The organism is uncultured Aquimarina sp. (assembly GCF_947496855.1).
Lineage (GTDB): Bacteria > Bacteroidota > Bacteroidia > Flavobacteriales > Flavobacteriaceae > Aquimarina.
The window spans coordinates 115,343-230,685 of record NZ_CANMED010000002.1 but is presented as its reverse complement, the minus strand read 5'-3'; the positions used below and the strand labels follow the sequence as shown (position 1 = coordinate 230,685).

The window sequence follows — 115,343 nt, the reverse complement described above, 5'->3', positions numbered from 1 at the left end:
TATTTTTTTAAATAAAGGATCTATTAAATCTTTTTGACCTTCTAGAACTTGTAAAAAATTACCATCGGAGTACATTAGTATTCCTGTAATTTTTAGATCATTATTTTTTAACTTAACAAATTCGAATAGTTTTTCCATATCATCATTATTTAGTGAAGGATCTACGGTACTTACATAACTAATGGTTTGCCACATGTGGTTGAGATTGTAATTAAATATACGTTTTTTTTGAATCTAAAAGGCTGCTTTTATAGCAAAGTAATCGTCAACTAAATGTGTTACATGAAAAAACCTCCGGTAATCAGCCGGAGGTCATTCATCAATCAAAAAACGAACAGTTATGTTATAAACTGTTTGTAATCGCAATTTAGGAAATTAAACGTTATCCTAAATAAGTTTTTAATATTTTACTACGAGATGTATGTTTTAATCTACGAATAGCTTTTTCTTTAATCTGACGAACACGTTCACGTGTTAAGTCAAAAGTTTCTCCAATTTCTTCTAATGTCATTGGGTGTTGATCTCCAAGACCAAAATATAAACGGATCACATCTGCTTCTCTTGGTGTAAGCGTCTCTAGAGCACGTTCTATCTCAGTACGAAGAGATTCATGTAATAAAGACCTATCTGGATTAGGAGACTCACCAGAATTTAATACATCATAAAGGTTAGAGTCTTCTCCTTCTACCAAAGGAGCATCCATACTTACGTGACGTCCAGAGTTTTTCATAGACTCTTTAACGTCATTTATAGTCATATCCAGTTCCTTTGCAATTTCTTCTGCACTTGGTGGACGTTCGTGAGATTGCTCTAAAAATGCATATGTTTTATTGATCTTATTAATAGATCCAATTTTATTTAATGGTAAACGAACAATACGTGACTGTTCTGCCAAAGCTTGTAAGATAGATTGACGAATCCACCATACAGCGTATGAAATAAATTTAAAACCTCTGGTCTCATCAAAACGTTTTGCCGCTTTAATCAATCCTAAGTTACCTTCATTAATTAAATCCGGTAGCGTAAGTCCTTGGTTTTGATATTGTTTCGCAACAGATACTACAAATCGTAAATTTGCTTTTGTTAATTTTTCAAGGGCTCTTTCATCACCAGCCTTTATTCGCTGAGCTAATTCCACCTCTTCATCCGCGGTAATAAGATCTACTTTACCTATTTCCTGCAAATACTTATCCAGCGATGCAGTTTCACGATTCGTTACCTGCTTCGTAATCTTAAGTTGTCTCATCTATGTTATCCTTGAATTTTTATTTGTGAATACTTTATTTAGGGCGTTGCTTTTATTTATTATACGTGTATCGTTACCAAAATGTTACAAAAAAGTAAAATTATTTTTTCAATCATCTATTTTTTTAACTTGAATCGTTTGACTTTTAGTCGTATTATTAGCTGTTTAATTACAAATTTATTCAAACTCTAAAACATTTTTTGCTACAATAAGAGATCGCAGTGCTTCAATTTTTTTATGCATCTTGTTAAAAAATAAGTTTCTTTCTTTTTCTCCTGCAGTACTCAATAGTTTAGATCCTTCCATCTGGATCTTTAGGAATTGTTCTGCTTGGTCACAGGTTATTACATCATTGGTTCTATAATAGGAAAGAATAGTAAAAGGTACATACAACGATCTTTCGGTAGGTGTTTTGACCAGTACTCTATTATTCATTAATAGCAGTTCATTATAATAGAATTTGAAATTATCTTTTTGTTCAATTATTTTTTTAGAGATCTTATTAATTAATTCTCCAAGATCATCACATATTTCTAGAGCATCCTTAGAAGTAAGTGAATTCGACTCAAAATAAAAGTGTATTTGTTTTAGCGTACTATTTATCGTTGTGATATCCCAAATTTCTATACAATTTAAGTCATTGTACATATTACCTAAACGTTTTGCAGATTCTAGAAGCGATAACGATGGATTAAATCCTGTAAATCTCATATCACTCAGTTCAGAATCCATAATTTTTAACCAGACATACATTTTAAATTTCGAAAGTAAGTTGTCATCTGATGTGTAAAAGATGGGTAAATCTTTTGCAGAATAAATCATTTCTACATTTGAATTGTTAATTAATGGCGATAATGATTTATATGAGTTTTCATAATAAGCCAGTAAACTTTCCATGTCTTTAACAGGAGCGGTCTTTTTTACAGCTACTATATGCTCATCTTCACTAGAGAATAATTGATCTATTGATAAGCTGAAATATTTAGCTAGTGTTACACCTTCTTCTAAAGATAATTTACTTTTTTTACTGATCCTTCTGTGTGCTGCGTCATAACTTATATCTAATGCAGTGGCCACTTCATCTATTAATGAAGTTTTAGAACTGATTTGTTTCTTGATGAGTTCTAAGAAGTTTTCTTGTATCATTTCCGATTTTTTGACGATTGATAATGTTGTTTAGTGCTGTAAAGTAAAATAGAAAAATAAGTTAATTTTTGCGATTTTCACAAAAAAATATCTCACCTCTTGTGATTATTACTTTTATCGCAAATAACGAAATTGGCTCTTACTTTTTTGTGAAAATCGCAAAAAAATAAATTTCTATTCGCATTTATCACTTTACGTCTTGTAATTATCACAATAGTTTTGACTTGTGAAATTTTTAAAAACAAAAAAATGAAAAACAAAACTGTAATAGTGTTTGTATTCGTCTTATTGATGAATTGGATAAACATAAAAGCTCAAGAGACAAATTTACTTTTGATCAAAAAGGGAAAAAGTTTTGAGCAAAAGGATGATATGGTAAAAGCAGACCCTACCGGGTTTTATTTATACGAAAATGTTTTGTATGATTTAAAATTGAAAAGTGGAGAACGATATAATGGTAGGCTAGTAGATATAAAAAAAGATACGATATATGTTACTAATACTTTTAATGAAGCAGTCGCAAAAAAACATAATACTGGTTTTGATACAATCCCAGTTTCAGTGAACAATCTAGACAAGTTGTTTTTGATTTCTGATAGATCTTTAGGACTATATGAAAAAATAAACTTAAAAAAGTATGACTTTATATTTGAGGATGATCTAAAAAACAGATCTGTAGAAATCAAAAATATACAGGTGTATTCTAATGATATTAATTTATATGAATCAGGCCTTTTGCTTACTGCGCAAGGGTTAGACTTAATCTACGAATCAAGTGGACAAACTTACTATTATGAAGGTTTACAGGAAAAGCCTAAACCTATTATTAAGAGGGATACATATGTTTCTAGAAAGATAGGTGTTGTCCCTTTTAATGTTGATGAGGTAAATGGTTTCGCTTTATCTCTAAGTACAGCGCCATTTAATGATGACGAAACTTTAAAAGTAAATGGATTTCTTATAGAGGTTGAGCCTATTAACTTGTTCGCATATACTTTTGGATTCATGAATGGGTTATTATTTAGTTCAGACTCTAGTTTAGCACGTAATAAAGATGATATGAATGTTTTTATAAAGGGATTAACGATTAGCGCTGTGGGATCAATGAGTAAATCAAGACAATCTGGAGTGACTTTAGGAGGAGTATATACCGGTATTTATACTATGAGAGGTTTTTCGCTAACAGGTGTGCATACGATGACTTATGATTTTGAAGGTGTTATGATTTCCGGAGTAAGGAATCAATCCAGGATGGGAAAGGGAGTTCAAATTGGATTGTTTAATTCTTGTAAAGATCTTAGAGGGATACAATTTGGCCTTTGGAATAAGAATGAGAGACGTTCTTTACCCTTTATTAATTGGCAATTTTCTAAAAAGAAAATGAAATCAAAAACATCATAATTATGAAAATCACTAGCAACTTAAGCATCGAAGGGGACTATGGATTCGAGGCATTTTACGTACTTACTGGAGACTTGGTTGGTCTTATTCCGGTAAAAGAAAAGTTATATACACGTATTAAATTACTGGATAAAGAAACTTTGAAAATTAGTTTAATGAAATCAGAAACTCAAAAGATTTCAAAATATATAAAAGGATCGCTTAGAGACGGGATTTTTAGTGTTTCATCTAGCAATAGAGTAGTCTCAATGCTATCATTTATAAAGCATTGGCGAACCCAAAAAATAAACGTGCGGTCTAGTAAAGAACAATTATTAGTTTTTTTATCAAAAACTGGAAACGTGCAATTGGGAGTTTTTAGAGATATCACCTCGCGAAAGAAAAAGTAAGGTTCAATGCTAATATTGACCTAAAAAACACGGCTAAATTTTAAGCCTTTATAATTAATCATACCAATTAATAAGTAATACTATCGAGATAATGTAGCGATCGATTATAGTTATCACGTAGGTATCGATTTGTCAAATTTTAAAATGAAATAATTATGAAAAAAATAAAATTTTCTAAAGATGAAGGTTCTGATTTTTATAAGGAACTCAATGAACGAATTAGAAATTATTTTGAGAGTAATCGTATAGGTAAAACCGGAAATAGAAAGATGATTTTTAAAATAGCTATGTATTTTACATTAGTGGTTTTGTTTTATTTTTTTATGCTCACTTCATCAAATACAGTAACATTCTTCGTTTTCTATATTGGTCTAGGTATATCTGTATTATTAAATGCATTTAACGTTTCTCATGATGCTGCGCATGGAGTTGCTGTAAAAAGTAAATTTTGGAATAAGTTTTTATTTCAATTAAGTTTTAACCTACAGGGGAATAATGCATATGTATGGGGTAAAAATCATAATGAATCTCATCATTTATATACGAATATAGAAGGAAGCGATATCGATGTTCTTAATAATCCTTTGGTAAGAATGACGATGGATCAAGACTTGCGATGGTATCATAAATTTCAATACTTGTATGTTCCATTTTTGTATTTATTTTATTCACTTAACTGGTTTTTATTCAGAGAATTTTTAATGATTTTTAATCGCTCTAGTAGAACGATTAAGATTAGTATTCCTACTGGGGAGATTATTAAACTGATATTTTTTAAGATAGTTTATATTATCTATATGGTTGTGGTCCCCTGCATTCTATTACCATTTGGTTGGGAATATATTATAACAGCATTTTTATTAAATCATTTCTTAGTGGGCATAATATTCACGGCGGTATTAGGAGTATCTCACTTATCAGACTATGTAGTGCATCCTGAACCTGATTCAAATGGGGAGCTTAATATGAGCTGGCCTAAATTACAGATGTGTACTTCTGTTGATTATAACGTGGATAGTACTTTTTTGAATTGGGTGTTAGGTGGTTTTAATGCACACGCACTACATCATTTATTACCTAATATCTGTCATATACATTATATAAAATTACTACCTATATTTAGAGAGGTAGCGAAAAAATATAATATAGAATATATGGAGATGTCCTATGTTCAGGCTTTAAAGTCGCATTTCAGGTTTTTGAAAAAAATGGGAACACAAGTTGAATTTAAACCTGTTAATTATGAAATCTAAACATATTTATAATAAACTACATACAGAATTATTTCATAATATTCAGAAGGAAATTAATAGTAAGCTGAATTTCTGTCCAAAACTGTTTAAAAGCAGAATTGTCTTTAAAGGCTTAGTTTATTTGTTTTTAACTGTTGTGACCTATATTAGTATATATATTGTAAATCATCCATTTCTATTAGTTGTGGTGTATGTAGTATACGGATTAATTTCATTATTGTTTGCGTTTAATTTTGCACACGATTTTTCTCATAATACTATTTTTGGCAGTAAAAAACTGAATCATCGTTGTTTTGTATTGCTTTATTCTATAGTCGGAGCGCATGCAGAGGCTTGGAAAGATAGGCATGTAAAATCACATCATCACGCACCCAATGTAGAAGGGTATGATACAGACTTGGAGATAACAAACCTGATTAGGGTAGTTCCTGGTAGTTACAAGAAATGGTTTCATCAGTTTCAGCATTGGTATGCACCATTTTTATATACTACATATTCGCTGTTCTGGGTATTTATTAAAGATTTTAAAATTTTCTTTGATAAAAGCATAACCGGGAAAACTAAAACGATGAGATATAAGATTTCTTTTTGGTGTCAAAAGATTTTTTACTTGATCTATTTAGTAGTGTTACCATTAGTATTCATTGATCATACATGGTATATGATTTTGATTGGATTCTTTATAATGCATTTAGTACAATCCTTATTTTTATTATTTACCTTTTTTATGACACATCATATAGAAGGTGTGATGTATCCGAAAACGGATGATTTTGGATTTATAAATGCATCATGGTTGATAAATCAAATACAAAGTTCTAATGATTTTTATCCTTTTAGTAAAACAGCGAATTTCATTTTTGGGGGCTTTAATAATCATATTGCACATCATTTGTTTCCTCATATTCATCATGTATATTATCCGGAACTGAATAAGATTCTCTATAAGATTTTAAGAAGTAATTTTATAGAGCCTAATCGAACTACGTATATAGGTGGAATCATATCACATTTATCTCATTTAAGAGTGCTAGGAAGAGTATTGTAGATCAATAATATTAAAGTATAGACACCTTCAAATTGTTGAAGGTGTTTTTTATTAGATGATTTTCTGACTTGCGATTATCACAACAACAAAATTTCACTCTTGTGTTTTTGGCAACTGTAGTTAGTGAATAGCAAGTATGTTTGAACCACTAAACAATTTGAAAGCAATATTATGATGAGAAAATTAATTAAACTATTTGTGGTAGTAGTATGTATTTCTAACTATGGATACGGTCAAGATTTAGGAACCGAGAATAAACAAAACAAAATGAGAAAACCAATAGCCTTTACTAATGGATTCAGTAAGGTTTTAAATGCGGAGAGTGATGAATTAGATGTTTATGCTGGTATAATGCTAGAACGAAAGAATGGGTGGGGTTATGGATTCGATTTTACCAAATCAGCGTATACACCATCTAGTTTACAAGGATTACCTCCTATAAGTGAGATAGAAAATTTTGAAGGTACTGAACTACCTGAAGGAACTGATATAAATTTTTCATATACAGAAAAAAGAGATAATAGGTTATATTCTTTATCGCTTAACGTATTTAAATCCATTGCACTTAATAATAAAAAATCTATCAAATTATATATTATGGCAGGTCCTTCTATCATATATAGTGAAGATTATGAATATAAAGTTGAGTTTTCTCCAGGTTCTTCAGGTGGATTTGGTTTTCCTTTGTCTATCGGGCCATCATTAGATTACAGAAGAAGTAAGGAAAGTAAGAAAATAATTTTAGGGGGATTCTCTAAAATATCTCTCAGATATACTTTTAATAAAGTAGTGGGTCTGGAACTTTCCGGATATGGTAACGTAAATAGAGTGAAAAGTGTTTATGGAGTGCAGTTTGGCGTAGTGCTTGGGAGGCTAAAATAAAATATAGTGGTAATTAGGAAAACTGAACTACACCTTCAAAAGTATTGAAGGTGTTTTTTATTAGATGAATTTCTGACTTGCGATTATCACAATAACAAAATTCCATACTGGCGATTTTAGCAACTATAGCTGATCGATAGCCAGTAAGTTTACATCACTAAACAATTTGAAACTTTATCATGGATATTTTTGATAGAATACAACAGCATAACGGACCGATAGGAAGATTTCAAAGTGAAATTGAAGGTGAATTTGCCTTTCCTAAATTTAAAGGAAAAATTTCTAATCGCATTGTTTTTGATAACAAGGAATTAATCTGTTGGAGTTATAATAATTATTTAGGCTTGGCAGGTTCTGATGAGATTAATGAAATAGATGCGTTTGCACAGAAAGAATGGGGGATGACCTATCCTATGGGATCCAGAATGATGACTGGTGATACTGCACTCCACGATCAGTTCGAAAACCACATTGCTGCCTTTATTAATATGGAAAAAGCATTGCTGCTCAATTTTGGGTATCAAGGAATGATATCTGTTATAGATTCATTATTATCTCCAAATGATGTAGTGATTTCTGATGCTCAATGTCATGCGTGTATTATAGATGGAATACGACTGCATCGCGGAGAAAAGTTGATTTATGAACATAATAACATTGAAAATTTAGAACAAAAATTAAGGATAGCTGAAGAAATTGTAAAAAAAACAGAAGGAGGTATTCTTGTTATTACCGAAGGTGTATTTAGTATGTCTGGTGAGCAAGGTAAACTAAAAGGAATATGCGCTTTAAAATCAAAGTATAATTTTAGGTTTTTGGTAGATGATGCTCATGGATTTGGGGTAATGGGACCACACGGTAATGGAACAGTTTGCGCAGAAGGTTTAGAAGAAAAGGTTGATTTGTATTTCACAACTTTTACAAAATCCATGGCTTCTTTTGGAGCGATCATAGCGGGAAAGAAAGAGATTGTAAATTATTTCAAGTATAATTTACGCTCTCAAATTTTTTCTAAATCCTTGCCGATGCCCGTAGTTTATGGATTAAATAAAAGGTTAGAAATTATTAAAAACGCAACTAATAATAGAGCAAAACTTTTTCAAATAACAACGATACTTCAAGAAGGTTTGAGAAAGAGAAAACTACTCTCTAATAAAGTTAACACGTATATTACACCTGTTTATTTTACAATAAAACTAGAAGATATATTAGCCATTCTACACGAGTTGATTTATATCCGAGGAGTGTATTGTTCTATTGTTACTTACCCAGTAGTACCAAAAGGAGTTGTTATTTTTCGTTTAACTCCCACTAGCTTGCATACAATAGAAGATGTTCATCGCACGCTAGAAGCATTTGATGTTGTATTTGAAAAGTATATAAAAAACTACAGTAGTTTTTCTGTGCATACAATATGAGTATGTATTATTCATATCAAAATATACCGAAAAGATCTTTTGGAGGTAAAGCTGATGGATTAATATCACTTTATAATAAAGGATTTCGTGTTCCTTCTTTTTATGTGGTCCCTAGTTATACTATTCAAAATATTATTTCGGAAAAACATACAATTGAGGCTCTATGCAACGAGTGGATAAAAAATGTTCATCCAGAACAAGAATCACTGTGGGCTGTGCGTTCTAGCGCCGAGGTAGAGGACGGTAAAAATAAATCCTATGCTGGTATTTTTATAACAGAGGTTAATTGCAAACTTGATGAACTGGAAACTGCTTTTGAAAAGGTAATTACTGGTTTTGAGAAAGTCCAAAAAGAGATTCCGGAATATCATGAAAAAGTAGATTTTGGATTTAATATTGTAGTACAAGAAATGATCTGTGGAGAGCTGTCTGGTGTTGGGTTTTCTGTAAACCCTCTTGAACAAGTGAGCGAACATCCTATCATTAATATTATTCCGGGATTAGGTCTTAAGCTTGTTTCTGGAGAAGAAAATGCCATGATGATTGATCTCACTATGCAGCCTGAAATGATCTCTGACGATGAACAGTATAACGGAGAGTTATATGAATCGGCTTCAGGTTATAAAAAAATTGTACGTACCAAAGATGAATTATTTGAAAAAATAACCCCATATCTAAAAGAACTTAGAGAAAGCTTACTTAAGATAGATTATTTACAAGGACATCCTATTGATACAGAATTTACAATCTATAATAATAAAATATACTGGTTGCAGGTACGCCCAATCACGACATTGATCCCAAGAGGAGATTATATGGTATGGGACAATTCTAATATGGATGTGAACTATCCGGGTGTAGTAATGCCACTTACTGTTTCTTTTGTACAACATTCTTATAGTAATGCATATATGGACATGTGTCGATTTTTGGGTGCTGGGAATTCATTTGTTAAAAAGAATAGTTCTCTATTTAATAATACCGTGGGTGTGATAAGGGGAGGTATGTATTATAATATTACAGCATACCAACAGCTTTTATATCAGATGCCATTTGGAGGTAAAACAAGTCTATTATTTCCTAAAGCGCTAGGAGCTGAAGACGCTACGTTTCAGAAACCATCACAATCAGCTTCCTTCTTAGGCTACATACGCTTATTTCTAAATCTTATTCGAAGTGTGTTATTCTCTGGGTATTATAAAAAGAAATATATAGCACAATATGATAAAATTCAGAAGCGATTTGATAACACTTCTTTAGAGAAACAATCTCATACTGAATTGACAAACTATTTTAGATTTTTAGAAACTGAGTTAAGTTCCTATTGGTATGTTCCTATTCTCAATAGTTTATTTACAATGATCATATATAATGGTCTCACTAAAATAATATCTCGATCAAAACTAAATCAGAAGTATCCAAATTTCATGAATGACTCTTTAATGGGAAGTGGTCAGGTAATCTCTATGGAGATTGTACACGAATTACAAAATCTTACACATCGTTTGCATCAAAATCCTAACGTAAAAAAAATAATTCTTGAAAAAGAAAATGAACAAGTATTACCATATCTTAAAGAAAACCATTCAGAATACTTTGATCTCATTATATCATATATAAACAAATATGGAGAAAGATCTGATGAAGGGGAATTAAAGATTGAAACTATAAATTATAAGGAAGATCCTACCAAATTTGTTGCCTTTCTTAGATCAAGCTTATCTGTTTCACAACACATAATAAAACCCAAAGATAAGTTTAACTATATACACGTTCTTAAAGAAACCTATAGAACTAACCCTATTAAGTTATTCTTTTTTAAAATAGGAATAAAATTAACTATTAAGCGGGTACGAGATCGAGAAAACTTTCGATTTATACGTACCAAAACCTTCAATATAGTACGACAAATTTTCAGAGAAATTGATACTAAATTAATTGAAGATAAATCTATCATATCCTCAGGGGATTCTTTATACCTACATTTTGATGAATTGATGCATCCAGACACCTGGTCATCTCAATATAAAAATATCATTAATGAACGAAAAGCAACATATGCTGCTTATCAAGATGTAGAACACCCAATACGATATCACGAAGTTGATAATGAATTATATCCTATAGAAGAAAAGCAATCTACTTCAAAAAATGGACTAGATGGAGTTGCGTGTAGTAGTGGTATTACACAGGGAGAAGTTTTATTGGTCACTGCTCAAAATATACACCAATTAGAAATTGCCGGAAAAATCTTAGTCGCTCCTTTTTTCGAACCTGGTTGGGTTGGATTATTTTCTAGAGCTGAAGGAATTATTTCTGAACGAGGAAGTTTGCTTTCACACACTTCTATCTTATGTCGTGAGATGGGAATACCAGCCATTATAGGTGCAAAAAAAAGTACTAAAAATCTTAGTAATGGAGATACAATTAAAATGAATGGAGCCACAGGTTCTATTGAAAAAATAGATCACTTATGAATACATTTAAAATAACAGCATTATTATCCCATATTCAATTAACATCAGAAGAATTGGGTACCTGCAGAACGGCGTTAGCAACTTTACAATCTAATAATGATGATCAACATGCATTTTACGAATATTGTTTTCAATGGAAAATGGCTCCTTGGATCTACTTACAACTCCAAAAAAATAAATTCCTGTCATTGTTTGATAGGGATGTTATAGAACGATTCGAGAATGCTTATCAAGATGTAAAGCAAGAAAATGAAAACAGAAATAAGATTGCAATGCAATTTTTACAAGCCTTTCATGAACATAATATAGATGTTATTATATTAAAAGGGAATGCCTTTATTCAAACTATTTACGATGATGTAGGCTACAAAAAAATGAATGACTTTGATATTTTGATAAAGTCTGAAGATTGGCCAGAAATTGAGCAAATTTATTATGATTTAGGATATATACCATTAGGATTTGGATGGAGTGGAGAAAAACAAAAACCAGCTAAGTATAGTCCTACAAGTGTTCCTTTTATTAGTACAGATTTTAACTGTATTATTGGAACGCAATGGGGTTTGAAATCATCTACGACTCATTTTACTGTGGATACAAATGAAATGTGGGATACGGCTATGCCACTAGATTTTCATGGGATTCCTGGTAAACAATTATCTCCAGAATATAACCTCATTCACTTAATATTACATTTAGGTGTCTATAAATGTGGTATACGAGATTGTATGGATCTCTATAATTTGATTCTTTCAACAAATCTAGATGCAGAAAGGCTCTTTTCGATTATAAAAAAAACAAATGCCATACAAAAGTCTCGGTATGCACTAGAGATGTGTTGCCTTTGCTCTCGTCATATTCCAGAAGAATGGATACAACGGTTACCAAAAGGGAAGCAATCATTTATTAATAAACGACTACGCAAGCGACTCCAAATGGTTAACGAAACAGGGGATATGCACGAATCGTACAATGATTACTTTCAAGACATTGAAAAAAATGTAATTTACTATTATTTATTTCCAGAATTTCATAAAAGAATCTATTACTTTTTGAGGGTTCTACGTTTCATTTACTTTCCGGATATAAAGCACGCACTTAAGTTTCTAGATAAATCCCACAAACCTAACATATTAAATAAAATAAGAGGAAGAATACTAGGTCCTTGGTTTTCTTTTTCAATGATTGCTCAAGAAATAGGATGGAAGTACGGTATTTTACTTTATTTAAAAATGTGGGTTGATACCGCTTTATCACCGTTAAATTATTTTATCTCCAAGGAGTCTTATTTCCAATATCTAAAAAAGAAAGAAATAGAACCTAATCAAATTAAAAAACTAGTAGACAATGTCCAATAAGAAACCAACTATCATCTGTATTACTGGCCCAGATGGATCTGGAAAATCAACACTCATTTCCAATTTAATCAATGAGGTATCAAATACTATGGAAGTAACCATATGGGACGCACTCAATAATAAAGAAGGAACTCTTTTTAGTACTAAAAAAGATATTGACGATTATCTATGTCTCCTATCACCTAACGCTCGCTTATTATTCTTAGCACACGCATTACAATATGCAATTGATAAAGCACTTACTTCTGATGTAGAGATTGTTTTTATAAATGCCTATTACTACAAATACTTTTCTTCGGAAAAAGTATTAGGTGCTGACCAAAAATTGATTGATGCTTTAATATCTAATTTCCCTATACCTGATAAAACTATTTTTCTTTCCGTCTCGCCTCAAATAAGTACAGCTAGAAAGAAATATCTATCACGTTATGAGTGTGGTTGTAGAGCAGCTACATTGGAACATTTTATAGACTTCCAGAAAAAGGTAAACCTTACTTTTGAAACTTACATTCAACCAGAATGGTTTATACTGGATGCGAAGAATTCTCCTGAAGTATTAAAAGACAAAACACTTAAAATCATAGCACAATGATCAAGACAATTCTTATAACAGGTTTGGATGGTTCTGGTAAAAGCACCTTGTTTTCTAAACTAGAAGCTGAATGTATTGAGCATGTAACTTTAGTTTCACCGCTTCATGTAGATGTAGATACATTGCCAGATACTTCTTCTCTAAAACAACCAATACAACTTCTTAAATCCCTAAGTCAAGAAGCAGATGCAAATAAAAGAGATGATATTAAAGCAATGGTTCTTTTCTTTGCTATGGTATTGTTTGAAAAATTAGTTTCCGAAAAAACGACAACAACTACGCGTATTGTTATATGCGAAAGACATCCACTGATAGATACTTTTGTCTATGCGCAGTTTTATTTACCTCGTTTAAGTTCTTCAGGTAGTAGTATGAATCTCGAAATGCTAATCTATTATACTACAAAATATGAAGCTCTATTCTCTTTTGTCTTACAGCAGCTTCCTATTGAAAATAAAGATGAAGGAGTGTTGGCTATTTTAAAATTCATAAAAACCTTTTTTGTAAGAAAAACTTTTCCAGATGCTGAAACCAAAAGAGTATTTAAAACCAGCTTGCCAGATCACATCTTCTTTTTAAAAGCAGCTCCTGAAATTCTTATGGAGAGAATCTCCTCTAGAGAGGTTATAGAAGCTCATGAAAAACTCTCTGTGTTATCCAATTTAGAGACTACCTATGAAATTTTATTTGAGAAAATAGCGAGTGACAATAAAACAATAATTGAAAATATAGATGCTACTACATTTGATAATTTAGATGCTTTTTACACAAGATTAATGATAGAAATCACAAGCTAATATGGAAAATTATCCAATTGTACCTGGTAGAGGGTTAGTCACCCCACATTCTACCAAATTACGTTTAGAATATCTAGATAAGGAAGGATATGATTCTAGTCAAGTTTCTATGTCTGGGCTTTCCCATTCAGAAGTTCAAAATAAAATTGAATCCTACATTGGTTCCGTGGAGATTCCTGTGGGATTGGTCGGTCCTTTATTACATCTTCAAGATGATACAGAAGAATTAGTGTATGCTGGTGCCGCGACTTTAGAAGGAGCTCTTGTAGCAAGTATGAATAGAGGTGCCAAAGCTGCTAGTTTAAGTGGTGGTGTTAAAACCACCTTTATACATCAAAGAATGTTGCGCTGTCCTATGTTTATTTTTTATACACCAGAGAATGCGTCAATATTTATAACTTGGCTTTCCTACAATTTTGAAGATATTAAAAAAGAAGCTGAGCAGCATTCTAATCACGCGCAATTAAAATCTTTAGAGCCAGTCCTTATAGATAACATCGTACACATTCGTTTTTATTATACAACAGGCGATGCTTCTGGACAAAATATGACTACAACCTGTACATGGCATGCAATGCTTTTTATTGTTAATCAATTTACTAAAGAAACACAAATCCAAATAAAAAACTATATCATAGAAGGTAATGGTTCTTCGGATAAAAAGGTATCTACTCATGCTGTTAAAAAAGGAAGAGGTATACATACTACCGCCAAATGTTATTTAACAGAAGCCGTCATAGAAAAAGTGCTTCGTACTACTTCTGATAAATTGATGGAATGCTATATTCCTTCTGTTGCTTTGACAAAGATAGATGGAATGTTAGGATATAATATCAATGTTGCTAACGCTATTGCAGCTATATTTGCTGCTACTGGTCAAGATTTAGGCAGTCTTCACGAATCGTCGATTGGGGTTTTACAACTTGAAAAAAAAGCGAATAGGCTTGTTGTGTCACTTACATTACCTACACTTGTCGTTGGTACTGTTGGAGGTGGGACATCCCTTCCTAAGCAAAACGAAATACTTCGATTAATGAAGTGTGAAGGTAATGGAAAAGTAGAAAGGTTTGCACAATTAATTACGGCATTTGCCCTTTCGTTAGAGATATCAACACTTGCGGCCATTGCAAGTGGTGAGTTTGCGAAAGCTCACGAGAAATTAGGAAGAAACAAACCTGTAGATTTGCTTACACGCTCAGATTTAAATACAGAGTTTATAAGTCAAATCATGGAGCAGGTTAATCCCAAATATAAGGCCTTTTCAATCCATTTTCATGAACGAGAAATGGAAAATGGCATCATCACCAGCCTTACGGGTATAACATCTAAAAAAACAATTGGATTCTTTCCTTTTCAAGTAATAAATAGTCAAGCAACCGTTTCACTATTGATTAAATCAAAAGCACTTGATATAGATGTCATTAAAGGATTACATAGTATGGCAGCTTCAATAGATCCATCACTATCCGATCTTATTTATAGATACCGTCATCTGACAGAATATTTTAATTGTCATACAAAAGAACTGTTTATCTATGAAGATTTGTACAAGAATGGGTTTCGCGTCACCCCAAAATATTATGGTAAGAAAGAAAATGTAAATAGAGAATTATTCTTATTTATCATGGAATATTTAGATAGTAGTACCATGTCACATTTTAATAGTGAGAATAAACCAGAACTATGGAAGTCAGAAGATATAAAAAACGTGATTACTGAGATTACAAAAGTGCATCAGTATTATAACGCAAAGATCGATACCATTGAAGACTCTCAGATACAACCTTTTAATGCCTCTAACGCTTTTGGGCTCTACAGTAAGCTAATAGATGTTATAATCAAAGAAGAAGACCGTAAAGAGGGTAAGAACCGATTTAAAATACTAAAAGATTTTTTTATAGACATTGTAGAGGATGCACCTAGTAACATCCTGCCAATTTGTGTAATTCATAATGATTTTAACCCTAGAAATGTGGGTGTCCGTTCTAATGGAAATGTATGCATCTATGATTGGGAATTATCTGTAAAAAACATTCCACATCGTGATATTGTAGAATTCTTAGCATTTACTATGGATACTTCTTTTAATACCAACGAGCTAAAAAGCTATTTAGAATTTCACATAAAACTATGGCAAAAAGATTTAAATGACATTAGCTGGATTTACGGCTATATATATGCTTTAAAAGAATTTTTGGTCTGTCGTATGTCTTTTTATAAAGCTGCTGAAATACTAATGAAACTAAAATTCCCAGATCGAGTAATTGAAAATTGTTTTGCAATGATAGACTATATAAAACATGAATATATATCAGTTACTATGGATGCTGTTAAGCCTAAACAGTTTAGGCAGATAGAGATTGATAATTAAAACGCTTATAGTGCGATCGCACTATAAGCGTTTTTGTAGATACGATTTTATTATTATTGAATCACAAAACGACCGTAAGCTCCTTGTACTTTAGCAATATATGTTCCTGTACTAAAATTACTAGTTTCTAATTCTCCACTACTATTACTAATTTCTTTCTGGAGTATTAATCTTCCGTGTAAGTCATATATTTCTACTGTTCCGATTGTTGTTTTAGATTCGATAATAATAGGCTGGTTTTTTGCTGGGATAGGATATAACAAGATTCCTTTAGAAGAAAGTAGATTATCATTTACTCCTAAGGTAGTATCACAAGTTGCATTACCATAGATATTCACTTCTACAATACTTGCGAAACCAGATCCGACATTATTTCCGTTAGAGATAAATTTTACATATCTACCTGTTGCATTGCTAAGTTCAAATAGTTGTTCTGTATTTTCTGCACCTGTTTCAATCGTACTATCTTGTCCTGTCAATACGTTGGTAAATGGCCCAGTTTGATCATCTGATACTGCGATATCAAAGTTGATTGTTCTTTCATCGGCTTTTAATACATGAATTCCAATTTGACTTAGAATTCGGATACAAGATAGATCAAAAGTTATAGAAACTTCTGGTTCAGTATTGGCATCTCCTGACCAGTATTCTGCGTCGGTAACATTGTTGTCCCAAGCAAATTGAGGTCCTACATTAGGTTTACCTGGTTCGGTTCCTATAGCAGTTGCATTAACAATTGTAATTTCTTCTGAAAATACATTGGATTGTGTTATGGTCAACGTAGTAGTTAAATTACTTCCTCCAGCAGTCTCATTTATAGTTACTGTAGCTGTACGTTGAGCAGATGAAGTGTTTTCTGTGAAATTGGCTGTGATTACAGCAGAGTTACTTCCTGAAGAGGTGTTAAAAGTTAACCAATCTGCATCGTTTGTAATGCTCCAATCAACATTAGCATCAATATCAAATAAAGTATTTCCTGCATTTCTGGCTACATTTATAGATGTAGTGTTTGTGGTTAATCTAGGAGTGTTAATACCAGTTCCGCCAAAACCAATAGATACACCAACATCTGACGTAGTGTATGGAATACGAGAACCGCCTGAATTAAATTCTTCAGCACCAGCATCAAGGTTTCCAGAACGATTTCCTCCTAAAATATCGGTATTAACAAAAGGGTAGCTTCCAACAGAAGCATCAATGGCTGGGCTTGTACTTCCTAATTCGTAATACAAAGCTCCATTTTCTAGAAGCCCATTAGTTATTACTTGGTTGTTATTAGTTCCTGTAGTAAGATCCCAAGTCCCATTTTGAGTAATATTTCCTTGATAAATAGAAGAACCTATTGGAGCCGTTTGTTCATCAACAGCATTTTCTTCGGTATTGATCATAATATTATTTGCAATTACCAAGTTTTCTGGTGCTAAGGTTAAAACGGGATCACTACTTACGCTAGTTCCAATTCTAAATCCATAATCACAATTTACAAAAGTATTGTTTACAATAAACGCATCCTTAACTTGAAAATAACGATTAAGAGGTGAGTTTTCTTGTCCATTACTGACGTTGATTGCTCCAGCTGTTTTGGTATTGCCTCCACCTGGCTTTTCAGAATTTACTCCTTCGATATAATTATTGTATACTTTATGTCCTTCTCCGATTACACGTATACCGCCTGAGAAAAGATTGTTTTCAGCAAAAAAGAAATTGTTATACACTTCGCAATCATCTCCATGTCTTAGTGTAAGTGTTCCTTGGTAATCTCTAAAAGTGTTGTTGTAATATTTATTTTCACCACTCTTGTTAGAAATGATTTCCACTTCTCCAGACCAATTATAAAATAGATTATCATATACTTCTGTATTAGATGGGTTTAAAGAAGTACTACTATTTCCAATTCTAATGGCGTCTTGATCATTTTCGTCATTTACAACGCCAACAGGAGTTCTATCAGCAAAGTAATTATGATGTATTTTTGTAAAATCTGGCTCTGCAAATTCGGTAGAGGTGGCATTTCTGTTATCATTGATAATACTTCCTATACCATATTTTCCTTCGAATGAGCTGAAGCTTATTTCATTATATTGTCCATAAACAATGATCCACTTAAATGTTAGTAGTTCTTGTGCGGCAGTACCATTGTAACTATCTATTTTAATGTTTGTAATGGTACAATGATCACATTCGTTGTTGCTGGAGTCTCTAAGCTCAATTACTGGTTCTATGATACTTCCGCTAACATCTAAATCGGATGGATTTTGAAAAACGACACCTTCAAAAATGATATAAGAACCACCCATGCTTATTCTGGAGTTTCCTTCAAAAAAAACTTCTTCAGGAGTTTGCGCTTTTATGGTAATAGGATTCGTCTGGGTGCCATTTTTATTAATATTAATGAATACATCGGTCCAAGTCCCATTTGCTAACGTTATAGTAGTGCCAGCCGTGGCATTGGTAATAGCTGTTTGTAATTCTGATGCGTTATTTACAATCTGAGCGTAGGTGTGATTGTGAAAAGCTATCAGTACAAGTAAAAAGGTAAATACTTTTACATATTTGTTTTTCATAATTTAGGGCTTTACTTTTTTTGTTTAAAAATTGGTCAACCAAATTGGTTGACCAATGCAAATATACTGCTCATTTTTATAAAACCAATATTTTTTGTAAAAAAACAAAAACGCCTTCAGGATATGAAGGCGTTTTTTAAGTGTCATAAAGAGAGTTTGTTAATCCTCTTTTTTGTCATTATTTCTCGGTTTTCTATCACCTCTTGGTTTATCATCTCTAGACTTACTACCTTCTGGTCTTGGAGGTCTAGGCAATAAAGCCTTTCTAGAAACTTTTTCTTTACGAGTTCTTGAGTCAATACCAAAATATTTCACATCCATAACGTCACCCATATTCACAACGTCACTGACATTTTCAGTACGCTCCCAAGCTAATTCAGAAACATGAAGTAATACTTCATTACCTGGTGCATCCATATATTCTACTACCGCACCAAAATCTAACATTTTGACTACCTTCACTTCATATATACTGCCTACTGTAGGTTTAAATAGTATTGCATCTATTTTTGCTGTTACAGCATCAATACCTTCACTACCAACACCTAATATTTCTACAATACCTTCTTCTGTTACTGGATCTTCATTAATTACAATAGTAGTTCCAGTTTCTTTTTGCATTTCCTGTATTACTTTTCCACCAGGTCCAATTAAAGCACCAATGAATTCGTTAGGAATACGTCTGGTAATCATTTTTGGAGAATGTGGTTTCACATCTGCAGCAGGAGCAGAAATAGTATCTGTTAATTTCTCTAAAATGTGTAAACGACCATCACGAGCTTGTTTTAGTGCATTTACTAAGATTTCGTAAGATAATCCTTTTACTTTAATATCCATTTGACAAGCTGTAATACCGTCAGCAGTACCAGTAACTTTAAAATCCATATCTCCTAAATGATCTTCATCACCTAAAATATCGGATAATACAGCATACTTTCCAGAATCTGCATCAGAAATTAATCCCATTGCGATACCAGAAACAGGTTTTATCATTTGCACACCAGCGTCCATTAATGCCATTGTACCAGAACAAACTGTTGCCATAGAAGATGAACCGTTAGATTCTAGTACTTCAGATACAACTCTTACAGTATAAGGACAATCTTCTGGAATCATTCCTTTTAATGCACGTTGTGCTAAGTTACCGTGTCCAACTTCTCTACGAGAAGTACCTCTAATAGGGCGTGCTTCACCAGTACAAAAAGGAGGGAAGTTATAGTGTAAATAGAAACGCTCTTCACCTTCATGAGATGGCATGTCTATTTGATTTGCGTCTCTAGATGTTCCTAGAGTTACTGTAGCTAAAGCTTGAGTTTCTCCACGTGTAAAAATAGAAGAACCATGAGTTGATGGTAAGTAATCTACTTCACACCAAATAGGTCTAATCTCATCTGTCTTACGACCATCTAAACGTAATCCTTCATTTAAGGTTAAATCACGAATCGCAGCTTTTTCAGCTTTGCGATAATATTTAGATACTAAATCACCAAAATCTTCTAATTCTTCTTCAGAAAATGTAGCTTTTATTTCTTCTTTTATTTCTTCGAATGCAGCACTTCTTTCATGTTTGGCGGATCCAGCTTTTGCAATTGCATACACTTTATCATAAGCCATATCATGAACTTTTTTGGCTAAGTCTTCTTCTTCTCTTTCACCTTCATATTCACGAACTTCTTTCTTTCCGAATGCTTCTGCTAATTTTACTTGAGCAGCACATTGTACTTTAATAGCTTCATGAGCAAATTTAATTGCATCGGCCATTTCTTCTTCAGAAATTTCATCCATTTCACCTTCTACCATCATTACTGAATCGGCAGAAGCTCCAATCATCATATCAAGATCAGATTCTAATAATTGGGCACGTGTTGGGTTGATAACAAATTCACCATTTACACGACCAACTCTTGCTTCAGAAATTGGGCATTCAAAAGGGAAATCTGATAATTGAATAGCCGCAGAAGCTGCTAAACCTGCCATTGCATCTGGCATTACGTCTTCATCATGAGACATAAGTTGAATCATCACCTGAGTTTCAGAATGATAATCTTTTGGGAATAATGGACGTAATACACGATCCACTAAACGCATTGTTAGTACTTCACCATCACTTGGTCTTGCTTCTCTTTTAAAGAAACCACCAGGATAACGTCCAGCTGCAGCAAATTTTTCTCTGTAGTCTACCGTTAATGGTAAAAAATCTACAGGACTTTGCCTGTAATTAGACACTACTGTACATAGTAGCATACATTTACCCGATTGTACAACAACAGATCCGTGTGCTTGTTTTGCTAATTTTCCGGTTTCGATAGAAATTTCTCTACCATCACCAAGGTCTATAACCTCTCTATAAACTTTTGGAATCATATTTTTTTTGATTCTAATCCTATTGGGGTAATCAAACATTTTATATGTTAACTACCTACCTATAGGTTTTATTAAACATTGGTTTCCGTCTTACTCGGACGGACAAGGTTGTGTTGTTGTTGTAGTAGTTGTGCGACCAATGAAAAACTAAGGCATTCATTCTAATCTTCTACAGATCAAAATGTTTTTATTTATAATTTAATTAAATATGAAATAACTATAATTAAAAAGAGAGGCACAGGGCCTCTCTTTTTTGATTATTTTCTTAATCCTAATTCTTTTACAATTGCACGATATCTCATAATATCTTTCTTAATAAGATAATCTAAAAGATCTCTACGCTTACCTACAAGCTTTACTAATGAACGCTCTGTATTATAATCTTTACGATTCTTTTTTAGGTGTTCAGTTAAATGTGTAATTCTGTGAGTAAACAGTGCAATTTGTCCTTCAGCAGAACCAGAATCGTTTTTACCTTTTCCGTGTTTTGCGAAGATTTCTTCTTTAACTTCTTTCGTTAAATACATTCCAATATTATTTAAATGATTTTTATGTATAAATAGCATTCTGCTATCAGCGTGCAAATATAGTACTTTTTAGATTATAAACACTTTTAGTGAAAAAACATTTTTGATTAAACCTTTTCTAAATGATTAATTCATAGAAGGGTAACATTAAAAATTAGGATAATGAATAAGAATATTTTGAAATTAGGTTTTATTGCATTCTTTTCAATAGTTTTAGTAGGGTGTAATAGTGAAGAAGTAGCACTTACTGCAAAGATTGATGATGGTGACCAAGTATTAAGTAATCTGATATTACAAGGGTTTGAAGATGAAGAAGGCTTGGCCAAAAGTGGTAATAATCGTTTTTTGCCTGATTGTGCAACCGTAACGATAGAATTAACAAATACTTCGAAAAATATTACTATCGATTTTGGTATTGATGGATGTGAGGTAAGGAGCAGACATACAGTTAAAGGAAAGATTTTTATGTCGTATGAGTTAAGTGTGGAAGAGATGTCTTTGGTAATTAATTATAGTCTGGAAGATTTTTTTATTGATGATTTGGATTTTGTTGGCTCTAGAACAATTACTAGGCTTAAGGCAAATGATGATGGTAATCCACAATATTCAATGAATCTTGATTTTACAGTAACATTTGCCGATGGTAGTCAAGCTTCAAGAACAGGTGCTAAAACTCGTGAATGGGTTGAAGGTGCTTTTAATGATAATTAGCAGAATAATGTTTTTCTATTTACAGGTTCTTGGCAAACTAATTTTACAAATGGGATAATCCATAGTACTACTATTACTAATTCTTTACGACGTGAAGCTAGTTGTAGATTTTTGGTAAGTGGAGTAGTGGAGCTTGTAAGAACTAACTTCAGTGGATCATTAGATTATGGCGATGGGCCCTGTGATAATAGAACTATGTTTACAAATGAAGAAGGCGAAGGAAGAGAGATATTATTGTAAAACAGGGTTTCAATAGTTGAAAAGCGTTTTCTTGGAAGACGCTTTTTTTGTGATGTTAATATTAGAAATTATTGAAAAGATGTAGTTAGGAGAGTAGAAATAAGTGCGATAATCACAAAAGTAATTAGGCTTTATCCGTATCTTATTCTTATATAGAAATACAAAACCCGGCAAAAACCGGGTTGTAAATGTTTCTTTAAAATACTTTTGATCTAATTGGAAGCTAAAGGTCTGTTTAGAATTAGATTCAGATATAGATTTATTCTTTCTTTTAGGTTTTGTCTTGGAGTAATAAAATCAAGAAAACCGTGTTCCTTAAGGAATTCTGCTGTTTGGAAACCTTCAGGAAGTTCTTTTCCGGTAGTATCTCGAACTACGCGAGGACCTGCAAATCCTATTAGTGCTCCAGGTTCTGCAATATTAATATCTCCTAGCATAGCAAAAGATGCTGTAGTACCTCCTGTAGTAGGATCTGTACATAGAGAGATATAAGGAATTCCTGCATCTGCTAACTGAGCAAGTTTGGCAGAAGTTTTAGCCAATTGCATTAATGATAATGCTGCCTCCATCATACGAGCTCCTCCAGATTTAGAAATAATCATAAAAGGAATTTTGTTTTTAAGAGCATGATCAGCTGCCCTTGCGATTTTTTCACCAACAACACTTCCCATAGAACCTCCGATAAATGAAAAATCCATACATGCGATAACTAAATCGTTACCATTTGATTTTCCAACCGCAGTTCTAACCGCATCTTTAAGATTTGTTTTTTCTTGAGCATCTTTAAGACGGTCAGTGTACTTCTTTTTATCTTCGAATTTAAGAGGGTCTTTAGAAGTTAGGTTTTTATCTAATTCTTTGAACTTATTATCGTCAAAAAGAATTTCGAAATATTCCTTACTACCGATTCTTACATGGTATCCATCTTCAGGACTCACATAAAAATTTTTCTCCAGTTGTTCTGCATCAACTATTTTACCTGTTGGGGACTTATACCAAAGTCCCTTTGGAACATCTTTTTTGTCCTCAGTAGCAGTCTGTATACCTTTTTGAGTTCTCTTAAACCAAGCCATAAATTATTTGTATTAAAAAAGCTGAAACTTTATATTATATTGAGTTTCAGCTTGGTTTTCTATCTTGTTATAATGTATTTACATTATTTAAATCTTCAAAAGCCTTTTTGAGTCGGTTTTTAAAGGTAACTTCTCCTTCTCTTAACCATTTTCTAGGATCGTAATATTTTTTATTAGGTTCCTCAGCTCCATCAGGATTTCCAATTTGTGTTTTTAGGTAATCGATTTTACCGGTCATGTAATCTCTAATACCTTCACAAAATGCAAATTGAAGATCTGTATCAATATTCATTTTAATTACTCCATATCCAATAGCTTCTCTAATTTCTTCTAAGGTAGAACCGCTTCCTCCGTGAAATACAAAGTCAATGTGGTTATGTTCTACATTATATTTTTCAGAAATAAACTCTTGAGAATTTTTTAGAATTTTTGGAGTTAATTTAACATTACCTGGTTTGTAAACACCGTGAACGTTACCAAAAGCAGCTGCAACAGTGAATTTATTACTAATTTTGCTTAGTTCTTCATAAGCATAGGCAACTTCTTCCGGTTGTGTATACAGCTTAGAATCATCTACATCACTATTATCTACGCCATCTTCTTCACCTCCAGTAATTCCAAGTTCGATTTCTAACGTCATACCCATTTTACTCATTCGAGCAAGGTATTCTTTACAAATCTCTATATTTTCCTCAATTGGTTCTTCTGATAGATCGATCATATGAGAACTATAAAGAGGTTTTCCTGTTTCTTTATAAAATGCTTCTCCAGCATCTAATAATCCGTCTATCCATGGTAGTAATTTTTTTGCGCAGTGGTCAGTATGCAAAATTACTGGTACTCCATAAGCTTCGGCCATTAAATGAACGTGTCTTGCTCCTGCAGTAGCTCCTGCAATCGCAGCTTTTTGGTCTTCATTAGAAAGTCCTTTTCCTGCATTAAATTGTGCACCTCCATTAGAGAACTGAACAATTACAGGTGAGTTTAATTCTGCAGCAGTTTCCAATACAGCATTAATTGAATTAGATCCAATTACATTTACTGCTGGTAAGGCAAAAGCTTTTTCTTTGGCGTAATTAAAGATAGCCTGCACTTCGTCTCCTGTAGCAACTCCTGGTTTGATGTTGTGACTCATAATTTACTTTTAGTTAATAAGCCTACAAAAATAGTAAAATAATACGGAATGAATTTTATATTTAAGAATGAAAAACAGGGATTGTTTTTAGAAAGGATAATTGATTCCAACATTATAAACACCTTCAGAAAAATTATATCCTTTAAACCATCTTTGGTCCTCGATTCTGGCAGGATTAAATGTTTTGAAACCTAAATCTAGTCTTACGACAAAGAAATCAAAATCATATCGGAGTCCTAAACCACTACCTACAGCAATTTCTTGGAGATCATCCCACCTAGAAAAAACAGCATCTTCTTCTTCTACACTATCTAATACATTCCAGATATTACCGGCATCAATAAAAAATGCACCATTGAGAGCTCCTAAAATCTTATATCTATACTCTGCATTTATTGCTAGTTTCATATTAGCCTCATTAAACTCATTTCTACCGCCACTGCTTCCTGGACCTAAATCGTAAGGTAGCCAAGCACGATTATCGTTTGGTCCTCCGCCAAAAAAACTTCGAGCAAATGGAATACTATTAGCATTTCCGTATGGCAGAGCGATGCCACCAAATGCTCTAATAGCTAAAACATTTTTTCTGCCTAAATCCCAATGTTTTATGTAGTCTAATTCTGTTTTGATGTATTGTGAAAACTCAACACCAAATACTTCAAAGCGATTATTCGAGTTTTCTTTTAACCCTACAAGATTAGAAACAGTACTCAGTACATTTCCAGCAAATTCAATTTTTGCTCTAAATCTGGAGAAGTTTTCATCATAAAGATTTTCTCGATTATTTTTCAGATAAGTATAATTAGAGGCAAAAATCAGGTTATCTTCCGTTAGCCTTTCCTTTCTTTCATTAATATTTCTGATTTCTTGTAATTGATCTGTTGTTAAATCTGTATCAGGAATATCTCCAAGAGACTGCGCTATAAAGCTATTGGCGCCTGATGGAATAGATAAAACATTTTGGTTTATGTTTTCTTGTTCAAAGAAAGGTGAACTAGAATCGAGTACTTCTGTGGCGATATTATTAAGCCTGGTAAATGAGTTGGAGTATACGTTAAAATAGTTTCCGGTATTAAGATTGCGGACATATTGTACGTTTACTAGATCAATTTGATTTGTCAATTTTGTGCTTGGTTTCCATTGGTAATTAAATATTCCAGAAGCATTTTGCTTGTCAAGTCCTATATTTTGTTGTGAATTAATACCAAAAATAAGATTAGTAGTCGGGGACATGTATTTTGGGATAATTCTTCTTGTTTGTAGCGGGAATATTATTTTAGGGAATGATAATTTAAGATCTACACCAATTTCTGAAATATCAAAAAACTGTCCATCCGGATCTACTGGATCTTTTGATGAACCTACACTTCCTCTTGCTGAGATTTCAAAAATTTCTGCACCACCAAAAACATTTCTTATTAAAAAAGAGCCACTAAAGCCAATTCCGAATACCTGAATATTAGATGTAGATACATCAAACTCTACATTTGTACTGTATTTTTTTCTGGGCGTTAATAAAACATTTGCTATTAGATCGGTTCCATTAGGGTCATCTGGATCTGAGCTATAGCGTATGTTGGGGTATTTAAAAGTTTTTAGATTACTAATTTGATTATAAGTAAGTGTTCGATCGTTATCTCTAAAAATTTCTCCTGGTGTTATCAGTATAGAGTTAGTGATTGCCTTACGGGTGTATCTGAGTTTATCATAACTATATATGTTATATCCATTATAGGATACGCTGTCTTTGGGCTTTTTATCCTTGTTTTGATAAGAATAATCAGTAAACACGTTAACTTTACTAATCTTATGAACCTGAAAAGGAATTCTTTTGGTGTCTTCTCCTTCAGTTATTTGGCGATTTTTAATTAGTAAGTTAAGTTGTATTTTTTGATTTGTATTTATAGTATCAGCGTCAAATTTTATAAATTCTTTTTCGAAATGATAGAGTCCGGAATTTCTGTATAACCGTGTTAGTCTTTCTCTTTCAGTCTCTATGTCTAATGTTCTATACTGTTTTCCAGAGATTATAGACGATGAACTTTGATTAAGTTTATAAATAGAGTCTACCACTTTAGATTCTATTTTGGTATGAAGAGAATCAATAAAATATGGGTTATGAGGCTTAACGTAATATGCTACAGATGCTCTTTGGTTTTCTTCTTGATTAATTTTATAATCTGTTTCTACGTTAAACCACCCATTATTCCAGTAATACGATTGTAATCTCTTAAGAGAGCGTTTAGCTTTTAATTCATCAACTATAATGGGAGCTTCTCCTGTTTTTTTTAGCCAATTATTAACACCGGTGTAACCCGTTCCTAATCGATTTACTTGTTTCTTAGATAAGAAATTATTTAATCTTCGTTCTCTATTAGGCTTTTTGTGAAGCCAATTTTGATAAGAAGAGTCAGGATGTACTTTAGCAAGATTATAAATATGTAGTCTAAATGGTGTCCAAGCAAGTTTAGCATTAGGTTTTTGATACAGTTGATTGGATAGTCTAGTGTCATTAGTTTTAGTGCTATCAACAAAAATCTCATTTTTAGTTAATAGGTATTCTTCTTCTGGCACTCTTTTAATTGCATTACATGAAATTAAAAAAATTGTAGTTAATACAACAAATACTATTTTTGTGATCAGGTGTTTCAATCGAAATTCATTATTGTGTCAAAAATACATTATTTGTATGGTTAGCAAAAACCAAAAGAAATTAATAAATAGTTTACATCAAAAAAAATACCGAAAACAACATGGATTGTTTGTAGCGGAAGGAAAAAAGGTTATTAATGAGCTTTTAGAAGCTGATTTAGAGCTCCATTCTCTTTTTACGTTAGAGACTTCTTATTTTGAAACATCATCCGACAAAACCTTTTTGGTTACTGAAAATGAGTTGAAAAGTATTAGTTTCTTAACAACACCTCAGTTTGCAGTAGCGGTATTTTATATTCCAAAAGTTAAACCGGTAAATTACGACGGGTTAGTTTTGGCATTAGATGATATTAGAGATCCCGGTAATCTGGGGACAATCATTCGCCTATGTGATTGGTTTGGAGTTACTGATTTGGTTTGTTCTGAACAAACAGTAGATTGTTTTAATCCAAAAGTAATTCAGGCAACTATGGGGTCGGTTACCAGAGTGAACATTATCTACACTAACCTACAGGATGTTTTAACTTCTCAAAAAAATGAAATCCCGATATATGGTACTTTTATGGATGGAGAAATAATTTATCGAGAACAATTACCCCAAAAAGGGTTTATTGTAATGGGTAATGAAGCTAATGGTATTTCAGAAGAAATAGAAAAATTAGTATCCAAAAGAATTGCAATACCAAGATTTGGAACAACTCAAATAACCGAAAGCCTGAATGTGGCAACGGCAACTGCAATTATTTTGAATGAGTTTAAGCGAAGCTAGTTTTATTGAAAAGTAAAATTAATAAAAAGTCCTCTCGATGACATTTTATCAATAGTAGAGGTATATGGGCTGTTGGGATCATTGTCAGCTACTAATTCATCAGACATAGCAAATACCCCACGTATTGACGGTGTGAATTTAAAGTAGAACATATAAAAGTCTATCCCGAAACCTAGCTCAAAATAATTGGTGCTAGTTTTAGTTCTAAATTGGCCAACACTATTATCATCAGGATTATCTTCGTTACTTGATAAATTAAGAGAAGTGGATATTCCTCCCACAATAAAAGGTTTAAAATTATTAAGTCTTTTCGTAGATATTTTTAACAATAAAGGAATGTGAACATAGGTTGATGTAACTTCTCTTTGAGATTGATTATCATCAAGATCAGGTGAGTTAAACGTAAGGTCTCTTCTTACGAAAGATACTTGAGGTTCTAGTCTTAGATCTAGGTAATCATTGATTCTAAGGTTACCTAATAATCCAACGTTAAACCCTACCGATTTAGCAACTTGTATGTCTCCATCTAATACAGGATCTTCCCCTTCTGGTGTTGCTTTATAATCAAAATTAAAATCATAACTATTAAAACCAAGGATATACCCCCAACTTAATCGCGGTTTATCATAGTTTTGAAGATTTCTAACACGTTCTTTAGAAAACAATTGTGCACTCACATTCTGAGTACAAACGATAACAGCTATTGCTATAAAAAGTTTTTTCATATTATTTTGTGGCTGTATAAATTGTGGCAACACCAAAAGTTTGCGGATTATCCTCGACTTCTATAAACCCAATTTTTCTCAAAATATTGTTGAAAGCATCTCCATAAGGAAAAGCTGCGGCACTTTCGCTAAGATATGAGTATGCAGATCTATCTTTAGAAAAGATCTTTCCAATTAAAGGTAAGACTGAAGAAGTATAGAGTTTGTATCCCTGTTTATATGGGGTTTTAGTGGGGACGGAGGTTTCTAAAACGACAAATATACCACCTGGTTTCAGCACTCTGTATATTTCTGAAAGTCCTTGTTCTAAGTCTTCGAAATTTCTTACACCAAAGGCTACTGTAATCGCGTCAAAATAATTTTCTTCATACGGTAAACTTTCTCCATCTCCTTTTACCATAGAGATTATCTGATCTAACCCTTTTGCCTTTATCTTATCTTTTCCTACGGCTAACATTCCGGCCGAAATATCTAAGCCAATAATTTCTGAAGCACCAGTTTTAGCGAGATTGATTGCCAGGTCTCCAGTTCCAGTAGCTACGTCAAGAACTCTGGTTGGTTTAGAATTCGTAACAATTTTCACAACTTTTTTACGCCATTTTACATCAATTCCAAAAGAAATTACTCTATTAAGACCATCATAGTTGCCCGAAATAGTATCAAACATTTCGGTAACCTGTTCTTTTTTGGTTTTGTTTTTATCGTTGTATGGAGTTATTTTTTCTGACATTCAAAAAAATTTAGGCAAATATACATTTTTGATATGGATCGTAGGAAAAGATTGTCATTTTGTTGTAATAAGCTTTTGTGTATTTATAGTTTTTACTATTCTCTTTATAATGGTTTGAACTTAATTATAAGGATTGAAGAAAATTTATATTACGATCTTTTTTATTATTCAGCTTCTGAAAATAATGTAAAATTCCCTAATAAAAAAGTTGTGAATAAGTTCAGGTTTAGTATTCTGTGTCAGGCTAATTGTGAGAATCTCGCAGCTCGACCAAGGAGAGATACGAGAAGTTGAAACGGATAGCCTGCACAGACACCCAGAATGAGTAGGTTTTTATTTTACCATTTCATTGATTTCGTGAATTATTTGTTCCTTTTTATATTTTAGTCCATATAAATGTGCTCCTGTAAATTCTATAAACTTTTTAGGACCTGTTGCATTATTAAAAACGACTTTTCCTTGTGTGAAAGGAACGTCTTTGTCTTCTTTGCTATGTATAAAAAGTTTGTAGATTTCATCAATACTTTTTATATCCTCTTTTGCTGAATAGGGAGAGATATAATTTTTTTCTAAAAATTCTCTATACTGAGGTGTAGCGTGCATCGCAATATCTGTAAATGAAGCCATAGTTCCTTCTAAAATTAACCCATCTATTTTATCTTGATTGTTTTTGGCTAAAAGTGTAGCTACCTGAGTTCCGATAGAAATTCCATAAATTATTTTTGATGTTCCTTTTATTTCTTCCCGTTCAAAGAGCATTTCCAAAAATTGCTGACCGTCTTTGGCAATGTTTTTATGGGTGGGAGTTCCCGTTGATTTGCCATAACCTCGGAAATCTACCATTACAACCTGAAAGTTATTCTCTGCCAATATTTGGGTAAGTGGAAGATAATGCGTGAGGTTTCCGCCTGCTCCGTGAAAGTAAAATATTGTTGCTTTGGGTTTAGCAATAGGTTTTAGGATCAATGCGGAAATTGTATCTGTTTCTACATTAAATTGTAATTCTTCATAGTTTTTCCATTCGATGGGTCTCAAATCCTTTTTAGGGTAATAGAATTTGTCATCCATTTGGGCATTAACAGTAATAATACTTGTTAGTAATAAAGCTAGGGTTATAAGTTTTGTTCTCATAGATTAAATAGTTAGTGTTTACACTGCTAAGATTTTACTATTGCTGAATTATTTAAAAAACTAATTACTCAATTGTTGCTTTTGACTTCTGAAATGTATTTTAAAAGTTTATTGGGTTAAAGGTCAAACAACAACTTATTGAACTGCTATTGCCTAATTATTTCACCAGTTTCTGAAATTCCACTATCTTTGTAGGCTTTTATTTTTCAGTACTAAATTTTCACCCTGTTCATTGTGAATTTTTCTGAAGTTTAATTTTATCTTTTGATGATAAATAATAAAATATATAGATGAAACGAGGTGAAGTGTTTACATGCGTTCCCAAATTTTTAATTAAATCTGATTTAATTAATTACAAAATTTTAAACGTATGAAAATTATTATTGCCGGTGCTGGTGAAGTTGGGTTTCATTTGGCAAAATTACTTTCTTTTGAATCCCAGGATATTACACTCATTGATCCCAATAAAGAATGCTTGAATTATGCGGATAGCCATCTGGATATTAGGGTAATTAAGGGAGATGCTACTTCTATTAGTATTCTAAAAGATGCTAGGGTTCATAACGTAGATATGGTTATTAGTGTTACTTCTAGTGAGACAACTAATATCACTGTATGTGTATTAGCAAAACAATTGGGAGCTAAACGTACTATTGCTAGAATTTCGAATACAGAGTTTATAGAGAATAAAGAAGAAGTAGGTTTTATAAAGTTTGGTATAGACGAATTAATTTCTCCTGAAGCTTTGGCGGCTAGCGAAATAGAATTATTACTTAATCAATCTGCATTTAGTGATAGTTATGAGTTTGAGGGTGGTGCGCTAACGATGGTAGGAACCACATTATCTAGCACAGCACTGTTTGTGGATAAAACTGTTAGAGAAGCTGCTGAGATCTTTCCAGAACTTCATTTTATGCCAATTGCGATCCAACGATCGGGTACACAGTACACGATTATTCCCAGAGGTGACACGAAATTTAAGGAAGGGGATCAGGTATATTTTGTTACTTCGAAGGGTGGAGTAGAAGAGCTGTATAAGTTGACAGGTAAGGTCAAAGAACAGATTAAAAAAGTAATGATTCTAGGAGGTAGTAAAATTGGTTACAAAACTACCTGTGATCTATGTGATCATAAATTTAGAGTGAAACTTATCGAAACTGACAGGGAGAAGGCTTTTGATCTGGCAGATGATTTGCCCAATGCTTTGATTATAAATGGTGATGGACGTAATGTAGAGTTGTTAGAAGAAGAGAATATAGATGATATGGATGCTTTTATTGCGGTAACAGGTAACTCTGAGACCAATATCATGTCTTGTCTTGTAGCGAAGTCAAAAGGAGTGCGTAAAACAATTGCTTTGGTAGAAAATATGGATTATTTTCAGTTATCACACTCCATAGGGATTGACACATTGATTAATAAAAAACTGTTAGCAGCAAATAATATATTTAGATTTATTAGAAAAGGTGAGGTGGTAGCGATGACCAAGCTCAATAATATGAATGCAGAGTTATTGGAATTTATTGTTAAACCAACTTCTGAAGTAAGTGATAACTTAATCAGAGATTTGGATTTTCCGCGTTCTGCTATTATTGCGGGAGTAATCAGAGATGGAGTAGGAATGATTCCGTTAGGAGGTTTTTACATCAAAGCTGGTGATCGAGTTGTAGTCTGTTGTTTACCGAAGTCTATTAAGAAAATAGAAAACCTTTTCTTATAAGATGTCTAAACTAAACTTTAAAATTATTACTCACATTATGGGGCTTTTATTGCTCTGTAACGGGGGGTTTATGCTCATAGCAACCATTGTAAGTTTTATATACAAAGATGGTGTTACCATGCAAATCATGTTAGCTGCATTATCTACAATGTTTTTGGGTATAATTTTAATGTTTCTTACCAAGGAGCATCAAAAATCTATAAATAAAAGAGAAGGGTATATTGTAGTTACGTTTGGTTGGATATTTATGTCCTTAAGTGGAACTTTGCCTTATATTTTTTCTGAAGCAATTCCGTCGTTTACAAATGCTTTTTTCGAGACCATGTCTGGATATACTACAACAGGAGCTTCTATTCTTAATGAAATAGAAATTGTTCCGAAGGGAATTTTGTTTTGGCGTAGTCTTACTCACTGGATTGGTGGAATGGGAATTATCGTACTGGCAGTAGCTATCTTGCCATTACTAGGAATAGGAGGGATGCAGTTGTTTGCAGCAGAAGCTCCTGGTCCCAGTGCTGATAAATTACATCCTAGAATTACAGATACTGCAAAAAGATTATGGCTGATCTATTTCGGATATACCGCTGCTGAAACTATCTTACTGAAACTTGCAGGAATGGATTTCTTTGATGCGATTAATCATGCATTGAGTACACTGTCTACAGGAGGGTTCTCTACAAAAAATGCTAGTGTTGCGTATTGGAATGACCAGCCGCTTATTCAATATATTATTATGCTATTTATGTTTCTGGCTGGTATGAATTTTATATTGAGTTATTTTGGTTTTAAAGGAAGGTTTGGGAAGTTTCTAAAGGATGAAGAATTTAAATGGTACATGATTTTTTTAGTGGTTTTTACTGCAGTATCTGCTTTAATTATTTATTTAAAAGCGGATCCGGCAAACTCTGTAATAGATCATCCTATGGTTTATGGTGAGGCAGAGAGCGCTTTTAGACATGCACTATTTCAGGTGTTAGCGGTAATAACTACTACCGGATTTGTTTCTGCAGATTTTACAGTGTGGACTCCTTTTTTAAAGATCATCTTCTTTGGATTATTCTTTTTAGGAGGCTCTGCAGGGTCGACAGCTGGAGGAATGAAGATCGTAAGACATCTTATTACCATAAAAAACGGTATTCTGGAGTTTAAAAGAACCCTACATCCTCGAGCTATCGTACCAGTGAGGTATAATACAAGAGCCGTTTCTAAAGAAATTGTATTTAATATATTAGCCTTTTTTATATTGTATATGCTATCCTTTATTATAGGATCTTTAGTGTTAGGAATGTTAGGGTTAGATTTTGAAACCGCCATTGGTGGAGCAGCATCATCTCTTGGAAACGTTGGTCCCGCATTAGGAAAATTAAGCCCTGTAAATAATTTTGATGTATTACCGGCATTTGGTAAATGGTGGTGTTCTTTCTTAATGCTTATCGGAAGACTAGAATTGTTTACAGTACTTATTCTATTCACTCCTTTCTTTTGGAGAAATAGGTAATGGATATATTGTGTATTTGTTGCGACTAAAATTGTTAGTGTGTTACACTGAAAATATACTATTTCCCTTTCAAAGTAGAGGAACTCTAAAAGCAGAAGTTTAAGGAGGTGTTTTATACTTAATAAGTGTTGTTCTTGTTATTTTGTTTATGTCAAGTTTATATTAATGTAATTTACATTAATAATCAAAAAGACTCTTCCCAAGGCCCAAAAGCGTATGGGTTTATATGCCACAGTTCTGCGACTTTTTTAATAGTATCTTTTACGCAGCCTTTTACGCTTTGCAAGTATTCCTGTTCGATAAAAAAGATATCGAGAATAGATTCGTAATAAGGTACAGTGTTTTCTACATCAGAAGGTGTATAGTTTAAGATTTCATCTTCTAAGTAAGGGCTTTTAAAATTTTCTTTAAAAATTTCAAGCACATTTTTTTGAACGATACGTTCTTTTTCAAGAGTGTCCATAAATACAAAAAGTAGGTTTTAAGAATATTATTTATGCTCAAACCACAACTTGTCTCTTTCTTATAAGTGTTTTCCCCAAAACATTTAAAAGTGTAAAGATGATAACTCCAAAAACAATATTTTATTTTTATGAAAATAAAAAACCGATAATTTTTATGGAATCATCGGTTTTTTAATATAAGTTATATGATTTTGTTAAATTATAGTAGTGCTTTTTTGATTCTGTTTACAGCTTCTTTGATTTGTGCGGTGCTGGCTGCATAAGAAATTCTAATACAATTTCCATTTCCAAAAGCATCACCAGTAACGGTTGCTACATTTGCGTGCTCTAATAAAAACATAGATAAGTCGGAGGCATTTCCTATAGTGTTTCCATTAATCGTTTTTCCGAAGTAATAAGAAACATCTGGGAAAACGTAGAAAGCACCCTCAGGTTCGTTACATTCGAATCCAGGGATATCAGCCAGAAGACCTAAAATAAGTTTTCTACGATTTTTAAATTCATCTACCATGTATTGGATATTGCTCACCGGTGCTTCCAATGCAGTAATTACTGCTCTCTGGGCGATACAATTAGCTCCACTGGTTACTTGACCTTGCATTTTGTTACAAGCTCTGGCAATAGCTTTTGGCGCCCCGATATAACCGATTCTCCATCCTGTCATAGCAAAAGCTTTTGCTACTCCATTAACGGTAACCGTTCTATTATACATATCATTAAATTGTGCCATAGAAGCGTGGTCACCAACATAATTAATATGCTCATAGATCTCATCGCTTACTACAATAATATCAGGATATTTTTGTAACACATCTGCCAGTGCTCTTAGTTCTTTCTTGCTATAAATAGAGCCACTTGGGTTACAAGGAGAACTATACCAAATCATTTTGGTTTTTGGAGTTATCGCTTTTTCTAACTGTTCAGCAGTCATTTTAAAATCGGTTTCAATAGAAGTTTTTACTTCTACAGGAACTCCTTCAGCTAATTTTATGATATCACTGTAACTAACCCAGTATGGACAAGGAAGAATGACTTCGTCCCCTGGATTAAGATACACTTGTGCTACATTGTATAATGACTGTTTTGCACCTGTTGAAACAACAATCTGAGAGCGGTCATAAGTAAGATTATTATCTCTTTTAAATTTAGTGATAATCGCATCTTTTAATTCTATATATCCATCAACAGGAGTGTAAGAATTGTAATTGTCATTAACCGCCTTAATGGCTGCATCTTTAATGAAATCCGGTGTGTTAAAATCCGGTTCTCCTAAGCTTAGTCCAATGATGTCTTTTCCTTCTGCTCTTAGTTCTCTCGCTTTTGCCGCCATCGCTAATGTTGCAGAAGCTTTAAGCTTGTTAATTTTGTCTGATAATTGAATGCTCATTTCCGATACTTGTGTACTCATTTTGGTAATTGGTAAATAAAAGTTATGGTTGCATTGCGGGTTCGATCCCCATTTCTTTCAGATGTCTGAAATGGGCAATAATCGCTTTGCGGGTGGTTTTATATTCGTTATATGGTAGATTAAATTCCTGAGCAGTCTGCTTCACTATTTTAGAAATTTTAGTATAATGAACATGACTGATATTTGGGAAAATGTGGTGCTCTACCTGATGATTTAGCCCTCCAGTAAACCAGTTGACTAATCTATTTTTAGTTGAGAAATTTACAGTAGTAAATAACTGATGAATTGCCCAAGTATTTTTCATAGTACCTGTTGTATCAGGCAATGGCATCTGGGCTTCTTCTACCATATGTGCCAATTGAAATACAATACTTAAAATAAGACCTGCTACATAGTGCATCACGAAAAACCCTATTAAAATTTTCCACCAGGCTATAGACATAATCAGCATAGGAATTACAATCCAGATCATCACATAAATAATCTTAGTAACTACAATTGTACTCCATTGTTTTAAGTGACTTGGTAATTTTCCATAAGAAAGCTTACGCTTTAAATAATTTCTGGTTTGCTTAAAATCAGTGGTTATTGCCCAGTTAAAAGTCAACAAACCATATAGGAATACAGAATAATAATGTTGGAATTTATGAAATCTTTTCCACTCTGCGTGTTTAGTAAAACGAATAATTCTTCCAGCATCCATATCCTCATCGTGGCCGTGAATATTGGTGTAGGTGTGGTGTAAAACATTATGTTGTACCTGCCAATTGTACACATTACCAGCTAAAATATAGAGGCTACTACCCATTAAATTATTGATCCATTTTTTAGAAGAATAAGAACCATGATTTCCATCATGCATCACGTTCATTCCTACACCAGCCATACCTACTCCCATGATGATGGTTAATAATAACATCCACCATTGAGAAATGTCTAGGGTAAGAATTAAAAAATAAGGTGTTAGGAAAAGAGAAAACATTACAATCGTTTTCAGGTGTAATTTCCAGTTACCCGTGCGTTTGATATTATTTTCTTTGAAATAATCATTTACACGTTTATTCAGTGTTCTGAAAAATTTTGCGGAATCCGCTCTGCTAAATCTTACATTAGGTGTAGTCATGGGTTTTTGGGTTTATAACTAAACGTTATTAGTCATAAATTATTCGGTAAAGTTAGGTATTTATATTTTTCTAAGTTCTTAAAAAGTAGTAAAATATATGAAGTTTACATGTATTTTTGCGCTTTAAAAAATACGCAATGGATATTCTACTTAAATATTTCCCTGAATTAACAGAAGACCAAATACATAAGTTCGGTCAACTGGGTGATTTGTATAAAGATTGGAACGCTAAAATCAATGTAATCTCTAGAAAAGATATTGATCTGTTGTATGAGAGACATGTATTGCATTCATTGGGAATAGCTAAGGTTCAGGAGTTTAAAGAGGGGGGTTCTGTGCTAGACGTTGGTACAGGTGGTGGATTCCCCGGAATTCCATTAGCTATTATGTTTCCTGAAACTAAATTTTATTTGGTGGATGTAATAGCAAAAAAAATACGTGTTGTTAATGAGGTTGCAAGTGTATTAGAACTAACAAATGTTAAGGCAGAACAAAAACGGGCAGGAACATTTGATAATCGTTTTGATTTTGTGGTCAGTAGAGCGGTAACTAATATGCCCGATTTTGTGAAATGGGTGCGTAAAAATATAACCAAAAAGTCAATTCATACATTATCTAATGGCATTTTGTATCTAAAAGGAGGCGATTTAACAGAGGAACTGGCTTTGTTTCCAAAAGCTACTCAATACAACTTACCGGATTATTTTGAAGAAGATTTTTTTGAGACCAAAAAAGTGGTACACTTACCGATAAAGTATAAGTTGTAAATTAGTTGTAGTATGGGGTATTTGGTGTTTAAATTCGATCATTATCTTCTATCTATAGTGAAGATTAACCTGTTTTTAACCTAATGAGAAACTTATTTAATTTCTTTCAAAACACTTATGCGATTATTAGTACTTATATGTTTTGAATACCATCAATTATTTAGCTTCGATTTCCCTTTTTGAAAATGCTTTTAATTGCTAATTACTTCTGATGGCTTGCGTATCATAAATATTCCAATCCATAGGAACCAAATTATTTGACTAATTCCAAAAATTTCCGTGAAAATTTCTAATGGATAAATGGTTAAAATTCCTACAATTCCAACTAAAATACCAAGAAAAATTAGTGACTTTGAGAATAATTGTTCTTTAAAGGCTATAATGCTAAGTAGTAACAACCATATCCCTCCGACGATTTCGTTTCCGCCGCCAAGCCCTTCGGAAATAATACTAATACTAGACCATAGTAACATTGCATTTTCTGGCTCTTTAATTCCAATTCCAATTACAGAATTTAGTCCTATGTTTGCTATCATTCCACTTGCGATAACGAGTCCGACCCAAATTATTCCGAAAGTAGAAGCTAATTTAGAAAAGATTGCTGAGTAGGTTTTTAATCGTTGATGAATTGCTAGAACTAATACTGCTAATAGAATTCCAAATAGTACATAGCTTACAAGATTCAATATTGACAAAATGAGATGATTATCAGATAAGAAATTTAATTCTTCTACGATGCTTGCATTTGTATTTGGATAAACTAATATACCACCATAGATGATAAAAGCTAAGATGTAAATTAGAGCTTCAAGAATTGCGCATACTCCACCTATTTTCTGTAATTTTTTTAATTCCATAATTATACACCTTTTTATTGAAGACGATTCAAAGTTCATTTCGTAACAAAGTTGATGAGTGAGTGTTTTCTAACCTAAGAATATACGTTCCTTTTTTTTGGTCTTTCGTTATAAAGAACTATGAAGGTATTGAGTTATTTGATAGGCATCAATGGTAAACCACATTTAAATAAATTGAAGTATCTCTGTAATGTAAAGCGCGAAATCAAGAATTTATAATTTTTGATCTAGATGATAAAATTTAAGTTACTTTTTTTCCCTGTATAGTTTATGGTAATACCAGGCAGCAATACCACCAATACAAGAAAACAAGGCCAGCATCCAGAATACATGTTGGTGTCCTTGTATTCCAGGTGATTTGTCTAAAAGATATCCCATGGCAGGACCAGCAAAGATATCTGGCGTATATCCAATTAAAGAAATAAGACCAACAGCTGTTCCTGTTAGTACCAGCGGGATTTGACCACGTTGCATCACTGCAAAGTAAAGAGAGCGTGCAGCGTAGACTCCTGTTGCTACTACTAATATGGATATAAAGAACAAAGTGGTTGCCGATGCTGTAATCATACCCAACGCAAACAATATCGCTCCAAAGAAAGATATCATAAAACTGACCATTAACCATAATGTAGTTTGTGTACGATCTGCCAATACCCCGATTAGGACGCCGATTAGAGGGCGTATGAATAGTAGAAAAGTACCGACTTGCGCAGATTTTACTTGATCATATAACATCACATCCTGAGCGTATAATGAAAATACATCGGTGATTTTATACCCTACATATGCACATAGAATTATGATCATTAACAACCATACAGAAGGTAATCGTAAAACTGCTGCAATTTGTGAAATTGTAATTTTTTCCAAGATGATGTCTTGCTCGGTTTTATGATCTAATTTCATAAAGAACCACACGAGAACACCAACCAGACTTACAATACCAGAAGATACAAGTATCACTTGCTTAAAAGCAGTTTTGCTTTCTGAGAGGGTCGCCTCTGCAATTTCGGAAGTAACGAATAATGAAAAAATAAACACACCCATAGCTCCAAATAATGCTCCTACTAATCCGCGTCCGCCGTCAAGAAAACCAAATGCTTTTCCTTGTGATGTAGTTCCACCCCAAACTCGGGTAGCCTTTATCATTGGTGCCCAGAATAAAAAAATAGTTGTAAACCCCCAATATCCATATAGGATTTTTAACGTGGTGTAATCAGGAAATGTAGCATATAGTAGTCCTCCTAGAGCAGTCATCCATAATGCTACGGCTATCAGTTTCCTCGGAGGAAATTTATCCGCTATGGGACCTCCAAAAAGATACGATAGCAAAGCAACGATGCCGTATACAGAAAAGCAAAGACCTAACTGTAAATTATCCAAACCAAATGCTTCGAGAACAGTAGGTCTAAAAACCCGAGCAAGTACAAAAGGAAGGATGAATACGGATTCTCCAGCCAAAATAAGTAGTAAAAGAAAGTACCAAGGAGCTTTTTTTTGATTCATGGAGTTTTATAGAGTTATATTTTAAACATAAGTAAGCAAATGCTTGCCTAAAGATAATATTTGTAATCGTTTTTACTTTAAAACGAGTTTTTACGTGGATACTGAAAATAGATTTCAGTTTTATCCAAGTTCGTAATTATAAGTAATGAAAAAATATAAAGAAAGATGTATCTTAAGATTTCCCCTTTAAATTAATTCGCATACGGATCAGATATTTCTCAAAACCTGCTTTTTCGTAGGCTCTAATGGCTATGGGGTTTTGGTCATAAACATCCAGCTGAACTTCTTCGATATCCTTTGCTGCAAACCAATCTGATAAATACTGAATTATTCCCTGGCTAATTCCTTGTCCTCTAAAGGCTTCCTTTACATACATAAAGCCGATATATCCCAGTTTTTCTTGCTTGAAATATTCTTTTCGATCTCTGATTTGGCCATAGCCACTTCCAACAACCTTTCCGTCAATTTCTGCAACTACAACTTCTGTGTGATCGACTTTTATGTATTCACCAAGATTATAATAACTGATTTTTTCATCGGTTTTTAGTGTTGAATCCATGGGTGTTTCTGCTTCTATGATTTTTTGTTCAAAATCCAATAGCGTCGGAAGGTCTTCAATTTTTGCAGGACGTATGCTCATTTTCCTAATTCTTTTTAAAAATACTATTTACTAAATGTAAGAAAAGTAAAGGTTGTAGAATAAGTATAATTAGAAAAAGTATTAGTTGAGTAATAAATAAGGTTTCTTTGATTTTCCAATCAGATTCAGTATTAAAAAAGATAGGAAGTAAAGTAAAGACAAGAATTCCTCCAAGGGTTCCAATCAGATGGATTTGGGTAAGTAAGGAATTTCTTTTTTTATTCAGTTTGAGAATAGCATAATAAGTCAATCCGATACCGAAAAATATAATGGATAGAAACTGAAATATGTAAAACCAGGGTGTAACATAATACGTATCATGCACATTGATGTCTAGTGTTTCTCCTCCAAAAGAAAAACCGTATATCAATAAGATTGGAATCAAACTCCAAAAAATGATATACGGTCTGTGGGTTATATAGTTTACTCGAGATTATTCTCCTAAGAAAGGATATCTATAATCTGCTGGAGTAACAAAAGTTTCTTTGATCGTACGAGGAGATACCCAACGTAATAGGTTTAGGTATGATCCAGCTTTATCATTAGTTCCTGATGCTCTAGCTCCACCAAATGGTTGTTGTCCTACAACGGCACCTGTTGGCTTATCGTTGATATAAAAATTACCAGCAGCATTTTCTAATTTCTTAGTAGCTTCTGCAGCAGCATATCTGTCTGTAGAGAAAATAGCTCCTGTTAATGCATATTCACTAGTGCTATCAACTAAAGCTAACGTTTCTTCCCATTTGTTATCATCATATACATAGATGGTAATAACGGGGCCGAAAAGCTCTGTGCACATCGTAGTGTATTTAGGATCCTCTGCAAGAATAACTGTTGGTTCGATAAAGTATCCTTTAGATTTATCATAACCACCACCAGCAATTATTGTTGCTCCTTTATCTTCTTTCGCTTGGTCAATATATTTTGCAAGTTTATCAAAAGAACCTTCGTGGATTACAGCAGTAATAAAATTACCCATATCTTCTGGAGATCCCATTTTAAAGGATTTGATATCTGCTTTTAAGAATTTTTCTACATCAGTCCATAAACTCTTAGGAACATATGCCCTTGATGCAGCACTACATTTCTGACCTTGAAATTCGAATGCTCCACGAGAAATCCCTGTAGCTACTTGTTTAGCATCTGCACTAGGATGCGCTACGATAAAATCTTTTCCACCTGTTTCACCTACGATTCTTGGGTAGGTTTTATAGTTGTGGATGTTAGTTCCGATTTTAGCCCAAATATCTTTAAATACGTGGGTGCTTCCTGTAAAGTGAATACCTGCAAAATCAGGGCTTGCTAATACTGTATCGGTAATCATGACAGGATCTCCGTATACTACATTGATAACTCCATCAGGCACACCAGCTTCTTTAAAAATGTCTACAATTACTTTTGCAGAATAGATTTGACTATCACTAGGTTTCCAAATTACAGTGTTTCCCATCAAAGCAGCACTTGCTGGTAAATTTCCAGCAATCGCAGTAAAGTTAAATGGAGTGATTGCGTAAACAAAACCTTCCAAAGGTCTGTATTCTAATCTATTCCAAGCTCCAGAAGTAGAATCTGGCTGGTCTTCATAAATCTGAGTCATAAATTCTACATTAAAACGTAGAAAATCTATAAACTCGCAAGCGGCATCAATTTCTGCTTGATATATGTTTTTGGATTGCGCTAACATTGTAGCAGCATTAATTTTAGCTCTATAAGGCCCAGCAATTAGTTCTGCCGCTTTTAAGAAAATGGCAGCACGTTGTTCCCAAGCTAAATCTGCCCATTTTTTGCGAGCTTCTATAGCTGTGTCTATAGCTGTCTGAATATGTTGTTTTTCTGCTTTGTGATACGTCCCTAATTGATGTTTATGGTCGTGCGGAGGTGACATTGTTCCAGTGTCTCCAGTTCTGATCTCCTCTCCGTTAATATATAAAGGAACATCAACGGATGAATTATACATAGATTTATATGTTGCTAGAACTTCTTCTCTTTCGGGAGTTCCAGGAGCATATGATTTTACAGGCTCATTGATCGCTGTTGGAACTTGAAAAAAACCTTTTCCCATGATCTTGTGTATTTAGTTTGATTTGTAAGATGTGTTAGTATACTCAAAGCGGCAAAGATAGGAAATTATGTAGGGTAATATTGATTTTAACCTTTTATAAACATCTGTGGTATGTATTTTTTTTTGTAAGTTGTGCGAAATTTATCCGACCCAAAAATCTATGTGTACAGTAACTTTGATCCCCACCCAAGAAAACGGTTTTATATTAACCTCTAATCGTGATGAGGCTATAAATCGCAAAACCTTAGTACCTGAATTTTATCAAGTTGATAAAACCAGAATGCTATTTCCAAAAGATGCTGTAGCTGGAGGAACTTGGATAGGACTTAGTGACAAGAACACGATGATTTGCCTTCTTAATGGAGGTTTCGAAATTCATGAAAGATTGGTTTCGTATAGGCAAAGTAGAGGGGTGGTAGTAAAAGATCTTTTAGGATCTGATAATTTACAAGAAGATATTCTAGCATATGATTATAAAGGGATTGAACCTTTTACAATAGTTGCGGTAAATTGGCAATCGGATCTTAAGTTTTTTGAGTTAGTTTGGGATGGAAGACAAAAGCATTTCAGGGTTTTAGAAAAAGAAACTCATATTTGGTCTTCTTCTACTTTATATACTAATGAAATGAAGAAGACAAGAGAAGGTTGGTTTGATGTATTCGAGGAAGAAAATAGATTAAGTCCGGATTCGCTATTGGATTTTCATAAGAATGCCGGAATAGGGGATAAGGATGTAGATCTACAAATTGATAGAGGGTTTTTAAAAACCAGAAGTATTACTCAGATTGTTAAAAATGATGAAGAACTTGCAATGCGCTATGAAGATCTTCAGAACAAAGAAGTAAATGTCGTTACCTTTGAGGCGATAACTGCTTAGTCAAAACTAATACTAAGTTACATTTTGAAAACAAGTAGAATTAAAATTTTATACGTGTGATGAATTACACGGGCAAAATAATATCCCTAGCATTTCCAGATACTTTTGTTCGCTTTTCTGACGAAGAAAAAAAATCTACAGGTTTACTGCAGTTTTTTGGTTTAGGAAAAAACGGAATTATTAAAGCTGGTCACGCTGCTTTTGTTCTTATTGAGAATAAAACGGGTATTGCAGAATATTACGATTTTGGAAGATATATAACTCCTCCCGGTAAAGGAAGAGTTAGAAGTGCGGTAACTGATGTGGAATTAGCAATACCTTTTAAAGCTGCTTTTACAGCTGATAGGAAATTGGCTAATGTTAAAGAATTTCTTTTATGGTTAGAAGCAAATCCAGAGAAGACTCATGGCAGTGGTCGTTTAGTTGCTTCTGTTTGTGATTATATAGATTACGATAAAGCAAAGGAGTATGTTTTGGAGACTCAAAACAAAGGAAGTATTCCATATTCAACTTTTAGAAAAGAAGGGAGTAATTGTTCAAGAATAGTTACGGATACAATTCTATATAGTACAGATAAATCCAGAATAAGAACACCATTATTGCGTAATAAATTGTTTACTCCAAGTCCTTTAGGTAATGTGGAAAAAGGATCCATGGAAAATAAGATATATCAAGTAGAGAATGGGGTTTTGATAGAGTATCCAAACTCTGTTTTTAAAGAAAACCTTACTAACTACTTTGATAAAAAAGTACCAAAGTTAGCACAGGAAAAGAACATTAAGAAGCCAGATTTCTTAAAAGAAGCTCATTTTCTATCAGGAATAGGAAGTGGTGCTTATTTTGTTTTAAAAGAATCTTCGTCAATTTCTTTGTTTGAAATCAGGAGGTATACAGAGTATGGGGATGAGGATTTTAAAGGTCTTTTTGAAACTAAATCAACTTTTGTTTATACTAAAAAATATAGGTTCGTGTATGATTCTCATTGTAAATATTGCCATATAGAACAGGAGGGTGAAATAATACGGTTTGATCTTGTAAAGAAACTTAATTCAGAGCAAAAGGAGCACTAAGTTTAAAACTAGGGATAATTACCTTAAACTTTCGAGTAGATGTGAAGTTGATCATGTTATAATGCCCTTTCATAGCACCAAAGGGAGAGCTTAAAAGACATCCGCTATTATAGGTGTGAGATTCTCCAGGTTTCAATACTGGTTTTTTGCCAATAACACCTTCACCTTCTACAATTTCTGTACTACTTAACGCATCTTTGATTTCCCAAAATCGAGAGGTAAGTTGTACAGAGTCTTTACTTTGGTTTTCAATGGTAATTTGATATCCAAAGGCAAAATGAATCTTATAGTTCTTAAAGAACGTACCTTCAAAGGTGGTATCCACCGAAATTTTTATCCCTCTGGTTACTTGTTCAACCATATTAAAAAATAAACATGGATCCGATAATAGTTACTAAAGATCCTATTCCTGCTAAGATAAAAAATAATACGTTTACTAACAGAAATTTAACAATAGTTTTAAGTCTTCTTTGCTGATAGAACTTACGCATTGCTTTGTATAGGTAAAATAGAAAAACTAACATTGCGATACTTGATGCAGCCTCACTTTTGGTGATTTGATCAATTAAAATTGCGATTCCCATTAAAATGAAAAACATGGTTTGCGTATGGAAAATGAAAACCAAATGTTCCATGTAATTAAAAGACCTTCTTATGTAAATAACCCATATAGTTAACGCAAAAAATGGAAGAAAGAAAAATATAATAAAAGGAAGCTTGTTAAAAACAAACTTTAGAAGCTCCATTGGGTTTTCATTAAGATTTTTTGTTCGGATACTTCTTTTGTATAGATATTTTGTGTACCCATTTTTATTGTGCTGTAAACTGTCTAAAGCAATATTGGCAATTAATTGTCCTGTTTTTTTGTAATGTGATTTATAAGTCTTCCAACGATTTTGGACAGCATTAAAAGTATTCATAGTGTCTAACTGAATCTCACTAAAGTAAACAGGTTCTTCTGTGTCTTCAGATTCGGATATGGAATCATTAGTAATAGCTTTTTCTTCAGGTATTTGATCGGATAGGTTTACTTGTAATATTCCATTATTTTGATCATCCGTTTGAGTGGGTAGACTATCAAAATCAATAAATAAGCCACTAATAATGAAAAATAGTATAGAAACGCTGAGGTAAAACCTAAAAGGGTTCGCGTATTTTATTCTTTTCCCTTCTATATAATCCTTGGAAATCATTCCAGGTCTAAACAGTAGACCAACTATGGTATGTCTTAACCTAGAATCATAAGAGAGAATACTTGCAAAAAATTCATTAAAAAAGTCTTTAAAAGAAAGTTTTTTTGTGGTATTAATCTGACCGCAATTATGGCAATAACGATCAATTACATCAAGAGGAATACCACAATTTAAACATTCATTTCCTCTATACTTTTTAAGAAATCTCCCCTTTTCTTTCATTTTTAGTTAATTGTTTGCGTAATAGGACTAAAGTAAAGGTATTTCGTTACAAAACATAAAATTTTTGTATGTGTTGAGATTATAGTTTGACGCTATATGTAAAGAGGAGGGAGACTCAAACGATAGAAATGTAATGTAGGAAAAAAAATTATAACGTTTTAGGTGATTGTTAGCTGTGTTTTTAGTCAATTTTATTGGTTTTTTATCGAAAAATATAATTTAACCTTTATCGATATAGATGGTTTTAAATATTTGATTTTCAGTTTTTTAAATAGTTTAATTAGTAGTTTAGTTAGTGGTTTTTAGGATATTCAGCATGTATTTTTACGTAGTTGTGTTACGGTATAACAATAGAATTTTTTAATACTTAAAACTGGATAGATGAGAAAAACAATACCCTTCTTAAAAGTAGCTTTTGTGCTTTTATTGATTTTTTTGAATACTACATCTGCGAATTCGCAGTACAATTTGGATGCACCATGGATGTCTGAAATTACGCTAAAAGAAAAATCGAATGATCTTAGTGCCCCTAGATTTTATGAGGTAGTGAATGCATTTAATGATTATTGGAGAGAAAAAGATGATGCTGTTAAGGGAAGTGGGCATAAGCCTTTTATGAGATGGCAAGAGTTTTATAAGAATGCAGTTATGCCTGATGGTACTTTACCCACTCCAGATTTCTATTGGAATATTTGGGAGCAGAAACGATCTAAGAAAAATTTTGGACAAAAAATCGCAAATACTTGGTTGCCAATGGGACCTTTTGATCATGATCCTTCTAATTCTTGGTCACCTGGTCAAGGTAGGGTTAATGTAGTAGTTGTAGACCCGAACCAATCTGACGTGATTTATATTGGTGCGCCTGCCGGGGGAATTTGGAAATCTATTGATAGTGGTGAACATTGGGAGCCTTTATCCGATTATTTGCCTCAGATTGGAGTTTCTGGAATCGCTATTGATCATAACAACTCTAATATTATTTATATTTCTACAGGTGATGATGATTCTAGTGATGCACTTGGTATTGGTGTTTTGAAATCTACTGATGGTGGTTATACTTGGAGTAAAACCGGTCTCGATGCAGGTGATAGATACGAAATCGGAAATGATATTTATATCGATCCTGATGATTCTAAAAAATTATGGGTTGCTACTAGTAGAGGAGTTTATAAGACTGAAGATGCTGGTGTAACTTGGGTAAAAACATTATCTGGTAATATCAAAGATATTAAGATTAAACCTGGTGATACTAATGTTGTATATGCAGTAACTTCAAATACTTTTTATAAATCTACTAATGGAGGTAATAGTTTTTTTGCGGTCCGTAATGGGTTGCCAGTGAGTTCTTCCAGATTGGTTATTGATGTAACTCCTGCAAATCCAGAGTATGTGTATTTGTTAAGTGCAGGTTCAGGTAGCTCTTTTCAAGGGGTGTATAAATCTATGGATAGTGGTGCTAACTTTATTAAAACTCTGGAGACAACTAATATTTTCGAAAGTACTCAAGCCTGGTATGACTTAGCTTTAGCGGTTTCTGATCAAGATCCTAATGTAGTATTTGTTGGATGTTTAAATGTTTGGAAATCGACCAATGGAGGAGATGACTTTATGAGAATTAATAGATGGAGTAGTCCAGCCCAGGTTACTTATACTCATGCGGATATTCATTTTTTGCGCTATTATGATGGGAGATTGTTTTGTGGAAGTGACGGAGGTGTTTATGAATCTCAAAATAATGGTGGATCATTTACTGATTTAACCAAAGGACTTCAGATCGGACAATTTTATAAAATTTCGGTAGCAGAAAACAGCAGTGCCGATTACTTAGTTGGAGGTTTGCAAGACAACGGTGGGTATGCTTTGGATGGTTCGCAATGGAATGTGTATCATGGAGCAGATGGCATGGATTGCGCGGTAAAAGGGAATGATTCGGATACCTATTTTGGTTTTATACAGTATGGGATGAATTTATATACCACAGAGGATAGAGGTAAAACTAGAAGTTTTTTGGCATCAGGTCCAGACCGTGGTAATTGGGTCACTCCATTAGTTTCTGATCGTAATGGTAATTTGTATGCAGGATTTAAAAGTTTCTATAAGCTTGAAAATAATTCTTTTGAAAATCAAACAGAATTTGATTTTGGAGGTAATAATATAGAGCATATTGAGTTAGATCCGTCAGATGTTAATATTATGTATCTTGCTAATGATGTAAGTTTGTACAGAAGTATAGATAGAGGAGTTAATTGGTCTAAAGTCTATTCTTTTCCTACGTCAATTACTTCTATTGAAGTTCATAATGATGATAATCAAATTATTTATGTTTCTACTGCAGGATCTATAAGCGGAAAGGTTTTTCGCTCAAGTGATCAAGGAGGTAATTTTATGGATATCTCTGGTGTTCTTCCTCAAGAGGGTAAATTTGTTATAAGACATCATAAAGGAACCGAATCTATATATTTGGGTACTTATTTAGGGGTGTATTTTAAAAATGGAGATCAGGATTGGCAGGAGTACTCAGTTGATCTTCCTAATGTGGCTGTAAGAGATTTAGAAATTAATTTAAAAGACAATTTTTTAATAGCGGCTACTTATGGTAGAGGCGTGTGGAAAGTACCATTAGAAATTGAATTAACTAATGATGATACGGCACCTTCAGTTCCTGCTAATCTTATAGCTTCGGATATTAGTCAGACTTCTGTGGTTTTAAGCTGGAATCCATCATCAGATAACATAGCTGTAACAAGTTATGATATATATGAAGGCGAAGATTTTGTGAAATCTGTAAGAGATATAAGTGCTATGATTACTGGATTGCATTCTGGTACTAATTATGATTTTAAAGTAGTAGCTAAAGATCGAAAAGGCAATCAATCGATTACTAGCGAAATAGTTTCAATAACTACAGATATGATATCAGAAATTGAAATTAATTTTTATAAACCATCTGGGTGGAGTGATCAAATAGATGTTTATTTTTTTAATGCTGCATCAAACTCAACACTTCTAGGAACAATTGAATGGCCTGGGCAGCAAATGAGTAATTATCCTTCGACAAATTGGTATGCATACACCTTGCAGTTATCTCCGGGTGTTAGTGCTGATGATGTGCGGATAGTTTTCAATACGCAAGGTAATCAGACCGATGACCTTGCAAGAAGTACAACAGGATGGTATTATGACGGAATATGGAGTGATGAGTGTCCTGTGGATTGCGATGGGTTAAACTTAGCCGCAATAGATATTTACTTTAAAACACCTACATATAATTGGAATGGATCTTCTAATATTTATGTGTTTGATCGTAACCGAAATATTAGATTAGAAAATACAGAAGTTTGGCCCGGTCAAACTATGACAACTTTATCAGGATCTCCTTGGGTAAAATGGTCTTTTGTAGTTCCTAATGGAGTCTCTCCAGATGATGTAGGGATTGTCTTTAATGATGGTAATGGAATGCAAACTATAGATTTGGAAAGGAATAGAACGGGTTGGTTTACTACTGGATATATAGATAATGGGAAGTATGTAGGGTTTTGGACGGATTCTTGTCCATCATCTTGTGATAAAATAACGTCTAGTGAAGAGTTGGGAACTATACAACCCACTTTTGAATCTTCGTTTGCTAAAGTCAAAAAGGCATTCATATCTCCTAATCCGATTAGCGGAAGGTCAGTATTAAAGTTTCAGGCAAATAATAATGGGGTGTTAGAAATTACTGCTGTAAATGTTTTAGGTCAGAAAAAAGTAATTCACAATCAAAAAGTTGAATCTGGTCAGCAAACGATAAGGTTGAACGGAAATGATATGGATAGTAAAGGGATTTATTTTTATGTAATTTCTATTAACGGAATAAAACTAGAAACTTTAAAAGTGGTTGTTCAGTAATAATTTAAACTGTTCTTCTAAAAAGGCGGAGTCTTTGACTTCGCCTTTTTAATTGGTTATATTTCTAGAATTTCCAATTCCTTTGCCAATAGCTCTGTCGTATCTAGCACCTGGAGCTCTGTAATAAGGGATTACCATATATTCATTTTCGGTCTCATCAAAGTTACCGCTTATAAAACCTGGATCTATAGTTCCATCTGATTTTACTAAAACATATTTGTAATTATTAAAACCTTGTTTGAATATTTTTTTTGCCGTATAAATTGCATTCTCTTTATCATATGTTAGTCTTGTAGATGCATCTATTACGTAATTGTTGAAGTTTCCATAAATATGAATTTCTCCACCATCCAATGGTTCATAGCACTCCAGTGAAAAGTGTATCCAAGCATAATCAGCCTCTGTGTTACTGTTCTCAGCTCTTAAATTTCTTACCACAAAACTACCATTGATATCTGGGTAATATGTATATATCCTGTTACCTCTAACGATATCGGTGTACAAGTAATTATGATAAATTTCTTGAAGATCAATTCCTCTAATATTTGCTGTTGGTGATCTTATTTCTTTATTGTCAAAGAAAAGATATTCATTACCGCCCCAGAAACTAGATTCTGTGTCATATTTATATACCAAACTATTTGCGATGGTGAATTGTGGTACCAAGTTGGTTATAGCATTTTTTAGATCATTGTTTTGTATTACTAATGTCTTTATAGTGCGTTTTGGGTTTTTCAAAATTTCATTAGGCGAGCTGATTTCGAACTGAACAGTTTGTCTTGTGTCTATATATTTCAGATTTCTGGATCTTTTCGTATATACTTTAACATTGGCTAAACTTTCGTAAACAATAAATTTTCTTGAAAAAACAATTTCATCATCATCATTATAAATTTCAATCATATAATTCCCGCTTACTTTCAGACCTCTGGTATCTTCATTAGGGATTCTTAACATATAATGACTATATAATTGCAGAGTATTAAAAGAATTTTCGTAATTGACAATTCTAATATCATCAAAACCATTTAGGTATTCGTTTTTATATAACGGAGAAGGAGTCCAGTCAAAATTATAATGCGTTATTTTATAATAATAATCTACTTCATCGCCATTTATGTCATCAAATTGAATATTAAGTGGTTCTCCGAGTTTTAGAATAGGTGTTCCAGAAAATTCTTCAGTACCAAATAATTGAATTGTTTTGATATGATCAGGTGGGTTGACTTCATCCCTGCTTTCTTGAGCTGTAATAAATGATTGAAAGCCAATAAATAATCCTAAAATTAATAGGGTTTGTTTAAGTTTTTGTGACATTAATGTAATAGTTATCTGTGTAAAGATAAACAAAATGTATGCCTGATTGGATTGATCTTGTTTTAGAGCTTAAAAATTCATTATTTAGAATTGTTATAAATAAAATCTTATAGCAGATGCAGCTTTCACTTACGTGTTTTAATTAGTAAATTTGCACGATTTTTTTAGTTAATTAACATAGACCACAAATATGTCAAAAGACATTCGTATCAGAAAAGGTTTAGACATTAAACTGGTTGGCGAAGCAGAGAAAATTACTGCTGAAGCTACCAAAAGTAATGTTTACGGAATTAAGCCTGACGATTTTCATGGTATTGTGCCAAAAGTTATTGCCAAACAAGGTACAGAAGTTAAAGCCGGCGAACCATTATTCCATTCTAAGACTAATGAAAAAATGCTTTTTCCTTCCCCAGTGAGTGGTGAGGTTGTGGAAATTATTCGCGGTGCTAAACGAAAAATACTATCATTTAAAATTTTAGCAGATAAGGAACAACAGTTTGCAGACTTTGGAACAAAGGATGTAAAGGCAATGAGTGGAGATGATATTAAGTCTCACTTGTTATCTTCTGGTTGTTGGCCTTTTATCAAGCAACGTCCTTATGATGTTATTGCTAATCCTGATGTTGCTCCAAAAGCAATTTTTGTATCTGCTTATGTGACTGCACCTTTAGCTGCTGATTTAGAATATGTATTGACAGGTAAAGAAAAAGAACTTCAAGCTGCTGTTACTGCATTAAGTAAATTAACAGAAGGAGATGTTCACGTATCTGTAGGTAAAAAAGGAAATTCTCCTTTTTCTGGATTAGATAATATAACATTGCATAGTGTAAGTGGGCCTCATCCTGCAGGAAATGTAGGAGTGCAAATCGCTAAACTAGATCCTATCAATAAAGGAGAAGTAGTCTGGATTGTAAATCCACAAGATCTGGTTATTATAGGAGAGTTATTGTTAACTGGTAAGTTTAATTCTGAACGAATTATAGCTTTGGCTGGATCTTCGGTTAAAAACCCAAAATATTTTAAAACTAGAATAGGTGCTGAGGTTTCTTCGGTCATATATGATTCTGGAGTGAAAGATAATAATATAAGGGTTATAAGCGGAAATGTGCTAACTGGAGATAATGTAAAACCTGATGGTAATTTAGGTTTTTATCACGATATGATAAGCGTCATTCCCGAAGGAGATGATTATGAGTTGTTTGGTTGGAATAAACCAATTTTCGATAAGATCTCCCCATCTAGGGCACTAACTTTTTCTTGGTTATTTCCTAATAAAAAATATGATCTAAATACCAATACAAATGGCGAGCATAGAGCATTTGTGGTTACAGGTAATTATGAAACTGTTTTTCCTTTAGATATTTATCCATTGCAGATCTTAAAAGCTTGTGCGGTTAATGATCTTGATGCTATGGAGCAATTAGGAATGTATGAAGTAGCTCCTGAAGATTTTGCGCTGACAGAGTTTATATGTGTTTCTAAGCAACCACATCAGCAGATCATTAGAGAAGGACTAGATTTAATGTTAAAAGAAATAGGATAAGGTCATGAGTTTGAAAAGTAAATTACATAACTTAAAACTTAAGTATAAAGATAAAAAGATGGCGCCTGCATTTAATGCCCTCCATACTTTTTTATATCTACCAAATGAAATTACGCATTCTGGTTCGCACGTTCGTGCTGCTGATGATTTGAAGCGTACGATGAATACGGTAATAATGGCATTAGTACCGTGTTTAATTTTTGGTATGTTTAATGCTGGATATCAGTATCATGTAGAATTAGGAGAGATAGAAAGAGCAACAAATGGTTTCTTTAGTGCTACATTTTGGTCACTGGATAATCTGATTATAGGATTATGGAATGTTCTACCGTTGGTTGTTGTCTCCTATGGAGTAGGATTGGCCGTAGAATTTTTATTTGCAGTAATTAAAGGACATGAAGTAGAAGAAGGCTATTTAGTTACGGGAATGCTAGTTCCTTTGATTGTCCCTGTAGATACTCCTTTATGGATGTTAGCAGTAGCAGTTATTTTTGGAGTGGTGATTGGTAAAGAAGTATTTGGAGGAACAGGAATGAATATTCTAAATCCTGCACTTACAATCAGAGCTTTTTTATTCTTTGCGTATCCTACATGGATGTCTGGAGATAAAGTATGGGTTCACGGTGCTGTAGAAAGAGCTAATGAGATTGCTGGAGGAGCACAATTAGATGCGATATCTGGAGAAACTGTACTTGGTGGATTAGCACAAGGCAAAAATATATTAGGATCAGGAGATGCTACGTATTCCATTATGGATGCATTTTATGGATTTATACCTGGTTCTGTTGGAGAAACATCAGCTTTATTAATATTGTTAGGTGGAGCTTTTTTGATTTTTACGAAAATTGGAAGCTGGAGAATAATGGTAAGTGCAGTATTAGGGACATTATTAATGGGATTAATATTCAATGGTGTTACCAATGCAGGATGGATTGCAGAATCTAGTAAGTTTTATGCTCTAATGAATTTAGAGTTTTGGAAACATTTAATTGTAGGAGGTATTGCATTTGGTATCGTATTTATGGCAACGGATCCTGTAACAGCATCGCAAACCAATAAAGGAAAATGGATTTATGGATTCTTGATAGGATTTATTTCTATTTTAATTAGAGTATTTAATCCAGCGTATCCTGAAGGTGTATTCTTAGCAATTTTGTTAATGAATGTATTTGCTCCAACGATTGATCATTACGTTGTTCAGGGGAATGTTAAGAAGAGAATGAAACGTCTAAAATTAAAAACAGCTTAGTTATGGCGATTAATACAGATAAAAATTCATATACAATTATTTTTGCGATAGCGATGGTAGTTGTGGTAGGTTCTATGTTAGCAGGTATATCTTCGGTGTTAAAGCCAAACATTACTGCTAATAAAATAACAGAAAAGCAACAGAACATTTTATTCGCAATGGGTATTGCGGATTCAGAAGATCCTAACGAATTTGTGCCGGCGGAAAAAGCACAAGAGTTATTCGAACAGTACGTTGGTGATGATCAGTATATCATTACTGGAAGTTCTGCTAAAAAAACAACGGATGCCTTTAATATAGAAGTTAAGAAGGAAAATGATAAGTTGAAGCAGGATGCTAATTATGAGCGTAAAATGCCATTATTTATTGGTAAGAAAGATGGAGAAGAATTTTATGTAGTGCCAATGAGAGGAAACGGTCTTTGGGATGCAATCTGGGGATATGTTTCCCTAGATAAAGAATTCAAAACAGTGAAAGGTGCATTTTTTGATCATAAAGGAGAAACTCCAGGATTAGGAGCTAATATTAAAGAAGCTTATTTTAGAGATGACTTTATAGGAGAAAGTATTTTAGATGCTGCAGGAAACTATAAGGGTATTACTGTAAAGAAAGGTAATGGAGATCCTAAGAATGCTAGAAAAGATGATAATGCAGTAGATGCTATGGCAGGTGCAACGATCACAGGAGATGGTGTAACTGCAATGGTGAAGAAAGGAATCAGAATTTATCAACCATATTTCGAAACTTTAAAAAAATAACAAATGGCTGAAGTAACAGAAGAAAAAGTTAAAGTTAAAGAGCCTAAAGAGCCTTTGTTTTCGAAGAAAAACAAGAAATTACTTTCAGATCCTCTTACTGATAATAATCCAATTACGATTCAGGTATTAGGTATTTGTTCAGCATTGGCAATTACTGCGCAGCTAAAGCCATCTATTGTAATGGCAATCTCAGTAATTTTTGTTCTAGGTATTGGTAACGTGGTAATCTCATTGATGAGAAATATTATACCATCTAAAATTAGAATTATTGTCCAATTAGTTGTTGTAGCGGCATTGGTAATCGTAGTGGATCAGGTGCTTAAAGCCTTTGCTTATACATTAAGTAAAGAACTTTCGGTATTTATAGGTCTAATTATTACCAATTGTATCATTATGGGACGTTTTGAAGCGTTTGCTTTGGGTAATGGTCCTTGGAAATCTTTCCTAGATGGTATAGGTAATGCTGCCGGATATGGAGTATTGTTAGTGATTGTAGCTTTCTTTAGAGAGTTATTAGGGTCAGGTACATTGTTCGGTGCAAAAGTGTTAGGAGATCCAATAGAGAAAACTGGGTTATATGCTTTTGGATACGAAAATAATGGTTTTATGGTATTGGCGCCAATGGCATTGATTACTGTTGGGATTATTATCTGGATCCAGAGAAGTAAAAATAAAGCATTAATTGAAGATCATTAAAATATAGAAACATGGACTATTTAGAATTATTTTTAAAATCGATCTTTATAGATAATATGGTATTTGCATTCTTTTTAGGAATGTGTTCATACCTTGCGGTTTCTAAAAAAGTATCTACTGCAGTAGGTCTAGGAGCGGCAGTTATATTCGTTTTGGCAATTACAGTACCTTTAAATTTTTTATTGGATAAATATATCCTTAGAGAAGGTGCTTTAGTTTGGTTAGGTCCAGAATATTCGGACTATGATTTAAGTTTCTTAACCTTTATTTTGTTTATTGCTACCATTGCAACAATGGTACAATTAGTAGAAATTATTGTTGAGAAATTCTCGCCATCATTATATAACTCCTTAGGTATTTTCTTACCATTGATAGCAGTAAACTGTGCAATCTTAGGTGGATCATTGTTTATGCAACAAAAGGAATTTGCAACTATTACTCACGCTGGAGTATACGGTATCGGTTCTGGAATCGGATGGTTCTTAGCTATTCTTGCTATTGCGGCAATTAGAGAAAAGATCAGATACTCTAATGTACCTGCTCCATTAAGAGGATTAGGTATAACGTTTATTCTTACCGGACTTATGGCAATTGGCTTTATGAGTTTTGGAGGAATGCTAACCGGAGGAGATGAAGAGGAAGCAAAGAAAGATAAGACTGTTCAGGTAGAAGAAAAAACTACCAAAGAAGTGGCAGAAAACACTAACGTTTCAATACTTAAATAACATGATATTTTTAGCATCGACAATTGGAACAATCGTTATTACCATTATTTCATTTTTGGTCTTAACCTTAGTTTTAGTAGGAATTTTATTATTTGCAAAAGATAAATTATTACCGTCAGGACCTGTTAAGATTACTATTAACGGTGAAAAGGAGATAGAAGTAGCTTCGGGAGGTACACTATTATCTACGCTAGGTAGTGAAAAAATATTTTTACCATCAGCTTGTGGTGGCGGTGGAACCTGTATTCAGTGTGAATGCCACGTATTAGAAGGTGGAGGAGAAGCTTTACCAACAGAAACACCACATTTTTCTCGTAAAGAGTTAAAACATGGTGCACGATTGGCTTGTCAGGTAAAAGTAAAACAAGATATGAATATTGAGATTCCGGAAGAAGTATTCGGAATCAAGAAATGGGAAGCTACCGTTGTTCGTAATTATAATGTAGCATCTTTTATTAAGGAGTTCGTGGTAGAAATTCCAGAAGATATGGGATATAAAGCTGGAGGATATATCCAGATTGAAATTCCGCAATGTGAGATCAAATATTCTGATATGGATATTACAGCCCATCCAGAAGAGCATGAAACACCGGATAAGTTTCAAGCAGAATGGGATAAGTTTGGTTTGTGGCCATTAGTAATGAAAAATAATGAGACTGTGGAACGTGCATATTCTATGGCTTCTTATCCTGCAGAAGGTAGAGAAATCATGCTTAATGTACGTATAGCTACTCCACCTTGGGATAGAAGCAAAAATGGATGGATGGATGTGAACCCTGGTGTTGCTTCTTCTTATATTTTCGCACAGAAACCTGGGGATAAAGTAACTATATCAGGACCTTACGGAGAGTTCTTTATTAATGAATCGGAATCTGAGATGTTATATGTAGGAGGAGGAGCCGGTATGGCACCAATGCGTTCTCATTTATATCACCTATTCAGAACATTACAGACTGGTCGTAAAGTTACGTATTGGTATGGTGGACGTTCTAAAAGAGAATTATTCTACTTAGACCATTTCTATGATTTAGAGAAGAACTTCCCTAATTTTAAATTCTATTTGGCACTTTCTGAGCCTTTAGAAGAAGATAACTGGAAAGTAAAGAGTGATATTGATGCGGCAGGAGATGGATTCGTTGGATTTATTCATAACTGTGTAATTGATAATTATCTGAATCATCATGAATCTCCAGAAGATATAGAATTATATTTCTGTGGACCACCATTAATGAACAAGGCTGTTCAGAAAATGGGAGAAGATTTCGGTATTCCTGATGAGCATATCAGATTTGATGACTTTGGAGGATAAATTCCAAATTATATAATAGATAAAAGCCGATACGTCATATTTTGTATCGGCTTTTTTATGCGTTATTGTTTTAGTTTAGATTCGATAAAGTACTCCGAAATAGAAGTTGTTTAAAGAAATACTGGCATCAATACTGTCTCTTTTATTGGTTCCCGTATCTCTATTAGAATTGCTAAAATTATCCTTACTATTTGTATACCCGATTCGACCAATACGAGAAGTTATCGAAAGATCTTCATTAATGAATATATTGATTCCGGGAGCTGCTGTTATACTGTAATTTTGAACCTCATTGGTACTAGCTGTAAGATCATTAAGCTGAAATATTCTATCAGAATCTATTGTGTTTTTTGTGTACCCAGCTTCTAACTCAATAAATAATGAAACTCTTTTTTGCGGTGTAAAATAGTATCTTCCGAAAAGACTAGTGCTATATCCTCTTCCTTTTGATGTATAATCATAGAGATCATTGTCGAAGCTTTCCGTTTTAGAACTAATATATCCAAATTTTAAACCAGCCATAAAACTTGAAGATACGAAGTAGCCTATTTCTGGAATAATACTAAAATTATGTCCTTCCGTTTCGAATTGATACATATTACCGTTTATATCGTCTACGAAAGAATCGGAATTTTGATAAGAATAACTCATAGTTCCAGAGATTGTAAAGTCTCCTTTTTTAAATCCAAATAAAGGATCTTTTTGAGCGTAAGTTTTTGATAATGTAAGTACTGTAATTAGAAGTAAAAATGTTGCTTTCATATTGTCTTGTTTAAATTATGTTATGAATTACTTTAAAGACAATGCGAAAAAATAGATCGTTTATTAATTTTTTGTTAATTTATACTTGTATATTTAGTTAAAGAAGTTATCTGTATTCTAATTTTTTTTGGTTTTTATTTCTATTAATTTAAAGACGATGTTTTCGTTTAATATGTGGCAAATCATTATTGAGGGATTTTTAACATGGGTTATACTTATATTTAATAAGAGTATACGTCACACTAGATCAATCATAATATTTTACTGAAAACAGTTGTGATTATCTAAATAAGTGTTTTTATTTTAGAGTTTTAGAATCAATGAATTAATCCTTATGTTAAGATCTAGTAAATCAATATTTTATGTTGTGCTTTTTAGTACAATGATTTTTGAATCTTTGTTTTCCCAAAACATTAAAATATCTCAAGATTCTTTGGTTTCTATAGTAGAATTCGATGGTGCTTTTTATAATAAATACACCTTAAAACCCTTGACAATCGATAGGTGTTCAGTGTCCAGTTTTTTACAAAGTAATGCTCAGGATTATTCAGAAGGAAATCTAATGGATAATAATGATGCTACGGCTTGGGTAGAAGGTCGATCGAACTCTGGTAAAGGAGAAAAGATTAGGATTACTTTTAATGACAAAGAAGCATTGCCTTATGTAATAAGAATAGTCCCAGGATATTTGAAATCAGAAGAAATCTGGTATAAGAATAATCGAGTTGCTAAGATTAATATTAGATCTATCGGAACTGATGGCGATTCTGAATATATAATAGACGAATGGAAAAATGTAAGTTTTAGAACAGATTCTTTATCCAAAGTATCTGTTTCACCTCAATATATTGATATCAGTCAGAACTATATACAGCATATGGGATATACAGAATTTATAGCGATAGAATTTGAAATTATGGAGGTGGATACTATTGGGGCTACTTATAATGATACATGTGTTTCGGAAATAAGCTTTTTTGAAATAGATAAATTGATGAAAACATATTCTGCTAAGGAATATCAAAAAATAAAGAATTAACACCGAATCTAATTATTTATGAAAAAATATATTCTGGTTTTAATAAGCGTTATTCTTTTAGTGCTGCTTTTTAGAACAACTTCTAAAGGGAAGCACCTTACTAATCATATAAAGGGAATAGTTGAAAATACTATTTCTGTTCCAAATTATATTGATAAAAAAGGAGATTCTATTTCTACAAGAGTAAAGGTTCCAATAGGGTATAAAAGACAAGTGTATCCTAAAGGCTCTTTTCAGGAATATCTTCGTCATTATCGATTGAAAAACCATGGATCTCCGATTATTAATTACGATGCTACAAAATACTTTGCGCAACACTGGCATGATGCGATTTTAGAAGTTCCTGTTCCTGCTAATGGATTACAACAATGTGCTGATGTACTGATGAGGATGAGAGCAGAGTACTTATGGGATCAAAATAGAAAAGACGAAATAGGATTTAATTTTACTTCAGGACATTACTGTTCCTGGAAAAAGTACGCAGAAGGATTTAGACCTAAAATTAAGGGAAACAAAGTAACTTTTCATCAAACGGCAGTATCTAATTCTTCTAAAACTAATTTCTATAAGTATCTCAATCTCATTTATACTTATGCGGGAACTTTGTCCTTGTATACAGAACTTCCTAAAATAAAGGTAAAGGATTTGACTATTGGTGATATGTTGGTAAAGCCAGGATCACCTGGACATATAGAGATGATTGTGGATGAAGTAGTAAATGATCAAGGAGAGAAATTATTTTTATTGGCGCAAGGAAATACTCCAGCTCAGAATGTGTGTTTACTTAAAAATTTTGAAGATACTAGTATTTCACCTTGGTATAGATTTCCAAAAGATAAACCTGTTTATACGCCTAGTTATTATTTTGAAAAGGCATTGTTTGTTAGGTTTAAATAATTCAAAATCATGAATTCCTATTCAGAATTAAGGTGCTATCTTTGCCTTGCTATGACAAGGGAATTAACCAAACAAGAACTTCATAATCTCGCGATGAATATCGTCGGTGAGGAATTAGAGAAAAAAGGTTTCGAATTTATTGCTATTAATAGTAAGCTGGGTAAACATCCGCAGTTTGTATGTATTGATAAATCAAACCAGCGGTATTTTGTTATTGTAAAAGCTATAGCATATCCAGATAACCCGCATAACTACGATATGGTCTGGATGGAAGCTTTTAAAAAGCATGCCAGAGAACAAGAAGCAAAAGTATATTACGCCGGTGTTGGATTGCAAAATTCTGAAAACCCTAATAAACCAGTTTTTTTAAATGAAGAATATGTTTTAGAATATGCAGGATTACAAGTCATAGAAACACATCTTAATTAAAAAATATGATTCGTAATCTTCTTATGTATTGTTTGATAGTATGTCTTTTTTCATGTAAGAAAGCACCAGAACAGAGCCTTAACTATACAAGTGGGAATGCATTTGGTACTACATTTTCGGTTCAGTTCATTGATGAAAATGAAATTGATTTTTCTGTGTCTTATGATAGTATTATAGAGGTGATAAATACTTCTATGTCTACTTATCAAAAGGACTCTGATATTTCCAAAATTAATTTAGGAGATACTACTATTTTGGTTGATGACCATTTTAAAAATGTATTGAATACTTCAAAAAGAATTCACAAAGAAACAGAAGGAGTTTTTGACCCCACAATTGGTGTTTTAGTGAATGCCTGGGATTTTGGACCGGAAGGTAAAATAGTAGTATTAGATAGCCTTAAAATAGATAGCTTGTTGGTTTCTGTTGGCTTGGGTAAAGTTACATTGCAGAATAATAAGGTTATTAAACAACACCCAAATACCTTTATCGATTTTAATGCTTTAGCAAAAGGCTATGCAGTTGATGTATTTGCAGAGTTTTTGGAGTCTAAAGATTTTAAAAATTATCTGGTAGAAATAGGAGGTGAGATTAGAGGCAAAGGTAGTAATTTAATCAAAAAAAAGCCTTGGAAAATTGGTGTGGAAGATCCAAATTTTGATCAGACGCAATCGTATAGTAAAGTGCTTTCTTTACAAAACGAAGCAATGGCAACTTCGGGAAGTTATCGTAAATTTAAGTTGGATGAAAAAGGAAGTAGATATGCGCATATTATCGATACAAAAACAGGATATCCTCATAAGTCCAACCTGTTAAGTGTTTCTGTTTTAGCTAAAACTTGTATGGAGGCAGATGCATACGCCACTGCGTTGATGTCTATGGGGCTAGAAAAATCTAAACAGTTTTTAAATAATCATCCAGAATTGAAAGTATATTTTATTTATGAAGATGATTATAAAGAATTGAAAACATTTACTGTAAATGGTTTTCCTGAAAACTAATTAGAATAAAGCCTCAACTATTTAACCAGTCCTTAAAATCACTAGTTTTTTGTCTGCTTACAATAAAATCCTGATCTTTTGGATTTATAATACTTAATTTAACCCTATGATTGAAATAAGAATCTATTTTTTGAATTGAGTTTTTGGAGATAATTTGACCACGATTAATTCTATAAAATCGGTTAGTATCTAATGAGTCAAATAATTGATCCATAGTTTCGTCAATAATATATCTTTTGTTTAGAGTGACTCCAAAAGTTAAACTCTCTTGAGAATAAAAGTATAGAAGGTCCGCTATTTTAATTTGTGCGAAACCATTTCCTTCTTTCACTAATATCCCTTCTCTTTTATTAGTTATCTGTATGCTACTTAGAAGATTTTTTAGGATAGATGGATCAACTGCAGGTTGTTTCTTAGATTTTCTAAATTTATCTAATGCATGACTTAATTCTTCTTGTTGGATTGGTTTTAGTAAATAATCTATACTATTTACTTTAAAGGCTTGAATAGCATATTGATCAAAGGCTGTAGTAAATATGATAGGTGTATCAATTTCTGTTTTTTGAAAAATTTCAAAACTTAATCCATCAGCTAGTTGAATATCCATAAAAACTAAATCTGGCAGTTTATTTTTTTTAAACCATAGTACCGCATCTTCCACCGTATCGATGATATCTAATAATTGATAATCAAATTTTTCAGCTTTTAGTTTATTTTGCAGTTGATTTGCTGCTCGCGGTTCATCTTCAATAATCAGTATCTGCATAATAGTTTTTTTGATCAGATGATTTTAATAATGGAAGAGAAACGATAAAATGGTTTCCATCATTTTTTATTTCAATAGGTTTACTAGAAATTAGTCCATAACGTTTTTCAATATTTTTTAATCCAACTTTGGTAGATGGTACTTTAGTAGATTTAGGTTGAATTTTATTAAGTATTTGTAAAACATTTTCCTCCACTTTTACATATACAATTAAGGGTTTGGATTTTGAAATTACATTATGTTTTATAGCATTTTCTAATAAAAGCTGAAGACTCATAGGCACAATCATCATATCTAACGAAGCTTCTGGAACATTCCAATGTACCGTTAGATTTTCACCAAACCTTTCTGACTGGATATGAATATAAGATCGCGCGAATTTTAATTCATTTTTTAGTAGTGTCAAGTTCGCATTTCCAGATTCTAATATAAATCGGTAAACATCTGATAGTTTATCTACAAATTCCTTTGCATCTTCTTTAGAATTTTGATCGATGATGTCTCTAAGCGTATTGAGAGTGTTAAATAGAAAATGCGGTTGCGCTTGATTTCTAAGTGTATCTAATTGTGCCTGTACAATCATCTGTTTCGCTTGTTCTTCGTCTCTTATAGATTTCTTTAATCTTACATAAAAGTAAATAGCCTCATATATGGCCATGGTCATAGTGCTAATCAAAATTACCGGGACTAGTATTTTAGCTCTTGATAAAGGGTTGTAATTTAATCCCCAAATAAAAGATAATATCATATTACCAAATACATCAACTAAAAAGACTGTACTAACGATAGCAATAAAGAATAAAAAGATACGCCTTGAATTATCTTTGAAATCAGGAAGTTTTTTTCGTAAAAAAATCATGATAGCCCGAATAATAAACCAATCACAAGTAGAAAAGAATAATGATACACTCCAACTAATAATGGCTTCACCAAAAGGATGACGTACAAATGAATTACTAAAAAGGTAATCGGTAATGAAGCTAAGAATTAAAATCCCTATAATAATAAACCAAAAGTCATCAAAACCTAAGTATTTTACGCGTTTCTTTTTATTAATTAGCATATTGGTTTAGTTATAGTTTAAGTAATGGGATACCTTGTTTTGCTTGATAAAAAGTAAATCCAATCCATCCAGCGTATAACAATCCAAAGATAAGTACCGTAATGATTTGTTTTCTATTAGAAACTCCCCACTTTTTAGATACCCATAATGCGAATAACGGAATTATTTGTATACCGTGCAATCCAAAAAAATGAGCTACTCTAAGATCTCCACTTATGGTACTCCAATTAACTAATGGAAGCCCAGCACCGCCATCAGCAGCTCCTACGTTATGTGCCATCTGTGAAATCATCTGACCACCGATCCAACTTCCGAAAAATACAATTAACCACCCCATTAAAATAGCATACTGGATAGGTCTGTTAGTGTTTAATTTTAGACGTATAGTATCAATGATGAACAATATCATAAGTAATATATTGATTCCAATCAATAAACCCATTGCTAAAAACAACATTCCATCAAATAGTGTTTCTTCATTATAATGCGATCGTACTCCTCTTGAACCTTGATATACAATGATCGCTAATTCAATTAATAATGTCCAGACAACTAAGTTGTTTATAATATTTTTTTTCCTTTTGGAATATGGATAAAAAGTGATTAAATATCCTATAGTTAAGGTGTAAATACCAATAGAGATTGCGAATTTCAATGGTTTAACCCAAACATTCACGTCCATAAGGGTTCTGTCATCAATTAAAAGACCTGACAGGCAGAATATTGTAGTTATAAAATATATGATAACAGCCCAATACAGTATTTTGTTTTCTTTTTTTACTACGTTGAATATTTGATTTAGATATTTCATGATTTTTTTTGTTTGATTGATTTGATGATTATGAATAGTAGAAATCCTATAGGACCTAACATGAATGTCCCAAAAAGACAAGGGACTATTAGTAATTGATGTATTCCTAATTTTTTATTTTGATCGAGTATCCACATACCTACCATGAGATCAAAAGCTAGATAATGTACCCAACCCGCGAGTACTGCGTTTTCTTCTGTAAATAGCTCCATAACAGAAGCTAAGCTTCCGAAATCCATTATTCCTCCAATTTGTATAGCTTGAAAAATATAAAAGGCATACAATAGAGATAGTACTATGGGAATTATTTTAAAATCAATTAGAAATCTAGTTACTTTCCATTTTGGTAATAATACCATAAGGATCCACATTGGCATAGCAGTCATATTGGCTATAGAAAAAATATCAGTGGGAGTCATATCTGTTTCGTTTTTAGTTAATAAATTGATTAAATGATGACTCGAATATCTAGTAATTAGAAGGAAAACGAAAGGATTTAATATTCAATCGTCGTGATTTTATGTTGAATTGTTATATAGACAGTTAATCAATAGAGGAGAGGCAAAAAGTGATAAGAAATTTAATTGCAAATTATAGTTATAAAAATGCTAAAACAGAAGAAGCTATGAAGGACTTTTACTCATTGAGACCAACTGTTACCTCATTTTGATTTTTACCTTTTTTAGATTCTAATTAATTTCAATTAACAACACTTAGTATCATTATTTTTTTATTCCATTGTTTCAAAAAAAAGTATACGTTTTTCTGAAACAATGGAATAAAAATTGATAAAGATCTTATGTGGGAAATTAACTAACTAAAACTAATTCATCAATATGGGCTACAATGATGAGATCAAAATTTTTAATGGCATATTAAAGGGGAACGAAAAGGTATTAAAAGACTTTTATAAAAGAAATTTCACTGTAATCAATAACTTTATTCTTAAAAATTCTGGTACAGAAAGGGATTCGGAAGATATATTTCAGGATGGGCTTATTGTATTATACCAAAAACTAAAATCTGAGACATTAGATATTAGTTGTTCAATTCATACTTATTTTTATGGGATTTGTAAAAATATATGGAGAACTAGGCTTAGAAAAAGTGGTAAGATATCTTGTTGTGGTGCAATAGATGATTTAAATCTGAGATATACAATGGATAGTACTGAGGATATAGTCCAAAGTGAAAGAGAGGAATTGTTTAGAAAGCATTTTTTAAATCTTAATTGTAAATGTAAACAAATTCTAATCTTATTTTTAGAAGGGAAAAGTATGCGAGAAACGGGTTTAATAACTGGTCACTCTGAAGGTTACACTAGAAAAAAGAAGTTTGAATGCAAAAAGAAATTACTAGAAATGATAGAAAAAGATTCTTTGTATTCTGAATTAATGTTTAGATTAAAAACCGATACAATAAATAAAGAGGTTTCTTAAGAATTAAAGATGTTCTAAAAACTTAGTTTACGGTTTATAGCAAACTGGTAGTATTTCTCCTGGAGCTAGACAGTATTTAATAACTTCTTCTTTAGACAGTTCGTTTGTGTAATCAACTTCTTGAACTTTAAAACCAATAGACCGTAGTTTTTCGAAGTAATCCCTACCATAAACTCTTACATGATCATATTGACCAAAAATTTCGGCACGTTCTTTTGGATCTGTAATGCTATTATCTTCAAAAGTAGTTGCTCTGCTAAGATCTTGTGGGATTTGTAAAACAGCCATTCCGCCAGGTTTTAGTACTCTTAATAGCTCTTGCATAGCTTTGGTGTCATCAGGAATATGCTCTAGTACATGATTACAGAATATAATATCATATTCATTGGTAGTAAATGGTAGATCACATATATCTGCTTTCACATCTGCCAAAGGAGAATTTAGGTCTGTAGTTGTGTATTCTAAGTTTTTTAAATTTCTGAACTTTTTATAGAAAGCCTGTTCTGGAGCAAAATGTAATACTTTGGCTTTTGCTGTAAAAAAATCAGTTTCGTTTTTTAGATATAGCCACAGTAATCGATGACGTTCCAAAGAAAGAGTAGAAGGAGCAAGCACATTGTCTCTTTGATTACCATAACCATAGGGGAGAAACTTAGAGAAGCTTTTTCCATCAATTGGATCTGTAAAAGTTTTTCCTTTGAGAAAAAAAGAAATAATTGGTCTTGCTACATAACTCAAACGAATTAAAAGCGGTCTTGGAATCGTGTTTAATATAAACTTGAAGATTTTTTTCATACTTGAAAAAAACTAAACTGCTAATAATTCTTGTCTAAAAGCATCTTCCTCATTAGATTCTATACCTAATGCTTGATATATATATTTAAACGTAGAAAGAATTTCAGGCTTACCATCTACAATTGCTACATCGTGTTCAAAATGTGCACTCGGTTTACCATCTGCAGTAAGTATTGTCCAACCATCTCTTAATTGTTTTATACGATGTGTACCCATATTAGTCATAGGTTCTATTGCTACAACCATTCCTTCCACAAGTTTTTTACCTCTACCGCGTCGACCATAATTAGGCATTTCTGGATCTTCATGCATTTTACGCCCTAATCCGTGCCCTACCAACTCTCTAACGACTCCGTACCCAGCTTCTTCAGTAAATTTCTGGATGGCATATCCTACATCCCCAACACGTTTTCCAACTCTTAATTCTGCAATGCCTTTATATAATGACTCTTTGGTTATCTTTAGTAAGTTCTCAACTTCTGGAGTTATATTCCCTACAGGAAAAGTATATGCGTGGTCACCGTAAAAATCATTTTTAATCGCTCCACAATCTATAGAGATGATATCTCCTTCTTCTAGTGGTGTATTATTGGGAATACCATGCACTACTTGAGCATTTGGGCTCATACATAAGGTGTTAGGGAAATCATATAACCCTAAAAAACCAGGAATAGCCCCATGATCTCTTATGAACTCCTCGGCTAATTTATCTAATTGCAAAGTAGTCACTCCTGGTTTCACCTCTATTGCAAGCATACCTAGCGTTTTAGAGACAATTAGTGCACTCTCGCGCATTAATTCTATTTCTTCACGTGTTTTAACGATAATCATAGTATTCCAAATTATGGGAAGGCAAATTTACAAAGAATATTAGGATTCGATCAATCGATCAAGTTTTAATCTCCAATAAGAACTCTCTTTTTAGTGCTATTTGGACTATGATTTTACGGAGTTTTTCGTGAATTTGATGTGTAATATACTTTTTAATGAAAAAAACATAACAGCCTGAATCTCTATTTTACTTGGGGTTTTTAGTGAAAATTGTAAGTAAACTTTTAAAAAAAATAAAAAATCACGCAGCGTTTTTACTTTTTCAGGTTTAATAGATAGAAAACGCATTATAATATTCATTTAAAAAAGTAAACCATGAAAAAATTATTGATTTGTACAGTAGGCTTAGGATTAATGGTAAGTTGTGCCGTAGAGGATATGAACGACAATGTATCTATTCAGAATAGTGATAAAGAAAATTTTAAAATATACAATAGCTTAGATGGAGCGATGGACAGTTTTGATTTAATTTCTGAAGCAGCTTTTGATGATGTTCAAAGTTCATCTAAAAGTTTTCAGGAAAGTTGCGTTTCTGTCGAGTTGTTAGTTTCTAATCAGGAAAATCCTTTATTAGGTTTTGAGGGATACGATTATTATAGTAAGATGATCTTGAATTATACAGAAGAACAATGTCAGTTTAATGACTGGACTGGTAAACTGGAGTATTATGTTGCTGGAGTATTTAATCAGAAGTGGAAAGATTCTACGATATTCAAAAATGTTAGAGGTAATGATGATTATATGTTTGATGGTTATAGAGTAGCTGAGCAAAATGAAGCTTTAAGTACGGAAACAACAAAGGTGTTTGATGTAATAATAGATGGAGTTATTACAGAGCCTAATGGAGATTCTTATCGATACACAACCAATAGAAATTTTGAGTTTGAGAACCGATTCACTGCAGAAGAAGTTATTATACTTAAGGAATCATCTTCAGTAGAAGGAATTACCGAGACATTCTTTATGAGATCAGAATCTGTCGATGGCTCGCCATTGGTTTATAAAGTAGCTTGTTTTAATAGATTTAATTTTTTAAAATACCCTGTTCAAGGATCGTTAGATTTTTCTAGCAGTTTTGGTATCAACTTCAATATTGATTTTGGAGATGGAGCTTGTGATAAAGAAGTTATATTAACAGGAGATAGCGGAGAATCTATTGTCTTTGATTTATAATAGATAATTTAGTTAAATGTAAAAACCGTCTGTAAACCTACATACAGACGGTTTTTTTATACATTTTTTTGAAATGGCTATTGTTAGATTTTAAAATACTACATGCATTTAAATCATTATTGTTTTATATTAACGTTGTGTGTAATTCTTTATATAAAAAAATCTATCAACCTGATTTCTATGTAAGAAGATAATGTCAATTCGAGTGATCCGACCCAAGGAGGATTGTATCGAGAATAGTTGTTTTCGACTTAAAAAGCCTAATTCCGATAAAATTTTTCTTCGCTTCACTTTGAAAAACCACTCCTTTAGACTTGTATAAACTCAGGTTTAGACTAAAAAGTAAAAGAATTAAAGTTTATAATATTATTTACTACAACCCTTTCCAGTAATAACATATATATCATCCTTTTTTGATAGCTGCAATTTTAATGATTTAATTAAGCTGGTTAAAACCGATAGGGTAGTAGCTTTTTCAAAAGATCCTGAGTATTTGCAATTAAGGATGTCGGCATTTTTCAGTATGATTTTAGCATCATAATTTTCTCCAAGATCGTTAATAATTTGATCAACACTTGTATTTTGATAATTCAAGACGCCGGTTTTCCAAGCGAATCGATTTGAAGGTTTTTTTAATGAATAAATACCATTTTGATCGATACTAAGATTTTCTCCTGGAACTAAATCTCTAATTTCTTTAGTACTATTGTGAACCACTTTAGCAGTTCCATCAATAAGAGTCAGGAGATCTCCTCTAGTATCAGAATGGATAGCAAAAGAATTACCTGTAATTTGTATTTTGGAATATTTTCCAAATAAGATAAATGGTTTTGATATATTATTTTTAATATTTAAAAATACTGTTCCGGTTATATCTGCTCTTCGATACCCTTGTTTTGTAGCAGTAAAGTTTACTTTACTATTCTTTCTAACTACTATAGTACTGGAGTCAGGAAGCTTATTGTATTTTGTGTATTCGGTAGAAACGTATTTGTCTGAGGCGTTATAAGTTACAGTAATGACGCCTTTTTCAATAATTTCATCTGCTGGTTCTAAGTTAGTTACATCTATTGGTTTAGCAATTACATCTTTTTTGGATTCATTAATATGTTCTTTTGTAGTGTTTTTAGTTATAAGGGTATTAGTACCTTCTTTTTCGCGGGATATTGTATCTCTTGTATTCGTAACAGGGTTTGTATTTTCCTTTTGAATAAGAATTTCTTTGTTCGTTTCTTGTGTGGTTATTTTTAATATTTTAGTGTTCTTGATATAATACAAAGTAAAGACACTAATAAGTATTAAGAGAATTAACCCAATTGTATACCATAAAAAAGGACGTTTATGATCTGATTTTTCTTGTACAACATCAAAAATATTGTCAAAGCTATGCCTTGACGATTCCACGACATCATCTTTAAATTTTGTATTCAAAAGCTCTTTTAAAAGGTCTTTATCCTCTTTCATTTGGTTCTCGTTTAGAGATAGCAATTAGTATTTTTCAATTCCGATAGCTCTCATGTTTTCTAAAAGTTTTTTCTTTGCTCTTGTATAATTTGATCTAGAAGTACTTTCTTTAATCTTTAATATTTTTCCTATTTCTTTATGCGAATAGCCTTCAATAGCGTATAAGTTTAATACGTATTTATATTGCTCAGGCAAATCACTTATTAATGTTCTTAATTTTTCTACCGAAAGTTGCTTTGAAAATTGATCTTTTTCAATTTCGTCTAATTCTTGGGCTTCATTCTCTTCAATTAATTCTGAATTATCTATTAAAATAGTCTTTTTCATTTTATGCCAGTGATCAATTGCACTATTCACAACAATTCGTTCTATCCAACTTCCTAAGGTTCCGTTATGTTTATATTTTTTAATATTTTTAAAAACTTTGATAAAAGCATCCTGCACTATATCCTCTGCATCAGATTGATTTTTGCAATAGCGAAAACTTACCGCAAGCATCCTGGGCATAAAGGCATTGTATATTTTTTCCATGGCATCCCGGTTATTCTTCTTACAAGCTTTAACCAGTTTGTCTTGCTCTTCTTTATTCATGAATAAGGGTTAGTGCTTACTCTCATAAATTATAACTGAGAATGTAGGATTTCGCTGCGTCTGCTATTTATAAATTATTGTAATAAAATGTTAAATATACTAAAATGAAATTTTGGATATAAAAAAACAGCCACACTAAATGTGTGACTGCTAGATAACTTTAGAAAATTATATGTTTATTTAATTAGTGACTTTTGAGTCATAGCTGTAGGTTGATCTACTCCTATAAGCTCTAGAATTGTAGGTGCAATATCACCTAATACTCCATCTTTTATTTGTATCCGATCATTGTCAATAAAGATAATCGGAACAGGATTCGTTGTATGAGCGGTATGTGGTGATCCATCGGGATTAATCATTGTTTCACAATTCCCATGATCTGCAATTAATATGGTACTATATCCATTTTCTAATCCGGTTGTTATTACATCCTTCACGCATTCATCTACTGCTTCACAAGCTTTGATAGCTGCTTCCATAACTCCGGTATGACCCACCATATCACCATTAGCAAAATTAAGACAGATAAAATCGGTTTCTCCTTTTTGTAATTCAGGTATAAGAGCATCCTTTAATTCATAGGCACTCATTTCTGGCTTTAGATCATAGGTAGCTACTTTTGGAGAATTTCTAAGAATCCTGGATTCACCTTCAAAAGGTTCTTCTTGTCCACCAGAAAAGAAAAAGGTAACGTGTGGATATTTTTCGGTTTCTGCAATACGAATTTGTTTTTTTCCAGCCTTGGATAAAACTTCTCCTAAGGTTTCTGTAATATTATCTTTATTATAGATTACTTGGATTCCATCAAAATTTTCATCATAATTAGTCATAGTTACATAATACAACGGTAATTTATGAGTGTTGTATTCATGCATATCTGATTGAGATAACATTTCTGTAAGCTCTCGACCTCTATCTGTTCTAAAATTAAAAAATATTACTACATCATCATCTTTAATTGTAGCGGTAGGAGATCCGTTTTCTTCCATCACAATTGGTTTTATAAATTCATCAGTAATGTTGTCACGATAGTTTTTCTGGATGCTCTCGATGGCATTAGTGCTGGATTCTCCGATTCCGTTAACGAGAAGATCATACGCTAGTTTTACACGTTCCCATCTTTTGTCACGATCCATTGCATAATATCTCCCTATTATAGAGGCTAATTTACCTGTAGATTCAGTCATATGTTTCTGAATAGCTGCAATATGATTTATTCCTGATCTTGGATCTACATCACGACCATCTGTAAAAGCGTGTAAAAAAACATTTTCTAGTCCCTTAGAATTTGCTACATCTAATAATCCTTTTATATGATTAATATGTGAATGAACGCCACCATCACTCACTAACCCTAATAGATGAATGTTTTTATTGTTTTCCTTAGCATAATTAAGTGCATCTATCAGTGTTTGTTCATTTTTTAATGTATCATTTTTGATAGCCAGATTAATTTTGGCTAAATCCTGATACACAATTCTTCCAGCTCCAAGATTCATGTGACCTACTTCGCTATTTCCCATCTGTCCATCAGGCAGACCTACATGAAGACCATCAGTTCTTAAAGCTGCATTAGGGTATTTTGTGTATAAACTATCTATAAATGGGGTTTCAGCATGATCTATAGCAGAAACTTTAGGATCTGGAGATGTTCCCCATCCATCCAAAATCATTAAGATTACTTTTTTGTTCATTTTCTCTATGTGATTTGATATTTTTCAATCATCTATGTTAGTGATTGTTGAAAAGCATAACAAGAAGCTAAATTACGATATAGAATAGAAGCACCCAAAAATCAATAAACCTCCATTGCATATTTGATTAAGTTCCAACAATTTGTTTGGATATTTTTTTGAGAAACTATTAATGGATTCTTATAGTTCAGGTTTAAAATGGATTATTCTTAGAATTTACTTTGTTTTAATGATGATAATTTAATTCTTTTAAAAATGAAAAAGATGATCATATACTATTCTAATACTCGCTTAAAAAATTAATCTATTTCACTGATGTCTAAATTGAAAATCTCCAATACATTTTAAAAATGTTAATTTTCACAAAACGTTATCAGAATATTTTGTTATTGATTGGTTAAAGTTGTGTTATTTTCATTTTGTCGTGTAACAAATATAGAGTACCATAAGTCTTGTAATTATAGAAAGCTAATAATCATAACTTAATAAATTACAACATCATGAGAAAAACAATTGTAACTGCATTGACTGTAATGTTCATCACATCTGCTAGCTTTGCAACCGAAAAAAAAATGACGACGAATAGTCATAATTATGAACTTATTACGAATCAAGTAAGTACTTTTTGCATGGCAATAGTAAAAGGTGAAACTGACACAGTAAAGAAAATGATAGAACTAGGAAGCGATGTAAATAAAAAATCAGAAGGAATGACTCCATTAATGTATGCTGCTCGGTATAACAGGGTTGATATCATTAAAGTTTTAGTAAAAAAAGGCGCTAAGGTTAAAGCAAGAGATAGTAAAGGTAATACTGCAATGAAATTTGCGAAATTATCCAATGCTAAAGAAGCTATTGCTCTTTTGGAAGAACTATCATAATATTTTAAAAATTTAAATTATTAAAACTTCGCTTATAGGCTTTCTAAGCGAAGTTTTTTATTCTCCACTGTATTCTTTTATCGCTTCCTGAATTTTTTCTATACGATTATCAGGGTCTGGATGCGTACTCTGAAATTCTGGAGTACGATTAGGGCCAGCAGCATTTTTTAGAATTTGCATAACACCAATCATTTCCTGTGGATTATAACCAGAATTGATCATAAACAAAACGCCTAATTTGTCACTTTCTAATTCGTCATCTCTACCATTACCCAAAAGTACATTTTGTCCTATTCCATTTACGAGCCCTCCAGCATCGGCACCAACAGAAGCTCCGGTAGAAATAGTTTTCCAAAACTCATGTTCCGCTATTCGTTCTGCAGAATGTCTACCTAATACGTGTCCAATTTCATGCCCCAGCACACCTGCTAGTTGATCCTCATTCTGTAATTTAGAATAAAGAGCAAAAGTTATAAATATTTGTCCTCCGGGTAGCGCAAATGCATTGATCGTATTAGGGTCAGCTAAAAGATGAAACTCATATTGGTAAGGTGATTGTCTTGCCATGGTATTTGTGATAAGCTTACTTCCTATATTATCTACATAATTTTGGAGTTTTTGATCTGGATAAAGACCACCATGTTGTCTGGTTATCTCTGGTTCACTCTGAAGTCCTATTGCTATTTCCTGATCAGTGGTCATATTTATATTTTGGACTCTATCAGTATACTCATTAAGGGTTTTATTGTTACACTTTTTAAAGAAGGCAAAAGCCACAATAGCAACTCCTATCAGTATTCTTATTTTTAATCCACCACGTCTCATGGAGTAAGTTTTTAGTTAATATACATATGTTTTTAGTATTCATAAAGTTACTAAATATAAAAGTTGCTTACCAATAAATGCAAAAATAACATTTTTGATAAGCAACCACTAGAGGTGTCGTGTTTTGGTTATTGAACACAAATAATGCTAATTAGCATAGCAGATGTAAGCTTAACGATAAAAAAGTTGGGTATAATAATACTTCCCATCTTGATCTTTTATTGCAGAAATACCAGTATACATATAATTACCTTCTATATTTTCTTTGTGTCCGGAACTATTAAGCCATCCATTTACAACACTTTGTGCATCCGTATAAAACCTAGCTACATTTTCTGCTGTTCCTGTTGCATTCTCTTGATCACTTAAAGCGTTTCCTCTTTGATTAAAATTATCATGATTGATCTGATTTACAGAAATCATATATTTAGTATGATCAATAGCTAATTGTTCTGCTGTTCCATTTTTAGATAAAGTGGATAACCCTAAACCATCACGATGTTGATTGACAAGTGCTAATATAGCATCAGAAATATTAGTTTCATTCGTAAGTCCACTTGTTTCTGCATCTGTTATTTCACCATCATCTTCAGAGGAACATGAGTATATTGTTGTGATAATCAGTGTTATGTATAATAATTTAAAAATATTTTTCATAATATATGGGGCTTTTATATTATAACTAAAAGAAATTAGTTTTAGTATATGTTACAATAATTTAGGATTAATGTCTAATACGTTTTGATCCATATATTGTTGTATGAATTCTGAAGTGAAATTAGAGCTACCCATTAATACTGTCTTTTGCAATTCAGATTTAATATCAAGTTTTTTAAATTCTTTAAGCATTGGCACTGATAATGGCGCGTAGGAGTAATGCCATGGTTCATATTTAAATCCTTTCCTATCTTTTTTGTTTGTATAAACAAGATAGAAGCCAAAATTGTTGGCGTTATGATCCATCCAGGTTTTGAATCTAGTAAAAGGTCCTTCATTAAGAAAATGCTTTTCTAAAAGCACACTTTTAGGTTGTTTAACACTTCCGTCAACAATATCGAGATCTGTACCCCAATGATGACGCGAAGTACCAGGAATGGTAGAGTATTCAATTATTTTATGAATTGCTTTTGTAGGTGATAATCCACTCGCAGTATATCTTTCATATTTGCGTTCCCAAATACGATTTTGATGTTTATAATCTCTATAACTGGAAACAACTTTAAGTTTAATACCTTGCTCTAAAGCTGCACTTTTCATTTTTAAAAAAGCTTGATGCGCTTTTTTACGTAGTTTATGTCCTTCGCCAATAAGTGTAGGGTTTCCTTTTCCCATAAGATCACCTTTGGTATATTGCGACTGAAAATCAGCAAATGATATAGAAGATAATCCCACCAGTCCCATCGCACTTACTTGAATAAATTTTTTTCTTTGCATTATCGGTAAAATTATCTTTTAGAGTAGAAAATGATTTTTATAATGTTTCTGTAATTTAATAAATTAAAACGAAATGTCGCAACTATATTGCTAGAATATTGCTGCGACATTTTATAATTTTTTAGAAATAAATTACTGTCTCTTATAGAATTTTATGTCTATGAAAGTATACCATCTACAATACCATATTCCAGAGATTCATCTGCATCCAACCAATAATCACGGTTAAAATCTTTCAATACTTTATCAATATCTTGACCGCAATTATCTGCTAGGATTTGAGCGCTCAATTCTTTAGTCTTTAAAATTTCTGAAGCCTGAATTTCGATATTAGAAGCCTGACCTCTAGCTCCACCACTGGGTTGGTGTATCATTACTTTAGCGTGAGGTTGGATAAATCGACGTCCTTTTGCGCCTACGCTTAAAAGAATAGATCCCATAGATGCTGCTAATCCGGTACAGATTGTAGATACAGGACTTTTTAAAGCTTTAATAGTATCATACATAGCGAATCCTGATGTTACATAACCTCCAGGACTATTAATGTATAATTTTATTTCTTCATTACTAATCATATCCAGATACATCAATCTGTCAATTACATGTTTAGCTGATTTATCATCGACTTGACCCCATAGAAAAACACTACGCTCTTCTAGAAATTTTTTGTCTATTATATCCTGAATTTTTCCTGATTTCTCTTTCATTTGATTTATTATTATATTTCTAATTGTAGTTAAAAGTATAATTATTTTTGATAAATAACGGTATACATTTTTATCATTTCATAAAATTTTATAATTGAAATTTTAAATGTAAAGAATTACGTTCTTTTAATCTTGACTTTAAATACTGTTAGGATGGTTGCAATCTGAATAATTAAACTATTACCTTTTTATTGTTTGTGGATTATAATTTTTTTATCGTCATTCCTGTAGCTTGACCAATTATAGTAATATCAATAGTATTATTAGAGTTTACACCTCTTATTTTGATTCCATAACTTTGAAATGCACTTAAACTTAAAATCATTTTTCTACTTGCGTTAGCATATCTATTAGCATTGTTTCCTCCTGGTATTGAAAAAATAGTCCCCGTATTTGCTATAGGATTTGTGTTTTCACTCACGACTACTTCAAAGGATGGTCTGTTAGCATTTTCATCTTTTATGACACTAACTGTATAAGAAACTTCATAAATTCCTGTCTCCGTTATTTGAACCTGATCATTAGCTATATTATTTATAGAGCCACTAGATACTCTAGCGGTGTTAAGTGGAATTTGAAAACCATTATTATTGAATCCATTAACAGATATGTCTGAATTAGTGGTATTGTATTTATCTACATATGTAAGATTTGACGAAGTCCCGCCTCCTCCTGAAAGATTACTAATTAAGTGCCAGTTGGCACCATCACTTTGAACAGTTATTACAGTATTGGCGGATATTGTTGTTTGCCCTGCATTAGAAAGATCTTGATATGAAGAAATGGTAATCGTCGCTCCTGTGTGATTTTTAAGAATATATACGCGTCCGTTACAGGTATTTGCATTGGGTAATGTAATCATATGATTACCTCCAATAATTACAGTATGGTGATCTTCATCTAAAGTTAGGTTTCCTGTGGTAGTTATTAGAGATTGTGCAACAGATCCATTTACTTGAAGTGTAGAAGTGGCCAAACTACCTGTGTTAATACCTACACGAGGTTTAGCAGTTAAAGCATCTGCACTTCCTTGAATACGCATTAACTCTTTAAGAGTTTGATCCCTATAATCAAATCTTTTAAAAATAAAAGGTTCCAATCCGTCATCACCAACTATAAATTCAACTTCACCTTGATTATTAATTCCTCTTGATCCAATTTCAAAGAAATCAGTTCCTGCAGCACTTCCTTTAAGTCTAAAATTACCATCCGAATTTGTGAAAAACATTGGTTTATAAAAAGATGCTGCTGCTGCTGCAAATTGAAGGGCCGAAATTGTTCCATCTCCATTAACATAGACCAAAGGTTGGTTGCCATCATCATAGTCGGCAAATCCCTGGGTTAACCCTAATGTACCTCTACGACCAAACTGCAAAAGAGGTAAGTTATCTGATCGAATCTCCATTTTGACATCATCTTGATGCCCTAAAAAAGAAGTATTAGGTAATCCTAAATTACCATCTACTAACCAATTGTCATTAGCTGTAGAAACCCAATTGGTGCCATCAAAGACAAAAATTTTGTCTTCTTCAAGATTGTATAAAATAGCGCCTGTTGCAGCTCCTGTTACTCCATTCATTTCTGCGGTAGTTGCGGCGGTTGGTAACCCCATAACTGAACCCGCATCTATTTGAGCAGATACTTGTGTTAGAAATAGAAGGAGTATAACAAATAGTAGTGTTTTCATATAACATTATCGAGATATAAAATTACATCTAAGAAAGTAGAATGAATTTTTAAGAAAGCAACTAAATTAATATTTTTCCCCGATTTTTCTTTAAAATATTTAAAATATTCTAATCGAGAGTTAGGTGATCTAAATTGTATGATATAGAATGATTTTTATCTTGTGATATACAAATACCCAGCTCTATCTTTTGTTCCTTTAACGTTTAAAACATAATAATAAGTTCCTGCAGGTAATTCTTCTCCTCTAGCAATCGTAGCTCTTCCTTCAGAAATACCATTAAAACCTTCTGAAGTTTGTTGTACTTCGTGATATGCATTTCGATTATATACTAAAACTCCCCAACGATTGTATACGAATAATTCATTATCTGGATATTGTACTAATCCTTGTATTACAAAAGTATCGTTGAAACCATCTCCATTAGGTGAAACTGCTGTAAAAACTTCTAAATCACCATCTAATATTACACCAGAAGTACCAAAGGTAAGTACCACATAATCATCAGGGATAATTAAGTCAGAGGTGATTTCGCCGGTGTCAAGATCTCCGGTTACTGTAGTGTTTCCAAGATTAACCCATTGTTCTAAATTTGGATCCCATCCTACTACTCTTAGATCCGTTAAATCATTGACTAAAGTTGGGATATTACTATTGGTATCCCAAGTTAGTGTTACTCTAGTTCCCTGATCTCCATCAACATCCCAAAACTCAAAAATACTAATTCCAAATAATAAATCTCCAAAGCTATTAGTGTCAAAGTTACCTGGAAAGAAGTTTGGGAAATTTGGGTTTTCAAAGAAATAAGCCGCTCGAGCAGTATTATTAGCTGCTTCACTTTCTATACGTGCAGGTCTATGACGAAAATCATCACCAATAGGAAATGAAAAATCAAGCTGACCAGTTATTGTAGCATAACCATCAACATAACGATCATTGTTTTCTCCTAAATAAGGAGCATCATTAAGGTAATCTAAAGAAATATTTATTTGATCTCTTGGTGTAAAAACTCTTCCGTTTGTGAATTCCTGAAAATTAGTAACACCTACGGGAACTTCCAGAAATAAATCATCTAATACATCAATTTCCATATCATGGAAAATTGGGCGATTAGTTCCAGAAATTGTTAGACTATTTTGATTGAAGAAACCAGTAAATCCAACGTTTTGATCGAAATTTCCATCATTGATCAAATCTAGGTGAAATCCTACTTGACCTTGGTCATGTATTTGAATGTCTCCATAGTTATGAAAAGCTTGTTGAGAGAATATCGTTAAGTTGATACTTAACAAACATATGACGATTATATATGTAAGGTTTTTGTTTTTGGGGAACATTAATTATGGTTTTAAAGTAATATTGTTACGCGAATATAAGTAAAAAAAACAAAAATAATTGTTTTTATTTTACGTTTTTACCGTAATTAATCGATTAAATACACTTAATAATCGATTAAATGCATTTTAATGGTGTAATCTGTCAGTCTAGTAGGATAATTTAGATTTTTGAAATAAGGGAAATTTTAGTTTATAATAATCCCTTAAATTCGTTTTTAAGAAGGTCGGCAAGTATTCTTTGCACTGAGATTGGTTTTCCCGATGTGAGATACGGTAATTTTTCTATTAGAAGATTTTTCATTATGACGATGTTTTAATTTATTATTTTATTATTTTACTTGTTAAGTATAATTAGAGCAAAATGAGGGTATTTTTATTTTGTAATTCAATTCGTTGTATGCTTTTAATTGGGATTTACTCTGAATGTTATTCTTCTGTTTGTAATAACTGTTCCTACGCCAACGGCAAAACCATTTCCAAATTCAGAGGTAGAGTTAGATACCGTAGCAGTAGAGGTAATGATACTTCCTGGTGGAATTGCAGATCCTAAAGATATATTAATGTTAAACCTATTAGTATTATCTGTATTACCATCGTTACCAGTGTATAGGGATGTCGTATTATCTATATCAGCACCACTTCCTTCTATACCTGAACCTAAATATACTTGACCTTCTCCATAATCTTGTGTCAAACCTAATTGATTATCTCCTACAGTAGCTGTTCCTTGATTAATATCTGTGAGAAAAACTTCTATAGTTGCTCCGGGACGTGCCCAACCAATAATTCTCAAAGTGGTTCCAAAAATAGTTGCCGATTCAAAAATGGGAAAGTTAAGGCTACCATTTGGTCCTACATCAATATCACCAATATCATTGATGGTAACACCATCATTTGCAATATCTATACCTAATGCATCCGCAACTGTTCCATTAGTATATATAGAATTTTGAGAAATTAAATTTCCAGATGTTATTCCACCTGTTAGTGTTATACCAGATCCTGCATTAGTGTTAATTATATTATTAGTAATTGACGAATTATCTTGTGCTAAATTGATACCACTAAGTTGTGCACAACCAGTATCACTACCAGCGGTAGTTATTGTATTTTCTGTAATTATTACATTACCTTGGTTATCAAAAATTCCAGTGGATGCCGAGCTATTTATAAGATTGTTTTGTATCGTAACTCCGCTTCCGTTATTAATTCTGATATTGAATTCACAATTTCTAAATCCATTATTCGTAATATGATTGTTTTGAATAAGGGTTGATGTCCCACCATTAACAGAAATTCCAAAATCAGTATTTGAAGCAATATAATTCCCATCAATGGTGACTGTTCCATCATTAATTTCGAATCCATCATCGACATAACTCCCTACACCAACAGGACCAACTACTCCCAGAGCATTTACTCCTAATAAATTCTCAGTAATTAGATTTCCTGTACCCGAATCCTGACGTATAGCTCTTCTATTTCCTCCATAAACAGCAAGATTTCTAATCACAGTATTTGAAGCTTGTAATTGTATAACATCGCCATTATTACTTCGCACCTGTATTTCGGGTAAATCATAATTTGGCAAAGTGCTTGCCGAAACACCAACATTGGTTCCGCCAGACCCAATAGTTCCTGTATTAGTATCTCCTGAATATGCTGTTTGCGTTCGACCATCGATATGCGTAGCATCATCTGTAATCGCATCAAGAGGATCACTATTGGGTAAATCAATATCAAAAAATCCACTGGCAAAATTGACATCGGCAGTTCTAACTAAAGGATCTCCGGTAGGAGGAATCATAAAGATAGAAGTGTCTTCTCCAGAAGCTGGATCAAAAATACTATTTGCCTCAATATCTAATCCTGTTTCATCTAGATTATTAGCATTAATAATGAACTGACCTAATGACCCCTGCCCATCGGCATTGGTATTGACGATAGTATTAAAGTTAAAACCAAAATCTACATCTACAGCCCCTTCATTTTCTATAGTAATTGTAGAGACAGTTTGTGAACCGGCAAGAGTACCTGCTGCTACATCTTGATTAGCAGGATTAGCACCGCCAATTTCATTTATTACTGTTCCAAGTGCATTCGCGGCGTATGTAGATCTAAATGTTTGGATAGGTAAGCAACTACAAGCACCGCCACCTCCTCTGGTTGAACGCACTGTGTTATTAACTATACGTAAGCTATAGGTTCCATTTGCCATACCACCAATATTATACCCTCCATTTACATCGGTAATATCAGAGTCTATCAAAGTACCAGTATTATCATAGAGTTCTACTGTTGCACCTTCTATGCCTATACCTGAAGCTGTTGCAAGATCCCGGCCAGCACCTCCTGGATAGTTAACATCCTCATAAACAGTACCGGTTATTAAATTACTAGGGACTTTTAATAAAACTGAATTAAGTAAGACAAAATCACCACCAGTTTGAATATTAGTAGTGGCGGTGGTTTCTCCTTGTGTAATTAATGAAGATATATCATAAGTGTCCAGATCAAAACCAAATAAAGAAGAATCATTTATAGGTGGATCAGGGGGAATAGGAGTATCATCGTATATTGTAGAGTTGAATACACTTTCCAGAGGCGGTATATTGTTTCCATCTCCTGTAAGGTTAGTTGTTCCTGCTGTTGTTGTAATAGATATTACCTCATTTCCTGTTCGTTGTGGATCTCCTTCCCAAGATAAAACAGAAGTTTTAGATCCTGCAGAGCCAATCGCAAAAAAACCACTTAACGTATAATTTGTAGTGGTATTCACCTGGCCATCAAAACCATTATACATATTAATACTCACAGCAGGTAGCGCAGGATTTGTATAAAAAATATACAATGCCCATCCTCCAAATACTGCAGTACTACTACAATAAGTAAAAATATCATCAGTGGTGTCAATGCTCAGACCAGAAAAATCATAGGTATTTGTTGAAGGATCTGGAATACTTTGAACTATAGAAGTTACATCACTTACCATACCATGATAAATACCAAAAGCTGCATTAACTAAATCGGCTGTAACTGCCTGTCCTTCAAAGAGAACTACATCATCTGCAGCTGTGCTTGAGTGAGCCCAAGTTAAATATGCTTTTTCTATTGTTGATCCTACTGGTATTTCAGTGGTTAATGTATTCGAAGAAGAAGTTGTAATAGCACAAGGATCACCTGTTTCGTCTTCAGTTCTCAAAGTTCCCGCAGTTAGCGCATAATCGTAATATCCATTAAACTCATCAAATAAAGTGAGGATAATATCATCATTTATGGGAGTATCACCATCATCATTTATTGTAATGATTCCATTTTGCATTGCCACTGACGCATTGCTTATATTGCTAAGGTTTACAAAAAAGGTTTCATCATTTTCTCCAAAAGTATTATTTATAATGGGAACTGTAAATGTTTGTGGTTCATTAAGGTTTCCAACAAAGTTTAAAGTACCTGAAGATGTAACGTAATCAGAATCCGCAAAAGCAGTATTGTTTACGGTGTTATAATCTACACTAAATCCCCCAGGGGCAGTACCTCCGGTAAGACGAGCAGTAATAGTTGCAGTTCCTATATTTTCATTAAAGGTTTGATCAATAACAGCTACTGTAGGACCAAAAACAGCTGAAATTGTTAAATCATCAATAAGTGCAAATTCACCGTTTTCCCAATTACAAAAACCACATCCTCCATTATTTATAAATCTTATTGTTGTATTGGTAGAAATAAACCCGCTAATATCTTGACTAAAACTACCATTATTAGAACCTGTAAAAGATCCTATATTAGTAAAGTTAACACCATCATTGGATACTTGAATAGTTAATTCCTCTCCAGTTGCTCCGCCATCCAATCCGCTAGTTTGCCAGTCAAATGATAAAGTAGCAGAGGATGCTCCAGTAAGGTTAGCTGTCCTTCTTACATTTTCATCATTTACGAATAACCAATCGAATCTAAGATCACCACCAGTTACCCTAATAAATCCATTATTTGGACTATTATTGTCATTTGTTTCGATCCAGTTTCCTGCCCAATTTTGAGTTCCATTATTGTTGGCATACGATACAGTATTAAAATTGTCAATATATGTTTCTTGAGAAAATATAGTATTGGGAAATAAGTATATAATAATAATACTAATAATTATAAACTGAGGGACCCTTTTATGTAATTTCAATATTATACCCATATGCAGATTACTTTACAACAAACACTACATTAATTAATGAATTGAAATCAGGAGGTGTTCCTATAATATCATAAGTCATGACTCCCTCATTAACGCCTTCTCCTGTTCCACCAATTGAAATATTGTTAAATACAAAGGGGTCTGCATATGTCACATAATAATATAGTTCGTCTCTATTATATGAAGGTATTGCCCCAGGAGCTCCATTACTTGAAGCAGTTCTAGGAGTAACACCTCCTACCGGATCTGGAGTTAAAGAATATTGTTTCAGGTATTGATCATACAGATCTACTGTTCTCCCAGTTCCAGTTGATGATGCGTCAATAGCTATAGAAGGTGGATAAAAGATTCTGGAAGATTTAGTCGTGTTAGATTCTACAATATCACCATTACTATTTACTCCCAATAATTTTACAGAGGAGTCAGTACCTTCAAAGTTAGCAGGAGTTTGTCCGTACTGAGAAAACTCTATTTGATTATCGTTTTGAAGCGCTAATGTCTTAACTAAATCAGCAGGGTCACCTTCATTTCCTCCTGCATAAAAATCTAATCCATTATTGTTGCCACTAGCTCCACTTCCTAGGGCTATAGCTCCAGGGTAAGCATTTCCTGAGTTTCTGAATGCAATTCCTAATGCATTAGCATTATTCGTTCTTCTTAAAGTTAAGGTAGATCTAATATTAGCACCAGTGTCAAAATTTAGTTGATTAGTACCCATATCAACAGTTCTGTTACCTGTAAGTGTTCCATTAACGCTATATATGTTTTCGCCGTTAATTACTTGCCATCCAGTGCTGGTAAAACGGTATACTTGATCATCATCAAGATTATATACTAATGCTCCTATTTGCGGCCCTGTTATCCCATTGATTTCTGTGAAATCTGTAGCTGTTGGAAGACCTAGTAAATTACCAGCATCTATCTGTCCAACTAAACTAGATACATAAAAAATAAACAATAAATAAAAAAATATTTTTTTCATGTTTTTGATCTTGAAAATTTTGATCTATAGCTTACTAAATTTTAAAAAAATATTAACACGCTATAAATTAGGGTAACCTAATGATTGTAAACATAAACCCAAGGTCAGCTAAATCTAAGTTTGTTGTGCCGTTATCATTATCTCCTGCTCTTATTCTAAATCCAGTTGAGGAAATAGTAGAAGCTATATATCCAACTGTTGGGTCATCATAACCGCTTCCTCCATTATCAGGGCAATTACCACCACAGTCTTCAGGTGTTATCTGTATGATATAATTAGTGCTTCCAATATCAGGAAACGTAACATCAAACAATCCTTGACTTACACGCGTGATGGTTGCATTATAAACAGATTTAGAAGCGGTTCCACTTAATTCATCTGCATTATGTCTTCCAGCAGCATAAATAACAGGTGCATTTAGATAGGCTCCACCATCTGTTCCAACAGAAATTTGATTATTAGCATCACTACTTATTACATCTACTGTGTCCGCAGGTGGAGTACCACTTTCGTTAGTATATGTAATATCACCAGTAGAATTATCTTGAGATATGGTGGTTACAGTTTCATCAATATCAACAATCGTTCCTCCTGTGAAGTTTACAGTTGCAATTCTATTACCATTAATAACATTGGTTACACTTTCTATATAACTAGGCCCAGTTGGTCCTTGGTTTCCAGTTGGCCCTTGATTTCCTGTTGGTCCTTGGTTCCCCGTTGGCCCTTGGTTTCCTGTTGGTCCTTGGTTACCCGTTGGTCCTTGATTCCCTGTTGGCCCTTGGTTTCCAGTTGGTCCCTGGTTACCCGTTGGTCCTTGATTCCCTGTTGGTCCTTGGTTACCCGTTGGCCCTTGATTTCCTGTTGGTCCTTGGTTCCCTGTTGGTCCCTGGTTTCCAGTTGGCCCTTGATTTCCTGTTGGTCCTTGATTACCTGTTGGTCCTTGGTTTCCAGTTGGCCCTGTTGGTCCTTGGTTTCCAGTTGGTCCTTGATTTCCTGTTGGTCCTTGGTTACCCGTTGGTCCCTGGTTCCCTGTTGGTCCTTGATTTCCTGTTGGTCCCTGGTTTCCTGTCGGTCCTTGGTTACCCGTTGGTCCTTGATTACCTGTTGGTCCTTGGTTACCTGTTGGTCCCTGGTTCCCTGTCGGTCCTTGGTTTCCTGTCGGTCCTTGGTTTCCTGTTGATCCTTGATTACCTGTTGGTCCTTGGTTCCCAGTTGGTCCTTGATTACCAGTTGGCCCTTGGTTACCTGTTGGTCCCTGGTTCCCTGTCGGTCCTTGGTTTCCTGTTGGTCCTTGATTTCCTGTTGGTCCCTGGTTCCCTGTTGGTCCTTGGTTTCCAGTTGGTCCCTGGTTACCAGTTGGCCCTTGGTTCCCTGTTGGCCCTTGATTTCCAGTTGGTCCCTGGTTTCCAGTTGGCCCTTGGTTACCTGTTGGTCCTTGGTTACCTGTTGGTCCCTGGTTACCCGTTGGCCCTTGGTTCCCTGTTGGTCCTTGGTTTCCTGTTGGTCCCTGGTTCCCTGTTGGTCCCTGATTTCCTGTTGGTCCTTGATTACCCGTTGGTCCTTGGTTACCCGTTGGCCCTTGATTTCCTGTTGGCCCTTGGTTTCCAGTTGGTCCTTGATTACCAGTTGGCCCTTGATTTCCTGTTGGTCCTTGGTTACCTGTTGGTCCTTGGTTTCCAGTTGGCCCTGTTGGTCCTTGGTTTCCAGTTGGTCCTTGGTTACCCGTTGGTCCCTGGTTCCCTGTTGGTCCTTGATTTCCTGTTGGTCCCTGGTTTCCTGTCGGTCCTTGGTTACCCGTTGGTCCTTGATTACCTGTTGGTCCCTGGTTCCCTGTTGGTCCTTGATTTCCTGTCGGTCCTTGGTTTCCTGTTGGTCCTTGATTACCTGTTGGTCCTTGGTTCCCAGTTGGTCCTTGATTACCAGTTGGCCCTTGGTTACCTGTTGGTCCCTGGTTCCCTGTCGGTCCTTGGTTTCCTGTTGGTCCTTGATTTCCTGTTGGTCCCTGGTTCCCTGTTGGTCCTTGGTTTCCAGTTGGTCCCTGGTTACCAGTTGGCCCTTGGTTCCCTGTTGGCCCTTGATTTCCAGTTGGTCCCTGGTTTCCAGTTGGTCCTTGATTACCAGTTGGCCCTTGGTTACCTGTTGGTCCCTGGTTACCCGTTGGCCCTTGGTTCCCTGTTGGTCCTTGGTTTCCTGTTGGTCCCTGGTTCCCTGTTGGTCCCTGATTTCCTGTTGGTCCTTGATTACCCGTTGGTCCTTGGTTACCCGTTGGCCCTTGATTTCCTGTTGGCCCTTGGTTTCCAGTTGGTCCTTGATTACCAGTTGGCCCTTGATTTCCTGTTGGTCCTTGGTTACCCGTTGGCCCTTGGTTTCCTGTCGGTCCTTGGTTCCCTGTTGATCCTTGATTTCCTGTTGGTCCTTGATTTCCTGTTGGTCCCTGGTTTCCAGTTGGCCCTTGATTTCCTGTTGGTCCTTGATTCCCTGTTGGTCCCTGGTTTCCAGTTGGTCCTTGGTTCCCAGTTGGTCCTTGGTTCCCTGTTGGTCCTTGGTTACCCGTTGGTCCTTGATTCCCTGTTGGTCCCTGATTTCCTGTTGGCCCTTGATTTCCTGTTGGTCCTTGGTTCCCCGTTGGTCCTTGATTACCTGTTGGTCCCTGGTTCCCTGTTGGTCCTTGATTTCCAGTTGGTCCCTGGTTTCCAGTTGGTCCTTGGTTTCCTGTTGGCCCTTGATTTCCTGTCGGTCCTTGGTTACCCGTTGGTCCTTGATTTCCTGTTGGTCCTTGGTTCCCTGTTGGTCCTTGATTTCCAGTTGGTCCTTGGTTACCCGTTGGCCCTTGATTTCCAGTTGGTCCTTGGTTACCCGTTGGTCCCTGGTTTCCAGTTGGTCCTTGATTCCCTGTTGGTCCTTGGTTACCCGTTGGCCCTTGATTTCCAGTTGGTCCTTGGTTACCCGTTGGTCCCTGATTTCCTGTTGGTCCTTGGTTACCAGTTGGTCCCTGATTACCAGTTGGTCCCTGATTACCAGTTGGTCCTTGGTTACCCGTTGGCCCTTGATTACCCGTTGACCCTTGATTTCCTGTCGGTCCTTGATTCCCTGTTGGTCCTTGGTTACCCGTTGGTCCTTGATTACCTGTTGGTCCTGTTGGTCCTTGGTTCCCAGTTGGTCCTTGGTTCCCTGTTGGTCCTTGGTTACCCGTTGGTCCTTGATTCCCTGTTGGTCCCTGATTTCCTGTTGGCCCTTGATTTCCTGTTGGTCCTTGGTTCCCCGTTGGTCCTTGATTACCTGTTGGTCCCTGGTTCCCTGTTGGTCCTTGATTCCCTGTTGGCCCTTGATTACCTGTTGGTCCTTGGTTACCCGTTGGTCCCTGGTTACCTGTTGGTCCTTGGTTACCCGTTGGTCCCTGGTTACCTGTTGGTCCTTGGTTTCCAGTTGGCCCTGTTGGTCCTTGGTTTCCAGTTGGTCCTTGATTTCCTGTTGGCCCTTGGTTCCCTGTTGGCCCTTGGTTCCCTGTTGGTCCCTGGTTACCCGTTGGTCCTTGGTTTCCTGTTGGTCCCTGATTTCCTGTTGGCCCTTGATTCCCTGTTGGCCCCTGGTTTCCTGTTGGTCCTTGATTTCCTGTTGGTCCTTGATTACCAGTTGGCCCTTGGTTCCCTGTTGGCCCCTGGTTTCCAGTTGGTCCTTGGTTACCCGTTGGCCCTTGATTTCCTGTTGGCCCTTGGTTCCCTGTTGGTCCTTGGTTTCCTGTTGGTCCCTGGTTCCCTGTTGGTCCTTGGTTTCCAGTTGGTCCTTGATTTCCAGTTGGCCCTTGGTTCCCTGTTGGCCCTTGATTTCCTGTTGGTCCTTGATTACCAGTTGGTCCTTGATTCCCTGTTGGTCCCTGATTTCCTGTTGGCCCTTGGTTTCCTGTTGGCCCTTGGTTTCCTGTTGGTCCCTGATTTCCTGTTGGTCCTTGGTTACCCGTTGGTCCTTGGTTTCCAGTTGGTCCCTGATTTCCTGTTGGTCCCTGATTTCCTGTTGGTCCTTGGTTACCCGTTGGCCCTTGATTTCCTGTTGGCCCCTGATTTCCAGTTGGTCCTTGGTTACCTGTTGGTCCCTGGTTCCCTGTTGGTCCCTGATTCCCTGTTGGTCCTTGATTTCCTGTTGGCCCTTGGTTCCCTGTTGGCCCTTGGTTCCCTGTTGGTCCTTGGTTTCCTGTTGGTCCCTGGTTCCCTGTTGGTCCCTGATTTCCTGTTGGTCCTTGGTTACCCGTTGGTCCTTGATTACCAGTTGGCCCTTGGTTCCCTGTTGGCCCCTGGTTTCCAGTTGGTCCTTGGTTACCCGTTGGCCCTTGATTTCCTGTTGGTCCTTGGTTTCCTGTTGGCCCTTGATTTCCTGTTGGTCCTTGATTACCAGTTGGTCCTTGATTCCCTGTTGGTCCCTGATTTCCTGTTGGCCCTTGGTTTCCTGTTGGCCCTTGATTTCCTGTTGGTCCTTGGTTTCCAGTTGGTCCTTGATTTCCTGTTGGTCCTTGGTTTCCAGTTGGTCCTTGGTTACCCGTTGGTCCTTGATTTCCAGTTGGTCCTTGGTTACCCGTTGGCCCTTGATTTCCTGTTGGTCCTTGGTTTCCAGTTGGTCCCTGATTTCCTGTTGGCCCTTGATTTCCTGTCGGTCCTTGGTTCCCTGTTGGTCCTTGGTTACCCGTTGGCCCTTGATTTCCTGTTGGTCCTTGGTTTCCAGTTGGTCCTTGGTTTCCAGTTGGTCCCTGATTTCCTGTTGGTCCCTGATTTCCTGTTGGCCCTTGGTTACCCGTTGGTCCTTGATTTCCTGTCGGTCCTTGGTTTCCAGTTGGTCCTTGATTTCCAGTTGGCCCTTGATTTCCTGTTGGTCCTTGGTTTCCAGTTGGTCCCTGATTTCCTGTTGGCCCTTGATTTCCTGTCGGTCCTTGGTTCCCTGTTGGTCCTTGGTTTCCTGTTGGTCCCTGATTTCCTGTTGGTCCTTGGTTTCCAGTTGGCCCTTGATTCCCTGTTGGTCCCTGGTTTCCAGTTGGTCCTTGGTTTCCAGTTGGTCCTTGGTTCCCAGTTGGTCCTTGGTTCCCTGTTGGTCCTTGGTTACCCGTTGGTCCTTGATTCCCTGTTGGTCCCTGATTTCCTGTTGGCCCTTGATTTCCTGTTGGTCCTTGGTTCCCCGTTGGTCCTTGATTACCTGTTGGTCCCTGGTTCCCTGTTGGTCCTTGATTCCCTGTTGGCCCTTGATTACCTGTTGGTCCTTGGTTACCCGTTGGTCCCTGGTTACCCGTTGGTCCCTGGTTACCTGTTGGTCCTTGGTTTCCAGTTGGCCCTGTTGGTCCTTGGTTTCCAGTTGGTCCTTGATTTCCTGTTGGCCCTTGGTTCCCTGTTGGTCCCTGGTTTCCAGTTGGTCCTTGATTACCCGTTGGCCCTTGATTTCCTGTCGGTCCTTGGTTACCTGTTGGTCCTTGATTACCTGTTGGTCCTTGGTTACCAGTTGGCCCTTGGTTTCCAGTTGGTCCCTGGTTCCCCGTTGGTCCTTGATTCCCTGTTGGTCCTTGATTCCCTGTTGGTCCCTGGTTTCCAGTTGGTCCTTGGTTCCCAGTTGGTCCTTGGTTACCCGTTGGTCCCTGGTTTCCAGTTGGTCCTTGATTCCCTGTTGGTCCTTGGTTACCCGTTGGCCCTTGATTTCCAGTTGGTCCTTGGTTACCCGTTGGTCCCTGATTTCCTGTTGGTCCTTGGTTACCCGTTGGTCCCTGATTACCAGTTGGTCCCTGATTACCAGTTGGTCCTTGGTTACCCGTTGGCCCTTGATTTCCAGTTGGTCCCTGGTTTCCAGTTGGTCCCTGGTTTCCAGTTGGTCCTTGGTTTCCAGTTGGTCCTTGGTTTCCTGTTGGCCCTTGATTTCCTGTCGGTCCTTGGTTACCCGTTGGTCCTTGATTTCCTGTTGGTCCTTGATTTCCAGTTGGTCCTTGGTTACCCGTTGGCCCTTGATTTCCTGTTGGTCCTTGGTTACCCGTTGGTCCCTGGTTTCCAGTTGGTCCTTGATTCCCTGTTGGTCCTTGATTCCCTGTTGGTCCTTGGTTACCCGTTGGCCCTTGATTTCCAGTTGGTCCTTGGTTACCCGTTGGTCCCTGATTTCCTGTTGGTCCCTGGTTTCCTGTTGGTCCTTGGTTACCCGTTGGTCCCTGATTACCAGTTGGTCCCTGATTACCAGTTGGTCCTTGGTTACCCGTTGGCCCTTGATTTCCAGTTGGTCCCTGATTTCCTGTTGGTCCTTGGTTACCTGTTGGTCCCTGGTTTCCTGTTGGTCCTTGGTTTCCTGTTGGTCCTTGGTTTCCTGTTGGTCCCTGATTTCCTGTTGGCCCTTGATTTCCTGTTGGCCCTTGATTTCCTGTTGGTCCTTGGTTTCCAGTTGGTCCCTGGTTTCCAGTTGGTCCTTGGTTTCCTGTTGGTCCTTGGTTTCCTGTTGGTCCCTGATTTCCTGTTGGCCCTTGGTTTCCAGTTGGTCCCTGGTTTCCAGTTGGTCCCTGGTTCCCCGTTGGTCCTTGATTTCCTGTTGGTCCTTGGTTACCTATAGTTCCAATATTAGTTATAGAACCATCTTCTGCTGTATATGTAAACGTACCATCACCATTATCAACAAGCGTAGATATCGTTTCGGTAATACTCCCGCCTCCATTGGATAAGGTTATTGTATTTCCGGTTTGACTTAATATTTGTATTTCGTTAGTTGGGTCTGGATCTGGGTCATTAATGAGAGAGGTTAAATCAACCTGTCCTCCATTTTGAAGTGTTAGTATATTAGTATTGGTATCAAAACTTAATTGTTGATTATCATTTCCACTACATAAACTGTCCCATGTATTGTTGTTGAATTGAAAAACACAATTATCATCTAAATTATATACTAAGGCTCCATTTAGTGGAGTGATAGCATTCATTTGAGCAGTTGTTATTCTGGTAAGAACAAAAGCTTTGTCAATACTTTCCAATTCTAATATAGAGGAAGCGTCTATTTGATTAGGATTATCACCAACTTTTACCTGAGAATAAACTCCGGTCAATGATGATAATATACATATAAAGAGAAGTAATTTTACCTTCATAGGCTGTAGGAAATTTCTTTTAAAAAAGAGTTTTACCTCCTTTTATTTGGGGTTATCACGTAATTTAGTTTAATTAAACAAAATTAGTTGGTTATCTATACAAATTTAGATAAGTTGCTAATATATTAATATTTTCTTAACTACAAAAATACACATTTAATCCGATTAAAAGCATTTTTTTTCGATAAAATGCTTTTTTTTATATTTTTTAATGTTTCATTAATCAGCTGTAATAGCAATTTTATTTGATGTTACCGCTAATAGTTTATAAATAAGTATGTTAAAAATAATGTGGTTTTTTATTTTTATTATTGAAGAAATCTAATACATTTGTTGCTGATTAAGGCGGGAGTAGCTCAGTTGGTAGAGCGTCAGCCTTCCAAGCTGAATGTCGCCGGTTCGAACCCGGTCTCCCGCTCAAAGCCTCATCTTTACGATGAGGCTTTTTTAATTCTTGTTTTGAAGTTATGTGAGTTTTTAGGTTTCTTGCTTCATGGTATTTTGGAAAGTATTGTCTTTGTTTTAGTCCTTTTTTGGTTTAAAAAAAAAATAAACCTTCTTGAGAAGTGTTTAATTCTCATAACCAGGGATTATTAAAGAGGCCAGTAAAGTTTTTTATTATCAGTCTAAGCGTGGAGTTAGTCTATCTTCTTTTATCTTTTGATATGTTATTAATGACCGTGATATAGTCAAAAAATCTTATATACTGCCAATAACCGTAAATATAGGACTGCCTTCATTATAACAAAGAATTACTACGTCAATTGTATTGTTATTTAGTACGCTATTTTTGTTAGTTTTAAGATTTTTTTTAGCTAATTGATAATTAGGATACTATCAATAAAGCTTTATTTATTAATTTTTAATCAGCTCTTAAAAGTGAATCTATAAATTTGTTACTTTGATACTTTATAAGGGTATCTATTGAAATAAATCTATATTTTATTTGCGAATCTTTATTAGAAAATAATAACACTTTATTCTTTCTGTTTTTATACCAAAAGCCATTTCCAAGAAAAATTATACCGTTTTTATCTACGTATTTAAATTGGCTAGTTTTATAACCAAGATCACCACCTATCCATATTAATGTTTTTCCTGACTTTTTAATTTTTACTAACTCCGGATATATTTCAGATTGAAAATTGTTAGTGTTATGGCAGTAATAACAATTGCCTTTACCGCCATTACATATCTGATTAATTTCACTATCTAACACCGGATGTTGATCCATGAAAATTAATTTATGAGATAGCACTATAATGTTTTTAGTGTTTACTTTATATAATATGTCTAATAGGAAGTCTTTTTGCTTCCCTACAATAGAACTTAAACTATCTTGAGAGTTAATTGTAATAAATGTGGTATTGTCCTTTATATATGAATGGTATTTGTCTTTTCTTGTAATTTTTTTAAAGTTATCATCCGAAGTCTTATCATGATTTCCAATACTCCATAAGGTGTTTTTGTTTTTTAAATCAAAAATAGTATCCAGATGGTTAATGATTGAGCCTTTAAATGTTTCACGACCTAGATCACCTCCTAACAAAGTCATATCATATAAATTTAGGTTTAATTTATATATTTTCTTGAAGATACTATCATTTGTGTTGAGTCTGGTATGTGATAGATAAATATATTTAGAAGCGAAACTAGAATTTTTCTTAGATAATGAAGAGCAGCTAATAAATAAACATAGACACGTTCCCAATACAAGGTTTTTTAAAAAATTAGTTGCTTTTTTTTTCTTCAAGATATTAGAAATTTTAGTGTATTTATTCCTCTTACATATTTAGAATTCTTGGATAATCTAGTGCCTATTTGTTGTGTTAGGATTCTACTTTCAGTATCATGTTCATTATCATATTTTAGCTCTAAAATTATATCTTTATTTAGGTTCTCTGTTTTTCGTATTGAATAACTGTTAGGGTCGAAGAAATTCATATTGAAATCGAGCGTTATTCTAAATTTTTCGCACGCTGACAGAAAGTATTTTCTCTCATAACTATTATAAAGAGATGGATGTAGGATATGAAAATTATTAATCAGTTGATTGTGATTTGTTTCTTTTAGTGTTTTTATAAATAAGGAATGCACTTGATCTCTATTCATAAATTCAATATTAGTTTCAAAATTATTTAGTTTATGAGAAAACTTGTCACCAACTTCTCCGAATTTTTTTTTAATTTCTATTGTAGGATTTTTTATTTTAGAAAATTGATCATTATACCATCTGATTCTATACTTTTCTCTTATTCCATCTCCATTTACATTTTTTTTGTAGAAACTGTAGTTGTTATCATCAAAATAAATATTATTCACAGTTCTTTTCGTATAGATTTCTTTAAAAAAAAATGAATTAGTAAAAATGACAGTATTTATTAAATCTTCTAATGAGATGTGTTGAAATATAAATTTTCTTTCATATCTAAGGCTGTAAAAAGGGGTGTGATTTTTATTTGCTGCTTTTTCCATATTCATTTCCATACATTTGATCTAATACTTTATTAGAGACTGTTTCAACAGGAGTATTGTTGATTAATAGCTGTGAACCATTTTCTATTAGATAATTTAGAGTATTATCTATTAATGTTAGCTTTGAAATTTCAATATATCCAGTTCCATATTCTGATTTCTTCTGAAAGGAAGATAAGCCTAATTTAGTGTTTGATATCTTAACGTTTTGTAATGATATATATGATAAGTCTTTACTTACGATTCCAATCTCTCCATCAGTAACTACAATGTTGTTTCCATTTATATTACTTAACTCTCCAGCACTTATGGCTTTATCCGAAGAATTTTTAATTGTTACGTTGTTTACGGTGATAGAAGATCCAGAAATATCGATACCATCGTTTCCACTATTAAAAAAACTGCTATTACTGATATCACCTTCTACAAAGTCTCCATCAAAAGCATCAGAAAAAGTATTTTCGAAAATGGTAGCATCAATAAGGAATTTTGACCTAATTATGTTTAGACCATCTTCACATCTGTTATTTTTAAATATTGAATTACGAATTTCAACGACCGTTTCGTGAAAATTTACCGCTCCTGAAAGACTCCATATTTTAGAATTAGGGTTTGATAAGTTGTCAAAATAACAATAGTTTACAATAGATTTTTTCTTAACATCAGAAATGAAAATCCCGCCTCCTGTACCATCTGAAGAAAAAAAGCGAATAGGAGATTCTTTCGTGCCCTCGCATAATAGAGGAGAATTCGAAATAATAGACGCGTTATTCCTTAAATCTAATTCAAAGCCAGGTTCTACGATAATCTGAAAATTATTAGGTATCGTAAGGGTTTGTTCTAAAGTGTATTTACCTTTTTGAAAAATAATTTGGTTCCCACTAATTTTTAATAATTTGAAATTTTTATAATTTGCTTGTTTAGAAGTTTTATAGTATTGAATACTTTGAGCCATTTTTTGTTCTGTCGATCCGAATGGAATAATATCAGCTTCTCTTGTAAATGATAAACCTTCTAATTGAAATTTTAATTTTAGTTTTTTTACATCTTTTGGATATCTAAAACCTCCTTTTTTGTTTTTTTTTGATACAAATGCATTTTGAAAAGCATCTTTTAGATATAAATGTATGATTTTTTCCTGATTTGGAGAGATTACTTCCTTTTTAGATAGGACCTTCGTAAGGTTATTTCCTTTTGAATGAACAATTCCTTTTATAGTCACTGGAAAATTAGAAATGTTTCTTACCGATAGTTCTATCTGATTATCGGAAATGTTAATTAAATTTGAAAATACAATATCAGGAGGGGTTATTTGTTTTTTGATAAAGTTACTATTATCATCTAATATTGAAAGATTCACTGTTGTGTTTAATTCTGTATTAACTATATTAAACTGTGTGTTAAGATCATCTTTAAATTTGTGGATGATGTTTTTTATGAATTCATTACTGCTTACTAATTGTAACTTCTCCAAAAGTTTGGCTGTGTAGATGGGGTCATCTTCTGAGAATGGGTAATTGGCTATTTTAGAAATTCTTAATCCTGAATGAGAATCAAAACTTATGGGTTCTAATTTATTAGTTATAGGGTTGTAATAAATTCGTAAATTATGATCATATAGTCCGTGTTGACCTCCAAATAGATTAGATAAAGCAACATATGTTGTTAGCTTATCGATATCAAAAACTTCAGAAATTTTTACTTTACCTTTTCTAAGAGCATCCAATAGATCCTTAGCAATGTAGAATTGTTTTGATAATACAGGATCGGATAATATTCTTGATTCATCAAAAACTTTAATTGGCATTTTTTGCATGGATTGTAAGCTTTGATTTCTGAACTTTTGACTTATCATCTTATCAAAGGTACTTTTTCTATCATTCCATAGCGGAGTTTCGTCAAAAGTTAAAATTACACCTTCTCTTTTTTTGTTGCTTTCTATCAATCGTTTGTCAAACGATTCTTCCATAGCCATAATGCCCATGTGAATAAGATCACTACTGTCTTTATTAGTTATTTTTAATTTTACATCAATAAAATCATACCTCAATCCTATAATATCATTGTCCTTAATAACTTTATTAAATAACCATTCCCATTCATAGTTTCGGGCTTTTGGGTGTTGTAAAGAAAATTTACCCATCCTTCGAATCGTCTTTTCATCTTCTTCGATGATTACTCTAAATGACCACTTTTTATGATCATCCAAATGGTCTGTCCAATCTCCTTTTAATCTTAACTTAGACTTTACAGATTCAGAATTATTGAAGGACACATCAGCTTTTACAAAATCTTCATCACTTTTGGAAAGTATAATGCTTTTTAATGCATTATCTCTTTTAGCTTTTATTTTATCGAAACTTTTTTTATTTATAGTGATGTTCAATTTAGGCAATATATCGGGAGAAGCAGTTCCGTGAAAATTTTTGAATCTGATGTTTGATGCTTCATAAGAACGCCCCAAATATGAAAATCTACCCGTATTGATGAACTTTATGTTTTCATTTTTTAGAAATTCACCTAAACTTTTATGAACAAAAGGTCTTTGGAAAACAAAATATTTTTTACCATTGATTGTTAACTCAAGAGGTTTTTTATTTTCAAAATCCATATTGAGAAAGTTGTAGGGCTGATGTTTTAAAAGTGTTTGTTCATCTTTTGGGTAAATATGTATAAAAAATCTATCTATTAATTGTCTGTGTGTAAGTGTATCTTTATAAACGTAATAGATAGTAGGAACTCCTTGTTTTTTATTGTATAAAATAGAAAATTCTGAATCAGAATAAATAATATTCTGATCTTTTTTGATCATCTCAGATATACTATATTCGGCAATCGCTGTAGTTGGGGTATCGGTTTGATTTCTATTAGTTTTTTTTGATGTTACCGCATCCCCAGAAACTTTGTTACTAAAAAGCACAGTAATAACTAAAGCTCCAAGAAGTAAAGCCACTAAGAGAAGTTTTGTTTTTTTCTTATATGGATCTTTTTTTAGTTTCATAATTTATTAAACATTGTCGGTTAATTTTGTTTTCCTAAATCTCGGAACTAATGAATGTAACATCAATGCTTGTGTCAATTTTCGTGAGGTTATCATGAATATTTTTAATATCCTCTAATGAGGATACATTAATGAAGAAATTAAAGTTAATTTCTTCATTAGCATAATTAATTCTTTTTACATCTACCTGATTCGCATTTTTAGTAACCACTTCACTAATTTGGTTGGTTAATGCTGATTTGTTTTCATTTTTGCAATGCAACCGAATAAGTAAGTTTTGTGAGATAGAATTATTTAAAGAATTCTTGCTTAGCAAAATGATTACTAGAGTAAGTATTATAAAACCAATGATCGTGGGGATTAATTGATTTGCTCCCATCCCAAGTCCAAGGGCAATAGCAATAAAAAAGTATCCTAACTCTTCTGGTTCTTTAATAGCGGTTCTAAACCTAATAATAGACAATGCGCCTACCAATCCTAGCGAAAGGGCTAAAGAAGACTTAACAATAGAAATAATGATAAAGGTGGTGACTCCAACTAGAATAAGCACTTTTGATAGTTGTATCCGATTAGATAGCACTGTTCCATATTTTACGTAAATAATTTTAAGAAGAAATAATAAAATGCTACAAATACTTAAATTTAAAATGTAATTGAAAATTGAAAAATTCTCATTAAAATTGAGATTCATTTCATTAATTAGGTCGTTCATTTGCTTAGTTATTTTACATTGACAATATAAAAAGTAATTTCGTTAAATCGTATTTTTCGTGTTTGATATTTGTTCTTAGAATTAATTTAGTAAGTTTATAGTGTTGAAAAAAATATCATTATGAATCCCTTATTAACGGTAGTAATACCAATATACAATGAAGAAGAATCTCTTTCTATATTTTTACCTGAAGTTGTAAATCATTGTAATCAAAAAGGATATCTTGTAATAGCCGTCAATGATGGATCAAATGATAATTCTTCAGGTATTCTAAAAGTGTTTGAATCAAAACATTCTAATATAAAAGTTTTAACAAACAAGGTAAATAGAGGTTATGGAGGCGCTCTAAAAAGAGGGGTTAAAGAAACGACAACAAAGTATGTAATTACAATCGACGCTGATGGGCAACATTACCTATCAGATGTTGATTATTTGTTGGATGAAATGATTACAACAGATGCTGATATGATAGTGGGAAGTAGAAAAGGACAGGTTTCTGCTTCTTTAATTCGCGGAATGGGTAAGAGTATCATCCGTTTTATTGCGAAGTTGTTAATGAAAGTTCCGATTTATGATATAAATTCTGGAATGAAAATTTATGATGCGAAATTAGCAAAAAGTTATTTGAATCTTACTCCAGATACTATGGCTTATAGTGATATTATAACCCTTATTTTTATAAATAATAGAAGATATGTTTTAGAACGCTCTATAAAAATTAAAGATCGCTTGAGAGGAAAAAGTACAATTGGATTTAGAACCGCTTTTGAAACAGTTTTAGAAATAATTAATATTATCATATTGTTTAACCCTCTAAAAATTTTCTTACCATTAGCAGTTTTCTGTTTTTTATTTGGTTTAGGTTGGGGTATTTTTATTTTTATTCAAGGAATGGGCATTAGTACTGGAGCCAGTACGTTAATACTTTCAGGTTTACTTATTTTTTTGTTAGGATTAATAGCGGAACAGTTATCATCGCTTAGAAAAAATAGATAGATGATTGATTCTAAAACGATATGTTTTGTAAACGCACGCTTTTATCCTGATTTAGGTGGTGTGGAACGTTATACTTTAGAATTATCCAAAAAATTAGTAGACTATGGTTATAAAGTTATAGTTGTAACCACCAATATTGATGATAATGATTCTTATGAGATCTTTAATGGTGTTATTATTTATAGACTTCCAATTTTTAAGGGCTTAGGAGGTAGATATCCTATTTTAAAATTTAATAAGAAATATTTTAAAATATTAAAAAATATCAAAAAGGAGGATATTGATTTTTTTGTGATTAATACTAGATTTTACTTAACATCAATTTTAGGGCTACATATAGCAAAAAGTAAGAGCAAACGTTCCATTGTAATCGAACATGGAACAGGTCATTTTAGTGTTAATAATAGTCTTCTAGATTTTTTTGGAAGGAGATGGGAGCATTTTGTAATGAATATTGTTAAGCTGTATAAGCCTAGGTTTTATGGTGTTTCAAAGGCTTGTAATAATTGGCTGTTACATTTTAATGTAACAGCTTCTGGAGTTTTATACAACGGAATTGATGCTCATTATAAAATTAAAGAACTAAAGAATTTAAAAAGTGAATATCAAATCCCAAATACTGCCCTTATAGTTACTTATGCGGGTAGATTTATCCAAGAGAAAGGGATTCATGTACTTATAAAAGCTATCGAAAAAGTATTAGAGAAAAATAGGAATGTTTATTTTTTTTTGGCAGGATCAGGTCCTCTTGAGTCCATGGTTTCTGAATTTGCAATAAAGTCGGATCGAGTATTTTTTGAGGGAAAAATGGATTATGATGATTTAATGAATTTATTTCGTTGTTCAGATATTTTAGTTAATCCATCGATGTATCCTGAGGGCTTGCCAACTGTGATTTTAGAGGCTGGAGCCATGGGATGTGCAATAGTTGCAACAGCTAGGGGAGGTACAGAGGAAATTATTTTAAGTAAAAAATACGGAATTATAATATCTGAGGAGGATGAGAGAGAAATTTTTAAAGCTGTTAATGATTTATACAATGATCCTACTTATTTAAAGTATATTTCAAGTAATGTGAAAACACGAATTATAGAGGGGTTTGATTGGAGTATTTTGGCTTTAAATTTTATTAAAGTTATCAAAGAATAATTTTACCTCTAGTTAAATTAAAAAAAAAGATATTAATATGGAGATGAAGAAACTTAATTTTTTGGAAAAAAAATTAAATACCAAACCCGAAGTTCTTTTGGATTATGTGAAAAACAAAAATATAATTCATTATGGTTGTATAGATGATAGTACAGATATTATAGGGAGTAAGATTAAAAAAAATATTTATTTACATAAAATACTAACAGATTATAGCGCCAATTGCGTGGGTATCGATATAAATTTGGATATTATGGAATATCTGGATAAACATTATCAAGTAAGTAATATTAGATATGGAAATGTAGAAAATCCCGAGACTTTCGATTTGGATATTGACCAATTGAAAAAAGTAGATGTTTTGGTTATACCAGATCTAATTGAACACCTCAACAATCCTGGAAAGATGATTGATAGTATTAGAAAATACTATTCTCCAAATGTAAAGGTAATTTTGTTAACTCCAAACCCATTTTCATATCTAAACTTTGTATTTACTCTATTAGGGCGAGAGTTCTACAATGCATATCATACGTGTTACTTTTCTACAAATAACATGAAAGTGTTATTAAAAAATCATAAAATAAAAATCACCAAAATCCGCCCAGTTTTTATGCCAAAAGATAGATCGTGGATTGTAAGAGTTATAGATAAAGGGATAAATTATTTTCTTACAATCTTTACTTATGGATTTTGTGACAATTACTTGTATGAATGTGAGTTGGAGGATGAAAAAGAAATTTAAAAAATTTTGATAAGAAAAACTTCTAAACTTAAAATATGTTAACCACTTTTTTCCTTGTTTTTATCTATTGCATAGCAACTACAGTTTCCATTGTCTTATTGGGAGATCGATCGCTAATAAGTGGTAATTTATTTAGGTTCGAAACACTTTTTTCCTTAATAACTAATTGGAAATTTATTTTAGCAATGTCCTCCGCTGTATTAGCAAGAATTACTTTTGTTTTAATAAATAATAGTTTGTTGAAAAATCCAAATTTAGCCCCCATTGCAACTACAATAACTGTTTTTATAACATTATTATCACTCATCTTTATTGTAATCGCTAATTACTTTTTTCTTAATGAAAAATTAAGCGTGCAACAAGCGGTGGGAGCCGTTATCATTCTAACAGGGGTAGTAGTTATGATGAAGTAAATACTGATTGTTATTGTGTATGAGCTCTAGCTACTTTTAAGTTGTTTCTAGCTAATTGAAAATTTGGATTTATAGAAATTGCTTTTTCGCAGGCTTCTTCAGCCTTTTGGTATTCCTCTAGTATATTGTAAGCAGAACATATATTATTGTATGCAACGTAATTATTTGGATCTAATTCAATAGCTTTATTACAGGAAGCTATACATTTTAAATATTCACCAATATTATAATATTTCAAGCTAAGATCGATATATTTTTCTGAAGTTGGATTATTTTTAATTTCTATTTCGGCATTATTCATATCGGAAATTTCAGTATTTTTTTTATTTAGATATTTCAATGCTAATGGGTTATTCTTGGAAATAGTTAATGTATGTTTTGCTATATTGTTTAATTCGTTTTTTAGTCCGAGATTATCATATATTTCCATTAATAGATATTGATTATTTAAATTATAGACAGTAATTTCATTAGCCTTTTCTCCCATTTTTCTTGCATCGATATATCTTTTTTTCTTAGTTAAAAATCGAGCATAAAAATAATAAGGAGTATCGCTATTTGGGTCATATTGAATAGCTTTTTTAAAAGATTCTTCTGCCTTTTCTGTTGAATTCAGTGCTCCCTGAACAACTCCCATGTTAATGTGTAAAGGAGAGTAATATGGAGAGTATCTAAGTGCTTTTTCATAATACTCCAATGCTGTTGGATAATTTCCTTTTTCCATTTGGGTAAGACCGTAATTCATTAACCCCCTTCCGTTAGTTGGGCTTTTTAAAGTCACATCATGCCATAAAGATTCTGAACTTTTCCATATTTCATTTCTTTGATAAGTTCCATATCCAAACAGAAATATTATTACAAAAAAGGAGGTTGATAGGATTATTTTGTGTTCTTTTTTCAACGTTCTCTTCTTACTGTAATTAATTATGTATAAACTAATTCCATAGGTTAGACTTAAAGACAAGCCAATAAAAGGAAGAAACATTCTATGGTCATTCATAACTTCAGCTAAAGGTGCAATAGAAGTAGGCAGTAATGTAATACAAAACCAAATTAACCCAAAAGAAATTGGCCTAGTTTCTTTATTAGATGAAGTCTTCAAAATGGTTATTACTAGTCCTATAATAAAAATTAACCCAATGATTATTCTATCATCAAATATATTAGTAATTACTTTCCAATCTGAATCGGCACTTAAATTAAATGGCAGAAAGAATGAGATAAAATAGTGAACCCAGACATAGGGTTGTGTCATTAAATATTGTAAAGGTGGATTCGAAAAACCCGATTCACCAGCTTTTGATAATGTGTATAGTTGAAATACTATTATAATTAGGATCATCGGCAGTAGATGAACTATTATTCTCAATGTGTTTTTTAGTTCTTTAACTCTGAAAGCTTTGAGAATGGATGTTTCTTTTTCAAAGAGTAGGATATAAAAAAACAATAAAACAGGTGTCACTGCCATAGTTTCTTTAACAAATACTCCTATTATAGCTGGTATAATATAAATAAACCACTTTCTGAGTTTAGGATATATAATATAGATAGATACAGAAGATGTAATACATAGTGTTGACAAAACATCTGAACGTGATATAATATAATTAATTGTTTCTGCATTTACCGTATGAAATGCATATAATGATGCAGAAAGCAAAGCAATGAGTGAATTCCATTTATGATCCAATGATTTTTGAAATATTTTTCTACATAAAAAGAATAATAATATACATAATGTTAGATACCAAAAGAAAGTAGAAAGATGAAAATAAAATGGTTTTAAACCACCACCTACCCAATAGTCAATTGCTAAAGATGTAGTAATAATAGGTCTTAGGCCCCAATGATCAGGTCTAGAACTGAACATTTGTGGATTTACAAAGAAATCAGGAATATTTTTTATATCCGTAATGTGAACATTAGAAATAATGGTATGATCATCATCAAAGTAAAAACCATTATCAAAGTGATTGGAATAAGTTATTATTAATCCAATAAATAAAATAGACGCGATTACAATTATTTTTTTTTGCATACCTGCTTTATGTGCTATTTTTTAATATTAAACCATTTTGGATAGTAAAATACTGAATATTTTTTTAACTTATACTTGGCCTTAGTAATTGTTAGAAATCATTTTTTTATTGGTCTAGAATTCATTTAGAAAAAAATCTAATATGTGTAATAAAAAGGCAACAGTAATTCAGTTGGCGGAGCGTTAGTTCTCCAAGCTGAATGTTGCCGGTTCAAAATAGATTTCCTATGTTCAAGAACAACCTCTTCAGTATTTTTGTGAGGTTTTTTTAAAGATAGATTTAAAAGTAATTCCAGTTTTCTAAGTTTTTTTCAAAATATAGAAAACCCCGTTAACGTAGTTAATCTTTCTAAGGCATACATTCCTAACTCAGAATTCCCTTTAGGATTAAGAGGTGGACTCCATACAGTTACGGTGTATTGACCTGGGTGAATAGCTGCAATCCCTCCACCTACGCCACTTTTTCCTGGTAAACCAACTCTAAAACTAAATTCTCCAGCTTCATCATAAAAACCGCAAGTCTGCATAATAGCATTGATACGTTTTATTTTTCTCCCAGAAATAATCTGATTATTATTAAATAAGGTCTTTCCTGCATTAGCATAAATCATAAAGGCGGTTGATAATTCTTTGCAAGACATCTCAATGGAACATTGATAAATATATAGGTCTAAAACGGTTTCTATATCATTTTTTATGTTACCAAAAGATTTCATTAGGTTTAGCAAAGCAGCATTACGATGACTATATTTCTTTTCAGAATCAAAAACTTTTTGATTGATATTTATAGAGCTGTCCCCTGTAATTTTGTGTATAAAATTCAAGAACTCTTGTTGAGGATTTTTAAGATTAGAAACAAGAAGATCTGCAATAACCAATGCGCCTGCATTTATAAAAGGATTTCTTGGGATTCCATTTTCATACTCTAACTGAATTAGCGAGTTAAATGGATCTCCAGATGGTTCTACATCAACCCGCTTAAATAATTCATCATCTAATAAGGACATTCCTAGTGTTAATGATAATACTTTAGAGATACTTTGGATAGAAAAACGCTCGTTCTCATTACCAAAACCATAATGACCGGAGTTGATGCAGTATAAGTGCATTCCGAATTTATTAGGATCAATTTTAGCCAATTCGGGAATATAAGTAGCTACTTTTCCTGTGGTAGACTTTGCTAATGTTTCAGATTTAATCGTATCAAGAATTTTCTGGTATTGCATACATCAATTAGTTTAATGCTGATAAAGAACTACCTGGTGTTATTTCAGAAGGACTTTTATTTTGTTCAAAAACCCTAGCGGATAGATCACCTTTTAAGGTAATATCATTTTCATGAATTCTTAACCAACTTCCTTCTCTAAGTCCAACTACGGGTTGTGGGTTTATCGTATGAAACTCTTTGATACGTGTTTCTCTGGTTTCACCTTTATGTGTAGAATTGGGATCGGGATCCAGATAGTGTGCGTTTATATTAAAAGGTATAATTCCTAAAGTTTTAAGACTAGATGGGTGCACAATAGGCATATCATTCGTAGTTTGCATAGTCAGCCCACATATATTGCTACCAGCACTGGTCCCTAAATAGGGTACTCCAGAATTTATTGCTTTTTTAAGAGGTTCTAATACGTTATTTCGGTATAATTGATCCACCAGAAGAAATGTATTTCCTCCACCCGTAAAAATACCTTGTGTGTTTTTAAAAGCTTCTACAGTATTAGAAAACATATGTATACCAAGTATTTTTTTATTTATTTTCTTAAAAATATTATTAACACCAATAGTATATTCATCAAGAGAAATTCCTCCAGGGCGAGCATAAGGAATAAATAGTATTTCATCAGAATTAGTAAAAAGCTCAATTAAAGCTTCAGATAAATACTCTAATGGACCACTTCCGTGAATAGTAGAGGTGCTGGCTATTAAACAGTTTTGCATGAAGTTGTTTTTTTAGTAAAGGTAGTTTAACGTTTTCTTATAAAGAAATCTTCTCAGCATATTGAAAAAATGTAGTATCTTCAATAAAAACAAATTTAATTCAGCTTACTATGAAAATGAAATTATCCTTACTTTTTATATGCTGTGCACTTAGTTTTTCCTTTGCACAGATTACCTCTAGAGTTATGATTGATGGACGCATTAGTGCGCCAATAGGGGATGATGTAGAAGGGGTAGTTGTATATAATCTTACTACTAAAAAAGGAACTATTACTGATAATAAAGGTGATTTTAGAATCAGTGTTGGTGCCAACGATAAAATAGAGATTATAGCTATGCAATATCAGAAATTCGTGGTGTTGATTGATAAAGGAGTTTTAGATAATAAAAGGTTGAATATTTTCTTAAATGAATCTGTAAATCTTTTGGACGAAGTAATCGTAACACCTTATGATTTGTTAGGAAATGTCTCCATTGATGTAAAAAAAATTGGTGTAGAGGATAGCGGAATTGATGAAGTTGCTAAATTAACATCTGCTAGGATTAACGATACGGATTACGATTGGACAGCAGATGAACTTTCTGAATTAGAGAACAAAGTGTTTTTAGAGGATAGGATGATTTATGGACTTAATTTTGTCAATCTCTTTAAGGTTGTTTTTCAGGATAAAGATAAAAAGGATAGTAAAAAGCCAATGGATATAGATGTTCAAGTTCGAAATATATATAATGATGAATTTTTTAAAACAAATTTAGCCTTAGAAATGGATCAGATTAATGATTTTATATTTTTTGCAGAAGAAAACGGGCTTAATAAATCATATCTAGAAGAAGGAAATGAACTTAATTTGATAGAATTTCTGGTTTCACAAAGCAAAGAATATAAGGGGCGTAAATAAATTTGGGTATTGAAATCGCAACATTTTTGGTTTCTCTTCGTCTTTTGTGGTGATGTGACGAAGTCCCAAGAATTCATTTATCTAAATAAAACTAATGGTATAAAGTTTTCCTTTTGATTTTAGTCATAAAACTAATTCAGTATATGGCTAGAGGATTACCAGTTTTGTTTTATTTTTTCTTTTTAGTAAATGCTTTTGGTCAATCTCAAAAACTAAAAGGTATTGTTATAGCGGACTCTTTGGAAGGTTTTGCAATTAATATTGTGAATTATACTAAGAAAATAGGAGCCACAAATGATCAGAGAGGTAATTTCGAAATACCAGCAGCTGTTAATGATTCGATAATTTTTTCTTCAGTTCAATATGAGGTGATTTCCATTTTAGTTAAGGGTGACGACTTGGAAAATGACAATTTTCAAGTAAAGTTGAATCCAGTTATTCGTAAGCTTGAAGAAGTAAATGTGAGTAATATAAATCTTTCAGGAAATATAGATAAGGATACAAAGCATATAGAAATTAAACCTTTTGTAAATAATAAAAGTTTAGGCTTGCCATTCAGAGATATAAAACAGCCAACACAAATAGAAAGAAAAATCTATACTGCAAAATCAGGTATTATTGATCGACCGCTCAACTATTTAAATGGGACATTAAAAAAACTAAAAAAGATAAAAGCCCTTCAAGATTTAGATAGACTGATTCAAAAGGGGGAAGCCTCATTTGGAATAGTTTTTTTTACAAAGGATTTGGGAATACCAGAAACGTTAATCTCTGATTTTATTTACTATTGTGCAGAAGATGAGTATTTCGAAAACTTATTAGAGAATACAAAAAAATTATCGTTGCTAGAGTTCTTTCAAGAAAAAGCGAAACTTTACAGAACACATAAAGAAATTGATTAATAAACAATCCTTTTTAGATAATAAGGTGCTTTTGGCACAATATTTTATGTCAAAATAGTACATTTACCATCTCTTAAATTATAATACATTGAAGAAATTACTATTCATTCTACCTATACTTCTGGTTTTTCTAAGCTCTTTTGCGGTGATTCATAAATTTTATGTCAGTGTTACTCAAATAGAATACAATAAAGAAGAAAAGTCACTGCAAATAATCTCAAGAATTTTTATCGATGATATTGAGGAAGTGTTTAGGAAGCGATATGATGAAAACATAGAATTAGTTTCAGAAAAACAAGAAGCTAAGGTAGATCAATATTTGAGCACATATTTAAACCAAAAATTATCCATTACTGTTAATGGTCAAGAAGTGTTTTTTAATTATATCGGAAAAGAATATGATAATGATCTTGTGCTATGTTATTTAGAAGTAGAGAATGTTCCTTCATTAGAAATAATAACGATTTCTAATCAAGTTTTGATGGGCTTTTTTGATGAACAACAGAATATTGTACACGTGAAAAAAGGAAAAAAACGTAAAAGCCTTATCCTTGAAAAAGAAAAGGATAAAGGCATGTTAAAGTTTAGTGAATAAATCATTAAACTTTTAAAAAACAACTATTTTGCGATTTATTACTTAACACAATTACACTCTAATGAAAAAAATACTTTTTATCCTTTCAGTTACTTTTTTTGTTTCTGCCACAGGATTGTATGCGCAAAATAAAAATGAAAGCGAACAAACTCGCGAGTTGGGGCATACAAATCAGAACAAATTTAAGCAGATGTATGATGAGTTTGCAACTCCTAATATGTACAGAACTGCTTCCGGAGCTCCTGGGTCTGCATATTATCAACAACAGGCAGACTATAAAATGGATATTGAGCTTGATGATAAAAACAAAAAGCTTACTGGTAAAGAAACTATAACATATACCAACAATTCTCCTGATAATTTAGAATTTTTATGGGTACAGTTGGATCAAAATATGAGATCTAGAGAATCTAAATCTCCATTAATTCAACCAGGAGGCGTAGATATGGCAGATGCTCCAAATGGATTTGTTGGTAAATATCTGGGGCAACCTTTTGATGGTGGATTTAATATCACAGCAGTTAAAGACGCTTCAGGTAAACCTTTACAATACACGATTAATAGGACAATGATGCGCGTGGAGATGCCGAAAGACTTAGCGGCTGGCGGGAAATTTGTATTCTCAATAGATTGGTGGTATAACATCAATGATCACGTTAATGGTAGAGGTAGATCAGGTTATGAAGAGTTTGAAGATGGTAATAGAGCATATGTAATTGCACAGTTTTATCCAAGGATGGCAGTTTATAATGATGTAGAAGGTTGGCAGAATCATCAATTTTGGGGTAGAGGAGAATTCGCACTTCCATTTGGAGATTTTGATGTAAATATTACAGTTCCTTCGGATCATATCTTAGATGGAACCGGGGTATTGGTAAATAGAAAAGAAGTATTTACTAAAGAAATGATGAATCGTTATGATAAAGCGAAAAAATCATATGATAACCCTGTACTTATAGTTACCCAGAAAGAAGCTGAAGCAAAAGAAAAAACATTTTCTGAAAGCAAAAAAACTTGGAAATTAAGTGCTAAAAATGTTCGTGATTTTGGATTTGCAACATCTAGAAGATTTATTTGGGATATGATGGCGGTTAAGATCGGTGGAAAAGATGTCATGGCTGTTTCTATGTATCCGAAAGAAGGAAACCCTTTATGGGAAGATTGGTCAACTAAAGCCGTAGCGAGTACTTTAAAATCGTACAGTAGAATGACATTTGATTATCCTTACCATAAAGCGATCTCTGTGCACGCTAAGAATCAAGGTATGGAATATCCAATGATTTGCTGGAATTATGGAAGACCTGATGAAAAAGGAAAATTTAGTGATCGTACAAAATTTGGAATGATGAGTGTGATTATTCACGAAGTAGGACACAATTTTTTCCCAATGATCGTTAATAGTGATGAACGTCAATGGACTTGGATGGATGAAGGTCTTAATACATTTGTACAGTATGTAGCTGAACAAGATTTCGGAGAGTGGTATCCTGATGCGATCAAACCTTTAAAAAAATACCCATCAAGAAGAGGTCCTGCGCCTAAAATTGTGCCTTATATGAGTGGTGATCAGAGTTTTATTTCACCTATTATGTCACAATCTAATAATATCCATCAATTCGGTTCTAATGCATACTCCAAACCGGCTACTGGATTAAATATTCTTAGAGAAACTGTAATGGGTAGAGATCTTTTTGACTATTCATTTAGAACATATTCTCAGAGATGGATGTTTAAGCATCCTACACCAGAAGATTTCTTTAGAACAATGGAAGATGCGTCTGCAGTAGATTTAGATTGGTTCTGGAGAGGATGGTTTTATACAACAGATTACACCGATATCGGTGTAAAAGAAGTGAAGAAATTCGTAGTTTCTAAAGAGCCAAACCAAAGAGCAAAGGATTTTGCTGCTGCCAGAGGAGCTAAGGTTGAAGACTTTGGTCAATTAGTATTTATGGTAGAAGAAGGAAGTGAGGAATATGAGGCTATTAAGAAGAATGGTAACATTATAGATAATGCGAAAACATTAAAAGAATACTTAATAGATAATTTTTCAGTTCAGGAGAGAGAAATGATTAAAGAACCGAAGTATTTCTATGAAATTACTTTCGAAAAACCTGGAGGTTTAGTGATGCCTTTAATAGTAGAGTATACCTATGAAGACGGAACTTCAGAAACAGTAACGTATCCTGCAGAAATTTGGAGAAAGAATGATGCAGCGGTTAAAAGAGCCATAGCTTCAGAGAAAGCAATTGCTAAGATTCTGGTGGATCCTAACCAGGAAACAGCAGATATAGATACTTCAAACAATAGCTGGCCTCAGAATAAGAAACTGGGTAAGTTTGATAAATTTAAAAATAAAGTAAAAGGACAATAAGTTAAAAAACCTTTAAATTATAAATTAAAGCCGTTCGTGATTGCGAACGGCTTTTTTCTGTACATTATTGTAGTTATATTTGCAGTGTTATGATCATATTACCATTATTCATAAGCGGAACAGAGATCGCCTTTATAGTATTTATATTGGTAATGGTTTTTGGTGCCGATAAAATACCAGAAATTGCCCGAGGTTTGGGTAAGGGAATGCGTATTGTAAAGGATGCGACTAACGATATTAAATCCGAAATTACTAAAAGTGCAGAAAAGCATGGTATTGATACCGACATACCTACTTCTATTACATCTGATATCAAAAAAGAAATAACTCAAGTAAAAAAGGATATCGAAAACGTTACGGGTCCTGTAAAACGTAAATTTTAATCTTATACATTGTTAATTTTGTCATTTCCATAAATTAAATTCTCTTTTTTACTTTTTTTAAAAAAATCACGTCTTTTTTAAGGCAATCTTCTTTTGTAGTCTTTTTCTGTAAAACCCTTATAAACATTAGTATTTGGCACTGTTTTTTAGTCTTATGCAAGCATAATAACGATAATTTTTTTAAGATTCTTTCAATATAATGTATTAATATTTAGATTATATTTAATAAATTAGACAAGAAATTAACTAAATGATAATTATTTGATTTTTTTAAGGAATAGCTGCCTTAAAAAAATCAATAACACACAAACTCATTAATTTATACTAATATGAAAAAAATTATTACGCTAGTTTTAGGACTTTTTCTTGTTCTATCATGTTCTAAAGAAGATTCCACCGAAATTATTGATGAAAGTTCAGAATCTCAAAAAATTCTCTCCGTTGAAGAAATAAACGCTTTCATAGAAAAACAACTTAAGCAAAATGGTGATTTAGATTGGACTAAAGATGCTTCTGCACATATATTATATAGTGCGGTTATGCATGGTGGCGAAGTCTTAACAATCGGTTTTGGTGAAGAAGGAGAAAGTTTTATTGATGGAACTCGGCGATCTCCTAGATTAGACAATGTTATTGAAGATATATATAATACTGTACAAGGTATAGAAGGAACTACACGTTCCAATGTTCAGGTATCAGAAGATGGTATATTGAATGTTTTAGATCTAAAGGTTACGAAACTGGAAACGATTGTAGAATTAAAAGCAATGGATAACATTCGTTACCTTGAGCCTAATGGATATGGATTCTACCTTAAGGAAGAAGTACAACAAAAGTCTGCTGGTTGCTCTCAAAGCGGACAATCAATCAATAGTGGTGATTATAGTGTAATTTCTCCTAATGCAAGATTACCTTGGAATTATAAAAATCATAATATTGATGATGCTTGGAACCTTAGTACTGGAGCTGGAATTACAGTTGGTCTTATAGATACTGGCTTATCTGCGAACCAAAATCTTTTAGGAAACGGATTTAATGATGGCGCTTCTAATGGAAGATCTGTACAACGTTTTGGGACATTTATTGATTCACCTTGGTGGTGGTCTAATAATGTTGATGGTCCTAATGATAGATGCGGTCACGGAACTCAGATGGCATCTGCTATAGCTTCTCCACGTAATAATGATTTTATGCCAGTTGGTGTTGCATACAATTCCAATTTGGTAGCCTATAGAGGTACTGAAGATGTTGTTTTAAACGATTATCACGAGCGTAAAGGAGTAAGTAATGCACTAAAAGCACTAGGAAATAGAAGTGATGTTAAAATAATTTCGATGTCTGTTGGATATCCTTGGTCAATCGGTAATGTAAAAGATGCTGTAAAATATGCATATGGAAAAGGTAAAATGATCATGGCAGCTGGTGGAACTTCCACTACTTTTACAAATTGGTATGGTGTTATATTTCCAGCAAGTATGAGCGAAACCGTTGCTATAACAGGATTAAAAGATAATGGATACAATCGTTGTGATATTTGTCACGATGGTAATAAAATTGATTTCACGATTATTATGCAGAGAGCTAGTAATACTAGTAGAACCGTACCGGTATTAGGGTTTAATAATGGCGCGCAATCTTATGTTGGAGGATCTTCTGTAGCAACAGCTATGACAGCAGGTATTGCAGCATTAGTTTGGTCACGTAACCCTAATATGTCTAGAGCACAAGTATTGGATAAATTAAAAAGAGCTGGAGAGTTTTACCCTAATCGTAATAGTAAGTTTGGTTATGGAAATATAGATGCATTGAAAGCGGTACAATAATAAGTGAATTAGCAATTGTAGTTACTAATACATGTAAGAAGTGGGGTCTTTAGAGATTCCACTTTTTTTATTACGTTTTTAAGTATAAAGCTAGGTTATATAACTCTACTAATTGTTAATCCATCCCTAATTGGTAATAATACCGTTTCTATACGTTTGTCTTCTACAAGTAATTTGTTATAAGCTAAAAGTGCTTTGGTAGAAAGGTCATCTTCGGCAACATCTTCAATCACTTTTCCACTCCAAAGAACGTTGTCGGATAAAATAATACCACCTGAGTTGATTTTGTTGATTATTAATTCAAAATAAGTTGAATAATTTGGCTTATCAGCATCAATAAAAACTAAATCAAATTTTATATCCAGATTTGGAATAATCTCAGTTGCATCACCAATATGTTGGTGTATCTGATTACCATAAGGAGAAAGATCAAAATATTTACGCTGAAAATCTTCTAGTTCTTCGTTAATATCAATCGTATGTAAAACACCATCTTTTTTTATTCCCTCAGATAAACATAAAGCAGAATACCCTGTGTAGGTTCCTATTTCTAAAATGTTTTTGGGATTAATTAATTTAGAAAGTATACTTAATACGCGACCTTGATAGGGACCACTAAGCATACGTGGTTGTAATATTTTTTGATAGGTTTCTCTAGTTAGCTGTTGTAATAATTCAGGTTCTTTTTCTGTGTGATTTATTACATAAGTATCTAGTTTCTCAGGTATGAAATGCATGAGTCAAACTTTTTTTGCAAAGCTAAAAGTTTATGAAAGAAAGTAGGGTTTTATTTGATATTATTGCACTATATAAAAAAAGCCAGAATAATTCTTTATCCTGGCTTCAATTGTATTTTAAAGAAGTTTAAAAACAACCACAAGTTTGATTGCCTATTAGAATTCCTCCATCACAGTGATCATCTGTTCCACATTGCCAATTTGCAGTTCCACAACATTCGATGTCTCCACGACCTCCACAGTTACCAGAAGGTCTTAGGCGCCCTCCGTTAATAGATTTTTGTTCATTTTTAGTTAATTCTTCAGCTCCTCGTAATTTTAAGATACTTTTTTTCATGTGTATTGATTTTAAGAAATATTTTTTTCGGGATCTTTTATAGAGATTCCAAAGTTTATTATTTCCTTAAAATACGGAATATTATTTGATTAACAGGGTTTTATGGTTAATTGTTATCATAACTTTGTTTATTTTTCTGTATGGTTTACTAAGTAGATATCTAATGTTTCTGGTATGAAGTACAAGATTTTTTACTTTTTTCACAAAACTAAACGTTTTATAATTTGGTAACTAAAAAATAAGCTCTTTACCCTTATTATTGAGTAAAGAGCTTATCAAGTTTTTAGAAATTAATTTATTAGTGGAATCTATTCTTAGTTTGGTTATTGCTTAACCTGAAATTTCATTAAACCCGTACTGTAGGTGTAACCGTCTCCATCCGTATTGTCACAATATTCGATAATTGATTGGCCTATTTCATCATCTTCAAATGTTATTTTGAATTCTGGTTTGATTTTAATGTCAACTCCTTTGATTTTAGTTGAGAATTCTAATTTTAAATCCAATTCTAATTCACCTCCTCCATCTTTTTCAATCCATACATATAACATCTTATCTCCATAAGTATCCTTGTCCCAAGTATAAATTTCAGTGTTGAATAAATCAAACCATTCTGGATTACAATTAAATACGCTACAGTTTTTGAATTGACCTCTTGAGCCTCGAAACGGTTTTGTAACGCTAACTTCACTGTCTTCTGAAATACCAAAAAAAGCGGTAACTTCTATCTCTAGAGCTCCGTCATGCCATTCTGCAACTTCTCTAAAGGAAGGCATAGAATTAAATTTTAATTTATTTAATCGGTCTTTGGTTGATTTTCTGTCTCTATCACATCCATTGTCGCCAGATCCACCTCCACCAGATCCACCTCCACCAGAACACAGATTGGACTGATTTATAAGATCATCTGTAAAATGATACTCATTGGTGTCATTTTGATGAAATGCAGGCGCGATGATTTCGCAGTCATCAAATATGTTTGATCTATTTTTAGTGCTTTTATCTAGAACTGTTACTCTTTCATTCTGTTTTACTACAATAACTAAATTTTCTGGTGGTGTAGAGGCACTAAGTTGATAATAGTTTCCTTCTACATCATAAGCAGGTATAATATCATCTTTAATACGTAAAGGAAGATAAGCAACTAGCGGTATTGATGATTCTATATCCCATTCTGCTACTTTATGATTATCAAATTCTGGTAATGCAATCTGTAATAATGGATAGTTTACTTTAATAGCATTCATTAGTTGAGAAGTTGTACTGCTCTTTTTTGATGAATCATTAATATCTCCTTCAGAAAGAAAATTCGAAAAAAGTATTTGTTGCCCACTCTTTTTATTGGTGATATTTTCATTTTTTGAAGTTTCAATTAAAAAATTGTAATCTCCATCAAAAGCTTCTAAGGCTTTGGTCTTAATGAAATCCCTTAACTCTACATTTTTTAAATTTTTTGCTAAGTTTTTTGCGACTTCTAATCCCAGTTGATCTTTGGATACTAAATTTTCATTTTGTGTAATTTCACTTTCTTGATCTGTTAATCCTTCATTAATTTCATCTTTATTACAGGCTGTAAAAAAAGTAACAAGTATAAAAATATATAAAATTTTTAATTTGTGATTATTCATAATTTCTGAATTTTGTGTTTCGTACTCTTGAACATTTAATGACAATCAAGTTTTTGTCTACTCTTCGCGAATGAGGTTTCATAGAGTAGTTCAAGAAGAATTGTTCTGTTACCCAGAAAAATTTATTTTTTTGCAATTTTTTTATAAATAAGAAATATAATAAGAGAAGAAATTAGGACTCCAATAAGAATATACCAAGCATTCATTGATGGGTATAGGGGTTCAGGGTTTCCGATTAAAACAAGAGAAGACCAATAGTAAGGTGAAACTTCACTTAATGAGTGATTCTTTAGATAGTCAAGTTTGGCCTGTCTCAGTGCTTTAGGTTTTGATTTCCCTTTTTTTAGATATGTATAAAAACCTGTAATGATTTCTTGCGTAGATTTATCATCCGCTTTCCATAAGGTGGAGATTACA

General features: G+C 33.3%; 96 protein-coding genes and 1 tRNA gene (2 of these 97 running past the window's edge). 43 read left to right on the top strand and 54 right to left on the bottom strand.

Annotation, left to right across the window (positions count from 1 at the left end; all coding sequences use genetic code 11):
• From Q0921_RS06985 to Q0921_RS06975, 3 genes are all read right to left on the bottom strand, one after another.
• Positions 1-195: the 5' portion of a BLUF domain-containing protein gene (locus Q0921_RS06985; RefSeq protein WP_299255357.1), read on the bottom strand. Its footprint begins 213 nt before the window's first position; 195 of the gene's 408 nt are visible here — the first part of the coding sequence; its start codon is at positions 193-195; the stop codon falls past the left edge of the window.
• Between the two features lie 187 nt (positions 196-382).
• A complete protein-coding gene (locus Q0921_RS06980; protein ID WP_027395748.1) occupies positions 383-1,246 on the bottom strand; it encodes a sigma-70 family RNA polymerase sigma factor in 864 nt (287 codons plus the stop codon).
• A 177-nt stretch (positions 1,247-1,423) separates the two neighbouring features.
• Entirely contained in the window at positions 1,424-2,392 is a 969-nt protein-coding gene (locus tag Q0921_RS06975; RefSeq protein ID WP_299255354.1) for a hypothetical protein, read from the bottom strand.
• A 249-nt stretch (positions 2,393-2,641) separates the two neighbouring features.
• On the opposite strand from Q0921_RS06975, the gene Q0921_RS06970 reads away from it, so the two are divergent.
• The 11 genes from Q0921_RS06970 to Q0921_RS06920 all read left to right on the top strand — a co-directional run bounded on the left by Q0921_RS06970 (position 2,642) and on the right by Q0921_RS06920 (position 16,378).
• A complete protein-coding gene (locus tag Q0921_RS06970) occupies positions 2,642-3,793 on the top strand; it encodes a hypothetical protein (RefSeq protein WP_299255351.1) in 1,152 nt (383 codons plus the stop codon).
• A 2-nt stretch (positions 3,794-3,795) separates the two neighbouring features.
• Positions 3,796-4,182, top strand: a complete 387-nt coding sequence (locus Q0921_RS06965; protein ID WP_299255348.1) for a hypothetical protein — start codon at positions 3,796-3,798, stop codon at positions 4,180-4,182.
• Positions 4,183-4,337: 155 nt separating this feature from the next.
• Positions 4,338-5,435, top strand: a complete 1,098-nt coding sequence (locus Q0921_RS06960; RefSeq protein ID WP_299255345.1) for an acyl-CoA desaturase — start codon at positions 4,338-4,340, stop codon at positions 5,433-5,435.
• Complete coding sequence (locus Q0921_RS06955; protein ID WP_299255342.1) at positions 5,425-6,483, top strand: fatty acid desaturase; 1,059 nt, start codon at positions 5,425-5,427, stop codon at positions 6,481-6,483. Before Q0921_RS06960 ends, Q0921_RS06955 begins: the two co-directional genes overlap by 11 nt.
• A gap of 174 nt (positions 6,484-6,657) precedes the next feature.
• Positions 6,658-7,365, top strand: a complete 708-nt coding sequence (locus tag Q0921_RS06950; RefSeq protein WP_299255339.1) for a hypothetical protein — start codon at positions 6,658-6,660, stop codon at positions 7,363-7,365.
• Between the two features lie 179 nt (positions 7,366-7,544).
• A complete protein-coding gene (locus tag Q0921_RS06945; protein ID WP_299255337.1) occupies positions 7,545-8,783 on the top strand; it encodes a pyridoxal phosphate-dependent aminotransferase family protein in 1,239 nt (412 codons plus the stop codon).
• 2 nt (positions 8,784-8,785) lie between these two features.
• The gene (locus Q0921_RS06940; RefSeq protein WP_299255334.1) at positions 8,786-11,260 is read left to right on the top strand and encodes a PEP/pyruvate-binding domain-containing protein; all 2,475 of its coding nucleotides are present in this window, start codon (positions 8,786-8,788) and stop codon (positions 11,258-11,260) included.
• Positions 11,257-12,618 (top strand): nucleotidyltransferase family protein, encoded by a 1,362-nt coding sequence (locus Q0921_RS06935; RefSeq protein ID WP_299255331.1) that lies wholly within the window; start codon positions 11,257-11,259, stop codon positions 12,616-12,618. Before Q0921_RS06940 ends, Q0921_RS06935 begins: the two co-directional genes overlap by 4 nt.
• Positions 12,608-13,210 carry a P-loop NTPase fold protein gene (locus Q0921_RS06930; protein WP_299255328.1) on the top strand — a complete coding sequence of 201 codons (603 nt, stop codon included), beginning with the start codon at positions 12,608-12,610 and terminating at the stop codon, positions 13,208-13,210. The genes Q0921_RS06935 and Q0921_RS06930 overlap by 11 nt, the downstream gene beginning before the upstream one ends.
• Positions 13,207-14,007, top strand: a complete 801-nt coding sequence (locus Q0921_RS06925; protein WP_299255326.1) for a hypothetical protein — start codon at positions 13,207-13,209, stop codon at positions 14,005-14,007. The genes Q0921_RS06930 and Q0921_RS06925 overlap by 4 nt, the downstream gene beginning before the upstream one ends.
• Before the next feature lies 1 nt (position 14,008).
• Entirely contained in the window at positions 14,009-16,378 is a 2,370-nt protein-coding gene (locus Q0921_RS06920; protein ID WP_299255324.1) for a phosphotransferase, read from the top strand.
• A 53-nt stretch (positions 16,379-16,431) separates the two neighbouring features.
• On the opposite strand, the gene Q0921_RS06915 is transcribed toward Q0921_RS06920, so the two are convergent.
• The 3 genes from Q0921_RS06915 to rpsO all read right to left on the bottom strand — a co-directional run bounded on the left by Q0921_RS06915 (position 16,432) and on the right by rpsO (position 21,833).
• Positions 16,432-18,942 carry a chondroitinase-B domain-containing protein gene (locus Q0921_RS06915; protein WP_299255322.1) on the bottom strand — a complete coding sequence of 837 codons (2,511 nt, stop codon included), beginning with the start codon at positions 18,940-18,942 and terminating at the stop codon, positions 16,432-16,434.
• Positions 18,943-19,101: 159 nt separating this feature from the next.
• Positions 19,102-21,306, bottom strand: a complete 2,205-nt coding sequence (locus Q0921_RS06910) for a polyribonucleotide nucleotidyltransferase (protein ID WP_299255319.1) — start codon at positions 21,304-21,306, stop codon at positions 19,102-19,104.
• 257 nt (positions 21,307-21,563) lie between these two features.
• Positions 21,564-21,833, bottom strand: coding sequence for a 30S ribosomal protein S15 (gene rpsO / locus Q0921_RS06905; RefSeq protein ID WP_025664998.1), 270 nt, complete (start codon positions 21,831-21,833; stop codon positions 21,564-21,566).
• Between the two features lie 162 nt (positions 21,834-21,995).
• Between rpsO and Q0921_RS06900 the strand changes: the two genes are divergently transcribed.
• Positions 21,996-22,544, top strand: a complete 549-nt coding sequence (locus tag Q0921_RS06900; protein ID WP_299255317.1) for a hypothetical protein — start codon at positions 21,996-21,998, stop codon at positions 22,542-22,544.
• 452 nt (positions 22,545-22,996) lie between these two features.
• Here Q0921_RS06900 and accD read toward each other — a convergent pair whose 3' ends face one another.
• The 3 genes from accD to Q0921_RS06885 form a co-directional block, all read right to left on the bottom strand.
• Complete coding sequence (accD, locus tag Q0921_RS06895; RefSeq protein WP_299255314.1) at positions 22,997-23,857, bottom strand: acetyl-CoA carboxylase, carboxyltransferase subunit beta; 861 nt, start codon at positions 23,855-23,857, stop codon at positions 22,997-22,999.
• Between the two features lie 67 nt (positions 23,858-23,924).
• Positions 23,925-24,992, bottom strand: coding sequence for a class II fructose-bisphosphate aldolase (gene fbaA / locus Q0921_RS06890; protein WP_299255311.1), 1,068 nt, complete (start codon positions 24,990-24,992; stop codon positions 23,925-23,927).
• Positions 24,993-25,079: 87 nt separating this feature from the next.
• On the bottom strand, positions 25,080-27,644 hold the full coding sequence (locus tag Q0921_RS06885) for a BamA/TamA family outer membrane protein (RefSeq protein WP_299255308.1): 2,565 nt from the start codon (positions 27,642-27,644) through the stop codon (positions 25,080-25,082).
• Positions 27,645-27,681: 37 nt separating this feature from the next.
• Here Q0921_RS06885 and Q0921_RS06880 point away from each other — a divergent pair, with 37 nt between their 5' ends.
• A complete protein-coding gene (locus Q0921_RS06880) occupies positions 27,682-28,413 on the top strand; it encodes an RNA methyltransferase (RefSeq protein WP_299255305.1) in 732 nt (243 codons plus the stop codon).
• A gap of 2 nt (positions 28,414-28,415) precedes the next feature.
• Here Q0921_RS06880 and Q0921_RS06875 read toward each other — a convergent pair whose 3' ends face one another.
• The 3 genes from Q0921_RS06875 to Q0921_RS06865 form a co-directional block, all read right to left on the bottom strand.
• A complete protein-coding gene (locus tag Q0921_RS06875) occupies positions 28,416-29,138 on the bottom strand; it encodes a porin family protein (RefSeq protein WP_299255302.1) in 723 nt (240 codons plus the stop codon).
• Between the two features lies 1 nt (position 29,139).
• Positions 29,140-29,868 (bottom strand): bifunctional demethylmenaquinone methyltransferase/2-methoxy-6-polyprenyl-1,4-benzoquinol methylase UbiE, encoded by a 729-nt coding sequence (ubiE, locus tag Q0921_RS06870; RefSeq protein WP_299255299.1) that lies wholly within the window; start codon positions 29,866-29,868, stop codon positions 29,140-29,142.
• Positions 29,869-30,201: 333 nt separating this feature from the next.
• Complete coding sequence (locus tag Q0921_RS06865) at positions 30,202-30,999, bottom strand: alpha/beta fold hydrolase (protein WP_299255297.1); 798 nt, start codon at positions 30,997-30,999, stop codon at positions 30,202-30,204.
• A 370-nt stretch (positions 31,000-31,369) separates the two neighbouring features.
• Here Q0921_RS06865 and trkA point away from each other — a divergent pair, with 370 nt between their 5' ends.
• Positions 31,370-32,719 carry a Trk system potassium transporter TrkA gene (gene trkA, locus Q0921_RS06860; protein WP_299255294.1) on the top strand — a complete coding sequence of 450 codons (1,350 nt, stop codon included), beginning with the start codon at positions 31,370-31,372 and terminating at the stop codon, positions 32,717-32,719.
• A gap of 1 nt (position 32,720) precedes the next feature.
• Positions 32,721-34,217 (top strand): TrkH family potassium uptake protein, encoded by a 1,497-nt coding sequence (locus tag Q0921_RS06855; protein WP_299255291.1) that lies wholly within the window; start codon positions 32,721-32,723, stop codon positions 34,215-34,217.
• Between the two features lie 184 nt (positions 34,218-34,401).
• On the opposite strand, the gene Q0921_RS06850 is transcribed toward Q0921_RS06855, so the two are convergent.
• The 3 genes from Q0921_RS06850 to Q0921_RS06840 form a co-directional block, all read right to left on the bottom strand.
• A complete protein-coding gene (locus Q0921_RS06850) occupies positions 34,402-34,680 on the bottom strand; it encodes a hypothetical protein (protein WP_299255289.1) in 279 nt (92 codons plus the stop codon).
• Positions 34,681-34,880: 200 nt separating this feature from the next.
• The gene (locus Q0921_RS06845; protein WP_299256123.1) at positions 34,881-36,068 is read right to left on the bottom strand and encodes a pyridoxal phosphate-dependent aminotransferase; all 1,188 of its coding nucleotides are present in this window, start codon (positions 36,066-36,068) and stop codon (positions 34,881-34,883) included.
• A 43-nt stretch (positions 36,069-36,111) separates the two neighbouring features.
• The gene (locus Q0921_RS06840; protein ID WP_299255286.1) at positions 36,112-37,212 is read right to left on the bottom strand and encodes an acyl-CoA desaturase; all 1,101 of its coding nucleotides are present in this window, start codon (positions 37,210-37,212) and stop codon (positions 36,112-36,114) included.
• A gap of 137 nt (positions 37,213-37,349) precedes the next feature.
• Here Q0921_RS06840 and rsmG point away from each other — a divergent pair, with 137 nt between their 5' ends.
• Entirely contained in the window at positions 37,350-37,979 is a 630-nt protein-coding gene (gene rsmG / locus Q0921_RS06835) for a 16S rRNA (guanine(527)-N(7))-methyltransferase RsmG (protein WP_299255284.1), read from the top strand.
• 191 nt (positions 37,980-38,170) lie between these two features.
• On the opposite strand, the gene Q0921_RS06830 is transcribed toward rsmG, so the two are convergent.
• The 5 genes from Q0921_RS06830 to pruA form a co-directional block, all read right to left on the bottom strand.
• Positions 38,171-38,875, bottom strand: a complete 705-nt coding sequence (locus Q0921_RS06830; RefSeq protein WP_299255280.1) for a hypothetical protein — start codon at positions 38,873-38,875, stop codon at positions 38,171-38,173.
• A 207-nt stretch (positions 38,876-39,082) separates the two neighbouring features.
• Positions 39,083-40,342 (bottom strand): nitrate/nitrite transporter, encoded by a 1,260-nt coding sequence (locus Q0921_RS06825; protein WP_299255277.1) that lies wholly within the window; start codon positions 40,340-40,342, stop codon positions 39,083-39,085.
• 172 nt (positions 40,343-40,514) lie between these two features.
• Positions 40,515-40,982 (bottom strand): GNAT family N-acetyltransferase, encoded by a 468-nt coding sequence (locus Q0921_RS06820; protein ID WP_299255274.1) that lies wholly within the window; start codon positions 40,980-40,982, stop codon positions 40,515-40,517.
• Between the two features lie 4 nt (positions 40,983-40,986).
• Positions 40,987-41,367, bottom strand: a complete 381-nt coding sequence (locus tag Q0921_RS06815) for a hypothetical protein (protein WP_299255271.1) — start codon at positions 41,365-41,367, stop codon at positions 40,987-40,989.
• A 48-nt stretch (positions 41,368-41,415) separates the two neighbouring features.
• Positions 41,416-43,044, bottom strand: coding sequence for an L-glutamate gamma-semialdehyde dehydrogenase (gene pruA / locus Q0921_RS06810; protein WP_299255268.1), 1,629 nt, complete (start codon positions 43,042-43,044; stop codon positions 41,416-41,418).
• A 160-nt stretch (positions 43,045-43,204) separates the two neighbouring features.
• Here pruA and Q0921_RS06805 point away from each other — a divergent pair, with 160 nt between their 5' ends.
• Positions 43,205-43,921 (top strand): NRDE family protein, encoded by a 717-nt coding sequence (locus Q0921_RS06805; RefSeq protein ID WP_299255265.1) that lies wholly within the window; start codon positions 43,205-43,207, stop codon positions 43,919-43,921.
• A gap of 59 nt (positions 43,922-43,980) precedes the next feature.
• Positions 43,981-44,991 carry a DUF6695 family protein gene (locus Q0921_RS06800; RefSeq protein ID WP_299256121.1) on the top strand — a complete coding sequence of 337 codons (1,011 nt, stop codon included), beginning with the start codon at positions 43,981-43,983 and terminating at the stop codon, positions 44,989-44,991.
• Here Q0921_RS06800 and apaG read toward each other — a convergent pair.
• On the bottom strand, positions 44,966-45,352 hold the full coding sequence (gene apaG / locus Q0921_RS06795; RefSeq protein ID WP_299255262.1) for a Co2+/Mg2+ efflux protein ApaG: 387 nt from the start codon (positions 45,350-45,352) through the stop codon (positions 44,966-44,968). The genes Q0921_RS06800 and apaG overlap by 26 nt on opposite strands.
• A 1-nt stretch (position 45,353) precedes the next feature.
• The gene (locus Q0921_RS06790) at positions 45,354-46,406 is read right to left on the bottom strand and encodes a DUF3667 domain-containing protein (protein ID WP_299255259.1); all 1,053 of its coding nucleotides are present in this window, start codon (positions 46,404-46,406) and stop codon (positions 45,354-45,356) included.
• Between the two features lie 381 nt (positions 46,407-46,787).
• On the opposite strand from Q0921_RS06790, the gene Q0921_RS06785 reads away from it, so the two are divergent.
• Positions 46,788-50,294 carry a starch-binding protein gene (locus Q0921_RS06785; protein WP_299255257.1) on the top strand — a complete coding sequence of 1,169 codons (3,507 nt, stop codon included), beginning with the start codon at positions 46,788-46,790 and terminating at the stop codon, positions 50,292-50,294.
• A 48-nt stretch (positions 50,295-50,342) separates the two neighbouring features.
• Here Q0921_RS06785 and Q0921_RS06780 read toward each other — a convergent pair whose 3' ends face one another.
• Positions 50,343-51,611, bottom strand: a complete 1,269-nt coding sequence (locus Q0921_RS06780; RefSeq protein ID WP_299255254.1) for a DUF5103 domain-containing protein — start codon at positions 51,609-51,611, stop codon at positions 50,343-50,345.
• A gap of 190 nt (positions 51,612-51,801) precedes the next feature.
• Here Q0921_RS06780 and Q0921_RS06775 point away from each other — a divergent pair, with 190 nt between their 5' ends.
• From Q0921_RS06775 to nqrF, 6 genes are read left to right on the top strand one after another with little or no spacing between them, the layout of a single operon-like run.
• Complete coding sequence (locus tag Q0921_RS06775; protein ID WP_299255251.1) at positions 51,802-53,154, top strand: Na(+)-translocating NADH-quinone reductase subunit A; 1,353 nt, start codon at positions 51,802-51,804, stop codon at positions 53,152-53,154.
• Positions 53,155-53,158: 4 nt separating this feature from the next.
• Positions 53,159-54,403, top strand: coding sequence for an NADH:ubiquinone reductase (Na(+)-transporting) subunit B (locus tag Q0921_RS06770; RefSeq protein WP_299255248.1), 1,245 nt, complete (start codon positions 53,159-53,161; stop codon positions 54,401-54,403).
• Between the two features lie 2 nt (positions 54,404-54,405).
• Positions 54,406-55,161 carry a Na(+)-translocating NADH-quinone reductase subunit C gene (locus tag Q0921_RS06765; protein WP_299255245.1) on the top strand — a complete coding sequence of 252 codons (756 nt, stop codon included), beginning with the start codon at positions 54,406-54,408 and terminating at the stop codon, positions 55,159-55,161.
• A gap of 3 nt (positions 55,162-55,164) precedes the next feature.
• Positions 55,165-55,857: an NADH:ubiquinone reductase (Na(+)-transporting) subunit D gene (locus Q0921_RS06760; protein ID WP_299255242.1), complete on the top strand. Its 693-nt coding sequence runs from the start codon at positions 55,165-55,167 to the stop codon at positions 55,855-55,857.
• An 11-nt stretch (positions 55,858-55,868) separates the two neighbouring features.
• Positions 55,869-56,582, top strand: a complete 714-nt coding sequence (nqrE, locus tag Q0921_RS06755) for an NADH:ubiquinone reductase (Na(+)-transporting) subunit E (RefSeq protein ID WP_299255239.1) — start codon at positions 55,869-55,871, stop codon at positions 56,580-56,582.
• 1 nt (position 56,583) lies between these two features.
• The gene (gene nqrF / locus Q0921_RS06750) at positions 56,584-57,891 is read left to right on the top strand and encodes an NADH:ubiquinone reductase (Na(+)-transporting) subunit F (protein WP_299255236.1); all 1,308 of its coding nucleotides are present in this window, start codon (positions 56,584-56,586) and stop codon (positions 57,889-57,891) included.
• A gap of 75 nt (positions 57,892-57,966) precedes the next feature.
• Here nqrF and Q0921_RS06745 read toward each other — a convergent pair whose 3' ends face one another.
• Positions 57,967-58,653, bottom strand: coding sequence for an autotransporter domain-containing protein (locus tag Q0921_RS06745; RefSeq protein ID WP_299255233.1), 687 nt, complete (start codon positions 58,651-58,653; stop codon positions 57,967-57,969).
• A gap of 334 nt (positions 58,654-58,987) precedes the next feature.
• Here Q0921_RS06745 and Q0921_RS06740 point away from each other — a divergent pair, with 334 nt between their 5' ends.
• The 4 genes from Q0921_RS06740 to Q0921_RS06725 are packed head-to-tail and all read left to right on the top strand — an operon-like array spanning position 58,988 to position 62,019.
• Positions 58,988-59,692 (top strand): hypothetical protein, encoded by a 705-nt coding sequence (locus Q0921_RS06740; RefSeq protein WP_299255230.1) that lies wholly within the window; start codon positions 58,988-58,990, stop codon positions 59,690-59,692.
• 18 nt (positions 59,693-59,710) lie between these two features.
• A complete protein-coding gene (locus Q0921_RS06735) occupies positions 59,711-60,589 on the top strand; it encodes a DUF4846 domain-containing protein (RefSeq protein WP_299255227.1) in 879 nt (292 codons plus the stop codon).
• Positions 60,590-60,598: 9 nt separating this feature from the next.
• The gene (locus Q0921_RS06730) at positions 60,599-61,018 is read left to right on the top strand and encodes a Na(+)-translocating NADH-quinone reductase subunit F (protein ID WP_366520038.1); all 420 of its coding nucleotides are present in this window, start codon (positions 60,599-60,601) and stop codon (positions 61,016-61,018) included.
• 5 nt (positions 61,019-61,023) lie between these two features.
• Complete coding sequence (locus Q0921_RS06725) at positions 61,024-62,019, top strand: FAD:protein FMN transferase (RefSeq protein WP_299255224.1); 996 nt, start codon at positions 61,024-61,026, stop codon at positions 62,017-62,019.
• Between the two features lie 13 nt (positions 62,020-62,032).
• Here Q0921_RS06725 and Q0921_RS06720 read toward each other — a convergent pair whose 3' ends face one another.
• From Q0921_RS06720 to Q0921_RS06705, 4 genes are read right to left on the bottom strand one after another with little or no spacing between them, the layout of a single operon-like run.
• Positions 62,033-62,785 (bottom strand): LytTR family DNA-binding domain-containing protein, encoded by a 753-nt coding sequence (locus Q0921_RS06720; protein WP_299255221.1) that lies wholly within the window; start codon positions 62,783-62,785, stop codon positions 62,033-62,035.
• On the bottom strand, positions 62,766-63,848 hold the full coding sequence (locus Q0921_RS06715) for a sensor histidine kinase (RefSeq protein ID WP_299255218.1): 1,083 nt from the start codon (positions 63,846-63,848) through the stop codon (positions 62,766-62,768). The genes Q0921_RS06720 and Q0921_RS06715 overlap by 20 nt, the downstream gene beginning before the upstream one ends.
• A 10-nt stretch (positions 63,849-63,858) precedes the next feature.
• Positions 63,859-64,659: a hypothetical protein gene (locus tag Q0921_RS06710; RefSeq protein ID WP_299255215.1), complete on the bottom strand. Its 801-nt coding sequence runs from the start codon at positions 64,657-64,659 to the stop codon at positions 63,859-63,861.
• Positions 64,656-65,078: an ABA4-like family protein gene (locus Q0921_RS06705; RefSeq protein ID WP_299255212.1), complete on the bottom strand. Its 423-nt coding sequence runs from the start codon at positions 65,076-65,078 to the stop codon at positions 64,656-64,658. The genes Q0921_RS06710 and Q0921_RS06705 overlap by 4 nt, the downstream gene beginning before the upstream one ends.
• Before the next feature lie 417 nt (positions 65,079-65,495).
• Between Q0921_RS06705 and Q0921_RS06700 the strand changes: the two genes are divergently transcribed.
• A complete protein-coding gene (locus Q0921_RS06700) occupies positions 65,496-66,098 on the top strand; it encodes a sigma-70 family RNA polymerase sigma factor (RefSeq protein WP_299255209.1) in 603 nt (200 codons plus the stop codon).
• Positions 66,099-66,125: 27 nt separating this feature from the next.
• Here the strand turns inward: Q0921_RS06700 and Q0921_RS06695 are convergent, their stop codons facing one another.
• Together Q0921_RS06695 and map are read right to left on the bottom strand one after the other, a co-directional pair.
• The gene (locus tag Q0921_RS06695) at positions 66,126-66,893 is read right to left on the bottom strand and encodes a class I SAM-dependent methyltransferase (RefSeq protein ID WP_299255207.1); all 768 of its coding nucleotides are present in this window, start codon (positions 66,891-66,893) and stop codon (positions 66,126-66,128) included.
• A 12-nt stretch (positions 66,894-66,905) separates the two neighbouring features.
• Positions 66,906-67,724, bottom strand: a complete 819-nt coding sequence (map, locus tag Q0921_RS06690; RefSeq protein WP_299255205.1) for a type I methionyl aminopeptidase — start codon at positions 67,722-67,724, stop codon at positions 66,906-66,908.
• A gap of 315 nt (positions 67,725-68,039) precedes the next feature.
• Between map and Q0921_RS06685 the strand changes: the two genes are divergently transcribed.
• The gene (locus tag Q0921_RS06685; protein WP_299255203.1) at positions 68,040-68,897 is read left to right on the top strand and encodes a hypothetical protein; all 858 of its coding nucleotides are present in this window, start codon (positions 68,040-68,042) and stop codon (positions 68,895-68,897) included.
• Positions 68,898-69,263: 366 nt separating this feature from the next.
• On the opposite strand, the gene Q0921_RS06680 is transcribed toward Q0921_RS06685, so the two are convergent.
• The 3 genes from Q0921_RS06680 to gpmI all read right to left on the bottom strand — a co-directional run bounded on the left by Q0921_RS06680 (position 69,264) and on the right by gpmI (position 72,646).
• The gene (locus tag Q0921_RS06680) at positions 69,264-70,361 is read right to left on the bottom strand and encodes a FecR family protein (RefSeq protein ID WP_299255200.1); all 1,098 of its coding nucleotides are present in this window, start codon (positions 70,359-70,361) and stop codon (positions 69,264-69,266) included.
• A 24-nt stretch (positions 70,362-70,385) separates the two neighbouring features.
• A complete protein-coding gene (locus tag Q0921_RS06675; protein WP_299255196.1) occupies positions 70,386-70,952 on the bottom strand; it encodes an RNA polymerase sigma factor in 567 nt (188 codons plus the stop codon).
• Between the two features lie 176 nt (positions 70,953-71,128).
• Entirely contained in the window at positions 71,129-72,646 is a 1,518-nt protein-coding gene (gpmI, locus tag Q0921_RS06670) for a 2,3-bisphosphoglycerate-independent phosphoglycerate mutase (RefSeq protein ID WP_299255192.1), read from the bottom strand.
• 500 nt (positions 72,647-73,146) lie between these two features.
• Between gpmI and Q0921_RS06665 the strand changes: the two genes are divergently transcribed.
• Positions 73,147-73,527 (top strand): ankyrin repeat domain-containing protein, encoded by a 381-nt coding sequence (locus Q0921_RS06665; protein WP_299255189.1) that lies wholly within the window; start codon positions 73,147-73,149, stop codon positions 73,525-73,527.
• A gap of 57 nt (positions 73,528-73,584) precedes the next feature.
• Here Q0921_RS06665 and Q0921_RS06660 read toward each other — a convergent pair whose 3' ends face one another.
• From Q0921_RS06660 to Q0921_RS06620, 9 genes are all read right to left on the bottom strand, one after another.
• Positions 73,585-74,352 carry a M48 family metalloprotease gene (locus Q0921_RS06660; RefSeq protein WP_299255186.1) on the bottom strand — a complete coding sequence of 256 codons (768 nt, stop codon included), beginning with the start codon at positions 74,350-74,352 and terminating at the stop codon, positions 73,585-73,587.
• 171 nt (positions 74,353-74,523) lie between these two features.
• Complete coding sequence (locus Q0921_RS06655; protein ID WP_299255183.1) at positions 74,524-75,009, bottom strand: CAP domain-containing protein; 486 nt, start codon at positions 75,007-75,009, stop codon at positions 74,524-74,526.
• Positions 75,010-75,060: 51 nt separating this feature from the next.
• Positions 75,061-75,786: a M15 family metallopeptidase gene (locus Q0921_RS06650; protein WP_299255180.1), complete on the bottom strand. Its 726-nt coding sequence runs from the start codon at positions 75,784-75,786 to the stop codon at positions 75,061-75,063.
• A 158-nt stretch (positions 75,787-75,944) separates the two neighbouring features.
• Complete coding sequence (locus Q0921_RS06645) at positions 75,945-76,493, bottom strand: ClpP family protease (RefSeq protein ID WP_299255177.1); 549 nt, start codon at positions 76,491-76,493, stop codon at positions 75,945-75,947.
• A gap of 202 nt (positions 76,494-76,695) precedes the next feature.
• Positions 76,696-78,180 carry a hypothetical protein gene (locus tag Q0921_RS06640; protein WP_299255174.1) on the bottom strand — a complete coding sequence of 495 codons (1,485 nt, stop codon included), beginning with the start codon at positions 78,178-78,180 and terminating at the stop codon, positions 76,696-76,698.
• A 155-nt stretch (positions 78,181-78,335) separates the two neighbouring features.
• Positions 78,336-79,517 carry a gliding motility-associated C-terminal domain-containing protein gene (locus Q0921_RS06635; RefSeq protein WP_299255171.1) on the bottom strand — a complete coding sequence of 394 codons (1,182 nt, stop codon included), beginning with the start codon at positions 79,515-79,517 and terminating at the stop codon, positions 78,336-78,338.
• Positions 79,518-79,920: 403 nt separating this feature from the next.
• The gene (locus Q0921_RS06630) at positions 79,921-83,706 is read right to left on the bottom strand and encodes a Calx-beta domain-containing protein (RefSeq protein WP_299255168.1); all 3,786 of its coding nucleotides are present in this window, start codon (positions 83,704-83,706) and stop codon (positions 79,921-79,923) included.
• Positions 83,707-83,713: 7 nt separating this feature from the next.
• The gene (locus tag Q0921_RS06625; RefSeq protein ID WP_299255165.1) at positions 83,714-84,688 is read right to left on the bottom strand and encodes a hypothetical protein; all 975 of its coding nucleotides are present in this window, start codon (positions 84,686-84,688) and stop codon (positions 83,714-83,716) included.
• 67 nt (positions 84,689-84,755) lie between these two features.
• A complete protein-coding gene (locus Q0921_RS06620) occupies positions 84,756-85,001 on the bottom strand; it encodes a hypothetical protein (protein ID WP_299255162.1) in 246 nt (81 codons plus the stop codon).
• A gap of 350 nt (positions 85,002-85,351) precedes the next feature.
• Here Q0921_RS06620 and Q0921_RS06615 point away from each other — a divergent pair, with 350 nt between their 5' ends.
• Positions 85,352-91,249 (top strand): hypothetical protein, encoded by a 5,898-nt coding sequence (locus Q0921_RS06615; RefSeq protein ID WP_299255159.1) that lies wholly within the window; start codon positions 85,352-85,354, stop codon positions 91,247-91,249.
• A gap of 874 nt (positions 91,250-92,123) precedes the next feature.
• Positions 92,124-92,196: transfer RNA gene (locus Q0921_RS06610), tRNA-Gly, on the top strand.
• Between the two features lie 444 nt (positions 92,197-92,640).
• Here Q0921_RS06610 and Q0921_RS06605 read toward each other — a convergent pair.
• From Q0921_RS06605 to Q0921_RS06590, 4 genes are all read right to left on the bottom strand, one after another.
• Positions 92,641-93,333 carry a hypothetical protein gene (locus Q0921_RS06605; protein WP_299255156.1) on the bottom strand — a complete coding sequence of 231 codons (693 nt, stop codon included), beginning with the start codon at positions 93,331-93,333 and terminating at the stop codon, positions 92,641-92,643.
• Between the two features lie 194 nt (positions 93,334-93,527).
• Positions 93,528-94,259, bottom strand: coding sequence for a polyphosphate polymerase domain-containing protein (locus tag Q0921_RS06600; RefSeq protein WP_299255153.1), 732 nt, complete (start codon positions 94,257-94,259; stop codon positions 93,528-93,530).
• Positions 94,234-97,254: a hypothetical protein gene (locus Q0921_RS06595; protein ID WP_299255150.1), complete on the bottom strand. Its 3,021-nt coding sequence runs from the start codon at positions 97,252-97,254 to the stop codon at positions 94,234-94,236. Before Q0921_RS06595 ends, Q0921_RS06600 begins: the two co-directional genes overlap by 26 nt.
• A 34-nt stretch (positions 97,255-97,288) precedes the next feature.
• The gene (locus tag Q0921_RS06590; protein ID WP_299255147.1) at positions 97,289-97,966 is read right to left on the bottom strand and encodes a DUF4956 domain-containing protein; all 678 of its coding nucleotides are present in this window, start codon (positions 97,964-97,966) and stop codon (positions 97,289-97,291) included.
• Between the two features lie 120 nt (positions 97,967-98,086).
• Here Q0921_RS06590 and Q0921_RS06585 point away from each other — a divergent pair, with 120 nt between their 5' ends.
• Genes Q0921_RS06585 through Q0921_RS06575 form a run of 3 tightly spaced genes read left to right on the top strand, consistent with a single transcriptional unit; the run spans position 98,087 to position 100,856 of the window.
• On the top strand, positions 98,087-98,962 hold the full coding sequence (locus Q0921_RS06585; protein ID WP_299255144.1) for a glycosyltransferase family 2 protein: 876 nt from the start codon (positions 98,087-98,089) through the stop codon (positions 98,960-98,962).
• Complete coding sequence (locus tag Q0921_RS06580) at positions 98,963-100,111, top strand: glycosyltransferase family 4 protein (RefSeq protein WP_299255141.1); 1,149 nt, start codon at positions 98,963-98,965, stop codon at positions 100,109-100,111.
• Between the two features lie 37 nt (positions 100,112-100,148).
• On the top strand, positions 100,149-100,856 hold the full coding sequence (locus Q0921_RS06575) for a methyltransferase domain-containing protein (RefSeq protein WP_299255138.1): 708 nt from the start codon (positions 100,149-100,151) through the stop codon (positions 100,854-100,856).
• 64 nt (positions 100,857-100,920) lie between these two features.
• Here Q0921_RS06575 and Q0921_RS06570 read toward each other — a convergent pair whose 3' ends face one another.
• The 4 genes from Q0921_RS06570 to pepE form a co-directional block, all read right to left on the bottom strand.
• Complete coding sequence (locus Q0921_RS06570) at positions 100,921-101,163, bottom strand: hypothetical protein (RefSeq protein WP_299255136.1); 243 nt, start codon at positions 101,161-101,163, stop codon at positions 100,921-100,923.
• A 116-nt stretch (positions 101,164-101,279) separates the two neighbouring features.
• Positions 101,280-103,307, bottom strand: coding sequence for a tetratricopeptide repeat protein (locus tag Q0921_RS06565; protein ID WP_299255134.1), 2,028 nt, complete (start codon positions 103,305-103,307; stop codon positions 101,280-101,282).
• A 311-nt stretch (positions 103,308-103,618) separates the two neighbouring features.
• Positions 103,619-104,533, bottom strand: a complete 915-nt coding sequence (locus tag Q0921_RS06560) for a glutaminase (RefSeq protein ID WP_299255132.1) — start codon at positions 104,531-104,533, stop codon at positions 103,619-103,621.
• Positions 104,534-104,540: 7 nt separating this feature from the next.
• Entirely contained in the window at positions 104,541-105,248 is a 708-nt protein-coding gene (gene pepE / locus Q0921_RS06555) for a dipeptidase PepE (RefSeq protein WP_299255130.1), read from the bottom strand.
• Between the two features lie 110 nt (positions 105,249-105,358).
• Here pepE and Q0921_RS06550 point away from each other — a divergent pair, with 110 nt between their 5' ends.
• The 6 genes from Q0921_RS06550 to Q0921_RS06525 all read left to right on the top strand — a co-directional run bounded on the left by Q0921_RS06550 (position 105,359) and on the right by Q0921_RS06525 (position 112,224).
• The gene (locus Q0921_RS06550; protein ID WP_299255128.1) at positions 105,359-106,147 is read left to right on the top strand and encodes a carboxypeptidase-like regulatory domain-containing protein; all 789 of its coding nucleotides are present in this window, start codon (positions 105,359-105,361) and stop codon (positions 106,145-106,147) included.
• A gap of 143 nt (positions 106,148-106,290) precedes the next feature.
• The gene (locus Q0921_RS06545; RefSeq protein ID WP_299255125.1) at positions 106,291-107,049 is read left to right on the top strand and encodes a hypothetical protein; all 759 of its coding nucleotides are present in this window, start codon (positions 106,291-106,293) and stop codon (positions 107,047-107,049) included.
• Between the two features lie 88 nt (positions 107,050-107,137).
• The gene (locus Q0921_RS06540; RefSeq protein ID WP_299255123.1) at positions 107,138-107,644 is read left to right on the top strand and encodes a DUF6702 family protein; all 507 of its coding nucleotides are present in this window, start codon (positions 107,138-107,140) and stop codon (positions 107,642-107,644) included.
• 61 nt (positions 107,645-107,705) lie between these two features.
• The gene (locus Q0921_RS06535) at positions 107,706-110,018 is read left to right on the top strand and encodes a M1 family metallopeptidase (RefSeq protein ID WP_299255121.1); all 2,313 of its coding nucleotides are present in this window, start codon (positions 107,706-107,708) and stop codon (positions 110,016-110,018) included.
• Positions 110,019-110,107: 89 nt separating this feature from the next.
• A complete protein-coding gene (locus Q0921_RS06530; RefSeq protein ID WP_299255119.1) occupies positions 110,108-110,401 on the top strand; it encodes a twin-arginine translocase TatA/TatE family subunit in 294 nt (97 codons plus the stop codon).
• A 329-nt stretch (positions 110,402-110,730) separates the two neighbouring features.
• Positions 110,731-112,224 carry a S8/S53 family peptidase gene (locus Q0921_RS06525; RefSeq protein WP_299255117.1) on the top strand — a complete coding sequence of 498 codons (1,494 nt, stop codon included), beginning with the start codon at positions 110,731-110,733 and terminating at the stop codon, positions 112,222-112,224.
• A gap of 95 nt (positions 112,225-112,319) precedes the next feature.
• Here Q0921_RS06525 and Q0921_RS06520 read toward each other — a convergent pair whose 3' ends face one another.
• From Q0921_RS06520 to Q0921_RS06505, 4 genes are all read right to left on the bottom strand, one after another.
• Positions 112,320-112,961 (bottom strand): O-methyltransferase, encoded by a 642-nt coding sequence (locus tag Q0921_RS06520; RefSeq protein WP_299255116.1) that lies wholly within the window; start codon positions 112,959-112,961, stop codon positions 112,320-112,322.
• A gap of 127 nt (positions 112,962-113,088) precedes the next feature.
• A complete protein-coding gene (locus Q0921_RS06515) occupies positions 113,089-113,298 on the bottom strand; it encodes a hypothetical protein (protein ID WP_299255115.1) in 210 nt (69 codons plus the stop codon).
• 323 nt (positions 113,299-113,621) lie between these two features.
• Positions 113,622-114,926: a hypothetical protein gene (locus Q0921_RS06510; RefSeq protein WP_299255114.1), complete on the bottom strand. Its 1,305-nt coding sequence runs from the start codon at positions 114,924-114,926 to the stop codon at positions 113,622-113,624.
• 122 nt (positions 114,927-115,048) lie between these two features.
• Positions 115,049-115,343 carry the end of a CHAT domain-containing protein gene (locus tag Q0921_RS06505; RefSeq protein WP_299255113.1) on the bottom strand. 2,378 nt of this gene lie beyond the right edge of the window, so the window shows 295 of its 2,673 coding nt (coding positions 2,379-2,673); its start codon lies off the right edge, out of view; its stop codon occupies positions 115,049-115,051.

Bases quoted from the DNA above. Each gene is read 5' to 3' on its own strand.
- Q0921_RS06980 (WP_027395748.1), bottom strand. From the start codon at position 1,246: ATGAGACAACTTAAGATTACGAAGCAGGTAACGAATCGTGAAACTGCA.
- Q0921_RS06975 (WP_299255354.1), bottom strand. From the start codon at position 2,392: ATGATACAAGAAAACTTCTTAGAACTCATCAAGAAACAAATCAGTTCT.
- Q0921_RS06970 (WP_299255351.1), top strand. From the start codon at position 2,642: ATGAAAAACAAAACTGTAATAGTGTTTGTATTCGTCTTATTGATGAAT.
- Q0921_RS06965 (WP_299255348.1), top strand. From the start codon at position 3,796: ATGAAAATCACTAGCAACTTAAGCATCGAAGGGGACTATGGATTCGAG.
- Q0921_RS06960 (WP_299255345.1), top strand. From the start codon at position 4,338: ATGAAAAAAATAAAATTTTCTAAAGATGAAGGTTCTGATTTTTATAAG.
- Q0921_RS06955 (WP_299255342.1), top strand. From the start codon at position 5,425: ATGAAATCTAAACATATTTATAATAAACTACATACAGAATTATTTCAT.
- Q0921_RS06950 (WP_299255339.1), top strand. From the start codon at position 6,658: ATGAGAAAATTAATTAAACTATTTGTGGTAGTAGTATGTATTTCTAAC.
- Q0921_RS06945 (WP_299255337.1), top strand. From the start codon at position 7,545: ATGGATATTTTTGATAGAATACAACAGCATAACGGACCGATAGGAAGA.
- Q0921_RS06940 (WP_299255334.1), top strand. From the start codon at position 8,786: ATGTATTATTCATATCAAAATATACCGAAAAGATCTTTTGGAGGTAAA.
- Q0921_RS06935 (WP_299255331.1), top strand. From the start codon at position 11,257: ATGAATACATTTAAAATAACAGCATTATTATCCCATATTCAATTAACA.
- Q0921_RS06930 (WP_299255328.1), top strand. From the start codon at position 12,608: ATGTCCAATAAGAAACCAACTATCATCTGTATTACTGGCCCAGATGGA.
- Q0921_RS06925 (WP_299255326.1), top strand. From the start codon at position 13,207: ATGATCAAGACAATTCTTATAACAGGTTTGGATGGTTCTGGTAAAAGC.
- Q0921_RS06920 (WP_299255324.1), top strand. From the start codon at position 14,009: ATGGAAAATTATCCAATTGTACCTGGTAGAGGGTTAGTCACCCCACAT.
- Q0921_RS06915 (WP_299255322.1), bottom strand. From the start codon at position 18,942: ATGAAAAACAAATATGTAAAAGTATTTACCTTTTTACTTGTACTGATA.
- Q0921_RS06910 (WP_299255319.1), bottom strand. From the start codon at position 21,306: ATGATTCCAAAAGTTTATAGAGAGGTTATAGACCTTGGTGATGGTAGA.
- rpsO (WP_025664998.1), bottom strand. From the start codon at position 21,833: ATGTATTTAACGAAAGAAGTTAAAGAAGAAATCTTCGCAAAACACGGA.
- Q0921_RS06900 (WP_299255317.1), top strand. From the start codon at position 21,996: ATGAATAAGAATATTTTGAAATTAGGTTTTATTGCATTCTTTTCAATA.
- accD (WP_299255314.1), bottom strand. From the start codon at position 23,857: ATGGCTTGGTTTAAGAGAACTCAAAAAGGTATACAGACTGCTACTGAG.
- fbaA (WP_299255311.1), bottom strand. From the start codon at position 24,992: ATGAGTCACAACATCAAACCAGGAGTTGCTACAGGAGACGAAGTGCAG.
- Q0921_RS06880 (WP_299255305.1), top strand. From the start codon at position 27,682: ATGGTTAGCAAAAACCAAAAGAAATTAATAAATAGTTTACATCAAAAA.
- Q0921_RS06875 (WP_299255302.1), bottom strand. From the start codon at position 29,138: ATGAAAAAACTTTTTATAGCAATAGCTGTTATCGTTTGTACTCAGAAT.
- ubiE (WP_299255299.1), bottom strand. From the start codon at position 29,868: ATGTCAGAAAAAATAACTCCATACAACGATAAAAACAAAACCAAAAAA.
- Q0921_RS06865 (WP_299255297.1), bottom strand. From the start codon at position 30,999: ATGAGAACAAAACTTATAACCCTAGCTTTATTACTAACAAGTATTATT.
- trkA (WP_299255294.1), top strand. From the start codon at position 31,370: ATGAAAATTATTATTGCCGGTGCTGGTGAAGTTGGGTTTCATTTGGCA.
- Q0921_RS06855 (WP_299255291.1), top strand. From the start codon at position 32,721: ATGTCTAAACTAAACTTTAAAATTATTACTCACATTATGGGGCTTTTA.
- Q0921_RS06850 (WP_299255289.1), bottom strand. From the start codon at position 34,680: ATGGACACTCTTGAAAAAGAACGTATCGTTCAAAAAAATGTGCTTGAA.
- Q0921_RS06845 (WP_299256123.1), bottom strand. From the start codon at position 36,068: ATGAGCATTCAATTATCAGACAAAATTAACAAGCTTAAAGCTTCTGCA.
- Q0921_RS06840 (WP_299255286.1), bottom strand. From the start codon at position 37,212: ATGACTACACCTAATGTAAGATTTAGCAGAGCGGATTCCGCAAAATTT.
- rsmG (WP_299255284.1), top strand. From the start codon at position 37,350: ATGGATATTCTACTTAAATATTTCCCTGAATTAACAGAAGACCAAATA.
- Q0921_RS06830 (WP_299255280.1), bottom strand. From the start codon at position 38,875: ATGAACTTTGAATCGTCTTCAATAAAAAGGTGTATAATTATGGAATTA.
- Q0921_RS06825 (WP_299255277.1), bottom strand. From the start codon at position 40,342: ATGAATCAAAAAAAAGCTCCTTGGTACTTTCTTTTACTACTTATTTTG.
- Q0921_RS06820 (WP_299255274.1), bottom strand. From the start codon at position 40,982: ATGAGCATACGTCCTGCAAAAATTGAAGACCTTCCGACGCTATTGGAT.
- pruA (WP_299255268.1), bottom strand. From the start codon at position 43,044: ATGGGAAAAGGTTTTTTTCAAGTTCCAACAGCGATCAATGAGCCTGTA.
- Q0921_RS06805 (WP_299255265.1), top strand. From the start codon at position 43,205: ATGTGTACAGTAACTTTGATCCCCACCCAAGAAAACGGTTTTATATTA.
- Q0921_RS06800 (WP_299256121.1), top strand. From the start codon at position 43,981: ATGAATTACACGGGCAAAATAATATCCCTAGCATTTCCAGATACTTTT.
- apaG (WP_299255262.1), bottom strand. From the start codon at position 45,352: ATGGTTGAACAAGTAACCAGAGGGATAAAAATTTCGGTGGATACCACC.
- Q0921_RS06790 (WP_299255259.1), bottom strand. From the start codon at position 46,406: ATGAAAGAAAAGGGGAGATTTCTTAAAAAGTATAGAGGAAATGAATGT.
- Q0921_RS06785 (WP_299255257.1), top strand. From the start codon at position 46,788: ATGAGAAAAACAATACCCTTCTTAAAAGTAGCTTTTGTGCTTTTATTG.
- Q0921_RS06780 (WP_299255254.1), bottom strand. From the start codon at position 51,611: ATGTCACAAAAACTTAAACAAACCCTATTAATTTTAGGATTATTTATT.
- Q0921_RS06775 (WP_299255251.1), top strand. From the start codon at position 51,802: ATGTCAAAAGACATTCGTATCAGAAAAGGTTTAGACATTAAACTGGTT.
- Q0921_RS06770 (WP_299255248.1), top strand. From the start codon at position 53,159: ATGAGTTTGAAAAGTAAATTACATAACTTAAAACTTAAGTATAAAGAT.
- Q0921_RS06765 (WP_299255245.1), top strand. From the start codon at position 54,406: ATGGCGATTAATACAGATAAAAATTCATATACAATTATTTTTGCGATA.
- Q0921_RS06760 (WP_299255242.1), top strand. From the start codon at position 55,165: ATGGCTGAAGTAACAGAAGAAAAAGTTAAAGTTAAAGAGCCTAAAGAG.
- nqrE (WP_299255239.1), top strand. From the start codon at position 55,869: ATGGACTATTTAGAATTATTTTTAAAATCGATCTTTATAGATAATATG.
- nqrF (WP_299255236.1), top strand. From the start codon at position 56,584: ATGATATTTTTAGCATCGACAATTGGAACAATCGTTATTACCATTATT.
- Q0921_RS06745 (WP_299255233.1), bottom strand. From the start codon at position 58,653: ATGAAAGCAACATTTTTACTTCTAATTACAGTACTTACATTATCAAAA.
- Q0921_RS06740 (WP_299255230.1), top strand. From the start codon at position 58,988: ATGTTAAGATCTAGTAAATCAATATTTTATGTTGTGCTTTTTAGTACA.
- Q0921_RS06735 (WP_299255227.1), top strand. From the start codon at position 59,711: ATGAAAAAATATATTCTGGTTTTAATAAGCGTTATTCTTTTAGTGCTG.
- Q0921_RS06730 (WP_366520038.1), top strand. From the start codon at position 60,599: ATGAATTCCTATTCAGAATTAAGGTGCTATCTTTGCCTTGCTATGACA.
- Q0921_RS06725 (WP_299255224.1), top strand. From the start codon at position 61,024: ATGATTCGTAATCTTCTTATGTATTGTTTGATAGTATGTCTTTTTTCA.
- Q0921_RS06720 (WP_299255221.1), bottom strand. From the start codon at position 62,785: ATGCAGATACTGATTATTGAAGATGAACCGCGAGCAGCAAATCAACTG.
- Q0921_RS06715 (WP_299255218.1), bottom strand. From the start codon at position 63,848: ATGCTAATTAATAAAAAGAAACGCGTAAAATACTTAGGTTTTGATGAC.
- Q0921_RS06710 (WP_299255215.1), bottom strand. From the start codon at position 64,659: ATGAAATATCTAAATCAAATATTCAACGTAGTAAAAAAAGAAAACAAA.
- Q0921_RS06705 (WP_299255212.1), bottom strand. From the start codon at position 65,078: ATGACTCCCACTGATATTTTTTCTATAGCCAATATGACTGCTATGCCA.
- Q0921_RS06700 (WP_299255209.1), top strand. From the start codon at position 65,496: ATGGGCTACAATGATGAGATCAAAATTTTTAATGGCATATTAAAGGGG.
- Q0921_RS06695 (WP_299255207.1), bottom strand. From the start codon at position 66,893: ATGAAAAAAATCTTCAAGTTTATATTAAACACGATTCCAAGACCGCTT.
- map (WP_299255205.1), bottom strand. From the start codon at position 67,724: ATGATTATCGTTAAAACACGTGAAGAAATAGAATTAATGCGCGAGAGT.
- Q0921_RS06685 (WP_299255203.1), top strand. From the start codon at position 68,040: ATGAAAAAATTATTGATTTGTACAGTAGGCTTAGGATTAATGGTAAGT.
- Q0921_RS06680 (WP_299255200.1), bottom strand. From the start codon at position 70,361: ATGAAAGAGGATAAAGACCTTTTAAAAGAGCTTTTGAATACAAAATTT.
- Q0921_RS06675 (WP_299255196.1), bottom strand. From the start codon at position 70,952: ATGAATAAAGAAGAGCAAGACAAACTGGTTAAAGCTTGTAAGAAGAAT.
- gpmI (WP_299255192.1), bottom strand. From the start codon at position 72,646: ATGAACAAAAAAGTAATCTTAATGATTTTGGATGGATGGGGAACATCT.
- Q0921_RS06665 (WP_299255189.1), top strand. From the start codon at position 73,147: ATGAGAAAAACAATTGTAACTGCATTGACTGTAATGTTCATCACATCT.
- Q0921_RS06660 (WP_299255186.1), bottom strand. From the start codon at position 74,352: ATGAGACGTGGTGGATTAAAAATAAGAATACTGATAGGAGTTGCTATT.
- Q0921_RS06655 (WP_299255183.1), bottom strand. From the start codon at position 75,009: ATGAAAAATATTTTTAAATTATTATACATAACACTGATTATCACAACA.
- Q0921_RS06650 (WP_299255180.1), bottom strand. From the start codon at position 75,786: ATGCAAAGAAAAAAATTTATTCAAGTAAGTGCGATGGGACTGGTGGGA.
- Q0921_RS06645 (WP_299255177.1), bottom strand. From the start codon at position 76,493: ATGAAAGAGAAATCAGGAAAAATTCAGGATATAATAGACAAAAAATTT.
- Q0921_RS06640 (WP_299255174.1), bottom strand. From the start codon at position 78,180: ATGAAAACACTACTATTTGTTATACTCCTTCTATTTCTAACACAAGTA.
- Q0921_RS06635 (WP_299255171.1), bottom strand. From the start codon at position 79,517: ATGTTCCCCAAAAACAAAAACCTTACATATATAATCGTCATATGTTTG.
- Q0921_RS06630 (WP_299255168.1), bottom strand. From the start codon at position 83,706: ATGGGTATAATATTGAAATTACATAAAAGGGTCCCTCAGTTTATAATT.
- Q0921_RS06625 (WP_299255165.1), bottom strand. From the start codon at position 84,688: ATGAAAAAAATATTTTTTTATTTATTGTTTATTTTTTATGTATCTAGT.
- Q0921_RS06605 (WP_299255156.1), bottom strand. From the start codon at position 93,333: ATGACTTTGTTAGGAGGTGATCTAGGTCGTGAAACATTTAAAGGCTCA.
- Q0921_RS06600 (WP_299255153.1), bottom strand. From the start codon at position 94,259: ATGAATATGGAAAAAGCAGCAAATAAAAATCACACCCCTTTTTACAGC.
- Q0921_RS06595 (WP_299255150.1), bottom strand. From the start codon at position 97,254: ATGAAACTAAAAAAAGATCCATATAAGAAAAAAACAAAACTTCTCTTA.
- Q0921_RS06590 (WP_299255147.1), bottom strand. From the start codon at position 97,966: ATGAACGACCTAATTAATGAAATGAATCTCAATTTTAATGAGAATTTT.
- Q0921_RS06585 (WP_299255144.1), top strand. From the start codon at position 98,087: ATGAATCCCTTATTAACGGTAGTAATACCAATATACAATGAAGAAGAA.
- Q0921_RS06580 (WP_299255141.1), top strand. From the start codon at position 98,963: ATGATTGATTCTAAAACGATATGTTTTGTAAACGCACGCTTTTATCCT.
- Q0921_RS06575 (WP_299255138.1), top strand. From the start codon at position 100,149: ATGGAGATGAAGAAACTTAATTTTTTGGAAAAAAAATTAAATACCAAA.
- Q0921_RS06570 (WP_299255136.1), bottom strand. From the start codon at position 101,163: ATGAGTGATAATAATGTTATAAAAACAGTTATTGTAGTTGCAATGGGG.
- Q0921_RS06565 (WP_299255134.1), bottom strand. From the start codon at position 103,307: ATGCAAAAAAAAATAATTGTAATCGCGTCTATTTTATTTATTGGATTA.
- Q0921_RS06560 (WP_299255132.1), bottom strand. From the start codon at position 104,533: ATGCAATACCAGAAAATTCTTGATACGATTAAATCTGAAACATTAGCA.
- pepE (WP_299255130.1), bottom strand. From the start codon at position 105,248: ATGCAAAACTGTTTAATAGCCAGCACCTCTACTATTCACGGAAGTGGT.
- Q0921_RS06550 (WP_299255128.1), top strand. From the start codon at position 105,359: ATGAAAATGAAATTATCCTTACTTTTTATATGCTGTGCACTTAGTTTT.
- Q0921_RS06545 (WP_299255125.1), top strand. From the start codon at position 106,291: ATGGCTAGAGGATTACCAGTTTTGTTTTATTTTTTCTTTTTAGTAAAT.
- Q0921_RS06535 (WP_299255121.1), top strand. From the start codon at position 107,706: ATGAAAAAAATACTTTTTATCCTTTCAGTTACTTTTTTTGTTTCTGCC.
- Q0921_RS06530 (WP_299255119.1), top strand. From the start codon at position 110,108: ATGATCATATTACCATTATTCATAAGCGGAACAGAGATCGCCTTTATA.
- Q0921_RS06525 (WP_299255117.1), top strand. From the start codon at position 110,731: ATGAAAAAAATTATTACGCTAGTTTTAGGACTTTTTCTTGTTCTATCA.
- Q0921_RS06520 (WP_299255116.1), bottom strand. From the start codon at position 112,961: ATGCATTTCATACCTGAGAAACTAGATACTTATGTAATAAATCACACA.
- Q0921_RS06515 (WP_299255115.1), bottom strand. From the start codon at position 113,298: ATGAAAAAAAGTATCTTAAAATTACGAGGAGCTGAAGAATTAACTAAA.
- Q0921_RS06510 (WP_299255114.1), bottom strand. From the start codon at position 114,926: ATGAATAATCACAAATTAAAAATTTTATATATTTTTATACTTGTTACT.